Annotated in this window: 104 protein-coding genes (1 of these 104 running past the window's edge); 40 read left to right on the plus strand and 64 right to left on the minus strand. The window is 60.1% G+C overall.

Annotation, left to right across the window (positions count from 1 at the left end):
- Nucleotides 1–714: 714 nt before the first annotated feature.
- From HBH25_RS12955 to HBH25_RS12970, 4 genes are read right to left on the minus strand one after another with little or no spacing between them, the layout of a single operon-like run.
- Nucleotides 715–1,140 carry a group I truncated hemoglobin gene (locus tag HBH25_RS12955; RefSeq protein ID WP_168084333.1) on the minus strand — a complete coding sequence of 142 codons (426 nt, stop codon included), beginning with the start codon at nt 1,138–1,140 and terminating at the stop codon, nt 715–717.
- Entirely contained in the window at nt 1,140–1,964 is an 825-nt protein-coding gene (locus HBH25_RS12960) for a DUF3034 family protein (protein ID WP_229631913.1), read from the minus strand. The genes HBH25_RS12955 and HBH25_RS12960 overlap by 1 nt, the downstream gene beginning before the upstream one ends.
- Nucleotides 1,965–2,008: 44 nt before the next feature.
- Nucleotides 2,009–4,366: a putative bifunctional diguanylate cyclase/phosphodiesterase gene (locus HBH25_RS12965; protein ID WP_168084335.1), complete on the minus strand. Its 2,358-nt coding sequence runs from the start codon at nt 4,364–4,366 to the stop codon at nt 2,009–2,011.
- Nucleotides 4,350–5,030, minus strand: coding sequence for a methylamine utilization protein (locus HBH25_RS12970; protein WP_420708481.1), 681 nt, complete (start codon nt 5,028–5,030; stop codon nt 4,350–4,352). Before HBH25_RS12970 ends, HBH25_RS12965 begins: the two co-directional genes overlap by 17 nt.
- Nucleotides 5,031–5,251: 221 nt before the next feature.
- Between HBH25_RS12970 and lon the strand changes: the two genes are divergently transcribed.
- The 5 genes from lon to nadE all read left to right on the plus strand — a co-directional run bounded on the left by lon (nt 5,252) and on the right by nadE (nt 10,950).
- Nucleotides 5,252–7,690, plus strand: a complete 2,439-nt coding sequence (lon, locus tag HBH25_RS12975) for an endopeptidase La (RefSeq protein WP_168084336.1) — start codon at nt 5,252–5,254, stop codon at nt 7,688–7,690.
- Nucleotides 7,691–7,754: 64 nt separating this feature from the next.
- Nucleotides 7,755–8,159 (plus strand): protease inhibitor I42 family protein, encoded by a 405-nt coding sequence (locus tag HBH25_RS12980; RefSeq protein ID WP_168084337.1) that lies wholly within the window; start codon nt 7,755–7,757, stop codon nt 8,157–8,159.
- 153 nt (nt 8,160–8,312) lie between these two features.
- Nucleotides 8,313–9,056: a carboxy-S-adenosyl-L-methionine synthase CmoA gene (gene cmoA, locus HBH25_RS12985; protein ID WP_168084338.1), complete on the plus strand. Its 744-nt coding sequence runs from the start codon at nt 8,313–8,315 to the stop codon at nt 9,054–9,056.
- Nucleotides 9,053–10,015, plus strand: coding sequence for a tRNA 5-methoxyuridine(34)/uridine 5-oxyacetic acid(34) synthase CmoB (gene cmoB, locus HBH25_RS12990; RefSeq protein WP_168084339.1), 963 nt, complete (start codon nt 9,053–9,055; stop codon nt 10,013–10,015). The genes cmoA and cmoB overlap by 4 nt, the downstream gene beginning before the upstream one ends.
- A 95-nt stretch (nt 10,016–10,110) precedes the next feature.
- Nucleotides 10,111–10,950, plus strand: coding sequence for an ammonia-dependent NAD(+) synthetase (gene nadE / locus HBH25_RS12995; protein WP_168084340.1), 840 nt, complete (start codon nt 10,111–10,113; stop codon nt 10,948–10,950).
- Between the two features lie 6 nt (nt 10,951–10,956).
- Here nadE and pdxJ read toward each other — a convergent pair whose 3' ends face one another.
- The 10 genes from pdxJ to rpoE form a co-directional block, all read right to left on the minus strand.
- The gene (gene pdxJ / locus HBH25_RS13000) at nt 10,957–11,709 is read right to left on the minus strand and encodes a pyridoxine 5'-phosphate synthase (RefSeq protein ID WP_168084341.1); all 753 of its coding nucleotides are present in this window, start codon (nt 11,707–11,709) and stop codon (nt 10,957–10,959) included.
- 653 nt (nt 11,710–12,362) lie between these two features.
- Complete coding sequence (gene recO / locus HBH25_RS13005; RefSeq protein ID WP_168084342.1) at nt 12,363–13,046, minus strand: DNA repair protein RecO; 684 nt, start codon at nt 13,044–13,046, stop codon at nt 12,363–12,365.
- A 15-nt stretch (nt 13,047–13,061) separates the two neighbouring features.
- Nucleotides 13,062–13,964, minus strand: a complete 903-nt coding sequence (gene era / locus HBH25_RS13010) for a GTPase Era (RefSeq protein ID WP_168084343.1) — start codon at nt 13,962–13,964, stop codon at nt 13,062–13,064.
- Nucleotides 13,957–14,649, minus strand: coding sequence for a ribonuclease III (gene rnc / locus HBH25_RS13015; protein WP_168084344.1), 693 nt, complete (start codon nt 14,647–14,649; stop codon nt 13,957–13,959). Before rnc ends, era begins: the two co-directional genes overlap by 8 nt.
- Complete coding sequence (locus tag HBH25_RS13020; protein ID WP_168084345.1) at nt 14,646–15,023, minus strand: DUF4845 domain-containing protein; 378 nt, start codon at nt 15,021–15,023, stop codon at nt 14,646–14,648. Before HBH25_RS13020 ends, rnc begins: the two co-directional genes overlap by 4 nt.
- A 73-nt stretch (nt 15,024–15,096) precedes the next feature.
- Complete coding sequence (gene lepB, locus HBH25_RS13025) at nt 15,097–15,954, minus strand: signal peptidase I (RefSeq protein WP_168084346.1); 858 nt, start codon at nt 15,952–15,954, stop codon at nt 15,097–15,099.
- An 8-nt stretch (nt 15,955–15,962) separates the two neighbouring features.
- Nucleotides 15,963–17,759 carry a translation elongation factor 4 gene (gene lepA, locus HBH25_RS13030; protein WP_168084347.1) on the minus strand — a complete coding sequence of 599 codons (1,797 nt, stop codon included), beginning with the start codon at nt 17,757–17,759 and terminating at the stop codon, nt 15,963–15,965.
- A 154-nt stretch (nt 17,760–17,913) separates the two neighbouring features.
- Nucleotides 17,914–19,341 carry a DegQ family serine endoprotease gene (locus tag HBH25_RS13035; protein ID WP_195755886.1) on the minus strand — a complete coding sequence of 476 codons (1,428 nt, stop codon included), beginning with the start codon at nt 19,339–19,341 and terminating at the stop codon, nt 17,914–17,916.
- 349 nt (nt 19,342–19,690) lie between these two features.
- Nucleotides 19,691–20,200 (minus strand): sigma-E factor negative regulatory protein, encoded by a 510-nt coding sequence (locus HBH25_RS13040; RefSeq protein ID WP_168084349.1) that lies wholly within the window; start codon nt 20,198–20,200, stop codon nt 19,691–19,693.
- A gap of 31 nt (nt 20,201–20,231) precedes the next feature.
- Nucleotides 20,232–20,813, minus strand: a complete 582-nt coding sequence (rpoE, locus tag HBH25_RS13045) for an RNA polymerase sigma factor RpoE/AlgU (protein ID WP_003252049.1) — start codon at nt 20,811–20,813, stop codon at nt 20,232–20,234.
- A gap of 508 nt (nt 20,814–21,321) precedes the next feature.
- Between rpoE and nadB the strand changes: the two genes are divergently transcribed.
- Nucleotides 21,322–22,932 carry an L-aspartate oxidase gene (gene nadB / locus HBH25_RS13050; RefSeq protein WP_168084350.1) on the plus strand — a complete coding sequence of 537 codons (1,611 nt, stop codon included), beginning with the start codon at nt 21,322–21,324 and terminating at the stop codon, nt 22,930–22,932.
- Here the strand turns inward: nadB and HBH25_RS13055 are convergent.
- From HBH25_RS13055 to HBH25_RS13065, 3 genes are read right to left on the minus strand one after another with little or no spacing between them, the layout of a single operon-like run.
- Nucleotides 22,875–23,447, minus strand: coding sequence for a GNAT family N-acetyltransferase (locus tag HBH25_RS13055; protein WP_168084351.1), 573 nt, complete (start codon nt 23,445–23,447; stop codon nt 22,875–22,877). The two genes, nadB and HBH25_RS13055, sit on opposite strands and share 58 nt — an antisense overlap.
- The gene (locus HBH25_RS13060) at nt 23,444–23,914 is read right to left on the minus strand and encodes a protein YgfX (RefSeq protein WP_168084352.1); all 471 of its coding nucleotides are present in this window, start codon (nt 23,912–23,914) and stop codon (nt 23,444–23,446) included. The genes HBH25_RS13055 and HBH25_RS13060 overlap by 4 nt, the downstream gene beginning before the upstream one ends.
- Nucleotides 23,898–24,152: an FAD assembly factor SdhE gene (locus HBH25_RS13065; RefSeq protein WP_168084353.1), complete on the minus strand. Its 255-nt coding sequence runs from the start codon at nt 24,150–24,152 to the stop codon at nt 23,898–23,900. The genes HBH25_RS13060 and HBH25_RS13065 overlap by 17 nt, the downstream gene beginning before the upstream one ends.
- A 141-nt stretch (nt 24,153–24,293) precedes the next feature.
- On the opposite strand from HBH25_RS13065, the gene ygfZ reads away from it, so the two are divergent.
- Both ygfZ and HBH25_RS13075 read left to right on the plus strand, forming a co-directional pair.
- On the plus strand, nt 24,294–25,235 hold the full coding sequence (gene ygfZ, locus HBH25_RS13070; RefSeq protein ID WP_168084354.1) for a CAF17-like 4Fe-4S cluster assembly/insertion protein YgfZ: 942 nt from the start codon (nt 24,294–24,296) through the stop codon (nt 25,233–25,235).
- Nucleotides 25,236–25,291: 56 nt separating this feature from the next.
- Complete coding sequence (locus HBH25_RS13075; protein WP_168084355.1) at nt 25,292–26,104, plus strand: HDOD domain-containing protein; 813 nt, start codon at nt 25,292–25,294, stop codon at nt 26,102–26,104.
- A gap of 207 nt (nt 26,105–26,311) precedes the next feature.
- Here HBH25_RS13075 and HBH25_RS13080 read toward each other — a convergent pair whose 3' ends face one another.
- Nucleotides 26,312–27,706, minus strand: coding sequence for a sensor histidine kinase (locus HBH25_RS13080; protein ID WP_168084356.1), 1,395 nt, complete (start codon nt 27,704–27,706; stop codon nt 26,312–26,314).
- Complete coding sequence (locus HBH25_RS13085) at nt 27,699–28,370, minus strand: response regulator (protein ID WP_168084357.1); 672 nt, start codon at nt 28,368–28,370, stop codon at nt 27,699–27,701. The genes HBH25_RS13080 and HBH25_RS13085 overlap by 8 nt, the downstream gene beginning before the upstream one ends.
- A gap of 188 nt (nt 28,371–28,558) precedes the next feature.
- Here HBH25_RS13085 and HBH25_RS13090 point away from each other — a divergent pair, with 188 nt between their 5' ends.
- From HBH25_RS13090 to HBH25_RS13105, 4 genes are read left to right on the plus strand one after another with little or no spacing between them, the layout of a single operon-like run.
- Nucleotides 28,559–29,539: a Bug family tripartite tricarboxylate transporter substrate binding protein gene (locus HBH25_RS13090; protein WP_168084358.1), complete on the plus strand. Its 981-nt coding sequence runs from the start codon at nt 28,559–28,561 to the stop codon at nt 29,537–29,539.
- A 43-nt stretch (nt 29,540–29,582) separates the two neighbouring features.
- Nucleotides 29,583–30,044 carry a tripartite tricarboxylate transporter TctB family protein gene (locus tag HBH25_RS13095; RefSeq protein WP_168084359.1) on the plus strand — a complete coding sequence of 154 codons (462 nt, stop codon included), beginning with the start codon at nt 29,583–29,585 and terminating at the stop codon, nt 30,042–30,044.
- A gap of 1 nt (nt 30,045) precedes the next feature.
- Nucleotides 30,046–31,557 carry a tripartite tricarboxylate transporter permease gene (locus HBH25_RS13100; RefSeq protein WP_168084360.1) on the plus strand — a complete coding sequence of 504 codons (1,512 nt, stop codon included), beginning with the start codon at nt 30,046–30,048 and terminating at the stop codon, nt 31,555–31,557.
- Nucleotides 31,550–32,590, plus strand: coding sequence for an AbrB family transcriptional regulator (locus tag HBH25_RS13105; RefSeq protein ID WP_168084361.1), 1,041 nt, complete (start codon nt 31,550–31,552; stop codon nt 32,588–32,590). The genes HBH25_RS13100 and HBH25_RS13105 overlap by 8 nt, the downstream gene beginning before the upstream one ends.
- Here HBH25_RS13105 and ung read toward each other — a convergent pair.
- The gene (gene ung, locus HBH25_RS13110; protein WP_168084362.1) at nt 32,585–33,280 is read right to left on the minus strand and encodes a uracil-DNA glycosylase; all 696 of its coding nucleotides are present in this window, start codon (nt 33,278–33,280) and stop codon (nt 32,585–32,587) included. The two genes, HBH25_RS13105 and ung, sit on opposite strands and share 6 nt — an antisense overlap.
- 109 nt (nt 33,281–33,389) lie before the next feature.
- On the opposite strand from ung, the gene HBH25_RS13115 reads away from it, so the two are divergent.
- A complete protein-coding gene (locus tag HBH25_RS13115; protein WP_168084363.1) occupies nt 33,390–34,493 on the plus strand; it encodes an enoyl-CoA hydratase/isomerase family protein in 1,104 nt (367 codons plus the stop codon).
- Nucleotides 34,494–35,084: 591 nt separating this feature from the next.
- Here the strand turns inward: HBH25_RS13115 and HBH25_RS13120 are convergent.
- From HBH25_RS13120 to ppc, 6 genes are all read right to left on the minus strand, one after another.
- Complete coding sequence (locus HBH25_RS13120) at nt 35,085–35,768, minus strand: extensin-like domain-containing protein (RefSeq protein ID WP_168084364.1); 684 nt, start codon at nt 35,766–35,768, stop codon at nt 35,085–35,087.
- Nucleotides 35,769–35,781: 13 nt separating this feature from the next.
- Complete coding sequence (locus HBH25_RS13125) at nt 35,782–36,642, minus strand: DUF72 domain-containing protein (RefSeq protein ID WP_168084519.1); 861 nt, start codon at nt 36,640–36,642, stop codon at nt 35,782–35,784.
- Nucleotides 36,639–36,941 carry a hypothetical protein gene (locus HBH25_RS13130; RefSeq protein ID WP_168084365.1) on the minus strand — a complete coding sequence of 101 codons (303 nt, stop codon included), beginning with the start codon at nt 36,939–36,941 and terminating at the stop codon, nt 36,639–36,641. Before HBH25_RS13130 ends, HBH25_RS13125 begins: the two co-directional genes overlap by 4 nt.
- A gap of 149 nt (nt 36,942–37,090) precedes the next feature.
- Nucleotides 37,091–37,774 (minus strand): tRNA (adenosine(37)-N6)-threonylcarbamoyltransferase complex dimerization subunit type 1 TsaB, encoded by a 684-nt coding sequence (gene tsaB, locus HBH25_RS13135; protein WP_168084366.1) that lies wholly within the window; start codon nt 37,772–37,774, stop codon nt 37,091–37,093.
- A gap of 94 nt (nt 37,775–37,868) precedes the next feature.
- Nucleotides 37,869–38,516, minus strand: coding sequence for an adenylate kinase (gene adk, locus HBH25_RS13140; protein ID WP_168084367.1), 648 nt, complete (start codon nt 38,514–38,516; stop codon nt 37,869–37,871).
- A 270-nt stretch (nt 38,517–38,786) separates the two neighbouring features.
- Nucleotides 38,787–41,432 carry a phosphoenolpyruvate carboxylase gene (gene ppc, locus HBH25_RS13145; protein ID WP_168084368.1) on the minus strand — a complete coding sequence of 882 codons (2,646 nt, stop codon included), beginning with the start codon at nt 41,430–41,432 and terminating at the stop codon, nt 38,787–38,789.
- Between the two features lie 168 nt (nt 41,433–41,600).
- Here ppc and HBH25_RS13150 point away from each other — a divergent pair, with 168 nt between their 5' ends.
- From HBH25_RS13150 to lptF, 3 genes are all read left to right on the plus strand, one after another.
- Nucleotides 41,601–41,969, plus strand: a complete 369-nt coding sequence (locus tag HBH25_RS13150) for a pilin assembly protein (RefSeq protein ID WP_168084520.1) — start codon at nt 41,601–41,603, stop codon at nt 41,967–41,969.
- 166 nt (nt 41,970–42,135) lie between these two features.
- Entirely contained in the window at nt 42,136–42,552 is a 417-nt protein-coding gene (locus HBH25_RS13155) for a DUF4398 domain-containing protein (protein ID WP_168084369.1), read from the plus strand.
- 39 nt (nt 42,553–42,591) lie between these two features.
- Nucleotides 42,592–43,374: a lipotoxin F family OmpA-related lipoprotein LptF gene (gene lptF / locus HBH25_RS13160; protein WP_168084370.1), complete on the plus strand. Its 783-nt coding sequence runs from the start codon at nt 42,592–42,594 to the stop codon at nt 43,372–43,374.
- A gap of 178 nt (nt 43,375–43,552) precedes the next feature.
- Here lptF and HBH25_RS13165 read toward each other — a convergent pair whose 3' ends face one another.
- The 13 genes from HBH25_RS13165 to HBH25_RS13225 form a co-directional block, all read right to left on the minus strand.
- Nucleotides 43,553–44,413 (minus strand): alpha/beta hydrolase, encoded by an 861-nt coding sequence (locus HBH25_RS13165; RefSeq protein ID WP_229631910.1) that lies wholly within the window; start codon nt 44,411–44,413, stop codon nt 43,553–43,555.
- 4 nt (nt 44,414–44,417) lie between these two features.
- Nucleotides 44,418–45,695 carry a flavohemoglobin expression-modulating QEGLA motif protein gene (locus HBH25_RS13170; RefSeq protein ID WP_168084372.1) on the minus strand — a complete coding sequence of 426 codons (1,278 nt, stop codon included), beginning with the start codon at nt 45,693–45,695 and terminating at the stop codon, nt 44,418–44,420.
- 16 nt (nt 45,696–45,711) lie between these two features.
- Entirely contained in the window at nt 45,712–46,263 is a 552-nt protein-coding gene (locus tag HBH25_RS13175) for a hypothetical protein (RefSeq protein WP_168084373.1), read from the minus strand.
- 17 nt (nt 46,264–46,280) lie between these two features.
- Nucleotides 46,281–46,997, minus strand: a complete 717-nt coding sequence (locus HBH25_RS13180) for a TetR/AcrR family transcriptional regulator (protein WP_324616891.1) — start codon at nt 46,995–46,997, stop codon at nt 46,281–46,283.
- 181 nt (nt 46,998–47,178) lie between these two features.
- Nucleotides 47,179–48,681, minus strand: a complete 1,503-nt coding sequence (gene lysS / locus HBH25_RS13185) for a lysine--tRNA ligase (RefSeq protein ID WP_168084375.1) — start codon at nt 48,679–48,681, stop codon at nt 47,179–47,181.
- 143 nt (nt 48,682–48,824) lie between these two features.
- Nucleotides 48,825–49,920 (minus strand): peptide chain release factor 2 gene (prfB, locus tag HBH25_RS13190; RefSeq protein ID WP_168084376.1). Its coding sequence is split into 2 segments (ribosomal slippage): nt 48,825–49,847 and nt 49,849–49,920, totalling 1,095 coding nucleotides; the frame shifts between segments, so codons are not numbered across the junction.
- A gap of 100 nt (nt 49,921–50,020) precedes the next feature.
- The gene (locus HBH25_RS13195) at nt 50,021–51,028 is read right to left on the minus strand and encodes a diguanylate cyclase (RefSeq protein WP_168084377.1); all 1,008 of its coding nucleotides are present in this window, start codon (nt 51,026–51,028) and stop codon (nt 50,021–50,023) included.
- 54 nt (nt 51,029–51,082) lie between these two features.
- The gene (gene cheB, locus HBH25_RS13200; RefSeq protein WP_168084378.1) at nt 51,083–52,090 is read right to left on the minus strand and encodes a chemotaxis response regulator protein-glutamate methylesterase; all 1,008 of its coding nucleotides are present in this window, start codon (nt 52,088–52,090) and stop codon (nt 51,083–51,085) included.
- On the minus strand, nt 52,087–54,348 hold the full coding sequence (locus HBH25_RS13205) for a hybrid sensor histidine kinase/response regulator (protein ID WP_168084379.1): 2,262 nt from the start codon (nt 54,346–54,348) through the stop codon (nt 52,087–52,089). The genes cheB and HBH25_RS13205 overlap by 4 nt, the downstream gene beginning before the upstream one ends.
- A complete protein-coding gene (locus HBH25_RS13210; protein WP_168084380.1) occupies nt 54,345–55,031 on the minus strand; it encodes a chemotaxis protein CheW in 687 nt (228 codons plus the stop codon). The genes HBH25_RS13205 and HBH25_RS13210 overlap by 4 nt, the downstream gene beginning before the upstream one ends.
- Entirely contained in the window at nt 55,028–56,320 is a 1,293-nt protein-coding gene (locus tag HBH25_RS13215) for a CheR family methyltransferase (RefSeq protein WP_168084381.1), read from the minus strand. The genes HBH25_RS13210 and HBH25_RS13215 overlap by 4 nt, the downstream gene beginning before the upstream one ends.
- The gene (locus HBH25_RS13220; RefSeq protein ID WP_168084382.1) at nt 56,317–56,841 is read right to left on the minus strand and encodes a chemotaxis protein CheW; all 525 of its coding nucleotides are present in this window, start codon (nt 56,839–56,841) and stop codon (nt 56,317–56,319) included. The genes HBH25_RS13215 and HBH25_RS13220 overlap by 4 nt, the downstream gene beginning before the upstream one ends.
- On the minus strand, nt 56,841–58,463 hold the full coding sequence (locus HBH25_RS13225; protein WP_168084383.1) for a methyl-accepting chemotaxis protein: 1,623 nt from the start codon (nt 58,461–58,463) through the stop codon (nt 56,841–56,843). Before HBH25_RS13225 ends, HBH25_RS13220 begins: the two co-directional genes overlap by 1 nt.
- 271 nt (nt 58,464–58,734) lie before the next feature.
- Between HBH25_RS13225 and HBH25_RS13230 the strand changes: the two genes are divergently transcribed.
- On the plus strand, nt 58,735–60,354 hold the full coding sequence (locus HBH25_RS13230; RefSeq protein ID WP_168084384.1) for a glucan biosynthesis protein D: 1,620 nt from the start codon (nt 58,735–58,737) through the stop codon (nt 60,352–60,354).
- Between the two features lie 86 nt (nt 60,355–60,440).
- Here HBH25_RS13230 and HBH25_RS13235 read toward each other — a convergent pair whose 3' ends face one another.
- The 9 genes from HBH25_RS13235 to xerD form a co-directional block, all read right to left on the minus strand.
- Nucleotides 60,441–61,547, minus strand: a complete 1,107-nt coding sequence (locus HBH25_RS13235; RefSeq protein WP_168084385.1) for an NADH:flavin oxidoreductase/NADH oxidase — start codon at nt 61,545–61,547, stop codon at nt 60,441–60,443.
- 69 nt (nt 61,548–61,616) lie between these two features.
- Nucleotides 61,617–63,326, minus strand: a complete 1,710-nt coding sequence (gene recJ / locus HBH25_RS13240) for a single-stranded-DNA-specific exonuclease RecJ (protein WP_168084386.1) — start codon at nt 63,324–63,326, stop codon at nt 61,617–61,619.
- A 54-nt stretch (nt 63,327–63,380) separates the two neighbouring features.
- Complete coding sequence (locus HBH25_RS13245) at nt 63,381–63,923, minus strand: YaeQ family protein (RefSeq protein ID WP_168084387.1); 543 nt, start codon at nt 63,921–63,923, stop codon at nt 63,381–63,383.
- A gap of 211 nt (nt 63,924–64,134) precedes the next feature.
- Entirely contained in the window at nt 64,135–64,425 is a 291-nt protein-coding gene (locus HBH25_RS13250) for a DUF3509 domain-containing protein (RefSeq protein ID WP_168084388.1), read from the minus strand.
- Nucleotides 64,426–64,540: 115 nt separating this feature from the next.
- The gene (locus HBH25_RS13255; RefSeq protein WP_168084389.1) at nt 64,541–64,942 is read right to left on the minus strand and encodes a hypothetical protein; all 402 of its coding nucleotides are present in this window, start codon (nt 64,940–64,942) and stop codon (nt 64,541–64,543) included.
- Nucleotides 64,943–65,064: 122 nt separating this feature from the next.
- Nucleotides 65,065–66,474 (minus strand): threonine synthase, encoded by a 1,410-nt coding sequence (gene thrC, locus HBH25_RS13260; protein WP_168084390.1) that lies wholly within the window; start codon nt 66,472–66,474, stop codon nt 65,065–65,067.
- 186 nt (nt 66,475–66,660) lie between these two features.
- Nucleotides 66,661–67,965 carry a homoserine dehydrogenase gene (locus tag HBH25_RS13265; protein WP_168084391.1) on the minus strand — a complete coding sequence of 435 codons (1,305 nt, stop codon included), beginning with the start codon at nt 67,963–67,965 and terminating at the stop codon, nt 66,661–66,663.
- 80 nt (nt 67,966–68,045) lie between these two features.
- Nucleotides 68,046–68,774 carry a bifunctional protein-disulfide isomerase/oxidoreductase DsbC gene (gene dsbC / locus HBH25_RS13270; RefSeq protein WP_168084392.1) on the minus strand — a complete coding sequence of 243 codons (729 nt, stop codon included), beginning with the start codon at nt 68,772–68,774 and terminating at the stop codon, nt 68,046–68,048.
- A gap of 144 nt (nt 68,775–68,918) precedes the next feature.
- Nucleotides 68,919–69,815, minus strand: a complete 897-nt coding sequence (gene xerD / locus HBH25_RS13275) for a site-specific tyrosine recombinase XerD (RefSeq protein ID WP_168084393.1) — start codon at nt 69,813–69,815, stop codon at nt 68,919–68,921.
- A gap of 150 nt (nt 69,816–69,965) precedes the next feature.
- Here xerD and HBH25_RS13280 point away from each other — a divergent pair, with 150 nt between their 5' ends.
- A complete protein-coding gene (locus tag HBH25_RS13280; protein ID WP_168084394.1) occupies nt 69,966–70,286 on the plus strand; it encodes a YceK/YidQ family lipoprotein in 321 nt (106 codons plus the stop codon).
- 1,132 nt (nt 70,287–71,418) lie between these two features.
- On the opposite strand, the gene rplS is transcribed toward HBH25_RS13280, so the two are convergent.
- The 5 genes from rplS to ffh form a co-directional block, all read right to left on the minus strand.
- The gene (rplS, locus tag HBH25_RS13285) at nt 71,419–71,769 is read right to left on the minus strand and encodes a 50S ribosomal protein L19 (protein WP_168084395.1); all 351 of its coding nucleotides are present in this window, start codon (nt 71,767–71,769) and stop codon (nt 71,419–71,421) included.
- A 43-nt stretch (nt 71,770–71,812) separates the two neighbouring features.
- Nucleotides 71,813–72,565 (minus strand): tRNA (guanosine(37)-N1)-methyltransferase TrmD, encoded by a 753-nt coding sequence (trmD, locus tag HBH25_RS13290; protein WP_168084396.1) that lies wholly within the window; start codon nt 72,563–72,565, stop codon nt 71,813–71,815.
- A gap of 3 nt (nt 72,566–72,568) precedes the next feature.
- Entirely contained in the window at nt 72,569–73,105 is a 537-nt protein-coding gene (rimM, locus tag HBH25_RS13295; RefSeq protein ID WP_168084397.1) for a ribosome maturation factor RimM, read from the minus strand.
- 5 nt (nt 73,106–73,110) lie between these two features.
- A complete protein-coding gene (gene rpsP, locus HBH25_RS13300) occupies nt 73,111–73,362 on the minus strand; it encodes a 30S ribosomal protein S16 (RefSeq protein WP_168084398.1) in 252 nt (83 codons plus the stop codon).
- 190 nt (nt 73,363–73,552) lie between these two features.
- The gene (ffh, locus tag HBH25_RS13305; RefSeq protein ID WP_168084399.1) at nt 73,553–74,926 is read right to left on the minus strand and encodes a signal recognition particle protein; all 1,374 of its coding nucleotides are present in this window, start codon (nt 74,924–74,926) and stop codon (nt 73,553–73,555) included.
- A 193-nt stretch (nt 74,927–75,119) separates the two neighbouring features.
- On the opposite strand from ffh, the gene HBH25_RS13310 reads away from it, so the two are divergent.
- From HBH25_RS13310 to HBH25_RS13325, 4 genes are all read left to right on the plus strand, one after another.
- Entirely contained in the window at nt 75,120–75,932 is an 813-nt protein-coding gene (locus HBH25_RS13310; protein WP_168084400.1) for a cytochrome C assembly family protein, read from the plus strand.
- A 9-nt stretch (nt 75,933–75,941) separates the two neighbouring features.
- Nucleotides 75,942–77,144, plus strand: a complete 1,203-nt coding sequence (locus HBH25_RS13315) for a transporter associated domain-containing protein (RefSeq protein ID WP_168084401.1) — start codon at nt 75,942–75,944, stop codon at nt 77,142–77,144.
- Nucleotides 77,145–77,261: 117 nt separating this feature from the next.
- On the plus strand, nt 77,262–78,059 hold the full coding sequence (locus tag HBH25_RS13320; RefSeq protein ID WP_168084402.1) for an ankyrin repeat domain-containing protein: 798 nt from the start codon (nt 77,262–77,264) through the stop codon (nt 78,057–78,059).
- A 114-nt stretch (nt 78,060–78,173) separates the two neighbouring features.
- Complete coding sequence (locus HBH25_RS13325; protein WP_168084403.1) at nt 78,174–79,481, plus strand: MFS transporter; 1,308 nt, start codon at nt 78,174–78,176, stop codon at nt 79,479–79,481.
- 82 nt (nt 79,482–79,563) lie between these two features.
- On the opposite strand, the gene purT is transcribed toward HBH25_RS13325, so the two are convergent.
- The 3 genes from purT to HBH25_RS13340 all read right to left on the minus strand — a co-directional run bounded on the left by purT (nt 79,564) and on the right by HBH25_RS13340 (nt 81,648).
- Nucleotides 79,564–80,745 carry a formate-dependent phosphoribosylglycinamide formyltransferase gene (purT, locus tag HBH25_RS13330; protein WP_168084404.1) on the minus strand — a complete coding sequence of 394 codons (1,182 nt, stop codon included), beginning with the start codon at nt 80,743–80,745 and terminating at the stop codon, nt 79,564–79,566.
- 84 nt (nt 80,746–80,829) lie between these two features.
- Complete coding sequence (locus tag HBH25_RS13335) at nt 80,830–81,027, minus strand: DUF1289 domain-containing protein (RefSeq protein ID WP_168084405.1); 198 nt, start codon at nt 81,025–81,027, stop codon at nt 80,830–80,832.
- 21 nt (nt 81,028–81,048) lie between these two features.
- Nucleotides 81,049–81,648: a CoA pyrophosphatase gene (locus tag HBH25_RS13340; protein WP_168084406.1), complete on the minus strand. Its 600-nt coding sequence runs from the start codon at nt 81,646–81,648 to the stop codon at nt 81,049–81,051.
- A gap of 203 nt (nt 81,649–81,851) precedes the next feature.
- Between HBH25_RS13340 and HBH25_RS13345 the strand changes: the two genes are divergently transcribed.
- From HBH25_RS13345 to HBH25_RS13355, 3 genes are all read left to right on the plus strand, one after another.
- Nucleotides 81,852–82,397, plus strand: coding sequence for a L,D-transpeptidase family protein (locus HBH25_RS13345; protein WP_168084407.1), 546 nt, complete (start codon nt 81,852–81,854; stop codon nt 82,395–82,397).
- A gap of 137 nt (nt 82,398–82,534) precedes the next feature.
- Nucleotides 82,535–84,259 carry a ShlB/FhaC/HecB family hemolysin secretion/activation protein gene (locus tag HBH25_RS13350; RefSeq protein WP_168084408.1) on the plus strand — a complete coding sequence of 575 codons (1,725 nt, stop codon included), beginning with the start codon at nt 82,535–82,537 and terminating at the stop codon, nt 84,257–84,259.
- 26 nt (nt 84,260–84,285) lie between these two features.
- Complete coding sequence (locus HBH25_RS13355; protein WP_168084409.1) at nt 84,286–88,845, plus strand: hemagglutinin repeat-containing protein; 4,560 nt, start codon at nt 84,286–84,288, stop codon at nt 88,843–88,845.
- A gap of 79 nt (nt 88,846–88,924) precedes the next feature.
- Here the strand turns inward: HBH25_RS13355 and HBH25_RS13360 are convergent, their stop codons facing one another.
- Both HBH25_RS13360 and purL read right to left on the minus strand, forming a co-directional pair.
- Nucleotides 88,925–89,236 (minus strand): YqfO family protein, encoded by a 312-nt coding sequence (locus HBH25_RS13360; RefSeq protein WP_168084410.1) that lies wholly within the window; start codon nt 89,234–89,236, stop codon nt 88,925–88,927.
- Nucleotides 89,237–89,255: 19 nt separating this feature from the next.
- The gene (purL, locus tag HBH25_RS13365) at nt 89,256–93,152 is read right to left on the minus strand and encodes a phosphoribosylformylglycinamidine synthase (protein WP_168084411.1); all 3,897 of its coding nucleotides are present in this window, start codon (nt 93,150–93,152) and stop codon (nt 89,256–89,258) included.
- A gap of 186 nt (nt 93,153–93,338) precedes the next feature.
- On the opposite strand from purL, the gene mltF reads away from it, so the two are divergent.
- The 4 genes from mltF to HBH25_RS13385 all read left to right on the plus strand — a co-directional run bounded on the left by mltF (nt 93,339) and on the right by HBH25_RS13385 (nt 97,143).
- On the plus strand, nt 93,339–94,820 hold the full coding sequence (mltF, locus tag HBH25_RS13370) for a membrane-bound lytic murein transglycosylase MltF (protein WP_178088959.1): 1,482 nt from the start codon (nt 93,339–93,341) through the stop codon (nt 94,818–94,820).
- Nucleotides 94,821–94,919: 99 nt separating this feature from the next.
- On the plus strand, nt 94,920–95,447 hold the full coding sequence (locus HBH25_RS13375) for a hypothetical protein (RefSeq protein ID WP_168084412.1): 528 nt from the start codon (nt 94,920–94,922) through the stop codon (nt 95,445–95,447).
- A 142-nt stretch (nt 95,448–95,589) separates the two neighbouring features.
- Nucleotides 95,590–96,318 carry a hypothetical protein gene (locus tag HBH25_RS13380; protein WP_168084413.1) on the plus strand — a complete coding sequence of 243 codons (729 nt, stop codon included), beginning with the start codon at nt 95,590–95,592 and terminating at the stop codon, nt 96,316–96,318.
- A gap of 183 nt (nt 96,319–96,501) precedes the next feature.
- Entirely contained in the window at nt 96,502–97,143 is a 642-nt protein-coding gene (locus HBH25_RS13385; RefSeq protein WP_168084414.1) for a papain-like cysteine protease family protein, read from the plus strand.
- Nucleotides 97,144–97,310: 167 nt separating this feature from the next.
- Here HBH25_RS13385 and tadA read toward each other — a convergent pair whose 3' ends face one another.
- The gene (gene tadA / locus HBH25_RS13390) at nt 97,311–97,799 is read right to left on the minus strand and encodes a tRNA adenosine(34) deaminase TadA (protein WP_168084415.1); all 489 of its coding nucleotides are present in this window, start codon (nt 97,797–97,799) and stop codon (nt 97,311–97,313) included.
- On the minus strand, nt 97,799–99,172 hold the full coding sequence (locus tag HBH25_RS13395) for a multicopper oxidase family protein (RefSeq protein ID WP_168084416.1): 1,374 nt from the start codon (nt 99,170–99,172) through the stop codon (nt 97,799–97,801). The genes tadA and HBH25_RS13395 overlap by 1 nt, the downstream gene beginning before the upstream one ends.
- Nucleotides 99,173–99,354: 182 nt before the next feature.
- Here HBH25_RS13395 and HBH25_RS13400 point away from each other — a divergent pair, with 182 nt between their 5' ends.
- A complete protein-coding gene (locus HBH25_RS13400) occupies nt 99,355–102,261 on the plus strand; it encodes a membrane-targeted effector domain-containing toxin (protein WP_168084417.1) in 2,907 nt (968 codons plus the stop codon).
- Here the strand turns inward: HBH25_RS13400 and HBH25_RS13405 are convergent.
- The 3 genes from HBH25_RS13405 to HBH25_RS13415 all read right to left on the minus strand — a co-directional run bounded on the left by HBH25_RS13405 (nt 102,258) and on the right by HBH25_RS13415 (nt 105,656).
- On the minus strand, nt 102,258–103,406 hold the full coding sequence (locus HBH25_RS13405) for an alpha-hydroxy acid oxidase (protein WP_168084418.1): 1,149 nt from the start codon (nt 103,404–103,406) through the stop codon (nt 102,258–102,260). The genes HBH25_RS13400 and HBH25_RS13405 overlap by 4 nt on opposite strands.
- 58 nt (nt 103,407–103,464) lie before the next feature.
- Nucleotides 103,465–104,082, minus strand: coding sequence for a helix-turn-helix domain-containing protein (locus HBH25_RS13410; RefSeq protein WP_218585492.1), 618 nt, complete (start codon nt 104,080–104,082; stop codon nt 103,465–103,467).
- A gap of 164 nt (nt 104,083–104,246) precedes the next feature.
- Nucleotides 104,247–105,656 (minus strand): FAD-binding oxidoreductase, encoded by a 1,410-nt coding sequence (locus HBH25_RS13415; RefSeq protein WP_218585493.1) that lies wholly within the window; start codon nt 105,654–105,656, stop codon nt 104,247–104,249.
- Nucleotides 105,657–105,789: 133 nt separating this feature from the next.
- Between HBH25_RS13415 and HBH25_RS13420 the strand changes: the two genes are divergently transcribed.
- The 4 genes from HBH25_RS13420 to dapA are packed head-to-tail and all read left to right on the plus strand — an operon-like array spanning nt 105,790 to nt 110,726.
- A complete protein-coding gene (locus HBH25_RS13420) occupies nt 105,790–106,878 on the plus strand; it encodes an ABC transporter substrate-binding protein (protein WP_178088960.1) in 1,089 nt (362 codons plus the stop codon).
- 17 nt (nt 106,879–106,895) lie between these two features.
- A complete protein-coding gene (locus HBH25_RS13425; protein ID WP_168084421.1) occupies nt 106,896–107,984 on the plus strand; it encodes an ABC transporter ATP-binding protein in 1,089 nt (362 codons plus the stop codon).
- Nucleotides 107,981–109,780, plus strand: a complete 1,800-nt coding sequence (locus HBH25_RS13430; protein WP_168084422.1) for an ABC transporter permease subunit — start codon at nt 107,981–107,983, stop codon at nt 109,778–109,780. The genes HBH25_RS13425 and HBH25_RS13430 overlap by 4 nt, the downstream gene beginning before the upstream one ends.
- 25 nt (nt 109,781–109,805) lie before the next feature.
- The gene (gene dapA, locus HBH25_RS13435; protein WP_168084423.1) at nt 109,806–110,726 is read left to right on the plus strand and encodes a 4-hydroxy-tetrahydrodipicolinate synthase; all 921 of its coding nucleotides are present in this window, start codon (nt 109,806–109,808) and stop codon (nt 110,724–110,726) included.
- Nucleotides 110,727–110,742: 16 nt separating this feature from the next.
- Here dapA and HBH25_RS13440 read toward each other — a convergent pair whose 3' ends face one another.
- Complete coding sequence (locus tag HBH25_RS13440; RefSeq protein ID WP_229631906.1) at nt 110,743–111,930, minus strand: MFS transporter; 1,188 nt, start codon at nt 111,928–111,930, stop codon at nt 110,743–110,745.
- A 171-nt stretch (nt 111,931–112,101) separates the two neighbouring features.
- On the opposite strand from HBH25_RS13440, the gene HBH25_RS13445 reads away from it, so the two are divergent.
- The 6 genes from HBH25_RS13445 to HBH25_RS13470 form a co-directional block, all read left to right on the plus strand.
- Complete coding sequence (locus tag HBH25_RS13445) at nt 112,102–112,473, plus strand: PH domain-containing protein (RefSeq protein ID WP_168084424.1); 372 nt, start codon at nt 112,102–112,104, stop codon at nt 112,471–112,473.
- A 314-nt stretch (nt 112,474–112,787) separates the two neighbouring features.
- A complete protein-coding gene (locus HBH25_RS13450) occupies nt 112,788–113,282 on the plus strand; it encodes an Hcp family type VI secretion system effector (protein ID WP_168084425.1) in 495 nt (164 codons plus the stop codon).
- An 11-nt stretch (nt 113,283–113,293) separates the two neighbouring features.
- Nucleotides 113,294–114,139 (plus strand): RNase A-like domain-containing protein, encoded by an 846-nt coding sequence (locus tag HBH25_RS13455; protein ID WP_168084426.1) that lies wholly within the window; start codon nt 113,294–113,296, stop codon nt 114,137–114,139.
- 21 nt (nt 114,140–114,160) lie between these two features.
- The gene (locus tag HBH25_RS13460) at nt 114,161–114,520 is read left to right on the plus strand and encodes a hypothetical protein (RefSeq protein WP_229631905.1); all 360 of its coding nucleotides are present in this window, start codon (nt 114,161–114,163) and stop codon (nt 114,518–114,520) included.
- Between the two features lie 247 nt (nt 114,521–114,767).
- Complete coding sequence (locus tag HBH25_RS13465) at nt 114,768–115,142, plus strand: hypothetical protein (RefSeq protein WP_168084428.1); 375 nt, start codon at nt 114,768–114,770, stop codon at nt 115,140–115,142.
- A gap of 146 nt (nt 115,143–115,288) precedes the next feature.
- A protein-coding gene (locus HBH25_RS13470; protein ID WP_229631904.1) for a hypothetical protein crosses the window boundary here: on the plus strand, nt 115,289–115,343 show its beginning. Its footprint extends 287 nt past the window's final position; only the first 55 of its 342 coding nucleotides appear in the window; it begins with the start codon at nt 115,289–115,291; the stop codon falls past the right edge of the window.

Here is a 115,343-nt window from a genome sequence, read left to right on the forward strand (position 1 = left end):
CTGTGGGACTGGCCGGAGCCGTAGGCGCAGACCGGGAACCTGCCGGGCTACCACAGGCGAGGTTTCTATAGGTGGGTTGCACACTGTGGGACTGGCCGGAGCCGTAGGCGCAGGCCGGGAACCTGCGGGCGCTGCGTGCCCGGCCAGTTCGCCCGCTCCGCAGGCTCCCACAGGCGAGGTTTCTGTAGGTGGGTTCCACACTGTGGGACGGGGCGGAGCCGAAGGCGCAGGCCAGGAATCTGCCGGGCGTTACGTGCACGGCCAGTTCGCCCGCTACGCAGGCTCCCACAGGCGAGGTTTCTGTAGGTGGGTTGCACGCTGTGGGACGGGTCGGAGCCGAAGGCGCAGGCCAGGAATCTGCCGGGCGCTGCGTGCACGGCCAGTTCGCCCGCTATGCAGGCTCCCACAGGCAAGGTTTCTGTAGGTGCGTTGCCCGCTGTGGGACTGGCCGGAGCCGTAGGCGCAGGCCGGGAACCTGCCGGGCTACCACAGGCGAGGTTTCTATAGGTGGGTTGCACACTGTGGGACTGGCCGGAGCCGTAGGCGCAGACCGGGAACCTGCCGGGCTACCACAGGCGAGGTTTCTATAGGTGGGTTGCACACTGTGGGACTGGCCGGAGCCGTAGGCGCAGGCCGGGAACCTGCGGGCGCTGCGTGCACGGCCAGTTCGCCTGGTACGTGGGCTCCCGCAGGGTTTGCAGAACAGGGCCTGTATCACCTGCGAATCACCTCACCCCGCTCGGCCGCCAACCGGGCCAGCAGCCGGTTCTGCACGGGCGTAGGCACGCCCTGGCTGTCCATCGAGGCCATCAGGTTTTCCACCAACGCATTGAACTCCGCAGGGCTGATCTGCTGGCCCTTGTGGGCTTCAGCCATGGTGTCACCGGTATAGGTACACGGGCCGCCCGCTTCAACGCAGAACTTTTCAACCAGCTTGCTTCTCAACCGCTCTGGGTCCACGTTGCGAAAGTGCTGCACAATACGCGGGTCTCGGGCAACGTTAAGCAACATGCCTTCCACGATACGTGTAATACCAGGTTTGCCACCCAAGGCCTGGTACAAGCTGTCATCCGCAACAGGCGCCTGGGTACACGCCGACAGCAATGCCACCAACCCCGCAACCAGCACCGCACGCCGCATCAGAAGCCCCCCTGAATAGACAGGTAGGTACCGTTCTGGTTATCCAGGGTGGCGATTTCGCCCAGCCGGGCATAGGCCAGTACCACGGATACATGCTTGGTCGGGAACCAGCCCACAAAGAGATCAGCCCAGTCGCTTTCACCCGCAAATGACAGGTTATCCGGCTTCTCCCGGTACTCCAGCCCTACCGCCCAGCGCGGGTTGAGCAACACAGCCACGGCCCCCTCCTTGAGCAGGCTACGGCTGGCCCGACGGTCGCCGCCAAAGCCCAGCAGGCCCAGCTCGTTAGCACGGCTGTAACGCAGGCCAGCGTTCACCAATAGGTTGTAGCCAAAGGCGCCGCCCATGAACAACCGGCTGGCCGCCAGGTACCCCTCTACGTCTTCATCGCGGCGCGCGCCGACTAGGCTGGGGATAAGAAAGTCCCTCTGGTGCTTGTATTCCAGCCCCAGGGATACCTGAGGCAGGCGGTCATAGATCAGGTCGCCGAACAGCCGCACCTTGGCCCCAAGCACGTCCTGGCTCAAGGTGTTCTCCGGCAGGTTCAGCGTGTGTACCAGGCTACCCAAGTCGAAGCGATTGCGTGCCACGGACAGCTCGATCCGGTTCCCATAGCCCACTGCCGCGCCCGCCACGTCCAGCCGGTAGTCCGGCAGTTGCACACGGGTAGCGAACACGGTGGCGCCGACCTGGCCCTCGTCCCCGTAGCCCGCAATCATGGCCCAGGGCGTAAGGCCACCGCCCGCCGCACCGTCAATGCTGCTTGCGCCACCGGTGGCCAGCAGGCGCCCCTGGCGGCCAGGCTCATCGGCAAAGGCCGGCATGCTTAGCGTTAAGGCTATGCCTAGCAGCGCGTTGGCAAACCGCTTCATCCCACCACCGTCTTAGCCGGTAAGTACACTGTTTTGCGTACCCAGGCTTCAAAGTGTTCAGCCGTCAAGGGGCGGCTGATGAGGTAGCCCTGGGCCGTGTCGCAATTCCAGCGTTCAAGCAGGCGCAGGCTGCGCTCATACTCCACGCCTTCAGCCACTACCTTGAGCCCCAGGTTATGGCTCATTTCAATGGTGGAACGCACGATCACGGCGTCTTCGCTGGTTTCGTCCAAGTCCCGCACGAAGGACTGGTCGATCTTGAGTTCTTGCACGGGCAAGCGCTTGAGGTGGGCCAGGGAAGAATAACCGGTACCGAAATCATCCACCGACAGGCTGATGCCGCAGTTTCGCAACTGGTGCAGCACGTGAAGGGCGGCCTCCGGTTCGCGCATGATGGCGCTCTCGGTGATTTCGAACGTCAGTTGCTGGGCAGGGACGCCATGGCTGCTCAGTAGGCGCGGCACCCGATCGGCCAGGTCCGTGCCCAGCAAGTCCTCAGCAGAGACGTTGACAGACAGTTCCACCTGCAGGCCCCGGCTGTTCCATTCAGCCAGTTGGCGAATGCTTTCGGCGATCACCCAGCGTGTCAGCGCCTGGATGCTGCCGGTACGCTCAGCCAAGGCGATGAACTCTCCGGGTGAAACCTGCCCGAACTGCGGGTGATTCCAACGCAGCAGGGCTTCGGCCTGGCGCACCTGGCCAAGGCGCAGGTCCAGCTTGGGCTGGTAGTGCAACAGCAGCTCACCGTTCTCGGCAGCGTTGCGCAGGTCGCGGATCAGGCTGACCTCGCGCAGGTGCACCAGGTCCCTGCCATGCTGGTACAACTGCAACCGGCCCGGCAGCGCCTGGGCATCGGTGCGGGCAATGGCCGCACGCGAGGCCAGCACGTCTGCACTGCTGCCGTCATCGGGGAAGACCGCAATGCCGATACTGGCATCCAGGCTGAAGTCGTGGCCGTCCAACCGCCGCGCCTTGAGCAGCGCTTGCTGCAACCGGTCTGCCACGGCCACGGCGCGTTGGGCGTCTACGGCTTCAAGTACCAACAGGTACTCACCCCCGATGAGGTGCGCCAGGGTATCGCCGGGCCGAAGCACCGGTTCAAGGGTCGGCCCTACGCTGCGCAACAGGTTCTCGGCAAAGCCTGTTCCGCCGTTGGTGGTCAGCGCTGCCAGGTTGTCCAGGGTCAGGCTCAGCACTGCCGCTGGCCGCTCTGCCGCGATGGCGCTGCCCAGGCGCTCCATGGCCAGTGCTCGGTTGGGTAGGCCCGTCAGGTGGTCATGGAGCGCATTATGGGCCAGGCGATGCTCACGCTCGGCAATACCGGCCTGCATCATGTTGATGGCACTGGCCAGGGTGCCGAATTCATCACTACGGCGCAGTTGTACCCGTACGTGATAGTCGCCTTGGCCGATACGCTCTGCGGCATCGGCCAAAACACGCACGGGGCTTGAAATCGTGCGCGCAAGCAACAGCGCGCCAATCAAAGAGGCCACCAGTGCGGCCAGCGCGATAATCAGGATGTCATGGTCCAGCGGCGCAAAGGCGTGCATGGCATCGTCCAGTGGGCTTTGCAGCAAGGCGATCACGCGCTCATCTGTGCCAGGCGCCCCTGCCAGCTCCAGGCGCTGTTCAAGAAAGCGTTGCCCGTCATGTTCACCCAGTGTAACCAGTGCAGGCGGGTGCTCGTTGAGCAGCCATTGAAGTAGCTCGGCACGCAGGCCTTGGGGTTGGGTCGTGATCAAGGCACTAGGCTGATCGCCGTTCACCGCCAGGAAAGACACTTGCAGGTTACTTAACGCGTGCAGTTCTTGGGCAAAGGCGTCGTCCATGGTGAACCCCATCACCACGCGGGCGATGGGGAGTGGCGCCAGTACTACAGCGTCCACCAGCAACACCGGCATGCCGCCCCACGCCACGATCAGCATGTTCTGGTTGCGTTTGCGTGCCTCACGCAGGGCTTGGTCGTAAGGGAACAGCGCTCCTTCAGCGAAGGTGGCGTGGGTACTGGCCATAACCTTGCCATCCATGCCCAGCAGCACGGCGTCACTGGCGCCGATACGGCCACCATGGTTGAGCAAGGCCGAGCGGATGGTGGCAGCGTCGGCGCTGGTGATAGCGTCTCGCAGGCCAAAGTCGGCGGCCAGCAGCTGCACGCCATCACGCAGGCGCCGGCCTCGCATGTCCAGCAGGCGTTCGAAGACGCGCCCGCCCACCTCCAGCTGTTGGTGAGCCTGTGCCTGCACGGCGTCACTGGTCGCCAGCTTGACCGCGACGGTCAAGGCCACAATCACCACCAGTAGCAACAGCACCAGTACCGTGCTGATACGCCATTGAACGCTATTCTTTGTTTTCACGCAGTGCCTTGCCGAACGCATCGCCGAATGGGCTGGTGGGCGGTACAGGTGCGTCGCTGGCCAGTGGCTGCACGGCCAGGGTGAACACTTTGCTCACGGCGGCTTGTGTGATCACCAGATTACCGCCGGCCTGGGGCTGCAGGTCTGCACGCTGGGGGTGCCACAGGGTCAGGCTGTAGCTGCCAGTAGGTAGATTGGCAAAGGTTACCTGGCCTTTGCTGTCCGTCACGCCGTACCAAGGGTCCTGAGTCACGTAAATATAGCCCAGCATCCAGTCATGGATATTGCAACCGAGCACCACAACGCCGGGCTGGTCGAACAGCACGGGGGCAGCTGGAATGCCTTCGTACAGGCGCAATTCGAAGCGCTTGCTGGGAGAGAAGGAGTACACCTGGTGGCGAATGTCGTCGCTGTTGGGAAAGGTCACCGCCGTGCCGGTGTGTATAGCCAGCACGTGGGGGTAGAACACCTTGTCCCGCTGGTCCATGTCGGCCTTCAACGGCCCAGGCGCAGCGCCAGGGGGGCCGGCCAGCGTGACTACCGCGTCCGCCAATGGCGCGCCCTGTGGGTCGATAAGGCCGACTTGCAACATCCCGGCACACACTGAGGTTGCCACCGAGCTGGCCAGTAACCACACCGCAATACGGCAGAAGAAAACACGCATCGCACACACTCACGTCAAATCTGGGAGGCCCCACTCAAGGGCTCTACACCGGCCGGGGTAACACTGCAGCATAGTGCAGCCAACGGGGTAGCGAGGCTCGATGTGGCACAGGGGCGCTGTACTTGGTTATCGGCCGTAATGCCCAATCCTTCAGCCCTCCCATTGAAACCCGCGACGCTGTGCCCCATCTAAGCGTTCATAGCCATTTTCGCAGGTGCCCCATGAGCGACCAGGATTCCGTTGTGGACCACTCCAATGTTTCAGACGAAGCGTCCGCTGAATCGGAGCAGGTAGAGCATTCCACCACTTCCAGCACCGAGCTGGTATTGCCGGGCCAGAACCTGCCGGACAAAGTGTATGTGATCCCGATTCACAACCGGCCCTTCTTCCCTGCACAGGTGCTGCCGGTCATTGTCAACGAGGAGCCTTGGGCAGAAACCCTGGACCTGGTCGCTAAAACGCCGCACCACTCCCTGGCACTGTTCTACATGGAAACCCCTGCCGAGGACCCGCGCCACCTGGACACGGACACGCTGCCTCTGTACGGCACCCTGGTGAAGATCCATCACGCCAGCCGCGAAGACGGCAAACTGCAATTCGTGGCCCAAGGCCTGTCCCGGGTACGCATCCGCACGTGGCTCAAGCACCACCGCCCCCCCTACCTGGTGGAGGTGGAATACCCGCTGCAGCCGGTGGAGCCTACCGATGAGATCAAGGCCTACGGTATGGCCCTGATCAATGCCATCAAGGAGTTGCTGCCGCTTAACCCGCTGTACAGCGAAGAGCTGAAAAACTACCTCAACCGCTTCAGCCCTAACGACCCCTCGCCCCTGACTGACTTCGCCGCAGCGCTTACGTCCGCTACCGGTGCCGAGTTGCAGCAGGTGCTGGATTGCGTGCCCATGCTGCGCCGGATGGAACGGGTGCTGCCAATGCTACGCAAAGAGGTAGAAGTCGCCCGTTTGCAGAAAGAAATCTCTGCCGAGGTGAACAAGCAGATCGGCGAGCACCAGCGCCAGTTCTTCCTCAAGGAACAGCTTAAAGTCATCCAGCAGGAGCTGGGCCTGACCAAAGACGACCGCAGTGCTGACATCGAACAGTTCGAGCAGCGGCTGGAAGGCAAGACATTGCCGGTACCGGCCCGCAAGCGCATCGATGAGGAAATGGGCAAGCTGGCCATTCTGGAGACCGGCTCACCTGAATACGCCGTAACGCGCAATTACCTGGACTGGGCCACTGCCCTGCCCTGGGGTGTGTATGGCAAGGACAAGTTGGAGCTCAAGCACGCTCGCAAGGTATTGGACGCCCACCATGCAGGCCTGGGTGATATCAAGAACCGCATTCTGGAGTTCCTGGCCGTAGGCGCCTACAAGGGCGAGATCAGCGGCTCTATCGTACTGTTGGTGGGCCCACCAGGCGTGGGTAAGACCAGTATCGGCAAATCCATCGCCGAATCCCTGGGCCGGCCGTTCTACCGTTTCAGCGTGGGCGGCATGCGCGACGAGGCCGAGATCAAGGGGCACCGCCGTACCTACATCGGCGCCCAGCCCGGCAAGCTGGTGCAAGCGCTTAAGGATGTGGAGGTGATGAACCCGGTCATCATGCTCGATGAAATCGACAAGATGGGCCAGAGCTACCAGGGCGACCCGGCATCTGCCTTGCTCGAAACCCTGGACCCTGAGCAGAACGTGGACTTCCTTGACCACTACCTCGACCTGCGGCTGGACTTGTCCAAGGTGCTGTTCGTGTGTACCGCCAACACGCTGGATTCCATTCCCGGCCCCTTGCTGGACCGCATGGAGGTGATCCGCCTGTCTGGCTATATCACCGAGGAAAAGCTCGCCATCGCCAAGAAGCATCTGTGGCCCAAGCAGCTGGAAAAAGCTGGGGTGTCGAAAAACAACCTCACTATCAGTGACAGCGCCTTGCGCCTGGTGATCGAAGGCTATGCCCGCGAAGCCGGTGTACGCCAGCTGGAAAAACAACTGGGCAAGGTGGTGCGCAAATCCGTGGTCAAACTGCTGGACAACCCGGATGCGGTGATCAAGGTGGGCCCCAAGGAGCTTGAAGCCTACTTGGGCATGCCTGTGTTCCGTAGCGAACAGGTGCTGTCGGGCGTTGGCGTGATCACCGGGCTGGCCTGGACCAGCATGGGGGGTGCCACCCTGCCTATCGAAGCCACACGCATCCATAGCCTTACCCGGGGGTTCAAGCTCACGGGGCAACTGGGTGAGGTGATGAAAGAGTCCGCGGAAATCGCCTACAGCTATATCACGGCCAACCTCAAGCAGTTCGGTGGCGAGGCTACCTACTTCAACGAAGCTTTCGTACACCTACATGTTCCTGAAGGGGCTACCCCCAAGGACGGCCCTAGCGCAGGCGTGACCATGGCCAGTGCCTTGTTGTCTCTGGCCCGCAACCAGCCACCCAAGAAAGGCGTTGCCATGACGGGCGAGCTGACCCTGACGGGGCATGTACTGCCCATTGGCGGGGTACGCGAGAAAGTGATCGCAGCGCGCCGCCAAAAGCTCAACGAGCTGATTCTTCCAGAGGCCAACCGGGGTAACTTCCAGGAACTGCCGGACTACCTGAAGGAAGGGATTACCGTACACTTTGCGAAACGCTTTACCGATGTGGCCAAGGTGCTGTTCCAAGGTTAACGGTTCCGGGCGTCGCTTGCCTGCGCTATGCTCGCAGGCGTCGCCCCCGCCTGGATGCCTGTCGATGCCTGTTTTGCGTAGCCTTTTCCTTGCCAGCCTGGCCCTGCTTGCCGCTTGCGTGGGACGTCACACGCCCGATGCCTCGGTGGCGTTCGACTTGAGCCGGCAACAGCAATGCCCTGTGGTATTGGCCAAGGGCCAACTGCTTATTGTCACGCTCCCTAGCAACCCCACCACCGGCTACCGCTGGCTGGTGCAGAACCCAGCACCCGCTGCGCTGCGCAGCCTCGGGCCTGAGGTGTACACCAATGCCGAAGACGCTGGAATCGTAGGCGTGGCGGGCCAGTCAGTATGGCGCTATCGCGCTCAAGGCCCCGCCACGGGCAAGCTGCTGATGGTGCTGCAGCAACCCTGGGCACCTGAAGTGAAGCCCGTGCAGACCTTTGCGTGTGATATTGAGGTGCAGTAAGCCGCGCCAAGCTTCAAGCTTCAAGCTTCAAGCTTCAAGCTTCAAGCAAAGGCATCACAGGCCGCCATTACGCGATCCGCCTTTACTTGTAGCTTGTAGCTTGTAGCTTGCAGCTCTAAAATTCTCCGCCCCCGCCCTACCCGCAGACCTCCCGTGACCGAACGCCCTGATCGTCTTTTCGCCCAACCTCTGGCCCAGGTGCCCGACTTCGTCTTCAACGATGACGTGGTGCGGGTGTTTCCCGACATGATCAAGCGGTCAGTGCCGGGCTACCCGGCTATCGTGGAAAACCTAGGCGTGCTGGCGGCACGCTTTGCCCAACCCCATACGCACCTGTATGACCTGGGCGCTTCATTGGGCGCGGTTACCCAGGCGCTGCGCCGACATGTTCGCCAGGACGGTTGCCAGGTCATAGCCCTGGATAATTCGCCCGCCATGGTTCAGCGCTGCCAGGAGTACCTCAAGGCGCAAGACGGCATGTACCAGGAACTGCTGCCCGTGCAGGTCATGGAAGCCGACATTCTGGAGGTTGCGTTCAAACCAGCCTCAGTCGTGGCGCTGAACTTCACGCTGCAGTTCATCGCGCCGCAACACCGCCTGGCACTGCTGGCCCGCCTTCACCAGGCACTGGTACCGGGCGGCGCGTTGCTGCTGTCCGAAAAACTGCGCTTTGAAGACCCCCACGCTCATCACCTGCTCACTGAGCTGCACGTAGATTTCAAGCGCGCCAATGGCTACAGCGAGCTGGAGATTGCCCAGAAGCGCAGCGCCATCGAACATGTGATGAAGCCCGATACCTTCGAAACGCACCGTGACCGTTTGCTGGCTGCTGGCTTCAGCAAAGTCATCCCCTGGTTTCAATGCCTCAACTTCGCCTCGATGATTGCCCTGCCATGATTGACCTCGCTCCTCTCGTCCGCCGCCTGGCCGGCTCTCCCCTCGCCGATTGGGCCAATGGCCTGCAAGCCGACCTGAACAACCGGCTGGAAAAAGGCCACGGCGACCTTCAACGCTGGCAGGCTGCACTCAATGCCCTGCCGGTGTTAACGGCGAGTGAGGTGGACCTGGTCCACGGCCTGGCTCTGGAGGGTGACTGCGACGACAGCACCCGACACCAGCTGCACGACGCCCTGATGGGGCTATCGCCCTGGCGCAAAGGCCCTTTCAATGTGTTTGGTGTGCACGTAGACACCGAATGGCGTTCGGACTGGAAATGGGCCCGCGTGGCGCCCCATCTGAACCTGCGTGGCAAACGCGTGCTGGACGTAGGTTGCGGCAACGGTTACTACCAGTGGCGCATGTTGGGGGCTGGGGCTGAGAGTGTGATCGGCATCGACCCCAACTGGCTGTTTTTCTGCCAGTTCCAGGCGTTAAGCCACTACCTTCCAGCCTTGCCCGCCTGGCACCTGCCACTGGCCCTTGAAGACCTGCCGCCAAACCTTCAGGGATTCGACACTGTGTTCTCAATGGGCGTGCTTTATCACCGTCGCTCCCCCATCGACCATCTGTTTGCCTTGAAGGATTGCCTGGTCAAAGGGGGCGAACTGGTGCTGGAAACGCTCGTGGTAACCGGTGATGAGCGTCAGGTGCTGGTGCCGGAGGACCGCTACGCGCAAATGCGCAACGTCTGGTTCCTGCCCTCGGTAGCCGCGCTGGAATTGTGGGTACGGCGCGCCGGTTTCATCGATGTGAAATGCGTGGACGTCAGCTACACCACAACTGACGAACAGCGCAGTACCCCGTGGATGCGCTATCAGTCATTGGAGCACTTCCTGGCCCCAGAGGATCACACTAAAACCGTGGAAGGGCTGCCCGCGCCGATGCGTGCAGTGATTACGGCGCGCAAGCCAGCGTGACCTGTTACCGAGCGAACCTCAACGGATCAAGTTAAGCTTTACGCCTGTCTAAAGCCCTTTGCCAGCCTTAATGGTACTTACCGGAGGTCACCCTTATGAGCAATCGCCAGGCCGAAATCGCCGCAGCGCTGAACGTCGTTCCCCCCTTTGCCAATGAGGCAGCGCTGGTGGCCGAAGTCGACCGCCGCAAAGCCTTCATCAAGCAAACCCTGCGCAACGCTGGCTTGAAAGTGCTGGTACTGGGCATCAGTGGCGGTGTGGACTCAAGCACAGCGGGCCGCTTGGCGCAGTTGGCGGTCGAAGCGCTTCGCGAAGAAACGGGTGACAGTGCTTATCGCTTTATTGCCGTGCGCCTGCCCTATGCCCAGCAGCATGACGAAGAAGATGCCGCCGCCGCCATGAAGTTTGTAAACGCAGACGAGGAGGTGACGGTGAACATCGCAGGTGGTGTACAGGGGCTGGATGCTCAGTTGGACGCACTCACCGTGGCCAAGCCTTTGACCGACGCACGCCGTGATTTCGTGCGGGGCAATACCAAGGCGCGTATACGTATGGTGGCGCAATATGCCATTGCCAACGCCAACGATGGGCTGGTGATTGGTACGGACCATGCCGCTGAAGCCGTGATGGGGTTCTTCACCAAGTTCGGTGATGGGGCCTGCGACCTTACGCCCTTGGAAGGGCTGGTGAAAGGCCAGGTGCGCGCCATTGCTCAGTATCTGGGTGCACCCGAGAAGCTGTTCGCGAAAACGCCAACAGCCGACCTTGAAGAACTAACCCCAGGCAAGCCAGACGAAGACGCCCATGGGGTGACCTACCAGGAGATCGACGCCTTCCTACACGGGCAGCCCGTGCGCCAGGAGGCCTATGACACCATCGTGCGTACCTACGACAAGACGGCGCACAAACGCCGCCAGCCGTATGCGCCGGAGTAGCCTTATCTAGCGGTGGGCTCGATCTGCAGCGGCCACGATCAGTGCTTTCATCTCAGCTACGGCGGCCGGGAAGCCAACGAACAGAGCATGGGCCACTAAGGCGTGGCCAATGTTCAGTTCGTTAATGCCTGGGATGGCGGCTACAGGCTCCACATTGTGGTAATGCAAGCCATGGCCCGCGTTAACGATTAGCCCCAGGCTTAGACCCAGCGCTACGCCTTCGGTAATGCGCTGTAACTCAAGCGCCGCCTCTTCGGCGGTATGCGTATCTGCGTATCGCCCGGTGTGCAACTCAATGGCCGGAGCCCCAGTCCGGGCCGATGCCTGGATCTGTGCCGGGTCAGCGTCAATGAACAGTGAAACCTCGCTGCCTACAGCGCTCAGCCGCTCCACGGCATCACGGATACGCGCTTCCTGGCCCGCAACATCCAGGCCGCCTTCCGTGGTCAGCTCCTGCCGTGTTTCAGGCACCAGGCACACATGTTCTGCGCGTAGGCGCTCGGCGAACTCAAGCATCGTGTCTGTGACGCCCATTTCGAAGTTCATGCGGGTTTGCATCACTTGCTTGAGCAACAGCACATCCCGCTCCTGAATATGCCGGCGGTCTTCACGCAGGTGAACGGTGATACCGTCGGCGCCAGCCTGCTCAGCATCCAAGGCGGCCTTCACCGGGTCCGGGTAGCGCGTACCGCGGGCCTGACGCAAGGTGGCGACGTGGTCGATATTGACGCCCAACAAAATACGGGTGCGGGTGGTCACGGAAAAACTCCCTGGCTCTAGGTGACTGCAGGATACGTGGGATAGGCCTGGTACGCACCCATGGTGATGTAGTCGCACTTCCCGGCCTCCGCCTTCGGCTACGACCGGTCCCACAAGGAACGCACAGCAGGGCCATTGTAGGAGCTGGCGAAGCCCGCGAACCTAGCCCAACGCGTTGTGCCATACGTTCCCGGCCTCCGCCTTCGGCTACACAGCAGGGCCATTGTAGGAGCTGGCGAAGCCTGCGAACCTGGCCAACACGTTGTGCCATACGTTCCCGGCCTCCGCCTTCGGCTACGACCGGTCCCACAAGGAACGCACAGCAGGGCCATTGTAGGAGCTGGCGAAGCCTGCGAACCTGGCCCAACGCGTTGTGCCATACGTTCCCGGCCTTCGCCTTCGGCTACACAGCAGGGCCATTGTAGGAGCTGGCGAAGCCTGCGAACCTGGCCAACGCGTTGTGCCATACGTTCCCGGCCTCCGCCTTCGGCTACGACCGGTCCCACAAGGAACGCACAGCAGGGCTATTGTAGGAGCTGGCGAAGCCTGCGAACCTAGCCCAACGCGTTGTGCCAGACGCTCCCGGCCTCCGCCTTCGGCTACGGCCGGTCCAACTGGCAGCGCATAGCAGGGCCAATGCGTCGCCGTGCTCGTCACACTTTGCGAAACAGTTCGCGACTCATCAGAGGTTTGCCGCCCAGGTGCGCCGCCAAGGCTTGGCGCATCAGGCGCTTGGCTGCCAACAGTGCACCCTCGGCGGCCCAGTCCGCATCAGCCATGGCCAGCAGGTCTGCCCCTTTGAACAGCCCTGGCGCGAAGCTGGCTACGCGCTCCAGGCCCTCCTCCGTGCTGAGCCGATAAAGCCCCTGCGCTTCAACGGGGTGGCCGCTATTGTCCTGGTCCAGTGCAAAGGCGTAACCCAGCTCTACTAACAACCGCCATTCGAACGCTCGCAACAAGGGCTCCAAGGGATGGCCCTGGGCGAGGGCTTCGAGGGTAAGGGCATACTGCTCATACAGCGCAGGGTTTGCCGTCTCGAAAGGCAGCAGGCGAACCAGAAGCTCGTTCAGATAGAGGCCGCTGAATAGCGCTTCGCCCACCAGCCAGGGGCTATTGCCTGCGCTTTCGAACCGACCTACGCTGCGCAGCTCGCTTTTGCCCCGAAATTCGACCATTAACGGCACGAAGGGCCGTGCCAGGCTGCCGGTCTTGCCACGGGCGCTGCGCAGTACCCCGCGCACGCGACCGCCTGGCGTGAAGAAGTCCACTAGCGCGCTGGTTTCACGGTAGGGCCGGGTATGCAGCACAAAGGCTGGCTGAGCCTCTGTGCTACTCATGCACGCACCCGCCGGTTATACGTCACCGTAGCCAAGCGAGCGTAGGGCGCGCTCGTCATCAGACCAGCCGTTCTTCACCTTCACCCACAGGTTCAGCATCACCTTGTTGTCGAACATCTGCTCCATGTCCTTGCGCGCTTCCATGCCGATGCGCTTGATACGCTCACCTTTGTCACCAATGATGATCTTCTTCTGCCCGTCACGCTCCACCAGGATCAAGGCATGGATGTGCAAGGTAGCGCCCTGCTGCTTGAACTCCTCGATTTCGACAGTGATCTGGTAAGGCAGCTCGGCACCCAGCTGGCGCATGATTTTTTCGCGCACCAGCTCGGCCGCCAGAAAACGGCTGCTGCGGTCGGTGATCTGGTCTTCCGGGAAGAAATGCTCATTTTCTGGCAAGTAATTGCCAATCAGGGCTTCCAAGGTATCCAGGTTGTGGCCCTGCTGCGCGGAAATGGGCATCACTTCGGCCTTTGGCAACTGTTGCTGCAGCCACTCAAGGTGCGGGATGAGCGCGGCTTTGTCTTCCAGGCGGTCGGTTTTGTTGATGGCCAGAATCACCGGGCCTTCCACGTATTGAACACGCTCAAGCACCATCTGGTCCTCGTCGGTCCAGCGGGTGCGGTCCACCACGAAGATCACCACGTCCACGTCCTTGAGGGCTGCAGAGGCCGTCTTGTTCATGTAGCGGTTCAGGGCCTTGTCATTGTCCTTGTGCATACCGGGGGTATCCACGTAGACAGCCTGCACGTTGCCCTCGGTCTTGATACCCAGCATGGTGTGCCGCGTGGTCTGGGGCTTGCGGGAGGTAATGGCCAGCTTCTGCCCAAGGATATGATTGATCAGCGTCGACTTGCCCACGTTAGGGCGGCCAACGATGGCGACATAGCCGCAACGGGTTGCAGGGGTATCAGTCATTGCCATTCTCCACACCCAGGGCGATCAGGGCTGCGGCTGCAGCCACCTGTTCGGCAATGCGCCGGCTAACGCCCTGGCCCCGACTTTTTTCATTGAGCAAAGCCACTTCGCATTCCACGAAAAAGGTGCGGCAATGCGGTTCACCCTGGATATCCACCACCTCGTAACGCGGCAAATCACAGGCACGGGACTGCAGGAATTCCTGCAACCGAGTTTTGGGGTCCTTGTTGGTGTCCACCAGCGTAAGGCTTTCGAACTCACCGGCTAGCCAGGCCAATACCCGCTCGCGCGCCGTGTCCATGTCGGCATCCAGGTAGATGGCGCCAATAAGCGCTTCCAGCGCATCTGCCAGAATGGATTCGCGCCGGAACCCCCCGCTCTTGAGCTCTCCCGAACCCAGCCGGAGGTACTCGCCCAAGTCAAAGCCCCGGGCCAGCAGCGCCAGGGTTTCACCTTTTACAAGGCGCGCGCGCAGCCGTGACAGCTGCCCTTCGCGGGCCTGCGGGAAGCGGTCGTAGAGTGCTTCGCCTGCCACGAAATTGAGAATGGCATCGCCAAGGAATTCGAGCCGTTCGTTGTTGCGACCGGCAAAGCTGCGGTGTGTCAAGGCCAGCAGCATCAGGTCCTTGTCTTTGAAACTGTAGCCGAGCTGACGCTCCAGGCGGTTCAAGGTGTTCTGGTTCACGGGTTATGCACGCTGGTCTGGTGATCGAAACTGACGACCAGGTCGATATTGCCCGCCAGGTGTTCGCGCTTCTCATAGGCCAGGTGTGCCACGAGGCCGCCTTGTTGTTCGGTAATGCTCAACGCTTTTTTCAAATCCAGATCCCGGATGTTATTGACCTGCAGGCTGCGGCTAACGTAGTCGAAATAGCCACCCGCCCCGTCGGCTTTGGCCGCTGGGTCAGTTGCCGCTTTGTCCATGGCCTTCTTGATAGACCAGAAATCGAGGTAGTGAGGGCCTAGCCGTGCCCCGGCAATGGCGATGAAGATAACGGCTACCAACAGCACCAGGCTTCCGATCAGGGACGCACCACGCTGGGATCGTACTGGGTTCATGCAAGCCCCCTGCTCAGCGTTACCGGGAAAACCTCACAGGCGCTCATGGAGCACCTGGAAGTTAGAACAGGCCTTACTTGATCAGGCCTACACGATCCAGTGTAGGCATATGACGCATTTTCGGCTCGGGCCAGCTCATCCATACCGCAAACGCCTTACCGACGATATTGCGGTCTGGCACCATGCCCAGCAGGTCCTTGGGAATGCTGGTGTCATCCCAGTAGCGGCTGTCGTTGGAGTTGTCGCGGTTGTCGCCCATCATGAAGTAGTGACCGGCAGGCACGGTCCACTCTCCTCCCGGCAGCATGCGGTAGGCAGCCATCTGCTGATGGATAAGGTGCTCGGCTTTGCCGATCTGCTCTTTGTAGACCCCCACTTCACCCAGTTGCGGATCGAAGGTGGTGCCTACCATCTGCTCTTCTACCAGCGCACCGTTGACATACAGGTGTTTGTCCGACGTATACCGGATGGTGTCTCCTGGCGTACCTATTACCCGCTTGATGTAGTTCACCGAAGGGTCGCTGGGGTAGCGGAACACCATCACATCACCACGCTGAGGGTCGCCCACGGCAATCACTTTGGTGTCCAGCACCGGCAAGCGAATACCGTAGGAAAACTTGTTCACCAGAATGAAGTCGCCCACTTCCAGCGTGGGTTTCATGGACCCGGAGGGAATCTGGAACGGCTCCACAAGAAACGAGCGCAGCACCAGCACGATGAACAACACCGGGAAGAACGACTTGCCGTATTCGACCAGCAACGGCTCCTTGTTCAACTGCTCCAGCACAGCAGGCTCTGGCTGAGCCACGCTGCCCTGGTAGTTCGCAATGGCGGCTCGCCGCCGTGGTGCGTAGTACAGAAGGTCCAGCAGACCCAGCAAGCCACACACGGCCACGAGAATAACCAACAACAGCGGGAAGTTAAGAGACATAGAACCTGCTATTCCAACCTGAGTACGGCAAGGAAGGCTTCTTGTGGAATTTCCACATTGCCTACCTGCTTCATACGTTTCTTACCGGCCTTCTGCTTTTCGAGCAGCTTGCGTTTTCGGCTGACGTCGCCGCCATAGCATTTGGCCAGAACGTTCTTGCGGAGTGCCTTGACGGAGGTCCGCGCGATGATCTGGCCGCCAATGGCTGCCTGGATCGCCACGTCGAACATCTGGCGAGGAATCAGCTCCTTCATTTTTTCCGTCAGTGCACGCCCTTTGTAATGGGCGTTGTCCCGGTGAACGATCAAGGCCAGGGCATCGATCTTGTCGCCGTTGATCAGTACATCCAGCTTCACCAGGTTGGCCGACTGATAGCGGTCGAAATGGTAGTCGAGCGAAGCATAGCCACGGCTGGTGGACTTGAGGCGGTCGAAGAAGTCCAGCACCACCTCGTTCATGGGCAGGTCGTAGCGTACCTGCACCTGGCTGCCCAGGAATTGCATGTCCTTCTGCACGCCACGCTTTTCCACGCACAGGGTAATCACGTTGCCCAGGTGCTCCTGGGGAACCAGGATGGTGGCTTCGACGATAGGCTCGCGGAAGTCCTCGACCGAGGAGACGTCGGGCAGCTTGGACGGGTTGTCTACGTAAAGCGTTTCGCCCGTTTTCATCTTCACTTCGTAGATCACGCTTGGCGCCGTGGTGATCAGGTCCAGGTCGTATTCGCGCTCCAGGCGCTCCTGAATGATCTCCATGTGCAGCATGCCCAGGAAGCCGCAACGGAAGCCGAAGCCCAGTGCGTCCGAACTTTCCGGTTGGTATTGCAGAGAAGAGTCGTTGAGGGTCAGCTTCTGCAGAGCCTCACGGAAATCCTCGAACTCATCGGAGCTGGTGGGGAACAGGCCCGCATACACTTGCGGCTGGATACGCTTGAACCCTGGAAGCACCTCCACATCGGGGGTGGTAGACAACGTGAGGGTGTCACCTACTGGAGCCCCATGGATGTCCTTGATGCTGCCGATGATGAAGCCCACTTCACCCGCTTTCAGGTCAGCGGTAGGTGTGTGCTTGGGTGTAAACACGCCCACGCTGTCCACCAGGTGGGTTTTACCCGTGGACTTGACGAGGATCTTGTCGCCTTTTTTCACCCGACCGTGGCGTACCCGCACCAGCGAGACCACACCCAGGTAGTTATCGAACCAGGAGTCGATGATCAGGGCCTGCAACGGCGCATCGATGTTGCCTACCGGAGCCGGAATAGTGTGTACCAGGCGTTCGAGTACCTCTGGCACGCCCATGCCGCTCTTGGCACTGCAGGCCACGGCGTCGGTAGCATCGATGCCGATGATTTTCTCGATCTCTTCCTTGACGCGGTCCGGGTCGGCCTGGGGAAGGTCCATCTTGTTGAGCACGGGCATTACTTCAAGGCCCTGCTCGATGGCGGTATAGCAGTTGGCGACCGACTGCGCCTCTACACCCTGCCCTGCATCCACGACCAGCAGAGCGCCTTCGCACGCTGCCAGGGAGCGGCTGACCTCATAGGTGAAGTCTACGTGGCCAGGGGTGTCGATGAAGTTCAACTGATACGTCTTGCCGTCGTTCGCCTTGTAGTGAAGGGTCACGCTATGGGCTTTGATGGTAATCCCACGCTCGCGCTCAAGGTCCATCGAATCGAGCACCTGGGCTTCCATCTCACGGTCGGCAAGGCCACCGCACATCTGGATGAACCGATCGGCCAGCGTCGACTTGCCGTGGTCGATGTGGGCGATGATGGAGAAATTGCGGATATGACTCAGATCACTCACAGATCAACACTCGAAAAGGCCTTGGGCCGGGCGCCCGACAAAAAATAGCCGGGCATTGTACCTGATGCAGCGCACCTTGTGGGAGGGCCTGCATGTTAGCGGGTATCAGGCATGAAAAAGGCGATCCGAAGATCGCCTTTTTCGAGGGCCTGCGTTACTCGGCCAACTTGAAGGTAATGAAGCTGGCGCGCCCCTGGCGCAGTACGCGCATGGACACCGAGCGATTCTTCGGCAGCCCTTTGGCCACGTCCGTGAACTGCTTGGCTGAGGTGATAGCCTGGTTGTTCAGGTGTGTGATCACATCGCCTGGTTGCAGGCCAATCATGGCAGCGGGGCCATCCTGAACGTCCTTGATCAGCACGCCGCCTTTAAGGTCGGCAGCCTTTTTCTGCTCATCGGTCAGGTCGGCCACAGCAACACCCAGGCGGTTGCTGCTGCGCTCAGGCTGACCATCTGCGCCAGCGGCTGCATCCATGTCATCTTCATCAGGCAGCGCGCCTACGGTCAGGTCCAGGTTCTGGCGCTTGCCGTCGCGAATAATCTCAAGGGAGGCCTTGGCACCTGACTTGAGGCCACCTACGAGGTGGGGAAGGTCTGCCGACATGATGATGGGCTGGCCATTCATGCTGAGAATCACATCACCTACCTGCAGGCCACCCTTGGCGGCTGGCCCATCCTGCATCACCTGCGCTACCAATGCGCCGGCTGGCTTGTCCAGCCCGAAGGACTCGGCCAAGTCCTTGTTGACCTCTTGAATGACAACACCCAGCCAACCGCGGCTGACCTTGCCGTCTTTCTTGAGCTGATTGGAGACGTCCAGCGCCACGTCGATCGGAATAGCGAACGACAGCCCCATGAAGCCACCCGAACGGGTGAAGATCTGCGAGTTGATACCCACCACTTCCCCGTTCATGTTGAACAGCGGACCACCCGAGTTCCCTGGGTTGATGGCCACATCGGTTTGAATGAACGGTACATAGGAGTCATTGGGCAGGGTGCGGCCCTTGGCACTGACAATACCTTTGGTAACGGAGTGGTCGAAGCCAAACGGCGAGCCGATCGCCAGTACCCATTCGCCCACCTTGAGCTTATCCGAGTCGCCCAGTTTGACCGTAGGCAGGTTCTTGCCATCGATCTTGAGCAACGCCACGTCGGTGCGTGTGTCAGTGCCGATCAGCTTGGCCTTGAGCTCGCTGCGATCAGACAGGCGAACGATGATTTCATCGGCGTCGGCCACCACATGGTTGTTGGTCAGCACATAGCCGTCGGGCGAAATGATGAAACCTGACCCAAGCGACTGCGCTTCACGCTGACGGTCACCCCGGTTGCGCGGTGCGTTCTTTGGCATATTGCGCTCGAAGAACTCGCGAAACATGGGCGGCAGGCCTTGAAGGTCAGGCATCTGGCTGTCAGCTACGCCACGGTTGGGCAGCTTCTGAGTAGTGCTGATATTCACAACCGCAGGGGAGGCTTGCTCCACCAATGTGGTGAAATCAGGCAGCGCCTCTGCTTGGGCGGTCACAACCTGCCCCAGCATGAGCACTGCGGCGAAGAGCGACAGGCAGGTTTTCAAGCGTGGTATCGACATACGGCTCCCGTAGATTACGAGGATGGTTAAGCGAAGGGGCGTCCCTGGTCCCGTACCGGGGCGGCAAAGCAACGCACGCTTCCTGGTAGTAGTGACCTATAAAAAAAACAGGGTCGCATTGCAACTGTATCGTCTGAACTTTCATGTTGCATTTTGCTACATGAATCAAAATTTAACGCCTTTGAAGCGCGCTTTCAGACAATCACGCCTCTCCTTAACGGCTAGGGCTACTGAACCCTATGGCAACATTTCATGTAGCTAGAGCCCCCCCTAGATCCCCCACCAGAAACGCAAATGCCGCACATAAGTGCGGCATTCAGGGTAACCCAGGGGGGCGGTAAGCTTACCGCTGTGTGCCTTGAGCCGCCGGGGCTTGCTGCCAACCGGCCTGATCCTGTACAGCGGGCGCTTTAACAGCATCGCTGCTCTCGCTTTCCGTGTAACCCGCCAGTACCGCAGGCCCTTGAGCCTGTGGGGCCACCAGTGCAGGCTGCGGAGCCTGTTGCGCAACTTGCGCGCCACCGATGTCGTTCTGGTTATACAGGCGAACACCTGCCAGCACGGCCAGCGTGACGGAAGCCGCCACGGCCAGGCGGCCTACACTGCGCCAAGGATTACTAGCTGTACGGACAGGAGCAGCTTCATCAGCAAGCGCCGCTGCTACCGCTGCTGCCAGGTCCAGTTTAGGTTCAAGCAGCTCCTTGTGCATGGCAGCTCTTGCAACCTGATAGCGAGACCAGGTGGCGCGCGCTTCACTGTCTTCCACGGCAGTCAGCACACGGCGTAATTCAAGTTCGTCCGCTTCGTTATCCATCACCGCGGACAGCGATTCCTGCAGGGCTTCACGACTCATTGCGGTTCCTCTCTTGGCTGTCGCCGCTGTCTCAGGTTTCCTGCAGCAATGGCTGCAAGGCTTTGTCTATGGCTTCGCGAGCGCGGAAAATACGCGACCTCACGGTGCCCACCGGACATTGCATCACGCTGGCAATGTCTTCATAACTCAGGCCATCGAACTCACGCAGGGTCAATGCCGTGCGAAGGTCTTCCGGCAACTGCTGGATGGTCCGGTGGACGGTGCCCTCGATCTCATCCCTCAACAGCGAGCGTTCCGGCGATTCGAGGTCCTTGAGGCCATGATCGCCATCGTAGAACTCCGCATCCTCGGAGCTGACATCGCTGTCTGGTGGCCGTCTTCCGCGGGACACCAAATAGTTTTTCGCCGTGTTGATGGCGATCCGGTAAAGCCAGGTGTAGAACGCGCTATCACCGCGGAAGTTACCCAAGGCCCTGTACGCCTTGATGAACGCTTCCTGAGCTACGTCCTGTGCTTCATGGGTATCGTGCACAAAGCGCACGATCAATCCGAGAATCTTGTGCTGGTACTTGAGCACCAACAGGTCGAACGCACGCCGATCACCGCGCTGAACGCGCTCGACCAGCTGTTGGTCTTCTTCCTGGGTTAGCATGAACACTCCTCGATACGCGCCAAGGAGCGCTGCAAGAGCCATCGTTCAGGCTTGCAACCATAGACTCGGGCTTTGTGCAAAAGTTCTCCCCTCTACGCAAGTTTCCTGCCCGTAAATTCGGGTACAAGAAAAAACGCACCAGGCACTTACCTGCTGCGTGACAATCCGGATGCCCGGTGACTGACAGGCCGCCCCAGGGGGTTATGCACTGTCGTACCGTGTTGTGATAACTCACCTATGGATCGTGCCCCAATCAGGAAAGTTCCCAGATCAAGATAGCCGATTTCCTACAAGCTAGGCCATCAAGCCCAGCCTTTTAGCTCCCCAGCGGGACATTAACATGGCTCCGCTTGTACGCCGCTGGTATAAATATCGACTGCCCATCTGGCACAATGGTTCCATTGTGCCATAAGCGCCGCAGTGGAGCGTTTACAAGGCTTTCATGCCTCCCCTGCACCTGGGCGTTCAGATAAAACCGGCCCCCAAGCCGCAGGAGTTTTCCAGCCACATGAGTCAGCATCTGCATTACGACGTATTGGTCATCGGCAGCGGTGCCGCAGGCTTGAGCCTTGCCTTGAACCTTCCTGCCCACCTCAGCATTGCGGTATTGAGCAAAGGCGAACTCTCGAACGGTTCAACCTATTGGGCACAGGGCGGCGTTGCGGCAGTACTGGACGATGCCGATACTGTGGACTCTCATGTGCGAGACACCTTGGATGCAGGCGGCGGATTATGTCAGGAAGACGCCGTACGCTTCACGGTGGAACATAGCCGCGAGGCCATAGAATGGCTTATAGACCAAGGGGTTCCGTTTACCCGTGACGAAGCCGCCTCGGTGGAAGATGGCCATTTCGAATTCCACCTGACCCGCGAAGGCGGCCATAGCCAACGGCGTATTATCCACGCGGCAGACGCTACCGGCGCCGCCATCTTTAACACCCTGCTGGCCCAGGCTCGCCTGCGACCCAACATTGAGTTGCTGCAGCAACGCGTTGCGGTCGACCTTATTACCGAAGCCAAATTGGGCCGCGAGGGTAACCGCTGCCTGGGTGCGTACGTGCTGGATCGCAAGACAGGTGAGGTGGATACCTTTGCGGCCCGTTTTACCGTGCTGGCCACCGGGGGCGCGGCGAAAGTGTACTTGTATACCAGCAACCCCGATGGTGCCTGCGGGGATGGTATCGCCATGGCATGGCGCGCAGGGTGCCGGGTGGCAAACCTGGAATTCAACCAGTTTCACCCCACGTGCCTGTACCACCCCCAGGCAAAAAGCTTTCTGGTGACGGAGGCCCTGCGCGGAGAAGGCGCTGTACTCAAGCTACCCGATGGTGAGCGTTTCATGTCGCGCTTCGATCCACGCGAAGAGCTGGCACCACGGGACATCGTGGCGCGCGCCATTGACCATGAAATGAAGCGCCTGGGCGCCGACTGCGTGTACCTGGACATCAGCCACAAGCCTGCCGACTTCATACGCGCCCACTTCCCTACGGTGTATGAGCGGTGCCTGGCGTTCGGGATCGATATCACGCGCCAAGCCATCCCTGTGGTGCCCGCCGCCCATTACACCTGTGGTGGCGTGATGGTCGACAGCGAAGGCCGTACTGACGTGCCCGGCTTGTATGCCATTGGGGAAACCACCTTCACCGGTCTGCATGGGGCCAACCGCATGGCCAGCAATTCGCTGCTGGAATGTTTTGTGTATGGGCGCTCCGCGGCCGAGCACATCCAGGCACAGCTACCAGCGGTCACGCCCCCTGCTGCCCTTCCCACCTGGGACGCCAGCCAAGTAACGGACTCGGACGAAGATGTGGTGATCGCCCACAACTGGGATGAATTGCGCCGCTTCATGTGGGACTACGTCGGTATTGTCCGCACCACCAAGCGCCTCACCCGTGCACAACACCGGGTGCAGCTACTATTGGCGGAAATCGATGAGTTCTACAGTAACTACAAAGTAAGCCGCGACCTGATCGAGCTGCGCAACCTGGCACAGGTGGCGGACCTGATGATCCGCTGCGCCCTGCTACGCAAGGAGTCCCGAGGGCTGCACTACACGCTGGATTACCCAGGCTTGCTGGATGAGGCCAGGGATACGGTGCTGGAGCCCGCCTGCCCTTGACCTCGGCCGTAACCCCCCTTAACAAGCGACAGCACATACTTACGCTCATAACCGACCTTGGCCCGGTACGCCGTGCCGTCATCCGTCCAACCCTGCGCCTGATACAGGTGCAAGGCGGCGGTATTGCCAGGGTCCACCGACAGCACCAGTTCCTTGATATCAGGCCATAGGGCCTGGGTGGCAGCCGGAAGTGCCCGTAGGCACGCTGTCCCCAGGCCTTGGCGCTGGAAACGGCGATCTATTTGAAAGGAATGCATCAATGCCGCCGTGGGGCCTACCCACGCGGGGGTGAGCGGCGCACGCATCAGCATCAAAAACCCCACGGGCCGTTCCTCTCTCAACACTGCCCAGGCGACTTGCGCTGAAGCAGGGCGGTCCATCAGCAGGTAGAGCGCACTTTCTACTGTGCCACAGGCCTCGCGCTGCCAAGGTTCGACATCCAGCCCTAGCACAGCCTTGCGCTGCCCGGCATTGAGGTTACCGTAAGGCACCAGGCAGGTGGAACCGGGCGTCATGCGTCTGACTCCTGAGAAACGGGAGGGGTAAAGAGGTGGCGGTCCCAACGCAGCCTCACGCGCAGCCGCCGATGGGCCTCAGCGCCCAGTGAGTCTGCCGGAATGCAGGCTGAGCGGACCCACCAGTGGCCCGGTGTACGGAACCGCAGGATCACGACCGCAGGCAATGCCATGCTGTCTGGGCACAACTGAACCGCCTGCCATCCCAGGCTGCGACTGAACACGGCCCAACCTTGCGGGCTACGGCGCACGCCACTGACCGCACAGGCTGCGCTCAACAGAATATGGCGGGGAAACACCCAGGCACCATGGGCAAGGCATGCCGCCACCATCCCCAGCCTTACGCTGGCAGGCAACTGCAACACGAAGGTGGAACACACGGCCAGCAGCAGTGTGGCGCCGTAGGCCGCAAACAGCCGACGCGACGGCTGCCAGCGGCATTCGAACACGTCACTTGGGCTGGACACGGTCCAGGATCATGCGAACCATCCGCTGCAGCTCCGGGTCTTCGGACTCGCTGCGCTCCATGAACCAGCCGAACATGTCCTGGTCTTCGCACTCAAGCAGCCGGACATACACGGCGCGGTCGGTTTCGTTGAGCGAGGGGTACACTTCCTTGACGAAAGGTACCAACAGCACGTCCAGCTCCAGCATGCCACGGCGGCTATGCCAGTACAGGCGGTTAAGTTCGATGTCCGCGACCATGGTGGGCTCCTTGGAAAAGGCCGCCAGTATACAGAGCAAGCCTTGCCAGGGCACACCAAGGGTGTGAGCGAATATGGCGTGCCTGTTTATTTTGCTTGCGCCGCACTATGATGGGCACACATCCGCTCAGCTAAGTGACTCATGCCCGACTCTCCTTTTTTCTGTGCGCTCGACCACGAGGGCGTTCTTGCAGTTCGCGGCTCGGATGCCAGCAAATTCCTGCAAGGCCAGCTCACCTGCAACCTCAACTACCTGGGTGCCGATGCCAGCAGCCTGGGCGCTCGCTGTACGCCCAAGGGCCGTATGCAGTCGAGTTTTCGCATCGTTCCTCAAGGCAATGGCTACCTGCTGGCGATGGCCAACGAACTGGTAGAGCTGCAGTTGGCTGACCTGAAGAAATACGCCGTGTTTTCCAAGGCTACCCTTACCAACGAAACACCACAGTGGGCACGGTGGGGTATCAGCCAGGGCGACGCGTGGCTGGCAAGCCTAGGCATTCAGTTACCAGAAGCGCCCCACGCCATGGTGAGCCAGGGTGATGCGATGTTTATCCGCGTATCGCCAGGCCGGGCAGAAGCCTGGGTGCCGGCCGAACAGGCTGAAGGGTTGCGCTTGCAGTTGGCTGAGGGCTTGCCCACAGGCCACCTCAATGACTGGCTGCTGGGGCAGGTTCGCGCAGGTATAGGCCAGGTGTTCGGCCCTACTCACGAACTGTTCATTCCCCAGATGCTGAACCTGCAAGCCGTTGGTGGTGTGAGCTTTAAAAAGGGTTGCTACACCGGCCAGGAAATCGTGGCGCGCATGCAATACCTTGGGAAGCTCAAGCGCCGCTTGTATCGCCTGGCGTTACCGGAAGGCGAGCTGCCAGCACCAGGCACACCGCTGTGCTCGCCTGCACATGCCAGTGCAGTAGGGGAAGTGGTAGTGGCTGCCGCCGCGCCTGGCACAGTAGAGTTGCTGGCCGTGTTGCAGAACGATGTGGCCGAGCAGGGTGAAGTGTTCCTGGGTACTGCGCAAGGGCCGCACCTGACGCTGCTCGAGCTGCCTTACACACTGGACCGCGATCGCGAGATTCAGCGCTAGCCTGTTGTACAAGGTGTGTTCGCCCAGGCTTGATGCCTTATAACCCGAGAGGCCCCATGAGCGAGCTGGCCCAAGCGGTTCAAAACGACTTGCTGGTCGCCATCGACCGGGATGATCTGATGCTGCCCACGCTGCCTGAAGTAGCGCTGGAAATCCGCCGGGCAGCCGAGAACAGCGAAGTGAGCGTCAGCGAACTCAGTAGGGTCGTGGGCCGTGACCCCGCACTCAGCGCGCGCCTGATCAAGGTGGTGAACAGCCCCCTTCTGCGAAGCCAGGTAGAAGTGACCAGCCTGCAGGCGGCAATCACTCGCCTGGGGGTCAACTATACCTGCAACCTGGCGATCGGCTTGGTGATCGAACAGATCTTCAACGCTCGGCAGCCTGTGGTGGAAGCCAAATTGAGGGAAATCTGGAGCCAAAGCATTGCCGTGGCCGGCATTGCCTATGAAATTGCGAGGCGCCAGCCGCACCTCAAGCCAGACCAGGGAGCGTTGGCTGGTATGGTCCACCTGATCGGTGTCTTGCCCATATTGACGTACGCCGAAGAACACAACGACTTGCTCAGTGACCCCATCTGCCTTAACCACGTGATAGACCGCATTCACCCGGTGATCGGCGCACGCATTCTCAAATCCTGGGACTTTCCTCGCGCACTGACAGAGGTGCCTTTGCTGTACCTGGACTACGAACGGGAACAGGCCAAGGCCGATTATTCAGACGTAGTGCAGATGGCATCGCTACTGAGTACACCCATTGAGCAGCGACCCTCCATCAGCGGGCTACCCAGCTATCAGCGCCTGCGCATGGATGCACTTGACCCACCCTTACTAGGGTGTGAGCTGGCTGATGCACGGACGATGCTGGCTTGAGCGCATGCGGGCGCGTGAACAGAACGAACCTAGCCTCTTCCTGAGCAAATGAACGATACTGGCCCTGTCTCCCTAGAACCTTGTTCGCCCGCTGCGCGGGGCTCCTACAGAGACTTACTAAACTCATCGCCATGCGCTATCACTGTGGGACTGGTCGCGGCCAAAGGCGGAGACCGGGAACGTCGCCTATGAAGTTCACCCAGCTATCTACGGGGCCAGCTCAGGCAGCTCACTGAACGCGACCCTCACTTTCAACCCGCCTAAGGCGCCATCGTGCAGCGATATGTCGGCCAGGTGCGCCCTACAGATTTCGCCCACGATTGCCAGCCCTAAGCCCGTGCCTTGCTGGCCGCGCCGGTAAAAACGCTGGAACACCCGCGCACGATCGTCTTCAGGGATACCCGGGCCTTCGTCTTCCACTTCCAGCACGGCGTCTGGTAGCACGCGCAGTACCACCGTCCCGCCCTGGGGCGTATGGGCCAAGGCATTGTCCACCAGGTTACTGAGCAATTCGGTCAGCAAGGTGGGTTCACCGCGGATATACACCGGTTGTTCGGCCTCAAGCGCCAGGGCCAGGCCCCTCCCATGAGCCAGGGGCGCCAAGGCCATACCCAGCTCTCGGGCCAGTTGCGACAGGTCAATGCGTTCGGCGCCGCCCTCGGCAATCGCCTGGGCCCCATTCTCGATACGTGCCAGGGACAGCAACTGGTTCGCCAGGTGGGTAAGGCGATCGATACCCTGCCGCCCTTCCACCAGCGCCAAGTGAAGCTCGGCCGGGTCGCTGCTGCGCAACCCTAGCTCCACACGTGCCTTAAGGGCTGCCAATGGCGTGCGCAGCTCGTGGGCAGCCTCGGCGATGAACTGGCCCTGCCGCTCGAACTGCACGCGCAACCGCTCGGTAAAGTGATCGATGGACTGCACCAGAGGCAACAGTTCGCGCTGCACCTCTTCACGCGGCAATGGCCGCAGGTCATCGGACCGGCGCTCTTCCACTGCCCGCCGCAAGCGATCCAGGGGGTTCAGCGCATTGCTGACGGTAATCCAGGCCAGCAACAACGCACCGCCCCCCAGCATGCCAAGGCGCAGCAGCGTGTCAGTCATCAGGCCGCGCGCCATGTCTACACGGGCTTCGTCCGTTTCGGCCACACGAATCTCTGCCATGCCGTTCATGCTAGGTTCGGTGACGGCCTTGAGCAGGCTCACCACGCGCACGTCCTGGCCCTTATAGGTGCCGTTGTAAAACTTGGCCAGCGCCGGGTAGGCATCTGTACGGGGTGTACCGGCAGGGGGTGCAGGCATGTTTTCATAACCAGAAATCAACTGGCCATCAATCCCGTTGACCTGATAGTAGATGCGGCCCGCGCTGTCGTAGGCGAACGTATCCAGGGCCACATAGGGCACATCCAGGCTCAGGCGGCCATCCTGGGCCGTCAAACCCGCAGAGATGGTTCTGGCGGAGGCCAGCAGGGTACGGTCATAGGCGATATCTGCCGCTTCCCGCCCATTCCAGTAGGCGCTCATGCCACTGGCCAGCATCAATAGCACCAACAGCCACGCCAGGTTGCCCAGCAGGCGCCAGCGCAGGCTGGCCGGCTTAGGCATCACGGCCTTCCAGCAGATAACCCAGCCCTCTGAACGTCACAATGGCGACGCCTTGACCGTCCAGCTTCTTACGCAAACGGTGAATATAGATTTCGATGGCTTCGGCACTGGCGTCTTCATCGAGGCCAAACACTTGAGCGGCCAACTGCTCCTTGCTCATTACGCGCCCAGGCCGAGCAATCAGGGCTTCGAGCACAGCTTGTTCACGAGACGTCAGCACCAGTGCTACTTCATTCATGCTGAAGCGTCGCGCTTCAAGGTCGTAGACCAGTGAACCGCAGCGCTGAATGCGCTCGCCGCCTAACAAGGTACGGCGCAGCAGCGCCTTCACACGGGCTTCCAGCTCGGTCAGCTCGAAAGGCTTTGCCAGGTAATCGTCCGCGCCCAGGTTCAAGCCGTGAACCCGGTCCTTTACGTCGCTACGGGCGGTGAGCATCAACACCGGCAGGTTCTGGCCACGGTCGCGCAAGCGGGCCAGCACCTCAAAACCTTCCAGGCGCGGCAAGCCCACATCCAGGATAGCCATGGCGTAGTTTTCGCTGGTCAAGGCCAGGTCTGCCGCCACGCCGTCATGTAGCACGTCTACCGTAAGCCCGGCAGCCTTTAATGCCTGGGCAATGCTTTGCGACAATTGCTCATGATCTTCTACCAGCAGGATGCGCATGCGGTCTCCCTCGTTCAGCGACGCGCGGGAAGTGTCCCTTATTCCCCAGCGCTTGGCGATCCTGACGCAGGAAAGTTAAAGATTTTTTCAGAAAATCACGATTTTGAAAGCCTGTTGAAAGCTTCACGCCCTAGGCTCGGGCTCAGCTTGTACTGACTATCACAAAAACAACAATCAGGACGTCGCCCATGACCCCCCTACTGCGCCCCCTCGCGTTGGCAGTCGCCTGCCTTGCATTCGCCCATTCCGCGCTCGCCGAAGAGCCCAAACGCCCTGAATGCATCGCGCCAGCCTCCCCTGGCGGCGGCTTCGACCTCACCTGCAAACTGGTACAAAGCGCATTGCTGAACCAGAAGCTCCTGGAAAAGCCTATGCGCGTGACCTACATGCCAGGCGGCGTGGGTGCAGTGGCGTACAACGCCGTGGTAGCGCAACGGCCTAAGGATGGCGGCACTATCGTTGCCTGGTCCAGTGGCTCCCTGCTCAACCTGGCGCAAGGCAAGTTTGGCCGTTTCGACGAAAACGCCGTGCGCTGGCTGGCCGCCGTCGGCACCAGCTATGGCGCCATTGCAGTGAAAACCGACTCCCCCTACAAAAACCTGGATGACCTGGTACAGGCCTTGAAGGCTGACCCCAGCAAGGTCGTGATCGGCTCAGGGGGCACCGTGGGCAGCCAGGACTGGATGCAAACCGCACTGCTGGCCAAAGCCGCCGGCATCAACCCCAAAGACCTGCGCTATGTCGCGCTTGAAGGGGGCGGCGAAATCGTCACATCCTTGATGGGTGGGCATATTCAGGTAGGCAGTACGGACATCTCCGACTCCATGCCCCACATCGAAGCGGGCAACATGCGCATCCTGGCCGTGTTCTCGGACAAACGCCTCGAAGAACCTGGCATGAAGGACATACCCACGGCTAAGGAACAGGGCTACGACATCGAATGGCCTGTGGTACGCGGCTTCTATGTTGGCCCCAAGGTCAGTGACGAGGACTATGCCTGGTGGAAAACCACCTTCGACAAAATGCTGGCCAGCAGCGAGTTTGCCACGCTGCGTGACCAGCGCGAGATGTTCCCGTTCGCCCTTACCGGTGCGGAGCTGGACGCCTATGTGAAGAAACAGGTGGCGGATTACAAGGTCCTCGCCAAGGAATTCGGGCTGATCCAGTAACCCCCTCTACGCCCGCCTGCACGGGGGCGCGCCGGAGAACAACATGAATACTCTGCAACGGCTCTTCGCCGGGGTGCTGCTGGTGGCCTGTGCCGGGCTGGCGGTAATGGCATGGCCTTATCAGGCCGCGTTTTCCTATGAACCTGTGGGGCCTCGGGCCTACCCTTTATTGCTACTTGCCTTGATGGGCCTGGCGTTCGCCTACATGATCCTGCGGCCCACGCCTATTGTGCATAGCGAGGATGACCCTGCACTAGACCGCCCTACTTTGCTCAAGATAGCCGCCTGCACCGCCTTGCTTCTTCTGTTCGCCGGCCTGTTCGAGCCGCTGGGCTTCATCCTCAGCGCTCTGCTGATTGGGCTGCCTATGGCACGGCTATATGGCGCGCGCTGGCTGCCAGCGCTGGTCGTGATCCCGCTGTCGGTTATTGCCCTTTACTTTCTGTTCGACCGTGCAATGGACGTCCCGCTGCCGCTAGGCCTGCTCGACGTATTGGAGAACTGACATGGATACGCTCGGTTACCTGGGTCAGGGCTTCGGCGTTGCCCTTACCCCTTACAACCTGATTACCGCGTTGGCCGGTACGTTGATCGGCACAGTGGTTGGCCTGCTACCAGGGCTTGGCCCAATCAACGGCGTGGCTTTGCTTATCCCTATCGCGTTTGCGCTGGGGCTGCCGCCTGAATCCGCGCTGATCCTGTGCGCGGCAGTTTATCTGGGGTGCGAATACGGCGGGCGCATCAGTTCGATCCTGCTCAACATCCCAGGTGAAGCCTCAACAGTAATGACCACGCTAGACGGCTATCCTCTGGCCCGTCAGGGCCTGGCCGGTGTGGCCCTGTCCCTGTCGGCCTGGAGTTCGTTCATCGGTGCTTTCATTGCCACTTGCGGGATGGTGCTGTTTGCCCCGCTGCTGGCCCAATGGGCAGTGGCCTTCGGCCCCGCCGAATACTTTGCGCTGATGGTTTTCGCCATCGTATGCCTGGCTGGCATGGCCGGCAATCGACCCTTGAAGACATTTATTGCCGCGTTGATCGGGCTATTCCTATCCACCATTGGTATCGATGCCAACAGCGGCGTGTACCGGTTTACCGGTGACAGCGTTCACCTGGCAGACGGCATTCAGTTCGTGGTGCTGGTGCTAGGGTTGTTCTCGGTATCCGAGATACTCCTGCTACTGGAAAAGACGCACCATGGCCACGTAGCAGCGCAGGCCACCGGCCGTATGATGTTCAACCTCAAAGAAGCCACCAGTGTGTGGCTGGTCAATGTCCGCTGTGGCTTTATGGGCTTTGTGATGGGGGTATTACCAGGCGCCGGTGCCACCTTGGCCAGTGCCGTGGCCTACATGGCAGAAAAACGCATAGCGGGTACTACCGGGAAGTTCGGCACAGGCGACCTGCGAGGCCTCGCCGCGCCCGAAACGGCTATCGGGGCTGCCGCCTGTGGGGCACTCGTGCCCATGCTCACCTTGGGCGTACCAGGGTCGGGCACCACGGCTGTGATGATCGGCGCGCTGAGCCTGTACAACATCACCCCAGGCCCCTTGCTGTTCGAACAGCAGCCGGACATCGTGTGGGGCCTGATCGCTTCGCTGTTTATCGCCAACGTGATGCTGGTGATCCTCAACATTCCGATGATCCGCGTGTTCACTCGTATCCTGTCTGTACCCAACTGGGCGCTGGTACCGATCATCGCCATCATCACCGGCATCGGGGTGTACGCCGTACACGCTACCACCTTCGACCTGTTCCTGATGGTGGGCATTGGTATCTTCGGTTATATCCTGCGCAAGCTGGACTTCCCCCTCTCGCCGCTGCTACTGGGCTTTATCCTGGGCGGCCTGATGGAACAGAACCTGCGCCGGGCGCTGTCGATATCCAACGGGGACCTGCATATCCTCGCGGGCAGCCCGATCACCATCGGTACCTGGGTACTGACCGTTGTCATGCTGGCCTTCCCCTTAGTGCGCATCTGGCGTAACCGTCAGCGTGCACGCCGGGCTGCCAATGCCTGAGCGTGAAGCGCCGGCTTGGTGGCTGACCGGTATCACCGGGCTTGCCGGGGGATGCCTGGCCAGCCTGGTCGGTTGGCCACTGCCCTTCATGACCGGCGCACTGATGGCCGTGATCCTGGTGCGCTGCGCCACGCCCTGGCAACTGAGGGAAATACCCAACGGCCGCCGGTGCGGGCAATGGATCATTGGCATCGGCATTGGCCTGCATTTCACGCCCCAAGTGATCGAGCAGGTGGCCAACCACTGGGTGCTTATTCTGGGGGGCGCGCTGGTGACCAGCCTGTCCAGCCTGGTGAGCGTGTGGCTGTTGCTGCGCACCGGTGAAGACCGCCCCACAGCGTTTTTCTCCAGCATGCCTGGTGGCTCGGGGGAGATGGTAAACCTGGGCGCTCGTAATGGCGCCAACCTGAGCCGTGTGGCTGCTGGGCAAAGCCTGCGCGTGCTGTTAGTGGTGCTGTTGGTACCGGCAGTATTCAAATACCTGTTGGGCGAGGGCGGCGTTGTTCAACACGGTGGCGCCCTGCCTTGGGGGTGGCTGGCACTGGCAGGCCTATCAGGCCTGGGTGCCGCGCTGATCTGGCAGAAGCTGAACCAACCCAACCCCTGGCTGTTCGGGCCACTGCTGGTCACGGCCAGCTTGAGCATCGGTTTTGACCTGCAAGGTTCACTCCCCTTAGGCAGCAGCCAAGTGGGCCAATGGTTAATCGGCAGCGGCCTGGGCTGTCATTTCAACCGGGCATTTTTCCGCCGTGCGCCCTCCTTTCTCGGGCGTACCTTGCTAGGGACCCTGCTGACCATGCTTATTGCCGGGCTAGCAGCCTGGGTGCTGAGCACCGCCACCCAGTTGGACCTACGCTCGCTCACCTTGGGCATGATGCCCGGCGGCATCGCTGAAATGAGCCTAACCGCCGAAACCTTGCAACTGTCCGTTCCCTTGGTGACCGCTTTGCAGGTCATGCGCCTGCTCTTCGTGCTGTTTCTGGCCGAACCCCTGTTCCGGCGCTGGGCACAGGGGCTTCAAAAACCGTTATAGCGCCCAGTCGATGGGCGTCATGTCGTGGTCTTTGAGGAACTGGTTGGCCTTGCCAAAGTGCCCGTTGCCGATAAAACCCCGGTGCGCCGATAACGGCGAAGGGTGCACGGAGGTCAGGATCAGGTGCTTGGTGTTATCGATCAGCTTGGCCTTGCTCTGGGCGTGTGCGCCCCACAGCAGGAACACCACATGCTCGCATTTTTCATTCACGGTTTGAATGATCCGATCGGTAAACGGCTCCCAGCCCTTTTTTGCATGGGAGGCCGCATTGCTCCGCTCCACGGTCAGGGTGGTATTGAGCAGCAGTACCCCCTGCTCCGCCCATGGCTGCAGGCACCCATGGCGAGGGATATCAATGTTCAGGTCACGCTTGAGCTCTTTGTAGATATTCACCAACGACGGCGGCGTGGCGATGCCTGGCTGAACAGAGAAGCACAGGCCATGGGCCTGACCGGGGCCGTGGTAGGGATCCTGCCCTAGAATGACCACTTTTACCTTGTCCAGCGGTGTGAGGTTCAGCGCGTTGAAGATCAGCGGGCCGGGTGGGTAGATCTCTTTGCCAGCCGCCAGTTCATGGCGTAGAAATTCGCGCAACTGGCGCATGTAAGGTTGGTCGAATTCGTCTCTGAGGGCCTGCTTCCAGCTCGGTTCGAGCTTGATGCGGTCGTCTTCCGGGGCAGTAGTCGTCATGTGGCAGTCCATGGAACAATCCGGGGACACTAGGAAAGACCTTCTCTGTTGTCAATCGAACTGACCCAAGCGGTCCACAATTCCAACAAGCGTTACACAGAGGTGTTCGATGAACCTGAGTTTCGAAGAATTGATCGGGGCTAGCGGCGCGTGTATCGCTATCGCTACGCTAGACGCCCCCAAGTCCCTCAATGCGCTTTCGTTGCCCATGATCGAGGTGCTGCTGGAGAAGTTGGAGGCTTGGGCCCAAAACCCGCGTATCGCTTGTGTGTTGCTCAAGGGCAACGGGGCGAAGGCGTTCTGTGCCGGAGGCGATGTTCGCACACTGGTTGAGGCCTGCCGCTCGCACCCTGGCGAAATCCCTCCCTTGGCGGCACGTTTTTTCGAAGCTGAATACCGTTTGGACTATCGCCTGCATACGTTCAAGTGCCCGGTCATCTGCTGGGGCCATGGCTATGTGCTGGGGGGCGGTATGGGCCTGTTGCAAAGCGCCGCCGTCCGTATCGTCACACCGACCAGCCGCCTGGCCATGCCAGAGGTGAGCATCGGGTTGTACCCAGACGTGGGCGCGGGATGGTTCTATAACCGCCTGCCCGGCAAGCTGGGGTTATTCCTGGCCATGACCGGAGCGCAGGTCAATGGCACCGATGCGTTGGACCTGGGGCTGGCTGACCGCCTGCTGCGCGACGACCAGCAGGACGCCCTGATCGATGGGCTGGTACAACTGAATTGGCAGGAAGACGCTCAGGTGCAGCTGACCAGCCTGCTGCGCGCCTTGGAACACGAGGCACTGGCCGACCGCCCTGCCCCGAAGTGGCTAGCGCGCCGTGCCGCCATTGATGACCTGCTTGATGTGGCCACCCCTGTGCAAGCATGGAAAGCGATCGCCCGCTGGCACGATCATGCCGACCCAGACCTCGCACTGGCCGCGCGCAACCTGGTCAACGGCTGCCCCCTCACCGCGCACTTGGCCTGGCATCAACTCAAGCGCGCCCGCCGCTTATCACTGGCTGAAGTGTTACGCATGGAGTTCGGCATCAGCCTTAATTGCTGCCGCCACCCAGAATTCAGCGAAGGCGTGCGCGCCCGGTTGGTGGACAAGGACAATACGCCCCACTGGCACTGGCCGGACGTGGCGGCGATCTCCGAAGCGGTTGTACAGGCGCACTTCAGCCCGGCTTGGGAGGGCGAGCATCCTCTAAGGGACCTGTAACGCCTGCACTGTTCGAACGGGCCAGTGCGCCTCGCGCCTGTTGTCGGGATAACCGTCTACCGGGTTAGCCGTCGGCCAGCGTCATCGGCGGTCCCAGCCCCCTCTTCCGCCATAACCACCACGTGGCCCCCAACCCGGCCCGCCCGGGCCACGGCCTTGCCAACCCGGGCCTTGCCAACCAGGCCCACGGTCGTGACGCCATTGGGGTGGAGGGCCGCCCTGCCAGCCGGGGCCAGGCCGAGGCGGTGGGCCAGGGCGCCAGGCCGGTGGAGGGGGTAATGGGTAATACCGAGGCGGCGCCACGTAGTACCGCGGAGCGGGAGAAATGTAATAACCCCCCGCATACCCATAGGGATACCCGTAGGAGCGCTCTACGTATACAGGGCCAGGCGCGCTGTACACCTCTGTACGTACGTAACTGTCAGTCGCATAGGGCGCACAGCCGGACAGGAGTGCGCTAAAGACGGCAATGATCGATAGGGTGCGATACATGGGGCGGCCTCCGGGACCGCAGTGGGATAGCTGCACAACCTCAGACTCTGTTTTAACGATCCAGTGCGTTTTAGGAAACACCTGGTAATACATCTGCGCCTATCGGCACACCGACCATCCGCCCATGTCCAGGTGGAAGTGATTGCGGTGCGCAGCGTTGTAGTCCGGTCCCAGTACGGTGCTGAAGTACCGACAGGCCGACGTGCGCGCTGTTCGCAAGAAGGCTGCATCCGCATCGGCACCGTTCCACCCCTTAAGCACGCTGATGCGCCGGCCATTGGCCAAGCGGAACGCAGAAATGTCCAAGGCATTGGCAGTGGCGTGCTGGCTGAGGCGCCCCTGGGCGCGGTGGTAGATATTGCGGCAGGCATAGCTACCTAGGTGCTCGACCTCCACTACGGGTGAATTGAACGCTGTTTGAGCTGCCGGTTGTAGCCCGTAGCGTTCAAACAATGCGAACGCAACGGCCACAGGGCAGGTCGCAAGGAAACTGCTACTCAGGCGTACAGGCCCTCCGCTTATCCTCACCACATTCACCAACGGACAACGGCTACTTGGCGCAGCGTCTGCCCGGGCACGGGCCACGAGGTTTGTCGTGGCAAGGGCGGCTTTGCACAAGTCAGGGTCGCTACGCAGGCGCAGGAGTTTATAGGGGGTCAGCCAGTTGGGCGGTTGCGCAATGTCTAAAGGTGCCCACGGGTTCCATTGGGAAAGAAGTGGAACGGTCCACCAGGCCAGCCACAGCGTTAGCCCAAGGCCTATCCAGACGCCTAGCGTGCGCACAGCAACGCCTGTGTCAGAGCAGGCCCATCTGCGCCGACGGCTCAGGTTCGGTCAGCGCAGGCATACCCGGCAAACGCGCCATCAGCCGGGCATGGAAGCGTTGCGCAAAGGCCGGTGCGTCCAGGTTATCTGCCGTGTGTAGAAACACGTAGGGGCATTTGCCGGCCTCGATCCATGTCGCGACCTTCTCCACCCAAGGGTCCAGAAACGGCTCGTTATCTTCCACATTGGGCAGCCCAATGATCCGCACCTGTGGGTGGTGGGTAAAGGCAGCCGGGCGTGGAGGTACATGGGGCTTCTTTTCCTGCGCGTGCACAATGCGAGGGTCTGTGGACGTTACGCTGAACAACGCGCGCGGGTCCAGGCAGATCCGCTCGGTACCCGTGGACAGCAGTAGCCGGTTGAGGGCGCGTTCTTCTTCACCACGGGCAAAAAACGCGGGGTGGCGTACCTCTACAGACACGGGCCGCCCCAAGGCTTCGATAAATACGGCCAGTTCACCCAGGCGCGCCGGGCTGAAGCTGGCCGACAGCTGCAGCCAGACAGTAGACACCCTTGGGCCGAGCGGAGCCAGCAACCTCAAAAAGGCCTCGGCCGCCTCTACCTGGGTGGCCAGGTCACCCTCGTGGCTGATGTCGCGGGGAAACTTGGCCGTGAACCGAAAATGCTCAGGCATTTCCCGCGCCCACCGCTCTACAGTGCTTTCAGCGGGCCGGGCATAGAATGTGGTATTGCCCTCTACCGCGTTGAAGGTAGTGGCATACAGCCGCAGGGCATCGGCAGCGGTAGATTCAGCGGGGTACAGGCGACCACGCCAGGCAGGGTCGCTCCACGAAGGACAACCCAAGTAATAAGGTAGGTGAGCGGAAGTCAGATGTGCACGTCCAGGCCAAGCACTTCCCCTTCCCAGTCCACAAAGGTGGCGGTAGTCATGTAGCTGGCCAAGGCAGATGCTACCCGTGCATTGACGCCACGGAACATTTCTTCGTGCTGACGGGCAGAGAACACAGGCACCAGCGAGCCGCGACTTCCACCCGCAGCAGGTCGCTGGCGAGCTTCGATCACCTCGGTTTCACCTTCCTGATCGTCGACCGCTTCGTCTACCCTTGCCAGGCCGCTACGTGGCTTGCGCTTGATCGGGTAGGCGCGCGATCCCACTCCGTCTATGCGCATAAGGGGGCTCGGTTAACTGCTGTCTATAGGCAGGCACTGTAGCGTGAGGCTGCACTGCCTGGTGATAACTTGACCACATAAACTGTAAAAGGTTTATAGCCTGTCTTCGAACAAGAAGCGATCAGCCCACGACCTGTGGCACGTAGCGGCTAAGAAGGCTTGCTTGCTTTAGGGGTAGCGACATTGTCGCGCAGATAGACCGGCTGGGCCTGCGCCGCCTCAATGGCTTCGTTACGCGCCCATGCGAAACCCGCCAAGGCAAGCACGTCTTCAGCATGGGGCAATGCCGAGGCATCGAAACGCTGAGCTTTCACCGCCAGGCGATCCGCGTAGCCCCAGCCGGTCCCTGCGCCATACCAGCCCTCAAGGTTATCGGCAGGCACCTGGACGGCATGAGGGGGTAGCACGGCCTCAGCGCCCACCAGCTGCATTTCACCGTCAGACAACGCATAGCAGCCCCAATACACTTCATCCATTCGTGCATCGATAGCGGCCGCCACCTGGGTAGCGCCTTCCCGGCGCCAGGCGCCTTGGGCTAACGCCGCCAGGTTGGACACCCCTAGCACGGGGCGGTCCAGCGCAAAGGCCAAGCCTTGCACCACACCAATCGCAATTCGCACCCCAGTAAACGCGCCGGGGCCCCGACCAAAAGCGATGGCATCCACAGCACTCAGGCCTACCCCCGCGTCTGCCATGATCTGCTGGATCATGGGCAGCAGCTTCTGGGCGTGCAACCGTGGGATCACCTCGTAGTGGCTTAATACCTTGCCGTCATGCAACAGGGCGACGGAACAGGCTTCAGTGGCGGTATCGAGGGCCAGCAGCGTGGGCATTGCGGTATCCGGTCAGGTAGAAATGGGGGGCTTGGAAAGGCGGGCAGTATAAACGACGAAAGCCCGCGAACGGGCTTTCGTTTACCAACAGCGATCAGCTCAGCGCTGTAACCACCTTGCGGGTAATGTCTTCAACGGTGCCCACGCCTTCGATACGGGCGTACTTGGGCTTGCCCTGCTCAGCAGACAGGTTCACGTAGAAGCTGACCAGCGGCTCGGTCTGGTCATGGTAGACCTTCAGGCGCTTGCGTACGGTTTCCTCTGTGTCATCGGCACGGTGGACCAGGGCTTCGCCTGTTACATCATCCTTGCCTTCCACTTTCGGCGGGTTGAATACCGTGTGGTACACCCGGCCTGAATTTTCATGCACGCGGCGGCCAGCGATGCGGTTGACGATTTCTTCGTCTGCCACGTTGATTTCAACCACGTAGTCCAACACTACACCTGCATTGACCAAAGCCTCGGCCTGAGGAATGGTGCGCGGGAAGCCGTCGAACAGGAACCCGTTGGTGCAATCGGGCTGGGCGATACGCTCCTTGACCAGCGCGATGATCAGGTCGTCAGACACCAACCCGCCGCTGGCCATCACTTCCTTGGCCTTGAGGCCCAGTTCGGTGCCGGCCTTGACTGCTGCGCGGAGCATGTCGCCAGTGGAGATCTGCGGAATACCGAACTTCTCGGTGATGAACTTGGCCTGCGTACCTTTCCCGGCTCCGGGAGCTCCCAGCAGAATCACGCGCATCGATATGCTCCTCAATGTTTTTTTATTTAAACAACACCAATGACCCTGGAGAAAACATAACTACCGGTGAGCCATCGAAAAATTCGGGCTGGCCGAACAATCGGCCAAAAGGCTGCCCAAGATACACAGCCGCCTACCCCCAGACAAGCCACCTAAGGTCGCAGGCACCCGCCGCAGGGCGACAGGTGCGACCCGGTGCAACCCTCTAACCTTTCAGGCACAGGCAAAGCAGCCCCTGACCCGCCTGTGGCCAGGAGCACAGCGCACGTGTTACCCCGTGTTGCGTAACCCGGCAGCGATACCTGCCACTGTTACTAGCAAGGCCTGCTCAAGGCCGCTGCCTGGGGCCCCCTGCTGAACGCGCGAACGTGCCAGCAGCTCCATTTGCAGCCGGTGCAGTGGGTCCAGGTAGGTATTACGCAGGGCGAAGAACTCCAGGGTTTCCGGGCTGCTGGCAAGCAGCTTGCTCTGCCCTGTCAGGGTTAGCACTTGCCGTACGCACTGCGACAATAAGTCGCGCAACTCATGGCCCAACGGCTTCAAGGCGTCCTCGACCAAGTGCTCGTCGTACTGCCGTGCGATCTCGGCATCGGCCTTGGCCAGCACCATTTCCAGCATGTCGATACGTGTACGGAAGAACGGCCAGTGCTCGCGCATTTCGGCCAGCCGTTCGCCCTCCCCACGCTGCAGTGCATTGCCCAGGGCCGCTTCCCAGCCCAGCCATGCCGGCAGCATGAGGCGGGTCTGGGTCCAGCCGAAAATCCAGGGGATAGCGCGAAGGCTTTCAATGCCGCCTTGCCGCCGTTTAGCGGGGCGGCTTCCCAGGGGAAGGCGCCCTAGCTCCTGCTCGGGAGTGGACTGGCGAAAGTATTCGACAAATTGCGGGTGCTCACGCACCACCTTGCGGTAGGCCTGCACACCGTCATGGGCCAATTCGTCCATCAGCGTACGCCACGACGCTTCCGGTGGCGGTGGTGGTAACAGCGTGGCCTCCAGTACAGCGGCCAGGTACAGATGAAGGTTTTGCTCGGCGATGTCTGGCAAGCCGAATTTGAACCGGATCATCTCCCCCTGTTCGGTGGTACGGAAGCGACCGGCCACCGAACCTGGGGGCTGGGACAAGATAGCCGCGTGGGCTGGGCCGCCCCCGCGCCCCACCGTGCCGCCCCTGCCATGAAACAGCAGCAGTTCCACGCCATGCTCGTGGCAAATGTCGACCAAGGTTTCCTGAGCCCGGTACTGTGCCCACGCCGCAGCGGTAGTGCCGGCATCCTTAGCCGAGTCAGAATAACCGATCATTACTTCCTGGGGGCCTTGTAGCCGTGCGCGATAACCTGGCAATGCCAGCAGGCGTTCAATGACCGGGCCGGCGTTCTCCAGGTCGGCCAATGTTTCAAACAACGGCACTACACGCATAGGCCGCTGCAACCCGGCTTCTTTGAGCAGCAGTTGCACGGCCAGCACGTCCGAGGCGGCGCCTGCCATGGAAATCACGTAACTGCCCAATGATGCTGCAGGCGCGGCCGCCACTTCTCGGCAGGTCGCCAACACTTCGGCGGTGTCTGCCGAGGCCTTGAACGAAGGCGGCAGCAAAGGCCGGCGGTTGTCCAACTCCGCCAGGAGAAACGCGACACGGTCGTCTTCGTCCCAATCGGCGTAACGGCCCAACCCCAGGTATTCAGTGATATCGCTCATGGCTGCACAATGCCGTGCGGCGTCCTGGCGAACGTCCAGGCGCACCAGGAACAGCCCGAAGGTCACAGCCCGCCGGATGCAATCGAGCAGAGGGCCGTCAGCGATGACCCCCATGCCGCACGCATGCAGCGAATCGAAACACAGTAGCAAGGGCTCCAACAGCTCGCGGTTGTCCTGCAGCACGTCTGCATCGACAGGTTCAGGGCCCTTAAGGGCAGCTTGGGCCCAGTGGCGTGTGGCCTTTAGCCGTTCACGCAGTTGCTTGAGCACACTGCGGTAAGGCTCAGGGCTGTTTTCACTGCGCGCGCGCAGTGCGTCGCTGGCCTGCTGCATGGACAGCTCGCCTGCCAGGTGGTCCACGTCCCGCAAGAAAAGGTCTGCTGCCATCCAGCGTGCCAGTAGCAGCACCTCGCGGGTAACGGCAGCGGTAACGTTGGGGTTGCCGTCCCGGTCCCCGCCCATCCAGGACGCAAACCGGATAGGCGCCGCCTCCAGCGGCAGGTGCAGGCCCGTGGCCTCGAACAGGGCGGCGTCTACCTTGCGCAAATGGCTGGGCACCGCGTGCCAAAGGGAATGCTCAATGACAGCAAACCCCCATTTGGCCTCGTCCACAGGCGTAGGGCGTGTTCGCCGGATCTCGTCAGTGTGCCAAGCCTCGGCAATCAGCCGTTGCAGACGATCGTGAAGGCTCTGCTGCTCCGCGGTAGTGAGATCCCGATGATCCAGCGCCGCCAACTGGGCAGCAATCGCATCGTACTTCTGGATCAACGTGCGACGCGCCACCTCAGTGGGGTGGGCGGTCAGCACCAGTTCGATGTCCAGGCGGCCCACGTGCTGTGCGAGGTGATCCGCACTGTGGCCGGCGGCACCAAGCCGTGCCAGCAACTCGGGCAGGCGCTGGGCGTCCAGTACTTCACCGGCCTGGCCGCTGTCTTCGGTGCGTCGGCGGATGAGCTGGTACTGCTCGGCAATGTTGGCCAGGTTCAAGAACTGGGTGAAGGCCCTGGCCACTGGCAGCAGGTCGTCTTCACTAAGTTCATTGAGCCGATCACTCAGTTGAGCCGGGCCGGCCTGCGCGCTGCGCCGGTCAGCCTTGGCGCCATGGCGAATGCGCTCGATCTTGTCTAGAAAGGCATCGCCGTATTGCTCGCGAATGGTAGTGCCAAGCAATTCGCCTAGTACATGGACCCGTTCGCGCAAGCGCGCGTCGATCTCACTCATGTTTCCATTCTCCGTCAAAGGGCCGGTAGACGCAGCAGGATAGCGCACCGGATGACTGAACGCGGCGTCGAAAAACAGCTCAATACCCAGGTAACTCACCCGTCGTCCAAGGGCACACACACCGCGGTTGTGCCTTGGGCGTTGTGTTATCCGACCCACGAGGTGCCCATGAAAATCCGTGAGCTAGCCCGCCACTGGGAACAGAACGCCAAAGGCCGCCTGACCGAAACCCCCTACAGCATCCACTTGGACGTTGAGTCAGCCGCACGCCTTGAAGCCTTGCAGGAGATGTACCCCAAACACCACCCCGAGGAACTGCTAGGTGAATTGATCGGGGCTGCCTTGGAAGAACTGGAAACCAGCTTTCCCTATGTGCGAGGCACCAAGGTTATCGCTACCGACGAGGAAGGCGATCCGATGTATGAAGACATCGGCCCTACCCCGCGTTTCCTGGCGCTGTCGCGGCGTAACCTTGAGAAAATGACCCAGAGCTCACCCCAAGCGCCCATGCCCCCTCAGCCGGTTGATGCGCCATAAGGCTCATGACAGAGCCTTCAGACTGTAAAAAACCATGCAACAGGCCAGATTTCTGAACTATTCGAAAAACACTTGAGTCCCAAACATTAGCCATCGCAGTACAACGCTCGCGGCCACCTTGCCCCTGCCGCTGCCATGGAAATACCGTTCTGAAAAAAGCCCTCCTATGGAGTCGAAGATCATGAAGACTTGTACTGCCACCCCTTCGTCCAACGCTGTTCGTGGGCTCAAGCTCGCCGTACTGGCGTTGGGCAGCAGCTTCATCCTGGCCGGTTGCGCGGGTAACCCACCGACCGAGCAATACGCCCTGGCCCAGTCAGCCGTGAACAGCGCCGTCAGCGCTGGCGGTACTGAATTTGCAGCCGTGGAAACCAAGTCGGCCCAGGACAAGTTCAAGGCGGCTGAAATCGCCATGCACGACGAAAACTATGACAAGGCCCGGATGCTGGCCGAGCAAGCCGAATGGGATGCTCGTGTAGCGGAACGCAAGGCCCAGGCTGCGAAGGCACAAAAAGCTGTAGATGATGCGCATCAAGGCGTGGAAGACCTGCGCCAGGAAGGCATGCGCAACATCCAGCCTTAATTGCCACGACCGTACTTCGCACAGATAAGGAATAACCCCATGCGTAAACAATTGATGATCCCTGCCCTGTTGGCCGTGGCCGTTAGCCTGAGCGCCTGCTCGCACGACCCAAATGCCAACCTGGAAAGCGCGCGCACCAACTTCTCGTCGCTGCAGACCAACCCTAAGTCGGCCACTTTGGCGGCGCTGGAAACCAAAGACGCTTCCGAGTGGCTGGACAAGGCTGACAAGGCCTACCGCAATGACGAAGACAAGAAGAAGGTTGACCAACTGGCCTACCTGACCAACCAGCGCGTCGAGTTTGCCAAGCAGACCATCGCTCTGCGCACTTCCGAAGATGACATCAAGAACGCCGCTGCCTTGCGTGCCAAGGCCCAGCTTGACGCTCGCGATGCCCAGATCAAGAAGCTGCAGAACAGCCTGAATGCCAAGCAGACCGAGCGCGGCACCTTGGTCACCTTCGGCGATGTACTGTTCGACCTGAACAAGGCTGAACTCAAGCCTAGCGGCATGACCAACATCATCCAGCTGGCTCAGTTCCTGAAGGACAACCCGGACCGTCAGGTGATCATCGAAGGCTACACAGATGCCACCGGTTCTGACTCGTACAACCAGAGCCTGTCCCAGGCCCGTGCGACCTCGGTACTGGCTGCACTGGTTCGCCAGGGCGTCGATGCCAAGCGCATTGTGGCCCAGGGCTACGGCAAGCAGTACCCAGTTGCTGACAACAGCAGCAGCTCGGGCCGTGCCATGAACCGTCGCGTGGAAGTGACCATTTCCAACGACAACCAGCCAGTAGCCCCACGCTCTTCAATGAAGTAAGCGCCGCCGCTGTGCCAAGAGACCAGCCCTTAGGGGCTGGTTTTTTTTTGCGCTGCAGAAACAAACACTGTTGGACCACGCAGGGCCTGTGAACGGGCTGCAAACAATCCTGACGTATTTTCCAGCCTTTTTCGCAGGCTGGCGCCTGCTCCCACAGGGGGTAGTGTAGGCTCCCGGCTCAGGGGTAATTGGGAATCTCGCCCAGCCGTCGCAGGCCGTTGAAGTGGCTGGGGTCTTCCAGGAACTTGACCATGACCTGTCGGTAGGTAGGGTCTGCGAAGGTTTGCACGTGTGCGCCTCGGGTAAGTTGGAGTACCCGTGGCGGAGGCAATGCCTTGTACAACGCAAGGCCGTTTTCCAAAGGCACTACTGTGTCATCCAGGCTCTGGAACACCAATTTGGGCACCTTGGCCAAGCCAGGCGCCGCCCTCAAGGCACTGTCCCCATCGGGCACGAACCACGACAACGGCACCTGCAATGGCCACGTCAACCATGACGTACTCAAGGCGAACTGGGCGACCTTGCGGTAACTGGCAGGCGCGCCGTCGAACACCATGGCTTTGAACCGCGCAGCCTCTTGTGGGTGCCCAGACAGGTAATGGACCGCCAGCGCGCCTCCTAGGCTTTGGCCCAGCAACACCAATGGGTGGCCTTGAGTCTCAGGCGACGTACGCAGCCACGCCAGTGCAACTTGAATGTCGAGGTAGACACCCGGCAACTTTGCCTGCCCTTCAGACAAGCCATACCCACGGTAATCCAGCAACAACACCTGATAACCTTCAGCGGGCAACCACCAACTGCCACCCAGGTGCCGCGCCAGGTTGCCGCCGTTACCGTGCAAATGCAGTACGGTCCCTTTCACAGGCACACCTGCCTTGGCGGGCAGCCACCAGGCATGCAGCCGCACGCCATCGGATGTGTGCAGCGTTACCGGTTGCCATTGCACCTTGGCCACGTCTGGGGTGAACGGCTCGCCAGGCTCCGGATAAAACAGCAGGCCGCTGCAACCCGTTACTGAGAGCAGCAGCGCCACTGTCAGGGCGTTAAATGATATTCGCGTAATCCGCTTCAATGCGGTCAAGGCTCAGGTGGTTGAGGAAGTTGGAAAAGCACATCCAGGCGGACAGTGCATTCATGTCACGAAATTGCTCTGGCAGGTACTTGGGTGGCGCTACAAGCCCCTCGTCTACCAACTGGCGCAGGATACGCATGTCCTCCAGGGTGGTCTTGCCACAGAACAGCAGTGACACCTGGTCCAGCTTGCCTTTGCGCACCGCCAGCTGAATGTAGTTGTACACCATGATAAAGCCCTTAAGGTAGGACAGGTCCTTGGTAAAGGGCAGGCCGGTGGGAGTGGAGCCACGGAACACCCGGCTGGCATTGCCGTAGCTGTCCTCCATGCCAAAGCCCTGCTCCTTGAAGAACTCGAATACCTGCAGGAAATCGGCGCCCTCTTCCACCATATGGATGGCGCGTGTGCGGTTGGTAAGCTTGCGCAAGCGGCTGGGGTAGGAGGCGAACGCAATGACCTCCATCAAAATGGCCAGGCCCTCCTGGGTCACGGTAGACGAAGGCGGCCCCTTGGACAGGAAGGTACACACCGGCTGGTTAAGGCCGTTGAGGGTGGTGCCCACATGCACCAGCCCCTCATGCACCTCCAGTGCACGCACGTCACGCTCATTGAACATGGCATCGGCGCGTACTTTGATGTAGTCCGCCCCAGCGGCAGCGTCAGCGACGATCCCGTCCGACTCGAACACGCGGATGGTTTCTTCGGTTTCTCCGAACACGCGGTTGAGCCGGCTCTGCAGCATGTCTACCGCCTGCTTGGCGGTAAGGTTCTTGACCTCGTCCTTGAGGTCGCCACGGCCGTCGATCCTGTTGAGGTAGTCGGAGAGCATCAGGCCAAGGTCCGACAGCGTAGGGTCACCTGCATGGAAAGCGTCGGAAGCCGCACCGTACAGTTCCTGGGAAATCAGCCCGAAGTCTTCGGTGCCACGGGCTTCGAGCATGCGCACCACCATGCGGTACTCGCGGCACATACGCCGCATGATCTGCCCCACAGGGTTGAACTGGCCCAGCTGACGGGTCACGTCACGCTCGATATTCTGAAACTCGATCCGTACCGCCGCCGCATCGAAGCTCAATGGCCTGCCCTGGTACCAGGCACGGTCTACGATAGGAAGAGCCTTACCCTTGGCCTTGAGGAAGGTTTGGCGGACGTTGTCGTCCCATTTCACCGCATCAAGAATCCTGATGGGGGTTTGCGCGCTCACAATGCGGTCAGACAGTGCGCGCACCGTCTGCTGATACTCGTCCATCAGCCCTCCTTGTCAGTCAATGCGCAACTCGCTTGTAGCGAGCAACCTCTACAAACACATCGGAATTGGCAGGGTCGTCCAGCCAGGCAAACACTTGGGCCGGGGTGGACCGCACGGCAACGCCCTGGCCGTCCTGGGTATCGAAGCGCTCGCCGGCCAGCGACTGTTGTGCAATGGCCTGCTGCAAGCGCTCCAGGTCCAGGTTGTAGACCACCAATTCACCGGCATCACTCAGTTCAAAGCCTACTATGGCAAAACGGCCCCCATAGGCTTTAGGCATGGGGGCACTGGCGTACCAGCGCCCGCCGTGACGGCTGACGGTAAACAGCGCCTGATCACGCGGGGCCAAGGCACCTTTCTGGTAGCTCACAGCCGAGTAACGGCCATTGGTTGCAGGCTGGATGCTCAAGTGAAGGTGCTCACCCCAGGCATCTCGGGCTTGCCATTGGCCGATCAATGCGGCCGGCGCCTTGGTACCAGGCGGGATGGGCTCGTCGAAGGTCGCCAGGCAACCGGTCAACAGGCCGCTGGCGAGTAGCATTGCCAAAAGCGTGCGCCACACATTCATCCCAAAGCTCTCCTTGGTCAGGCTGCTGCCAGCACCAGGTGCATGTAACGCGTAAGAATATCCAGCATCTCATTACCGTGTTTAGCAGATGCGGGCGCCAGCAGGGCCTGATATTCCATCTGCCCGATCAACGCCGTCAACACCTGTGCATCCTGCTCAGGGCAACGTGAGCCCAACACGCGCAGCATCTGGCAGGCCCCCTCATGGAGGATCTGTTGGTGCGAGAGTACCAGCCCGGCCAGGCGAGGGGTCAGCAGCGCTTCCTGGCGAAACGCCTGCTCGGCCATCAAATAGTCGCGCCGCGTGTTCAGTTGCTTGCGCACATAGTCTGCCGTCATGCGGGCAATGGCATCGGCCAGGCGGCCCCGTGCTTCAGGGGTGCTGTCGGTGGCAGCCAGCAACTGGCGCAGCATTTCCTCGCTGCTGGACCACAGCTTGGCCATGTGGGCGGCGCTTCGCTCCACGTAGCGGGCAAAACTGTCTGCCAAGAGGTCTTCGATGTCCTTGAAATAATAGGTTGTCGCCGACAGGGGCACCCCGGCTTCCGTGGCCACGGCACGGTGGCGAACACCGCGTACCCCGTCGCGTACCACAATTCGCATGGCGGCATCGAGGATGGCCTGGCGGCGCTGCTCGCTGCCTTGCCGTGCCGGCTTGCGGCCTTCGTACTGAACACTGTTGGCCACGGCGCTGGCAACGCCGGCGGCCCCTGTTGCTACGGTTGCAGGTTCCACGTTTGATCCTTTCACATTGACGCATCCAAGGCCGCCAGCGGCCCTCTGTACCGAGGCGGCCATTTTGCCTCAATCCACACGTCGTGAAGACCGTTTTAGCTCAAAGGAGAGGTAGCAGGCATAAAAAAACCGGCAGTGTGCTCACTGCCGGTTATTCAGGCCTCGCTCAAGAACGCAGAGGTCAGGCCTGTGGCCGCATGTGCGGGAACAGGATGACATCGCGAATGGAGGGCGAGTTGGTCAGCAGCATCACCAGGCGGTCGATACCGATGCCTTCCCCTGCCGTTGGTGGCATGCCGTACTCCAGCGCCCGCACGAAGTCGGCGTCGTAGTGCATGGCCTCGTCATCACCGGCGTCCTTGTCGGCCACCTGAGCCATGAACCGCTCGGCCTGGTCTTCTGCGTCGTTGAGCTCCGAGTAGGCATTGGCCAGTTCACGGCCTCCAATGAACAGCTCGAAACGGTCGGTAACGTTGGGGTTTTCGTCGTTGCGGCGCGCCAGCGGCGACACTTCGAAGGGGTACTGCGTGATGAAGTGCGGCTGCTCCAGCTTGTGCTCCACCAGCTCTTCGAAAATCATCACCTGCAGCTTGCCCAGGCCTTCAAACCCGAGCACCTTGGCGCCAGCTTTCTTGGCGATTTCACGGGCCTTGTCCAGGTCAGTGAGGTCGGCAGCCGTCAGCTCGGGGTTGTACTTGAGGATCGAGTCGAACACCGACAAGCGCACGAAGGGTTCGCCGAAGTGGAACACTTTGTCGCCGTAGGGCACGTCCGTGCTGCCGAGTACCAGCTGCGCCAATTCACGGAACAGCTCCTCGGTGAGGTCCATGTTGTCTTTATAATCGGCGTAGGCCTGGTAGAACTCGAGCATGGTGAACTCGGGGTTGTGCCGGGTTGAGACGCCTTCGTTGCGGAAGTTGCGGTTGATCTCGAATACTTTCTCGAAGCCACCGACCACCAGCCGCTTGAGGTACAGCTCGGGTGCAATGCGCAGGAACATTTCCATGTCCAGGGCATTGTGGTGAGTTTCGAACGGCTTGGCCGCCGCGCCGCCTGGGATGGTTTGCAGCATGGGGGTTTCGACTTCGAGGAAGTCGCGCTTGGCCAGGAACGCACGAATGTGCGCAATCACCTGCGAACGCACGCGGAAGGTATCACGCACGTCTTCGTTGACGATCAGGTCCACGTAGCGTTGACGGTAACGGGTTTCGGTATCGGTCAGGCCATGGTGCTTGTCTGGCAGCGGGCGCAGCGCCTTGGTCAGCAGCTTTACCTGTGTCATGTCCACGTACAGGTCGCCCTTTCCGGAGCGAGCCAGGGTGCCCTCCACAGCGATGATGTCGCCCAGGTCCCAGGTCTTGATCGCCGCCAGGGTGTCCGCTGTGAGTACCTTGCGGTTCACATACACCTGGAGGCGGCCGGTCATGTCCTGAAGCACCATGAACGCGCCACGGTTGAGCATGATGCGACCTGCCACCTTGACCGGAATCGCTGCAGCTTCCAGCGCTTCCTTGGTCTCGGTGGCGTATTGCTTCTGCAGGGCATCGCAGTAGCTGTCACGGCGGAAGTCGTTGGGGAAGGCATTGCCTGCCTCGCGGGCCTGGGCAAGCTTTTCCTTGCGCAGGGCGATCAGGGTGTTTTCTTCCTGTTGCAGGTCTTGCGGGTCGAGTGGTTGGTCGCTCATGTCATATCCGTCAAAGTGTTCTTCAGCCTCAAGCAGCAAGCTTCAAGCTGCAAGTAGAAGCAGAATCAAGAGCTGCAAAGCAGGCGCGGGCCGCTTCTGGCTTGCAGCTTGCGGCTTGTAGCTTGCCGCTGATGAAGCAGGGCCTAAAGGCCTTGCTTCAGGCTCGCCTCAAGGTATTCATCCAAGTCGCCGTCCAGCACCTTGTCGCAGTCACTGCGCTCCACGCTCGTGCGCAGGTCCTTGATACGGGACTGGTCCAGTACATAAGAGCGGATCTGGTGGCCCCAGCCGATATCGGACTTGGTGTCTTCCAGCGCCTGGGACGCGGCGTTGCGTTTTTGCACTTCCTGCTCGTACAACCGGGCCCGCAGCATTTTCATGGCGGTGTCCTTGTTGGCGTGCTGGGAGCGCTCGTTCTGGCAACTGACCACGGTATTGGTAGGCACGTGAGTGATCCGCACGGCCGAGTCTGTGGTGTTCACGTGCTGACCACCGGCACCGGATGATCGATAGGTGTCGATACGCAGGTCGGCCGGGTTGATCTCAATCTCGATGTTGTCATCGATTTCAGGGGACACAAACACAGCCGTGAACGAGGTATGGCGGCGGTTGCCGGAGTCGAACGGGCTTTTGCGCACCAGGCGATGCACACCGATTTCCGTGCGCAGCCAACCGAACGCGTACTCGCCCTTGATGTGCAAGGTGGCGCCCTTGATACCCGCGACTTCGCCCTCGGACAGCTCCATGATGGTTGCATCGAAACCGCGCTTGTCGGCCCAGCGCAAGTACATGCGCAGCAGCATGTTGGCCCAGTCCTGGGCTTCAGTGCCGCCAGAACCGGCCTGGATGTCCAGGTAAGCGTTGTTGATGTCCATTTCGCCGCTGAACATGCGACGGAATTCAAGTTGCTCCAGGGCCAGGCGCAGCCGGTCCAGCTCGCTGACCACGTCGGCTACGGCGCCTTCGTCGTTTTCCTCGACGGCCATGTCCAGCAGGTCTCGGCAATCGGCCAGGCCGCTGTGCAGCTCGTCGAGGGTGTCGACGATGGTCGCCAGGGTTGAACGTTCCCGGCCCAGGTTCTGGGCATATTCGGGATTGTTCCACACATTGGAATCTTCAAGTTCGCGATTGACTTCGGTCAGCCGTTCAGACTTTTGATCGTAGTCAAAGATACCCCCGAATGGTTTCGGAACGTTCGCGGAGGTCCTTGATAGTGTTCAGGATCGGGTTGATTTCCATGGCGGCTGGGCACTCGCATCAAAAGCTGCGGAGTATAGCATGCGGGGCACCTGCCTTGTAGACGGCAAGGCCAGTACCTAGCTCACCCGCGCCCGCCCGCTCATTCAGCCATGACGACCCGGTTGCGGCCACTGTGCTTGGCCATGTACAGCCCTTTGTCGGCGGCCAGGATCAGCAGGCGGCAGGCCGTACCGGGCGCTGGCGTGATAGTTGCCAGGCCAATGCTGACCGTAAGCGCCGAGTCAGGGTCTGGCGCATTGTGCCAGATGCCCAGTGCAGCAATGCTCTGCCTGAGCTTCTCTGCTATCAGCCGTGCGCCTCCGGGTGACGTACTGGGCAGTACCAAGGCGAACTCTTCGCCGCCGTAACGGGCAGGCAGGTCGCTGGAGCGGCTGGAACAGTCGCGAATGGCGTCCGCCACCTTGCGCAAGGCTTCGTCCCCTTCCAGGTGACCGAATGCGTCGTTATAGGACTTGAAGTAGTCCACGTCGATCATCAGCAGCGTGAGCTGGGTTTGGTCGCGCATCGCTCGGCGCCACTCCAGTTCAAGGTATTCGTCGAAGTGCCGGCGGTTGGACAGGCCCGTCAAGCCATCGGAGTTCATCAACCGCTGCAGCACCAGGTTGGTATCGAGCAATTGCTGCTGGCTCACGCGCAGTGCGCGATAGGCCTCGTCGCGCTGCAGCAGCGTCAGGTAGGAGCGGGAATGGTAGCGAATACGGGCGATCAGCTCGATGGTATCAGGCAGCTTGACCAGGTAATCGTTGGCACCTGCTGCAAATGCGGCGCTCTTGACCACGGCGTCTTCTTTTGTGGAAAGCACAATGATCGGTATGTCACGCGTGGAAGGATGGTTGCGGTACTCGCGTACGAGCGTTAGCCCATCCAGGCCAGGCATGACCAGGTCCTGAAGGATCACGGTAGGCCGAATACGCACCGCATTGGCGATTGCCTGATGGGGGTCTGCGCAGAAATGGAAGTCAATGTTCAGTTCTGTCGCCAGGCTGCGCCGAACGGCCTCGCCGATCATGGCCTGATCGTCGACCAGCAAGACCATGGCCTTGTTCTCGTCGGTGGATTTGAATTGGTCGATCTGCAGATCAATCATCGCGTTTCACCTGATTACTGCCAGAGGGCCGATAGGGCCTTATACCTATGTTGATCATGCGAAGCTTTCCATTAATCGTGGCGCAATGCATTCCAGGGGTTGCACCTCTACCGCTGCATCGATGGCAACGGCAGCCTTGGGCATGCCAAAAACCGCACTAGTGTGCTGGTCCTGGGCAATGGTGAGGTGGCCCCGCTCACGCATGCGTTTGAGCCCCTGCGCGCCGTCGCGGCCCATGCCGGTCAAGAGTACGCCCACGGCCTTGCCCTGCCAGTACCGTGAGACGCTTTCAAAGAAAACGTCGATGGAAGGGCGGTAGATTTCATTGACCGGCTCTGCGGTGTAGGCCAGCGTGCCGTTTCGGGTCAACCGCAAATGATGATTGGTGCCCGCCAGCAAGACATCGCCGGGCTGGGGCCGATCCCCTTCCCTAGCCAACCGAACAGGCCGGCGCGATGCGGTACCTAACCAGTCCGCCATGCCGGCCGCGAACACTTCGTCCACATGCTGTACCAGCACCACGGCTGCCGGAAACGCCACGGGCAAGGCCTTGAGCAAGGTCTCCAGCGCGGCGGGGCCGCCTGCCGAGGACCCGATGGCCACCAGCCCCGGGGGCTGCGACGCATTGGGCTTAAAAGGGCGTTGCGTGCTGGCCACGTCGGCGCGCTGGCCAATCAGCCAGCCGATATTGACAATTTTACGCAGTAACAGGGCTGCGGCAGCTTTTGCGTCACCCACGCCTATGGCCGGTGTGTCCACCACATCCAGCGCACCGTAGCCCATGGCTTCAAACACGCGGTGCAGGTGCTGTTCCCGGTCCACCGTCACGATCACGATCGCACAGGGGGTATTGGCCATGATCTGTCGGGTGGCCTCTACCCCGTCCATCCTCGGCATGACCAGGTCCATCAGCAGAACGTCGGGGCGCTGTTCGGCACAACGCCGCACGGCCTCTTCACCATCGCCTGCTACCCAGATCACTTCATGGGCCGGTTCGTAGGCCAAGGCGCGGCGCAGTGCCTCTACCGCCATGGGCAGGTCATTGACGATCGCTATCTTCATCCCTGAGCCTCTCCAATCAGCTCGGCTACCGCATCAAGCAATGCATCATCATGGAAACTGGCCTTGGCCAGGTAATAGTCAGCCCCTGCCTCCAGGCCACGCTGCCGATCTTCTTCACGGTCCTTGTACGACACTACCATGACAGGCAGTGAGTGCAGGCGGCTGTCACGGCGCACTAGGCTCACTAACTCAATACCGTCCATACGCGGCATGTCGATATCGGTGATCAGCAAGTCGAACGCTTCGCTGCGCAGGGCGTTCCAGCCTTCCATGCCATCAACGGCCACTGCCACCTCATACCCTGCTGCGGCCAGGAGTTTGCGCTGCAACTCGCGTACCGTAAGCGAATCGTCCACCACCAGTATGCGCTTGCCCGCACGCCGAGCCCCCTGGCCCGCTTGCCGACCTATACGCTCCAGCCGCCCGCTGCTCAACAGTTTGTCTACCGAACGCACCATGTCTTCCACATCCACGATCAGTACCACCGAACCATCATCAAGCAATGCACCTGCCGAGATGTCCTGAACCTTCCCAAGCCTGGCGTCCAACGGCAGTACGGCCAGCACACGCTCGCCAATGAAGCGCTCCACGGCAATGCCGTAGAGGGTATCGCGCTCTCGCACCACTACCACACACAGGGTGTGGCCGACAGGCTGAGCGGGCGGGCGCTGCAACAATTGGCTGGCCGCCACCAACCCGACCTGCTGGCCCTGGTAGAAAAAATGCTGGCGCCCCTCAATCTGCACCATGTCCTCAGGGGCCAGGTGCAGGCTGTGTTCGATATGGGCCAGGGGGAACGCATAGGCTTCATCGCCTACCTCCACCACGAGGCTGCGCACCACTGACAGTGTAAGGGGCACGTGCAGCATGAACCGGCTACCCTGCCCGACGCTCTGGGTCAGCTCGACGGCGCCGTGCAGGTCACGCACCATGTGCTGCACGGCATCCAGGCCAACCCCGCGACCGGACACCTCGGTGACCGTATCGCGCAAGCTGAAGGCCGGCAGGAACAGAAACGCCAGCAGTTCCTCCTCGCTCATACGGCCCACGCTGTCGGCCGGTGCCAGTTGCCGTTGCACGATGCTCTGGCGCAGCCGGGGCAGGTCAACGCCCGCGCCGTCGTCGCTCAGCTCCAGGACCAGTTGCCCGGCATGGTGTGACGCGCGCAGGCGCAGGGTCCCCTCAGCAGGCTTACCGGCCATCACTCGATGCTCCGGCATTTCAATACCATGGTCGACGGCGTTACGCAGCAGGTGAGTCAAGGGGCCTTCAAGCCGTTCGAGCACGTCACGGTCGACCTGCGTCTTTTCACCTTCCACCTCAAGCCGCACCTGTTTGCCCAGGCTGCGGCCCAGGTCACGCACCATGCGCGCCTGCCCGCCCAGCACATCGGCAAAGGGGCGCATGCGACACGCCAATGCCGTGTCATACAGTTGCTGTGCCCGTTGTGCGGCCCCCCAACCGTAGTCATCCAGCTCAGCGGTTTGCCCCAGAAGGATGTGCTGTGTGCCCGCCAGCGATGACCTGGCCTGGGCCACAAGGCTACGCAGGTCCTCAAGGGTGCCACCGGCATCCAGGCTGTCCTTGAGGTCATCCAACATTCGCAGGCTTTGGGCTTGCATCCGTTTGAGGCGGTGCAGGCTGGCCAGGTAAGGCTTGAGGCGCTGGGTGTCCACCATGGCCTTGCTGGCCAGGTCCAGCAGAGCGTTCAGGCGCTTGGCCGTGACGCGCAAAACACGCTCGCCTTCGTTGCCACGGGGCTGAGCAGGGCCTGTTGGGGGGGCCTCTTCTGCCGCTGCTTGAGGCGTGTGTGGCACAGCCTCTGGAACGCGCGGAGGCGGCGGTGCCTGTATCGGTGCAAGCGCGGTTGAGGGGCCCAGTACCGCCGCCAGCCTGGCAAGGTAAGCATCGATGTCCTGAGCCGTGGGCGCGGTCTCTGGCGCAGCAATGCGCATCAGCAAATCAGCCCCTTGCAACAGCGCATCAATGTGCTCGGCAGCCAGGCGCAGCTCTCCGGCTTGGGCGGCGACCAGGCAGTCCTCCATCACGTGGGCTACCCGCACACCCGCGTCCACACCAACGATGCGGGCTGCCCCTTTAAGGGAGTGAGCGGCCCGCATGCAGGCCTCAAGCTGGCCTGCGTCTACGGGGTTGCGCTCCAGTGCCAACAGGCCCGTACCAAGCACAGCGGTCTGCGCTTCAGCTTCCAGCGCGAACAGTTCGAGCAACGAGGCATCGCGCATCTGTTCGGGGGTCATGTGAGGCTCCGGGTAATGGCAACCATCAACGCCTCGTGGTCGAGAATACGCAGCGTACGTGGGCCGTCATTGAGCACAGCTACCGTGAACCTCTGGCCGTCCGGTGTAGTTCCAGCCGCGATGGCGCCCTCTTCGAAACGCCGAATACCGTCTACCTCATCCACGGGCACTACCACAGCACCGCCCTGGGCCGCCAGGATCAACAGGCGCGGCACCACGCGCCCGGCGTTGGTGGCTTGGGTATCGGTGTCTACCCCCACCAGCGTCTGTAAAGCGATGCAAGGCACCAGCGCACCGCGCACGTTGGCCACGCCCAGCAAGGTGCGAGAACGTTGGTGGGGCACCGAATGAATCACCTGACGCGGTGCCACTTCCACCAAGCAGGTTGTGGCCAACCCGAGCCACTCCGCGCCCAGGCGGAATACCACCAACGACCGCGACGGCACTGCCTCGGGCGTCGGCGCGTAGACAAGTTCCCCCGGTGCTCGCTCAAGGCTGTAGCGGTCCAGCAGTACCGTGGCAGCCTGTGCGAACACTGGGCAATTCAGGCACCGGATGTAATCCACCAGCCGCGGGCAAGACTTGTCGCCCCGCACACCGATGGTCTGCCAGCAGGGATCGATGGACTGGCTGGCGCTGTCGGCGGCGTAAACCAGCAAGCCGGGGTGTTGAGCATCGCTCATGCGTCAGGCTCCTTGCGCGCACGCAGGGCTCGGGCCTGCAAGCGTTGCGCCCCTTCAGTATCACCCTTGGCGGCCATCAGCATCGCCAGGTGTACCAGGGCTTCGGCGTGCTGCGGATCTAGATAGAGCGCCTTGCGGTAAAAACCCTGAGCCTGCAACGTATCGCCGCTCACATCACTGAGCAGGCCCAGCCAATAGAACACCTGAGCATGGGGCGGATGATCACGCAGGTAGCGTTCGCAGGCTGCTTGCGTCTGTGCGCTTCTCCCACTGTTGGCCAGCACGGCAATGTGCTCCAGCAGCGCCTCTTCGCTATCGGTGCCCTGCTCTGCCTTGACGGCAGGTGCTGAGACGGGCGCCGAACCGGGTGCCGTACCGGGCGCCGAAATCACCGCAGGCCGGTGCGTAACCGGGGCAAGCCGGGACGGAGGTGCGCTCCAGCAGGTCGGCGGCACCGCAGGCGCCACAGGCGAGGGCGCGCCCACAGTGGGCGCCGGCTGGCGTACAAAAGCGAAAGCCTGCGCGATGCCCAGTGGCCGCATGCCGTTGGAGGTCAGCAAACTGCCTTCGGCAGGGCCAATAAACAGCACACCGTCCGGCTGCACCAGCCGTTTGAGGGTTTTGACCACCTGCTGCTGGGTGGGCACATCGAAGTAAATAAGCAGGTTGCGGCAGAACACGATGTCGTAAGGTGGCTCTCCGGCCAGCAGCAACGGGTCCAGGATATTGCCCACCTGCAGCTTCACCTGTTTGGCAAGGCGAGCCTGCAGCTGGTGCCCGTCAGCCTGAGCCGTAAAGTAGCGTGCCTGAAAAGCCTTGTAGTCACCCCGGAATGAATTGCGCCCATACAACCCCTGTCGCGCCTTGGCCAGCGAGTGAGGGCTTACGTCTACACCATCGATGATAAAGGCCGAAGGCGGCAAGCCTGCCTCGAACAACGCCATGGCCAGGGAATAAGGTTCCTCCCCTGTGGAGCAAGGCAGGCTAAGCAGCCGTAGCGGGCGTGTGCTGCCTTGCTCGCTCCAGCGCGCCCGTGCCAGCCGCCCCAGGGCTGCAAAGGATTCCGGGTACCGCATAAACCAGGTTTCCGGCACGATCACCGCTTCGATCAGGGCTTGCTGCTCATCTTGCGCACGGTTGAGCAGCGCCCAGTAGTCGGCCAAGGTAAGGGCGTGCACGGCCGCCTGGCGCAGTCTCACCGCACGCGCGATCGTTGCCTCGCCTACGGAGGCCGCATCCAGGCCAATACGCTGGTACAGAAAATCCAGAAAGGGCTGTTCCGGGTTCATGGCATGCCTTCGCCCAGTAAGGCGCTGTTATGGGATGCGAACAGCAGCAGGCGCACGCGCTCGTCCAGCAACTCGTTCACGCTGATCCATTGCAGCAAGCCCTTGGCATCCTCACGGATAGGCCCCAGGTACCGTGCGTGGGGGTTATCCAACCCATAAGGCTTGAACTCTGCCGGGTCGCAGCGCAGGGTTTCATTCACATGTTCAAGCACCAACCCCAGGCAGCGATCATCCCGGTATCGCACCAGAACAGTTCTGGTGCTGGTACGACGAACAGCCGGCTCACCCAGTGCCAGATGCGAAACATCCATCACAGGCACCACCTGGCCTCGGTAAGCAAATACCCCGCCTACCCAAGCGGGCGCCTGAGGAATAGGTTTGAGCGGCAATAACGGCAACACTTCCACAATGTCCGCAGCAGGCAAGGCAAACCGTTGCTCACCCAACATAAACAGGAGGAACAGTTTGCCCGCCGTCGCGCTCGTGAACGCGCCTGTGGCCAACTGGGCGGTAGTGGCCATCAGACCTTAAAGCGCGACACGCCGCCGCGAAGGCCGGCAGCCACTTGGCTCAGCTCATCGATGGCAGAGCTGGCCTGGCGCAAGGAGTCCACGGTCTGGCTGCTGGCATCGCTGAGCTGGCTCAGGGCATGGTTGATTTGCTCGGCACCGGTGGCCTGAGCCTGCATGCCCTCGTTAACCATCAGCACACGGGGCGCCAGGGCCTGCACCTGATGAATGATCTGATTGAGTTGCTCGCCCACCTGCTGCACCTCAAGCATGCCGCGACGTACTTCTTCGGAAAACCTGTCCATGCCCATCACGCCAGCGGAAACGGCGGACTGGATCTCGCGCACCATCTGCTCAATGTCATAGGTGGCCACCGCCGTCTGGTCGGCAAGGCGGCGTACTTCCGTGGCAACGACCGCAAAGCCTCTGCCATATTCTCCGGCTTTCTCCGCTTCAATAGCGGCATTGAGCGACAAGAGGTTGGTCTGGTCTGCCACCTTCACGATAGTCACCACCACCTGCGTGATGTTTCCGGCCTTTTCGTTAAGCGTAGCCAGTTTGGCGTTCACCAGGTCTGCGGCACCCATTACTTGCTGCATGGTCTCTGCCATGCGTGCCAACCCTTGCTGACCATTGCCCGCCAACATCGAAGCGGTGTCCGCAGCACCGGTCACCTCCCCCATGGTGCGCACCAGGTCACGTGAGGTTGCGGCGATTTCCCGCGAGGTAGCGCCGATTTCGCTAGTGGTGGCGGCCGTTTCCGTAGCGGTAGCCTGCTGCTGACGGGACGTGGCGGCGATCTCGGTAACTGACGTGGTCACTTGGACGGATGAGCGTTGTGCCTGGGCCACCAAGGCGTTGAGGTCGTCCATCATGGCATTGAAGCCCGTTTCGATGGCGCGAAACTCATCTCGCCGCCCCAAGTTCAGGCGTGCACTGAGGTCTCCAGCCCGCATGATCGCCAGAATGCTCAATAGCTCGTTAGTAGGTGCCATGATGTTGCGTAGCAACAACAACCCGCAGGCCATGGCTGCCAACAAAGCAACCAGCAAGCAGCCGAGCATGACCAGCTTGGTGGTCGCAACCGTACCTTCGATGGCCACGCCTGCAGCCTCAGCGGCCTTGCGGTTGAGGTCCACCACCACGTTGATCTGCTTGCGACCGGCGGCCCACGCCGGCGTCAATTCCTGGTCCAGCACGTCCATGGCTTCAGTGAAATGGCGCTTCTGGTAAGCATCCAGGGTTTTGCTCAGCGCAGCATCATAGGCGACGCGCCAACGCTCGAACTCGGCGAAGGCGTTCTTTTCTTCATCTGACTTCAGCGTGCCGCGCAGGGTCGCCATCAAAGTGCCGAGGCGCTCGTTGAACCCCTTGTACTGCTCCTCATCCGCAGATACCAGTTCACGCTGGTAGCTCAGGCCCAGCAGCTGCTGGGTGTATAGGTAGCTGTCTACCCAGGCGCCTCGCAGCATCGAGCTGGAATACACACCGGGAATGCTTTCGCTGCGCAGGCTGGCGGCCTCCTGCTCAATCACGATCAGGCGCGAATACGCAATCAGTACCATGGAGAGCATGATGGCAATGACCACAGCAAAACTTGCCAGAATGCGCTGGCGCAATGTCCAGTTCTTCACAATCACTCCTTGGTGCTTAAATGCGCGGGCGAAAGTGGGGCAGTATAGACCAGGCTTTTTAAGCGAGGCGGGACTTTCAATGATCCAATCGGCAATACCCAAGGCCCGTGATTGGCACACCGCCCCCATAGGCCCCTGAAACCGTGAACCATCCCGCCCTGCGTTGTCTACAAAAGCCGTAACGCCTGGGAAGGCCGCGACATCGAACCGCCCGAGCCCCGTCGCGCCCTGCTCCCTGGCTAACGTCCGTATTTTTAGTTAAGGGTTGTTCATGCACCGCAGAAGCCTGTTGAAAGCATCCATGGCCTTGGCGGCCTACACTGGCCTATCGTCCACCGCATTGATGTCGGCGCGGGCGTTGGCCGCTACTGCCGATGGCGATGCCGAACATTTCGACTTCGAGGGCCTCAAGGCTCAGGCCAAGGCCTTGGCCGCACAGCCTTACACAGACCGCAAGCAGCAACTGCCGCCTACGCTGGCAACCATGACCCCACAGCAGTTCAACGCGATCCAGTACGATGCCAATCACTCGCTGTGGAAAGACCTCAACGGCCAATTGGACGTGCAGTTCTTCCATGTAGGCATGGGGTTTCGTACCCCGGTTCGCATGTACAGCGTGGATGCGGCCAGCCGCCAGGCGCGTGAGGTACATTTCCGCCCCAGCCTGTTCAACTACAACGACAGCAAGGTGGATCAGAAGCAGCTCAAGGGCGACCTGGGCTTCTCCGGCTTCAAGCTGTTCAAGGCACCGGAAATTGCCAGCCACGACATTTTGTCATTTCTCGGCGCCAGCTATTTCCGTGCAGTAGACAGCACCAAGCAATACGGCCTGTCCGCACGCGGCCTGGCGGTGGACACCTATGCCAAGCGCCAAGAAGAATTCCCGGACTTCACCAAGTTCTGGTTCGAAACGCCGGGCAAGGACGCCACCCGTTTTGTGGTGTACGCGCTGCTGGAATCCCCTAGCGCCACAGGTGCCTATCGCTTTGACATTGATTGCCAGGCCGAGCAGGTAGTGATGGCAGTGGACATGCAAGTGACGGCACGCACCGCTATCGAGCAATTGGGTATTGCCCCCATGACCACGATGTTTAGCTGCGGCACTTATGAGCGGCGCATGTGCGACACCATTCACCCGCAAATCCATGACTCGGACCGCCTGGCCATGTGGCGTGGCAACGGCGAGTGGATCTGCCGCCCCTTGAACAACCCGGCCAAGCTGCAATTCAATGCCTTTGCCGACACCAACCCCAAGGGCTTCGGGCTGGTACAGACCGACCATGAATTTGCCAGCTATCAAGACACCGTTGACTGGTACAGCAAGCGCCCCAGCTTATGGGTAGAGCCCACTACGCCGTTTGGGGAAGGCTCCATCGACCTGCTGGAAATCCCCACCACTGGGGAAACCCTGGATAACATCGTGGCCTTTTGGACACCCAAAAAACCGGTAGCGGCGGGTGATACGTTAAGCTTTGGCTACAAACTGTACTGGAGCGCCCTGCCACCCACAGGCACCCCTTTAGCCCGCGTTCATGCTACGCGGTCGGGCATGGGCGGGTTCCTGGAAGGCTGGGCGCCCGGCGAGCACTACCCCGAGAAATGGGCACGCCGCTTTGCAGTAGATTTTACCGGGGGCGGGCTGGATCGGTTGCCGGAAGGAACGGGTATCGAGCCTGTGGTAACGGTCTCAAATGGCAAGGTCCAGGATTTCAATGTACTGGTGCTGCCGGACATCAAGGGCTACCGCATTACCTTTGATTGGTACCCCACCAATGACAGTGTAGAGCCGGTGGACATGCGCCTGTTTATCCGTGCCAGCGACCGTACCCTGAGCGAAACCTGGCTGTACCAGTACTTCCCGCCAGCTCCGGAAAAGCGCAAATACGTTTAACGGGGTATGGAATAAAGCGGTTCGCCCCCTTCGTGGGCTCCTACAGGACCTTGCAGGAGCCCACGGAGGGGGCGAATCTCTTATGGTCAACCCTTCAGGTCAGACTCATGAATAGGCTGATCGCGGTGGGTCGCCCGCTGGTACTGTGCAGGCCAGGTGGCTTGGCGACCGCCGAGGTCTTCGTCCGCCTGCAATGGCCAGTAAGGATGACGTAGCAGTTCGCGAGCAAGGAAGATCAGGTCTGCTTGCCCAGTGCGCAGTATGTGTTCGGCCTGGGCCGAATCGGTGATCATGCCCACGGTGCCTGTGGGCATGTCTGCTTCCTTTCGCACACGTTCGGCAAAGCGCGTCTGGTAGCCAGGGCCTGTAGGGATCTCGGCCTTGGCCGCTGTACCGCCCGAGGAAACATCGATCAGGTCTGCGCCAATCGACTTCAGGCGCTTGGAAAGCGCTACGGTTTCGTCCGTGTTCCAACCGTCTTCAACCCAGTCCGTGGCCGATATCCGCACAAATACCGGCAGGTCTGCTGGCCATACCTCGCGTATGGCTTCGGTCACTTCCAGCACCAGGCGCACCCGGTTCTCGAAGCTGCCGCCGTACTGGTCTGTACGGCGGTTGCTGATCGGTGACATGAACTGGTGCAACAGGTAACCATGGGCCGCGTGAATTTCCACTACCTTGAAATTGGCTGTCAAGGCACGCTTTGCGGCCGCAACGAAGGCGTCTTTTATGCCGTTGATGTCAGCCTCGGTCAGCTCAGTAGGGCGTGCGTGCTCCGGATCAAACGGAACCGAGGACGGCGCTACGGGCGTCCAGCCCCCCTCCTCCAGGGTCACACTGCCATGCTTGCCCAGCCAAGGCCGCCAGGTACTTGCCTTGCGCCCGGCATGGGATAACTGGATGCCGGGTACGGCCCCCTGGGCGTCTATGAAGCGGTTGATGCGCTGCAGCATCGAGATGTGTTCATCTTTCCACAGCCCCAGGTCTTCTGGGGTGATGCGGCCATCGGCTGTAACGGCAGTGGCCTCGAAAATGACCAGGCCTGCGCCGCCAGCAGCGCGGCTGCCCAGGTGCACCAGATGCCAGTCGTTGGCAAAGCCGTCCTGGGATGAATACTGGCACATGGGCGACACCACGATGCGGTTGCGCAGGGTCAGCCCACGTAGGGTGTAGGGTTCCAACAGCAGGCTCATGAGGCACCTCTTGAATAGGGAATAAGCGTTAGCAGCCTAATAGACCTACAGGGGCGACCACAGATTCCGCTAGCGTGCACTCATGTGGGCAATCAGCAATTGGACGCTTTCGATACCGCGGTATTCATTGACGTCGAGCTTGTAGGCCAGCTCCACCCAGCGTGCCTCCGGATTAGGCCACTGCTCGCGGTCCACCCCGAAGGCGATGCCGTCCAGGCGCAGGCTGCCGCATTCGCTCTTGAGCACCACCTTCAAATGTCGCTCGCCGACAACGCGCTGTTCCACCAGTTGAAACACCCCATGAAACAATGGCTCAGGGAAATGCTGGCCCCAGGGGCCGGCATTACGCAGGGCGCGGGCCAGTTCCAAGTGAAACTCTTCAACCGCCAACGTGCCGTCTGACAGCAACCGCCCTGTAAGGTCGTCTTCACACAGATGCTCACGAACCTGAGCGTCGAAAGCGCTGGCAAAAGCCTGAAAGTGCTCAGCCGGCAAAGACAAGCCTGCGGCCATGGCATGGCCACCAAACTTGGTGATAAGGGCTGGGTGCTTGGCGGCGACCGCGTCCAGCGCATCCCGGATGTGGAAACCCGGCACCGAGCGTGCCGACCCTTTGAGCAACCCGTCACCGGCATCGGCAAAGGCAATGGTAGGCCGGTGATAGCGCTCTTTCATGCGTGAGGCCAGAATACCAATCACACCTTGGTGCCAGTCCGGCTCGAACAGGCACAACCCGAAGGGCATGGAAGCCAAGGGCAGGTCCTTGAGTTGGGCCAACGCCTCGCGCTGCATGCCTTGCTCTACGGATTTACGGTCCTGGTTCAAGCCATCCAGTTCGCTGGCGATGTCACGGGCATGGGCCAGGTCTTCACTGAGCAGGCATTCGATGCCCAGGCTCATGTCGTCCATACGGCCAGCGGCATTCAAGCGCGGCCCCAGAATGAAGCCCAAGTCACTGGAGGTGAGCCGCTGATGGTCGCGACGGGCAACCTCCAGCAGGGCCTTGATCCCAGGGCGCGCCCGGCCTGCACGAATACGCTCCAAGCCTTGGTGCACAAGAATCCGGTTGTTAGCGTCCAGGGGCACCACATCTGCCACACTGCCCAGCGCAACCAGGTCCAGCAACTCACCGATGTTTGGCTGCGGGACGTCTGCATAGCGACCCAGCGCACGCAAGCGCGCCCGAAGGGCCATCAGTACGTAGAAAATGACGCCCACGCCGGCCAACGCCTTGCTGGGAAAGGCGCACCCTGGCTGGTTGGGATTAACGATGGCGTTGGCCTGCGGCAGCTGGGGGCCGGGCAGGTGGTGGTCCGTGATCAAAACGCTGAGCCCGGCTTCGGTTGCAGCCTGCACCCCTTCCACGCTGGAGATACCGTTGTCCACCGTCAGCAGCAGCTGCGGCTGGCGCTCCAGGGCCACGGCAACGATTTCCGGTGTCAGGCCGTAGCCGTAGGTAAAGCGGTTGGGCACCAGGTACTCCACCTCTTTCGCACCCAACAGGCGCAGGCCAAGTACCGCTACGGCACTGGCTGTAGCGCCGTCAGCGTCGAAATCGCCCACCACCAGGATACGCTGGCCTTGGTCAATGGCTTCGACCAGCAGCGACACTGCCTCGTCTATCCCTTTCAACTGCTGGTAAGGAATGAGCCGCGCCAGCCCTTTATCCAGCTCGGCCTCGCTTTGCACCCCGCGGGCGGCATAGAGACGGGTCAACAAGGGTGGCAAGTTGCCAAGGAATGGCAGCTCGGCGGGTAGTGGGCGGGGCTCGATACGCATGTGTGGCAGTGTTCTCAACTCGTGGGGCAGTTCAATAAAGCCGGCATAGTGTGCTTAGCCGCGCTCGCCCATCAACCATTCCAGCTGAACTTCATGCTGGCCCCGATCATCGGTCACGAATACAGTGCCTTCGCTGATCATTACGTCCCACTTGATCACTCGGGGCATGTCCTTGGCCAACACCTCTAGCACCTCTTGAGGTACGGCAGCAATGTTCAGGTTTTTAAGCGGGCGGGCCGCGTCTGCAACCTTGCCCTGCCAAACGCGCAGGCTGCCGTAGGCCAGCAGGCTCACACGTTCTGTACGGCGGGAGCACCAGGTCAGGCGATCCAGGTCCGGCTGGCCAACTTCGATCCAGTGGAGCACGCGGTCATCCAGGCTCTTTTCCCAGAGCGCCGGTTCGTCCACGTCCGAAAGGCCACGCCCGAAGCTCAGGTGCTCGTTGTACCAGAGCGAATAGGCCAGCAGGCGTACCGCCATACGTTCTTCGGTTTCCGAAGGGTGACGCGCGATGGTTTGCTTGATGCTTTCGTACACACCACGATCAAGGTCGGTCAGGTTGAGTTCGAATTTGTAGGTTGTCGATGGCTGGGCCATGGGGGGCTTCGAAGTAGCGAGGGGGGCGATAGTCTACCCGATGCACCGCGTAGAGGTTTAACGCAGGCAAAAGAAACCCCGGACGCGGTGGGGAGGCCGGCCGGGGCAAACATGGCCTTCAGGGCCATCGGGCGGCTGACTGGCACCGGAGCACAATGCCATTCAAACGTCCTTGAAATTAAGAGAACCTGTGTTCTGGAAGGTTCCCGATTTAACGCATTTCCACTGTGAATCGACGACCGGCGCTCGATGCGCGCATGGCGGCAATCATGCTTGGCTCCAAACGCCCTTCGGCAACCATCAGGTCACGGTGCAGGCCATCTACTACGTCAGTGAGCGCTTGTGTACTGGCGAGCTGAGAGTGGGCCACCTCACGGTGCAGAACTTCTCGACCTGCCTGATCAGTAACCGCCAGGCGCAGCCGACCTTGGAGATCCGATGGAGCCAGACTGACGCAGTAAGGCGCCAGTGCATCACTTAACAATAAGCTGACGTTATCCATCTCGATCACCCTTATTTACCCGAAATTCATTTCAGTGCCAGTAAATGACCATCGTGTGCTGGCAAAAGTTCTGAACAGGCAATAAACAAGCGCAACGGCCTGCCTGAAGGGGCATTCAGGCGATAAGCGGCTCTGGGCACTGGGTTTTGAATCGGCACAGCATGGCATGCAAAGGGCAGATGGCCTGCCCCAAAGGCAGCACACCGAGTACCCATAGGCCAGCCTGCCGAGCCCGCCGAATGGCGACGCGGGCGTTGGCACAGCCTGCATGACCTTGAATGATGACCGCCTGCGCATGCCCACCCCGCGCAAGCCGATCCAGGAATGCTGGGGCTAAAGAAGCCTGGCTGCCCAATACCACGATGTCTGCCGCGCCTTGGCGCTCCAGGCAACGTTGCGCCCTGGCAGGGTCTTCAGCGATTCGCACGCCGAATACGCTACAGGCGTTAAGCATCTGGTGCAGTTGCAGCAGCCGGGCAGGCTGCTGCTCAATGACGAGAACCTTGAGTGAACGCATGGGCGGCCTCCGGGGAAAGAACGACCGCCACCTTAATGCAGCAAACCCCGCAGCTAAATAGGATTGATCCTAAAGATGTGCGGGAAAAGGCTGCACGCGATGCCATCATCTATGGCACTTTCCTACAAAGGCTTGCCACGGTTCCCATGGGCACTGACAAATGCCTGGACGGCTGCAATGTCGTTGGGCACTACGGTGCAACGCTCTTCGCGCTGGAACAGGTCTTCCAGGTGAGCAGGCAAATGCAAGGCCTTCCCTACCCCTGCCTTTTCCACGGCTTCCGGGAATTTCACCGGGTGCGCCGTCCCCAGTACGACCATGGGGATGTCCAGGCTGCGCCGGCATTCGCGAGCAGCGCGAACGCCAATGGCGGTGTGTGGGTCAAGCACTTCACCGGTGCTGGCAAATACCTGAGCGATGGTTTCGCACGTTTGCTCGTCGGTGACCGCCATCGAGTCGAACAGGCGCCGGGCCTCGGCCCACCGATCCTCTTCAACGCTGAAGCCGCCGCCAAGCTTGAAGCTGGACATCAGTTGCGCGAGAGCAGTGCCATTACGGCCATGAAGATCAAAGAGCAGGCGCTCGAAGTTCGACGACACCATGATGTCCATCGAAGGCGACAAGGTAGGGTGCAGGGTGTCCTTGACGTACTGGTTGCCACTCATGAAACGGTGCAGGATATCGTTTCGGTTGGTCGCAACGATCAGCTGACTGATGGGCAGGCCCATATTGCGAGCCAGGTAACCGGCGAAAATATCACCGAAATTGCCCGTGGGCACTGAGAATGCCACGGACCGTGCTGGCCCGCCCAACTGCAGCGCCGCGTGGAAGTAGTAGACGATCTGGGCCATGATGCGCGCCCAGTTGATCGAGTTGACGGCCACCAGCCGGGTGCCCTTCAGGAAACCCTGGTCGGCGAAACTGGCCTTGACCATTTCCTGGCAGTCGTCGAAGTTGCCTTCCACGGCCAGGTTATGGATATTGTCTCCAAACAGGGTAGTCATCTGCCGGCGCTGCACTTCCGACACACGCTGGTGTGGGTGCAGAATGAAGATGTCCACGTTCTCGCAATGCTTGCAGCCTTCGATAGCGGCCGAACCTGTGTCGCCACTGGTTGCGCCGATGATGACTACGCGCTCGCCCCGACGCGCCAGAATATGGTCAAGCAGGCGGCCCAGCAGTTGCAGGGCGAAGTCCTTGAACGCCAGCGTGGGGCCATGGAACAGCTCCAGCACCCACTCATTGCTGCCAAGTTGGCGCAAGGGCGCAATGGCAGGGTGCGCGAAATTGGCATAGGTGTCTTGCAGAATCTGCTTGAAGTCTGCATCTGCAATGCTGCCTGTCACGAAAGGGCGCATGACCCGGAACGCCAGCTCGTGATAAGGCAACCCTGCCCAGGAGGCGATCTCCTCCTGAGTGAAGCGCGGCAGGTTTTCTGGCACATACAGGCCGCCATCGGTGGCCAGGCCAGCCAGCAGCACATCCTCGAAATTGAGTGCGGGTGCCTGGCCGCGGGTACTGATATAACGCATGGGGCAAACCTTTGGTTTGAGCTGCAAGCTACAAGCGACAACCTGCAAGACGAAGCCGCAGGGCCTCGGAAACTTGCAGCTGCCTTGTTACCGCAGCGATCATCGATTCATGTTAGGGCAGCGCACTGGAAGGCGCTGCAATCTCGCTTACTTGGTGCTTGCCGCTTGCAGCGTGCGGCTGGAAACCTAGGCCAGGTGTTCGACCCGAATGCGGACCACACTGCCCACCACATCATCCAGGGCTTCGAGGGCTGTAATAGCATCGTTCATGCCCTTCTCTACCACTTTGTGCGTCAGCAGAATCATGGGCACCAGGCCGTCATGCTCTTCGGCTTCTTTCTGCATGATCGATTCGATGTTGATGCCACGCGCCGAGAGAATGCTTGCCACCTGGGCCAGCACACCTGGGTGATCCTTGGCCTGAATGCGCAGGTAATAGGCGCTTTCGCAGGCATCGATGGGCAGGATGGGGTGGGCGGACAAGGCGTCTGGCTGGAAGGCCAGGTGCGGCACGCGGTTCTCAGGGTCAGAGGTCATGGCGCGGACCACATCCACCAGGTCGGCCACCACAGAGGATGCCGTCGGCTCCATGCCTGCGCCTGCTCCGTAGAAGAGTGTCGAGCCTACCGCATCGCCGTTGACCATCACCGCATTCATCACACCGTTGACGTTGGCAATCAGGCGGTCTGCTGGAATAAGGGTGGGGTGTACGCGCAGCTCGATACCGTGGGCGGTGCTGCGCGCCACACCCAAGTGCTTGATGCGATAGCCCAAGGCTTCGGCGTAATTCACGTCGGCCGTGGTGAGCTTGGAAATGCCCTCGGTGTAGGCCTTGTCGAACTGCAAGGGGATACCGAAAGCAATGGACGCCAAAATGGTCAGCTTGTGGGCGGCGTCGATGCCTTCCACATCGAAGGTAGGGTCTGCCTCGGCATACCCTAGTGCCTGCGCTTCGGCCAATACGTCAGGGAAGGTACGGCCCTTCTCACGCATTTCGGTAAGAATGAAGTTCCCCGTGCCGTTGATGATACCGGCCACCCAGTTGATACGGTTGGCCGACAGGCCTTCGCGGATGGCTTTGATCACCGGAATACCACCGGCCACGGCGGCTTCAAAGGCAACAATCACGCCCTTCTCGCGAGCCTTGGCGAAGATCTCGTTACCGTGCACCGCGATGAGCGCCTTGTTGGCGGTGACCACGTGCTTGCCATGTTCGATGGCCTTGAGCACCAGCTCGCGCGCGACGGTGTAGCCACCAATGAGCTCGATCACGATATCGATGTCCGGGTTGGTTGCCACCGCGAACACATCGTTGGTAATGGGGGTACCGGTAATCTGGCAATCGGGGTTCTGCGAACGCATCGCAATTTGCGCGACCTGAATACCACGCCCGGCACGGCGGGCGATCTCCTCGGCGTTGCGCTGAAGTACATTGAAGGTGCCGCCACCGACGGTACCTAACCCACAGATGCCTACTTTGACCGGTTTCACTCTTGACTCCCCATGAAACGGCCAGCCTGGAAGCCGGCCGCGAACCACTGCTGGTTGCAGCGTGTGTGTTTAATAGCGTGTCACTGGGCTGCCAGCGCCAGTTTGGCCACCTGAGCCGCTGGCTGGTAGCCCGGAATGACCTGACCGTCCTGCAGCACGATAGCGGGCGTACCGCTGACACCAATGCTCTGGCCCAACGCGAACTGCTTGCTGACCGGGTTGGCGCATTTGGCAGCGTCCACGTCCTTGCCACTGATCAGCTTGTTGAGGGCGCTGCGCCGGTCGGCCGAGCACCAGGCTGCCTGTAGCTGCTGATCGCCTTCAGACCCCAGCCCCTGGCGTGGGAACGCCAGGTAGCGCACCTCGATACCTTGGCGGTTGAGCTCCGGTACTTCGGCATGCAGCTTCTGGCAATAAGGGCACGTGGTATCGGTGAACACGGTAATGTGCGCCTTGGCCTCGCCTTGTGCCGGGTACACCACCATCTCGCCCGCCGGGATGGCGTTGATGGTCTTGGCTATGGCTGCGCGCTCGGTTTTCTCGGTAAGGTTGACCGGTTTGCCACCCTGCATCTGGTACAGGTAGCCCTGCATCACGAACTGGCCATCGGCACTGGCATACAACACACGGCCGCCCTTGAGGCGCACTTCGTACAAGCCGTTGAACGGGCTGCTGGAAACGGCTTCGATGGGCACGTCGAGCTGAAGGGTATCAAGGGTTTTGCGAATGGCCTGCTCGGCGTCGTCAGCCAGTGCAAAAGTACTGGCCAGCGCCAAGGCAGTGGCCGCGAAAAGACGTGTCACGCGCATGAGAACTCCTGGAGCGGCGGACGAACAGCCCGGGCCGGCCGTGTGAACAGACAAGGCGGCACATCGGGCATCACTGAGCGGCAAAGACTATCACATTAGGCTCACGGGGCCGACTGTGGCGCGCATGACCAAATGTGTTCCATGTTACCCCCGAGGATGATGACGGGCGTGCAACTCCTGAAGGCGCGCTTTGGCCACATGGGTATAGATCTGGGTGGTGGACAGGTCGGCATGCCCCAGCAGCAGCTGGACCGAGCGCAGGTCTGCACCATGGTTGAGCAAATGCGTGGCGAACGCATGGCGCAGGGTGTGCGGGGACAGCGCCTTTTGAATACCCGCCCGCATAGCATGGTGCTTGATGCGATGCCAGAAGGTCTGGCGGGTCATCATGTCCCCTCGCTGGCTTGGAAATACCACATCACTAGGGCGCCCATTCAACAACTCGGCGCGACCGTTTCGCAGGTAGCGCTCAAGCCAGGTGATTGCCTCCTCTCCCATGGGCACCAGGCGCTCCTTGCTGCCCTTGCCCATTACTCGCACCACGCCCTGACGCAGGTTGACCTGATCCAGCGTGAGGCTTACCAACTCGGTAACACGCAGGCCGCAGGCGTACAGCACCTCCAGCATGGCGCGGTCTCGCTGGCCCAGCGCTTCACCCAGGTCCGGCGCTGCCAGCAACGCCTCTACATCCGCTTCAGACAGGCTCTTGGGCAATGGCTTGCCCAGGTTTGGCAGCTCCACCAGCAAGGTAGGGTCTACCGGGATGATGGCTTCACGCAGCAGGTAGCGATAAAACCCCCTTGCCCCCGAAAGAAAACGCGCCGTGGAACGCGGCTTGAAGGCCTCGTCCACGCGCCAGGCCAGGTAGTCGAGCAGCACGTCCCGGCCAGCCGTTTTCAAGTCCACGCCCCGCTCTGCCAGCCAGCCGTTGAAATGAGCCAGGTCACTGCGGTAAGCACTACGGCTGTTCTCGGACAGGCCTTTTTCAAGCCAAAGAGCGTCTAGGAATTGGTCGATGAGGGGGTGGTCGAGGGCGGGCATGGCGCTATGCACAATAAAAGATGCACTCTACCACTAAGTTGCACGCGCTTGAACACAGCCTTGTTTAAAATGAAGTAGTTTGTTGCAATTTTTGGCGCATCAAATGACGGATTCTCTGGATAATAAAAAATTTCGCAAAGGAGGTTCCGAATGAAAACCAAAGCGATAGCTATAATTATTTTTTTACTGGAAGGCTGCGGGACGATAAAAACGAATATTGCGGATGACTCCTCGATAGCCTCCAAACTGGCATTACGAAAAACCAATTGCGGTGTCATTCCAAGAATCTATAGCGGCGTAGCTTACAATTGGTGCACACTCGACGCAAGTCCAACCAGCCTGAGAGGATGGAACCCTACATTGGAATCCACTCTACTAGATGCTGCGCTCTCGGGCGTAGCTGACACTCTAGCGCTTCCATACACGCTACCGTTGCAGCTTAGAGAAGGATCAATCAATCTTACGAGATAACACATAAAAAGGAGAGCTCTTCGAGCTCTCCTTTTGGGCTCAGCCGAACTTAAAAACGGGATAACTTACAATCCCCCAATGCATTACTTTTCGCTTAGGCGCTTGCCTAAGACCAAACCGAGCCCACACAGGACGCTCAATAGCGATACAGAAATTTCCATTAGGTTGGAGCTGCGCGTAAGCGCCTGGATTGCCCCCCGTATTTGATTGCCAAAGAATGCGCCCGTTCGCACTAATCACAAAATTTCCATCCGGCTGCATGAAGGCTAGGTTAGCGCCCTGTCTCTGGGTCCCGCTACTCCAGAGCGGAGCTCCACTTGGAGCAAAGCTCACTAGCGCGCCATCTGCCTGAAATACTAACCTAGCGCCCTCTATCACATGCTCCTTACCAACTTCAAGCATATGCCCTGAACTAAACCTGATGCCTACGCCAGCTGCAGAAAAATCCCACAGCGACTTATTTACACTCCATAACGGAACCTTATCAACCAGCACTAGGTTCCCATCATCCTGCAATACGGCAAAGACCCTTCGCTGACCTGCATCATGATTATTGCCGTGTGCACTATACCCTACAGAACACCAGTATCGCTTCTGTGCGGGCTGATGAACCTCAAGGTACTCACGCATAATCACAAAAGTACGCTCGAAATGCTTTATCTTGTAGTATCAACTGTAGCGCTGGCTATCATTGGCAATCCAGATAACATTTCCATTGTGCCTCAAGACGAGGTTTGAGTCCTCTTGAAGCAGAAGCTGGTATTCGCCAGAAGCCGATTGAAGATACTGCCCTGCCGACATTCTATTTAGAGCTGGCAGAACTGGACTACCTGATGCGCCGAAATCTACGAAATGGTTCATATGCATACCTCCAAATTGAGTGTGCATAATCATTTTCACGCCACCTGTAGAACGCTCAAGCTTAAATAATTATTTTTTAAAACGCGCCATTGGAAATCCCACTCCAATCTCAGCGGTGCTTTCATTGAAAAAACTAAACCCGTGAACAGCTTATGAGCACTCAGACCTTAGAAGATGATGAGCAGACACATGCTTTATAGACGTACTAGAACAGAAAACCCCGGCACAGTGGCCGGGGTTTTCGGGTAAGCCTTGGAGGCTTATGCCGCTATCAGGAAAGCTTTTCCTTGATACGGGCAGCCTTGCCAGACAGCTCGCGCAGGTAGTACAGCTTGGCTTTACGCACGTCACCACGACGTTTCACGGCCAGGCTGTCGATCTGTGGGCTGTAGGTCTGGAAGGTACGCTCAACGCCAACACCGTTAGAGATCTTGCGAACGGTGAATGCGCTGTTGACGCCGCGGTTACGCTTGCCGATGACAACACCCTCGAAGGCCTGCAAGCGGGTACGCTCGCCTTCCTTTACCTTCACTTGAACGACAACGGTGTCGCCAGGTGCGAAGGTCGGGATTTCCTTGGTCATCTGCTCGGCTTCGAGCTGAAGGATAATCTTGTTGGTCATGCTGTGCTCCTAAGGCAAAGGTGATTCATTTGCCATCGATACGTTAACTATCGTCCCGCTCACGGAAATACTCCGCCAGCAGCTTTTGCTCTTCTCCAGAAAGTGAGCGACTTTCCAGAAGATCAGGCCGTCGTTCGTAGGTCCGCCCAAGGGACTGCTGCAAACGCCAGCGCCGGATATGTGCATGGTTGCCGCTAAGCAACACGTCGGGTACACGCCGTTCCGCATACACCTCAGGTCGGGTGTAGTGCGGGCAATCCAGCAGGCCATCCGTGAAGGAATCCTCCTCCGCGGAGTCTGCATGCCCTAAAGCTCCAGGCAGCAAACGTGTAACCGCATCGATCAGCACCATGGCCGGCAGCTCGCCACCGGACAACACGTAATCGCCAATCGACCACTCTTCATCCACATGCGCTTCAATGAAACGCTCGTCGATGCCTTCATACCGCCCGGCAATCAGAATCAGGGATTCCGCCGTTGCCAGTTGCTTCACCGCAGCCTGTGTCAGGCGTTGGCCTTGTGGCGACAGATAGATCACCTTCGCCGTGCCTCCGGTTGCCTGCCTGGCCTCGGCCAGCGCATCTTCCAGTGGCTTGATCTTCATTACCATTCCCGGCCCACCGCCGAACGGGCGGTCGTCCACCGTGTGATGACGGTCCGTGGTGTAGGCCCGCGGGTTGCGACAGGTCAGCTCAAGCAAACCCTGCTTTACCGCGCGGCTGGTAATGCCGTATTCGCTGATGGCCGAAAACATCTCCGGAAACAGGGTGATGACTTCTATGCGCAGGCTCGCCATGGCCTAGAAATCCGCATCCCACTCAACCCTCATTACACCGGCACCCAAGTCGATGGCTTGCACGCAGTCGTCCGTATAGGGCAACAGCCGCTCGCGATCATCCAGGCTACCTGCACAAGGCTTGACCACCATTACATCGTTGGCGCCGGTTTCGAGCAGGTGATCAACCTTGCCCAACACCTGCCCTTTGCCATCAATGACCTGTAACCCCTGAAGCTGCCACCAGTAGTAGTCGCCATCAGAGAGGTCGGGCAGCAGGCTGCGCGCGATGCAGATCTCGTAACCGGCAAGGAGGCGGGCCTCTTCACGGTCATCAAGACCTTTCAACTTTGCGACCAGGACCTTGTTCTGCGAACGGCCACTGATCATGTCCACCTGCTTCACGGTGCCTTCATGCCGAAGCGTCCAGCGTGTGTAATCAAGCAGGTTTTCAATCGGGTCGGTAAAGGAGTACACCTTCACTTCACCGCGAACACCGTGCACCGAAACAATTTTGCCGATGACGATGAGGTCATCTGCGGCGTCTGGCGTCGGGTTCATACTGCTCAGGCAGCAGCCTTGGCAGCGTCCTTCAGCAGCTGAGCAACACGCTCAGACGGCTGGGCGCCCTGGGACAGCCAGTAGCTTACGCGCTCCTGGTTGACGGACAGGCGAACTTCGCCACCGGCAGCGATCGGGTTGAAGAAGCCAACACGCTCGTTGAAACGACCGTCGCGCGCATTGCGGCTATCGGTCACGGTGAGGTGGTAAAACGGGCGCTTTTTAGAGCCGCCACGGGCAAGACGGATGGTTACCATATGAACATCGTTCCTGTTGTCGGTGCTGCAAATCTGTAAGGCACAGCGGGCACGGGTGCCCGAAAGGCCGCATATTCTCAGGGAACGCCGGAGTTTTTGCAAACTCCTTTTGCCCCTGAGGCGGGCAGGCGTCGAAAAAGGCAGCCGAACGGCTTGCCGAACGGCTTGCCGAACGGCTTGCCCAGTCGCATCAAAGGCGCGGCATGCCGCCGGGCATCATCCCACCAAGGCCGCGCATCATTTTTGCCATGCCGCCCTTGGCCGAGAATTTTTTCATCATTTTCTGCATCTGCTTGTGCTGCTTGATCAAGCGGCCCACGTCCTGGACCTGCGTACCTGAACCCAGGGCGATACGGCGCTTGCGCGAACCGCTGAGCAGGTCCGGGTCGCGGCGCTCGGCTGGGGTCATGGAATTGATGATCGCTTCCATCTGCTTGAACTGTTTTTCAGCCGCGCCTTGGGCATTGCCCATTTGGGAGAGGTTCACGCCGCCGATGTTGGGCAGTTTTTCCATCAGGCTGCCCAGGCCGCCCATGGTTTTCATTTGCTGCAGCTGGTCGCGGAAGTCTTCGAGATCGAAGCCTTTACCCTTCTTGATTTTCTTGGCGAGCTTCTCGGCCTTGTCCTTGTCCAGGTTCTGCTCGGCCTGCTCGATCAGGCTGAGCACGTCCCCCATGCCCAGGATGCGCGACGCGATACGGTCCGGGTGGAAAGGCTCCAGGGCTTCTGTCTTCTCGCCCATGCCGATGAACTTGATGGGCTTGCCGGTTATTGAACGCACGGACAGCGCAGCACCGCCACGGGCATCGCCGTCCACCTTGGTGAGCACCACGCCGGTCAGCGGCAGCGCATCACCAAACGCCTTGGCCGTATTGGCCGCGTCCTGGCCCGTCATGGCATCGACCACGAACAGGGTTTCAACGGGCTTGACCGCGGCGTGCAACGCCTGGATCTCGGTCATCATGTCGGCATCGATGTGCAAACGGCCGGCGGTGTCGAGGATGACCACGTCGATAAACTTGAGCTTGGCCTCGCGGATGGCGGCTTCGGCGATGGCAACAGGCTTCTGGCTGATGTCGGACGGGAAGAAGGTCACGCCCACTTCACCGGCCAGGGTTTCCAACTGCTTGATGGCGGCCGGGCGGTACACGTCCGCCGACACCACCATCACCGACTTTTTCTTGCGCTCTTTCAGAAAGCGGGCCAGCTTGGCGGCGGTGGTGGTTTTACCCGCGCCCTGCAGGCCGGCCATCAACACCACGGCCGGCGGTGCTACATTGAGCACCAGGTCTTCGTTGGCAGCCCCCATGACCGATTCCAGCTCGGCCTGCACGATCTTCACAAACGCCTGGCCCGGTGTGAGGCTGCGCGATACTTCGGTACCGACCGCCCGTTCCTTGATGGCGTTGACGAAGTCCTTCACCACCGGTAGGGCAACGTCGGCTTCGAGCAAGGCCATGCGCACTTCGCGCAAAGTGTCCTTGATGTTGTCCTCGGTCAGCTTCGCCTTGCCGGTAACATGGCGAAGCGTCTGGGAAAGACGGTCGGAAAGATTTTCAAACATGGGGGCGATCCTTTACAGGCTTCGTCGAACCGAAGTGGCATGCGGCCTGCCGATGTGCTCTGGCCACGGGCAAGGGAAGACCGGCGATTATAGCGGGAAGTTGCCTGGCCTGACACAGGGGCTGTCGGCAGTCTTTATCCGGGCCAACGTTCTATGCCACACTCGCGCCTTTAATGGCCGCTCGTCAGGACCTATGCTCCCCTTGCCCTCTAGTCTGCTTCCCAGCCTCGCCTCAGCCTTGATCTACGCAGCGGTCACGGCCTACCAAGGCACCCGGCTTGCACGCGGGGCCAAATCCAGCAAGCGCCTGCTGTGCGGCGCCGGTGTCGTGGCCGTATTGCTGCAGGCGCTGGCCGTGTCGTCACAGATGCTGACCCCTGGCGGGCTCAACCTGGACTTCATCACCGCCGCCAGCCTGATCGCCGTGGCCGTGATCGCCCTCACCCTGCTGGCCTGTGCTTCGCTGCCCGTGGAAAACCTGCTGGTGCTGCTGTTCCCATTGGGTGTCGTTACGGTGCTGGTGGCACAGTTCGTGCCACCGGGCACCGTGCCGCGCATCGATGACGAGCCTGGCATCCTGTCCCATATCCTGCTGTCCATCCTGGCTTATGGGGTGTTCACGATTGCGGCGTTCCAGGCGCTGCTGCTGCTGGCCCAGGATCATCAGCTCAAGCACAAGCACCCGTCAGGCCCTATCCGCGCATTCCCGCCGCTGCAAACCATGGAAAGCCTGCTATTCGGCTTCCTCTGGGCTGGGTGGGTACTGCTGTCGCTGTCACTGATCTCGGGGTGGCTGTTCCTGGAGAACATGTTCGCTCAGCATCTGGTGCATAAAACACTGCTCTCCTGCCTGGCGTGGATCGTGTTCAGTGTGCTGCTATGGGGCCGCACGCGCCTGGGCTGGCGTGGGCACGTGGCCATTCGCTGGACCCTGTCAGGCTTTGTGCTGCTGATGCTGGCTTATTTCGGCAGCAAGCTGGTCCGTGAATACATCCTTCATATCTGAGCGCCCGCTATGACGCCCCTGACTGTTGCACCTGCCGCTGGCGGCATTGCCTTGGCGCTGCTGTGGTCTGCCGGCCTTGGCACCTATGAACAGGCCCGACGCCTTCGGCTGGGGCGCGGCCAACGTGCGTCGGACCGTGAGCGGCTTAGCCTGGCGCTGGCGCGCCTTATGTTTCAGGTGATTGTCATCAGCCTGGCGGTGGTGCTGGGGCACCACTGGCGACCTGATACAGGCGCTGCCTACGGTGCCATACTGGCCTGGCTGGCCATTACCTTGCTGACCGGCACCTTGCCAAGGCTGCTTGTGCAGCGCTACCCGAATCGCTTCAACGCGCCCGGGCCTTTGCTATGGCTTCCCGTGCGCGCCATGGCCCCCCTGGCGACCCTGCAACAGGCCATGGTGGGCCCACTCTCCACACCCCGGCCTCATTCGCCGCCTTCCGAAAGCATGGACCAACGCCATGCTGACGCTTCGCAAAGCCCTGAATCAGGGGGCCGTGCAGCCCGGCAAACCATTGCTGCCAGCATCATGGGGCTGGACCAGATGACCGTGAATGACATTCTGGTACCTCGCCATGAAGTGGACGGCCTGGACCTGAACGACCCGCTGGAGCAGATCATCGACCAGTTGATGGTGAGCCGTCATACACGCCTGCCTGTGTTTCGGGGCGATATCAATCAAGTAGACAAGGTGGTCAATACCCGCCAGATCAGCCACCTTCTGCCCTCTCGCAGCCTGACTGAACAGGACCTCCTCGGGGCCTGCTACGAAGCGTATTTCGTGCCTGAAGGCACGCCCTTGAACATCCAGTTGCTGAATTTCCATAAACAGCAACGCCGCCTGGGTATGGTGGTAGACGAATACGGCGAGGTCATGGGCCTGGTTACGCTGGAGGACATCCTCGAAGAAATCGTAGGCGAGTTCGAGAACGAGCAGGCCGCTAGCCACCCCCATGTCTTCCCTCAGGCCGATGGCCGTTACATCCTGGACGGCGCTGCCAGCTTGCGGGACCTGAACAAGGTGCTGGGCTGGCATTTACCTAGCGACGGCCCAAAAACGTTGAACGGGCTGGTGACCGAGGCACTGGAGTCCATTCCCGAGCGTGCGGTGTGCCTGAAGGTAGGGCGCTACCGCCTGGAGATCCTGGAAACCGAAGAAAACCGTGTCAAACGCCTCTTAGCTTGGCAGCACGTACCACCGGCTACACCCTAGCACAATCATCAAAGGCTTCATTCCTTACGCACTTTTTACGCGCACAGCCGCTCTACTACGCTGTTTTTAGGCGCAGGGCGATACAGTGGCCACGTGTCTTCAGCACGTAGGTGCGCTATGAAACTTCCACTTGTCAGTACGTTATCTTCAATAGCCTTCACCCGCCCGGCCTTTGCCGACGCCAATAGCAAACACCCTGATGCGGCAGCTTCGGCAGGCCCGGCCGGTTGGCATCAGCGTGAACAGCACCAGCAACAGAATCACGACTTGCGCAGGGCATTAGCCAGCCAGGCACCGGACATGCAGCACATAGCCGACCTGCTTGCAGCGGGCGCGGACCCTGCAGCCACCTCTTCGAAACGAGGGGACACGGCAGCGCATGCACTGGCCCGGGCACCGGGCGTTTCCAGCAAACAGGCGGCTGCCTTGCTCGCACAATTGTCGGCCCATGGCCTGACCAACCTGCGTGCCAGCAATGCCAAGGGGAATACGCCGTTGCATCTGGCACTTGAGGGCCAGAGCGAAGTGGCGAGCGCGCTATTGGCCCAAGGTGGCTACTCGACCAAGCGTAACCTTCAGGGCGAGTCCGTCAGTGATATAGCCAAAGCCAAGGTGGTGGATGCCCGCACCACGGCGCTGTTCAGCTATAAGGCCGCGCAGCTCAAAGAGGCAAACCCTACTGAGCCGGTGCTCCAGGCCTACCAGTTGGCCAAGCGGCTGGAAGGTGCTGTGAAGCAGGCGAGTGTCAAAGAAAACACTAGGCCACGTGTTCGCTTTGCCGAGCCGCCTTCGTTAGGCGCTGCCGCTCGGGTAGTCGAACTGGAGCAGCAACTGGCTCAGGCGCAGCAAGTGATTCAGGGCCTGCAGGCAGACATTGCTCAGCTGCAGCGCTACGCGCCCGGCCCATCGCGTTAAGCACGCACGGTGTCTCTCGGCGTCTTCGGCTATTCTGGCTGTCGTTCTGCACGGTATTAAAACAATACGCCAGCGCCGCCCTGTTGCGTTTGGCCACAGACTGCCGAGATGCCCATGACTGCTACCACCCTTGCTGCCGATGACGCTACCACGGGGCAACCTGTCAATTCCCTTGCCCGGGTTGCTACCGCCAGCTTTATTGGCACCGCCATCGAATTCTACGATTTTTATGTGTACGCCACGGCCGCCGCATTGGTGATAGGGCCGGTGTTCTTTCCACAGAGTTCGGGCACCGCGCAGATGCTCGCCGCGTTCCTTACGTTCGGTATTGCCTTCTTGGCGCGGCCGCTGGGTTCGGCCTTGTTCGGCCACTTCGGGGACCGCGTAGGCCGAAAAGCCACGCTCGTGGCGTCCCTACTGTTGATGGGCGTATGCACAACCCTGATTGGCGTACTCCCCGGCCATGACCAGATCGGCCTGTGGGCCCCGGCGTTGCTGTGCCTGCTACGGTTTGGTCAAGGCTTGGGCCTTGGGGGAGAATGGGGCGGCGCGGCATTGCTGGCCACGGAAAATGCGCCCAAGGGAAAACGCGGCTGGTTTGGGATGTTCCCCCAGCTTGGCCCTTCGATTGGTTTTCTGGCGGCAAACGGACTGTTCCTTGCCTTGGCAGTGGGCTTGGACGATGAGCAGTTCAGGGCGTGGGGCTGGCGTTTACCCTTCCTGCTCAGTGCGGTACTGGTGGTGGTGGGCCTGTACGTTCGCCTCAAGCTGGCTGAAACACCGGTGTTCGCTGCGGCCCTGGCACGCCACCAGACCGCTCGGGTGCCAGTGATCGAGGTCTTCACCCACCATTGGCGCCCTACCCTGCTGGGCGCTGCGGCCATGGTGGTGTGCTACGCCCTGTTCTACATCTCTACAGTGTTCTCGCTCAGCTATGGCGTAAAAACCCTGGGCTATAGCCGGCAGGGTTTTCTGGCCATGCTGTGTTTCGCTGTGCTGTTCATGGCCGTGGCAACGCCTGTTTCGGCATGGCTCAGCGACCGCTATGGGCGCAAGCCGGTGTTATTGGTTAGCGGCGTGCTGGCACTGCTGTCAGGTTTTGCGATGGAGCCTTTGCTCACACAGGGCTCGACCACTGCGGTGGTGATCTTCCTAAGTATCGAGCTGTTGCTGATGGGGGCCACCTTTGCGCCCATGGGTGCCTTGCTGCCTGAGCTGTTTCCAACGCGAGTACGTTACACCGGAGCCTCGGCAGCCTATAACCTGGGCGGCATCGTGGGCGCCTCGGCAGCGCCCTTTTTTGCACAGAAGCTGGTGGAAATGGGCGGCCTGGGTTGGGTAGGCGGTTATGTGTCCATCGCTGCGCTGATCAGCCTGCTGGCCGTGGCCTGCCTGAAGGAGACACGGGACACGGCGCTTTGACCGGTAGGCGGCGCCTGGGGGCTTTACCCTGTGGGAGTAGGCGCCAGCCTGCGAAAGGGTTCGAAGGCCGCGCCGGGCTGGCCTATAACTCGACCTTCACCGCCTGAGCAGCGCGAGTGGCCTTGGCGCGGGCGGCCTCGATGGATTCATCGCGGGCCAGGGCCACGCCCATACGGCGCTGGCCGTTCACTTCCGGCTTGCCGAACAGGCGCAAGGCCGTGTCCGGCTCACTGAGTGCGGCGCCCAGGTTGGCGAAGGCTGTTTGCTGCGAAGTGCCTTCCACCAGCACCACTGCCGATGCCGACGGGCCGAACTGGCGTACCACAGGCACTGGCAGGCCCAGAATGGCACGCGCATGCAAGGCAAACTGGGACAGGTCTTGGGAAATAAGCGTTACCAGCCCAGTGTCATGGGGGCGTGGGGACACTTCGCTGAACCACACCTGATCGCCTTTGACGAACAGCTCTACCCCGAACATGCCCCGCCCACCCAAGGCTTCAGTGACGGCGCGGGCCACCTCACGTGAGGCTTCCAAGGCTTTCTCGCTCATGGCCTGGGGCTGCCAGGACTCCTGGTAGTCGCCCTTTTCCTGGCGATGCCCTACCGGCTCGCAGAAGGTGGTGCCGTTGCCATGACGAACCGTCAGCAACGTGATTTCATAATCGAAGTCAATGAACCCTTCGACGATGACGCGGCCTTTGCCGGCGCGCCCGCCTTCCTGGGCATAGTCCCATGCCCCCTGCACATCGGCGTCGCTGCGCAACAGGCTCTGCCCCTTGCCCGAAGAACTCATCACCGGCTTGACCACGCAGGGGAAGCCCAGCACCTGCACCGCTTCACGGTAGTCCTCAACGGTGTCGGCGAAACGGTAAGGCGAGGTGGGCAAGCCCAACTCTTCGGCCGCCAGGCGGCGAATGCCCTCCCGGTTCATGGTCAGCTGCGCAGCACGGGCGGTAGGAATAACCGTGAAACCTTCGTTTTCCAGTGCCACAAGGGTAGCCGTGGCAATGGCTTCAATCTCGGGCACGATGTAATGGGGCTTTTCCAGCTCGATCACTGCGCGCAGGGCGTCACCATCGAGCATGTTCACCACATGGCTGCGGTGCGCGACCTGCATGGCCGGCGCATTGGGGTAACGGTCCACGGCAATGACCTCCACGCCCAGGCGTTGCAGCTCGATCACCACTTCCTTGCCCAGTTCGCCAGAGCCACAGAGCAGCACGCGGGTAGCCGTGGTCGACAGGGGGGTACCGATACGGGTCATGGGGAGGTCCTCAAGGTGAACGAGTCGAGGGCCGCCGGGTGCGTACCCCATAAAGGCGCGCATTCTACATCAGGCGTTGGCCGCTTACAGCAATACGCCCTGCTGCCGCGTACGCTCATGGGCCTGTGCGATGACCTGCCGGCGCTCCTCATTGCTCATTCGCCCCCAACGCGTGATCTCATCACCCGTGCGCTGGCAGCCGATGCATAGATCGTGCTCGTCCATGGCACAGACGCTTACGCAAGGGGAACGCACTGGGCGTTCGGCAGGGTGATCGTTCACAGTACTGCTCCCGCAGGCTGGTCAGGTTTCGCTGAACGGCCCAACGGGCCTGTCCATGCAAATATTGGCGTCATACAGCACATTGACCAGTTCCACGATCATGATGGCCGTAAGGCCCCATATCTTGTAGCGGTCGAAACGGTAGCTGGGGACGTACCAGCTTCGGCCTTGGTAATCGATGCGGTGCGTGTGCTCGCGCGGGTCCTGCCGGAAAAAGGCCAACGGCACCGAGAACACTGCGGCAATTTCCGCGTCGTTGGGGCGGTACTCCACATAATCGGGAATAAGCCCCACATAGGGCGTTACCTTCAATCCGTGGCGAGATACCAATGGGCTTAGAGGCCCTACGATTTCCACCATGCCCGGGGGCAGCCCGATTTCCTCCTCGGCCTCGCGCAGGGCGGTGAAGATCAGGTCCGGGTCCTCTGGGTCTCTGCGACCACCTGGAAAGGCCACTTCGCCGCCATGGGTCGATAACCCTGTGGCACGAAGGGTGAGTACCATTTCCGGGTTGTCACCACGTGTAATGGGCACTAGCACAGCGGCTTCCGGAAAGCGTGCATCGGTTTCCAACGCAAGCGGAACATGATTGCCAATACGGCGCAGCAACTCCTCAAGCATGGATTTCCCCGAAACATGGCCCGGCCTCCATCATGCAACAAACAGGCGTATTGCCCAACCTCTAAAAACGACCTTTTGCGGCGCACCTTCGGCCACCGACGCAAGCCCGTCTCAAAGCCTGCAGCTTTGTCGGCGCAGGCTTCTCCCACACGATAGCCGTGCCTTAGAATACGCCCTCGACCCTCCTGGAGCTGAAGCCACCGATGCGTGTGCTGTTCGCGTTGTTATGCCTGGCGTTCGCAAGCGTGGCCAATGCCGCCTTCACCCAGACCCTCATCACCCGCCCGCTGGTGCCGCCGGCGGCGAGCCCGCTCGTGCCTTCGGCACGCGTGGATAAGCTGCTGGTGATCAAATCCGCACGTCAGTTGCAACTGATCAGCCAGGGGGTGCCGGTCAAGACCTACAGGGTTTCCTTGGGCAAGCAACCCCAGGGGCCCAAGGAGCGCGAGGGTGACAAGCGCACGCCTGAAGGCCTGTATTGGGTAGACTGGCGCAAGGTAAGTGACCGCTACAACCTGGCCCTGCACCTGTCCTATCCTAATACCCGGGATGCCGCCAAGGCCCAGGAGGCCGGCGTGCCGCCAGGCGGCATGATCATGATCCACGGCACGCCTGCCAGCGAGGATTACCCGGAGTGGTATTTCCAGTCCCTGGACTGGACCGACGGCTGCATTGCCTTGAAAAACGATGACATGCGTGAAGTCTGGAACCTGGTGAAAGACGGCACGTTGATCGAGATCCGCCCCTAAATCCGGACGCAACAGCTCCTAGGACCATTCCCACAACAGCTTAGGCCCCCTCCCTCCCCCCTGCCAGACCTGCCCTAACGCGCCGTCACATCCTAGAGCGGTAGGGTAAAAGCCATTCGTTCGAGTGGTTTTCCTCCATGCGCCATAGTCCATGCATCTATTTGAGTATCATTCTCATTTGGACCCTTTACACTCCAAGTCTACAGGCCGACGAGCCTGTTCCTGCGCCGCTGGAAGCCCATCGGTTTCTGGAAGAGGCCCAGCAGCGGCGCGAGGCCATTGAACAGGCTGAGCGCGCACGGCAGCTTCAACGTGGTACACCCCAGGCGCCGCACTCGGGCAGCCGGCCAATACCGCCTGAGGAACACCCGGATGCCCCCTGCTGGTACCTGACCGGCGTGCAGCTGCATGGCAACCGAATAATCAACGATCAACGCCTTCGTACTGCCATGCAGCCTGTGCTGAAGCCCTGTATGAGCCCAGGCCAGATAAACCGCTTACTGGCGACCATTACAAAGGTGTACGCGGACGCAGGTTACGTTGCCAGCCGCCCAGTGGTGCTGAGCCCGCCCAGAGACCATCAACCCCTTTCGTTGGCTATCGAAGAGGGCTTTGTAGAAGCGATCGAGCTGGTCGACCAGGACCTCCCCATCAGCCTGGCCAGTGCGTTCCCCGGCATGATCGGCAAGCCTTTGTATTTGCGAGACCTTGAAAGCGGGCTGGACCAGCTCAACCGGCTACGTTCAGTAGACCTTACCGCCGACATCGCGCCAGGCGCCTTGCCAGGAGGCTCGCGCATTCTGCTGCGTACCCTTGCACGCCTGCCACGCTGGCAGGTATCAACCATGTGGGACAACGGCGGCAGCCTTGGCACGGGGCGCCACAGAACCACCCTCGGCGCCAGCGTGGACAGCCCTCTGGAGCGTAATGACGCACTCAGCCTTTACGGCACATTGAGCCATAAGGCGGGCCCGGCTGGGAGTGAAACCCTGGGGCTGTACTACAGCCTTCCCTACGGGCGCTGGACCCTGGCCCTGGCGGCCAACCACTTCCAGTTCCGCAGTACAGATAAAGGCCTGTTCGGCCTCTTGCATACCCGCGGCACCACGCGCCAGGTCAGCTACTCCCTTGAGCGTACCCTGTGGCGAGACCAGCATCGCCTATTCAGCGCCAGCCTTCGCCTGGATGACAAGCGGCAGGAGACCCGGTTCCAGAACCTGCGCCTGCCCTACCAAAGCCCTCATTACCAAGCGCTGGAAGCTGGCTTTCACGGCTTATGGGCAGGCCAGGCGACCTGGACGACCTTCATAGGGTACTCACAGGGCCTGGGCGGTTGGCGAAGTGACAGCCACCTCACCTACAAAGCCCCCAATGCCCGTTCCGCACGTTACGGAAAATGGCGCGCCAGTGTGAGCCGTACCGCTGGCTACAGCATGGGCGGGTTGCACTGGGTGGTTAACAGCAGTTGGCAAGGCCAATACAGCCCAAACGCTCTGCCTACTTTGGAAGGCTTTGTACTGGGTGACGCCTCTCAGATTCGAGGTTTTGCTCACCAGGGCGTCGAGACCGGCAGCGGCCTGGCCTGGCGCAACGCACTGTATTTACCCATCGCCCTAGGGGCAGGGCTAAGCCTCACACCCACGTTGGGCCTGGATGCAGGATGGGCCGATGGCCGTGGCCGAGATGCCCGCGTGTTCAACCCTGCGCCTGTGCGAGGCGACCAGTTGATCGGTGCCACCCTGGGCCTTTCCCTTGACCACCCCCACGCCACCCTGGCCGCCGACTACCAGCGCGGCCTGTACCGGCGCAATGGCCCCCTTGCACCGGGGTACTGGCGGCTTGCCCTGCAATTGAAGCTTTGATCCCTCCACCCCCAAAGAAACCCCTGATGAAAAAAACCAAAGGCTCTCCGCTGTTCCACCTTCGCCCCGATCCCCTTCGCTGGTCCATCGCAGGCGCCTTGATGATGCAACCGCTGCTGGCGCTGGGTGAGGGCATCACACCTGTGCAAGGCCCTAACGGCAGTGCGCAGGTGCACCTGCAGAACGGCATCCCGGTGATAAATATCACAGCGCCCGGCCCCAATGGCCTGTCCCACAACCCCTTCAACGACTACAACGTTCCTGTGCAAGGCCTGGTGCTGAACAACGCTCTCACGCCAGGCGACTCTCGGCTGGCTGGCGCGCTTGGGAGCAACCCCCAGCTGCAGGGGCAAGCCGCCAGCGTGATTCTCAACCAGGTAGTGGGCGCGCTGCCGTCCACGGTGCTGGGCACGCAGGAAGTCTTCGGCCAGGCGGCGGACTATGTACTGGCCAACCCCAACGGCATCCATGTTCAAGGGGTTGGCTTTATCAACACGCCCCGGGCCGTGTTTCTGGTCGGCACCCCAGAAGTCACGGACGGGCGCCTTACGGGCCTGAACACCTTCTCAGCCCCCGGCGACCTTCATATCAGTGGGCGCGGCCTGACGGCTGAAGGCGCTGTAGACCTGATCGCCCCGCGTATCAACAGCGAAGGCCAGCTGGAAACCACTGGCGCCCTCACCGCCATTGCCGGGCGCAACCGCGTGGCCGCCGATGGCTTGCATATACTTGAAACCCGGCAGCGCCCTGACGAACCCGCAGGCATCGACCTTAACGTGCTGGGCGCAATGAAGGCAGGCCGGATTCGCATGGTGAGCACGCGGGAAGGCGCCGGCATCCGCCTTGCTGGCCCCAGCGTGCTCGGTACACAAGGCGTGCATGTGGTCTCCGCTGGCGATGTGAACGTAGGCCGGGAGGGTAAGGGCCAAACCCTTGTGGCGTCTACCCAAGGTGAACTGGCCTTCGATGCCGGGCAGGACATTACTCTGACCGGCAGCCGCCTGGCTGGCCGTACGATACGTGCCAAGGCCAGCCGTGACCTCACCCTGGACGCTGCCACCGAAGAGCAGGTGAAGCGCCAGCGGGAGCACTGGAAAAAGAAAACCTGGTTCGTGACCACCGAAACCTATAGCAACAACACCGAAGAACACCGCACCCTGCTTGAAGGCAACACCCTCACAGCTGTAACAGACATGACGCTTGAGGCAGGGCGCAATGTGACCCTGCGCGCCAGTGACCTGCAGGCAGACAATGTGCTGGCGATCAACGCCGGAAACCAGGTGCTGATTGAGGGTGGTATCGAAACCACCACCCGCACCTCGGAAACCCACCACCGCAAACACCTTTGGAGGGGCGACAAAACCGAAAGCAGCCTGGAGGAAAAAGCCCGGCCTTCGACATTGAGTGCAGGCACTGTGACCATCAGCGCAGGCGACAAGGCAACCGTGCGGGGCAGCGATATCACTAGCCGGGGTGACCTCAACATCATGGCGGGTAGTATCGAAGTAGGCAGCCAGGCTGTGAAACGCACGACCAACCGCGACGACTACCGGGGTGACTTGATCGGCGGCTGGGCGTTTGGTGAAAACGGTGACCGGGAAGAAACCGGTACGCGCCAAAGGGGCAGCCACCTCAAGGCTGAGGGCAAGGCAAGGCTGATTTCCGATGACGTATTGATTCAGGGCAGCGCGGTGTATGGCAAGGCGGGCACTGAAACCATTGGTAAAAAGGGGCCGGTCATCATCGAAAGCGTGGCGGATGTAACCCACGTGAAGGAACGGCGTCATGATTCCAAGTTGGCAGGCCTGGTAGGCGACAAGACGTCCAGTGTTCGGAACCGGGAACAGGTGGTGCGCGCCGCCGTCACCACCGATGGTGACCACTTCGCTACCAGCGCCACGGACATCACGGTAATCGGCTCGGACGTGACGGCTGGCGGTGCCAACGTGAACAAAGCCAAAGGCAACGTGAATGTGCTGCCGGCCAAAGCCACACGCAACGAAACGTCCACCCATGATGTGGCCGGGTTCTATGCCAGCGCCGGGGAAACCCGCAAAACCGAGGATGGTAAGGCAGGCTCCAAACAGTATGAAGCAGCCATCGGGCACGAAACCCTATCCAAACGAACGGCCCTGGATGAAGCCAGGGTAGTGGGTAGCTCGTTGACCGGCCGTACCGTCCAACTGGACGGAGAAACGGTCACCATCGACAGCTCCAAGGTTACGTCCAGGGAAGGCAATGTGGACGTGAATGCAAAAAACCTCAACGTGGTGTCGCAACTCGATACGGTTAAGGAAACGTCCAGCGAAATCCGCCGCGCCTTTGGCGAGCAGGTCACAGGTGGCATAGAGCGTGTGGGCTCCGGCCACGTGTACGAGCAGGAAATATCAGCGCGCAGCGAAGAAAAAGCCACCTTGGCCCAGGCCGAGGTAACGTCTGCCGCAGACATCAATTTCAATGTGGATGGGCGCATTCACTACAAAGGTGCTTCGGTCAAAGCCGGTGGCCAAGTAAATGAGAACGCCCGCGAAGTTACGCGCGAGGCGGTGCATGAGGTCGACGACACCCAGATCACCCGCGAACAGTATGCGTTTAAACCCTCGGTAAGCGTGGAGGTAGAAGATGTGACCAAACCGCTGATGAATCTGTTCACGGGTAAGGACCCTGCCAAATTCCAGCAGCCCGGCCTGGAGGATTCCATGGTACCGCCCTCCCTGGGCATTGACCTGGAAGCCACCTACCTTAATCGTGAGCAAGGCAAACGGGAGGAAACGCCCGTTGTTACCGCTGTGAAGGGCAAGCAGGTAGATACCCAGGTGGCTGGGCTATTAAAAGATGAAGGCACCCAGTATGTGGCCACGGAAGGGCCGGTTAACCTCACCGCAGGTAGCCACGAGGCACCGGCTGCCATTGCCAAGACTATTGAAACCTTGAACAGGACGGACGCCAAGGCCGCTGTTCGCGTCGACACCATCACCGGCAGCGACGTTAATGTGAGCGCCAGTGGCGACGCTAGCCGCCAGAAAATACTGGCCGAAAACAGTGTGGCTATACCTGCGTCCTTTGATGGCAAACGTGGCGTGAATGTGCAACTGGGCACCGATGGGCGCTATGAAGGCACCGTTATCAAAGCGGGCGAAGGTGAGTTTACCGCTGAGGCAGGTAACGACTTTATCCTGAAGCAGGCTAAGAACACCCAATACACCAAGGAAGACAACCAGGACGGTTATTCCCTGATCAAAGGGGGTACCGCACCAGCAGGTAAATCAGCCCTGTTGATGGTGGGTGCCAACGGTAAAACCCTGGAAACCACCGACACCCAAGGCATAGGTGGCAGCATCCAAACCGGCAAAGGCCGGATAACTGCCGGCGGCACCGCTCTGCTTCAGGGCGTAAGCATCAACCAAGGCAGCCAGCCTACGGAAACATTTGATATCAACACGGGCGGCAAAGCCGAGCTCCTGGCCACAGTGGATACCCATGAAGCCCATGGGCAGGTACTGGGCGGTGCCCTCCAACTGGGCATCAACCGCAACCCCACGGCAGGCGTTGAACGCTTGGGCGGGTCGGTCGGCGGGCATGTGGACATGGGCACTGTGAACGAGCAGTCCGAAACCCGCACAGGCGCGAAACTCTCGGTCAACCACCTGAATATCAACGCCAAGGCGCACGAAGACGTGGCCATTCACTTGGAAGGCACGCAACTGGCCGGTGAAACCCTCAAGCTCGATGCCGTCAATGGCGGCGCACTGCTTGACGCTGCCCGTAGCCAGGAACACAAAGACAACCTTCGGCTGACGGCCGGTGCCGGCATTGGCGGCAGCAGCGGGCTGAAGAAAGAGGACGACGCCTCCGCACTGTACGGGCGTGTGAAGGTTGGCTTGGACAAGGTGGACAACACCACCTACACCCCCCTGGATATTCGCCAGAAGGCCATCGACCTGAACGCTGCCATGAACGTCGAGCTCAAGGGCGCTGTGGTATCAGCAGGCACGGTCACAGGCAACGTGGGCGGCGGCCTGATCGTGAGCAGCGCACAGGACAGCGTGTCGGCTACACAGGTAAACCTGGATGCGCGCCTGGGCAAGGAGAAAAACCCCCAAGGCTTGCTTAACGGCCTCAAATCGCTAACAGGCCCTTTCGCCGATAAAGCCACCGAGAAAGTAGGCAAGCAGGTGCAAGCTATGGACCTGGCTGTAACGCCTACCCTGTTGGTGGACGTGGTAACCGAGCAGCGCACCACCGCCGCCAAGGTCGCTTCACTGAGTGGCCAGCAAGGGATCAACCTGAACGTGGGCGGTGACACCTTGCTCAATGGGGCGAAGCTCAAGTCTTCCCAGGGCCAGGTTGCGCTCGGTGGAAGCGAGGTGAAACTCAACGACCTGAGCGGCCGGGACTACCGCGCCGACGTGAGCATCAATGCCTCCAATGGGCCGGCGGAATTGATAGGGAGTGTGATCAACGAATTCACCGCCAACCGCAGCGAACAGGCCAAGGCGGACGAGCATGGCAATACAGGCCTGGTTCGTACCGGTGGGCACGACAGGTCGCAAGCCATCAAGGCGGGGGTAGAGGCGCGCCAGTAACGGATAGAAGTGTTCGCAGGCTGTGCCCACTTGGCTTTCTGTAGGAGCGGGCGCAGCCCGCGAACGGCTTCGGCACTATTTACAGATCATGCAGGCGCCAAAGGTCGTATGCCGGCGTTTCGTAGGGGTGGCTTTGCTTGAGCGCGGCAATGACAGCTTCAACGCACTCGTCCACTACCACCAGCTCCACCCGCCACTCCGTGACGGTCTCCAACGCTCCAATGGTGCCTATGAACGGTGTGCTACCGTTCATAGGCCGGAACTGGCCCTGGCCCAGCACCTGCCAGCTGCAATGCTCATAGCCGCCTACCTTGCCGCCACCGGCCGCAAAGACAGCTGCCTTCACGTGCTCTACATGGCTGGGTGGCACGAAAAAACACAGCTTGTACATCGTGCCCCCTGCCCCGCAGTCAGTTCACCCACACTCGTGCATTACGGAACATGCGCATCCAGCCGCCGTCTTCGCTCCACTCATCGGCGTACCAAGAGTTCTGCACGGCGCGGAAGACCCGCTCCGGGTGCGGCATCATGATGGTTACACGGCCGTCGCGGCTGGTGAGGCCGGTAATCCCGCGGGGCGAACCGTTAGGGTTGGCCGGGTAGGTTTCCGTAACCTTGCCGTGGTTGTCCACAAAGCGCAGTGCAATGCAGCCCGAGGTGTCCGCTTCGATCAAGGCCTGCTCATTGGCAAACTCCGCATGGCCTTCACCATGGGCAATGGCGATTGGCATACGCGAACCGGCCATGCCCTGCAGGAAGATGGAGTTGCTTTCCTGCACCTGCACCAGGGCCACGCGGGCTTCGAACTGTTCGGAGCGGTTGCGCACGAAATGCGGCCAGCTTTCGCTGCCAGGGATCAGCTCGTGCAGGTTGGACATCATCTGGCAACCGTTGCACACGCCCAGGGCAAAGCTGTCGGTGCGCTCGAAGAACTGCTGGAAGCCTTCCCGTGCGCGGCTGTTGAACAGCGCCGACTTGGCCCAGCCCTCGCCCGCCCCCAGCACATCGCCATAGGAGAACCCGCCGCAGGCCACCAGGCCCTTGAAGTCGTTCAGGTCTACACGGCCAGCCAGAATGTCGCTCATGTGCACGTCCAGGGCGGTGAAGCCGGCACGGTCGAAGGCGGCAGCCATCTCGACCTGGCCGTTCACACCCTGCTCGCGCAGCACAGCCACCTTGGGTCGCACGCCCGTCTTGATGTACGGCGCACTGATGTTTTCATTCACGTCGAATGACAGCTTGGCGTGCAGCCCTGGGTTGTCTTCTTCAAGCAACGCGTCGAATTCCTGGTCGGCACAGGTGGCGTTATCCCGCAACCGCTGAATGCGGTAGCTGGTTTCTGCCCACTGGCGTTGCAACAGGCGGCGCTCGCCTTCGAACAAAGTGGTGTCGCCCAAGCGAATGGACACATGGCCGTTGTTGATCGGTTTGCCGATCACCACCACGCAGTCGGCAAGGCCGGCCGCGCTAAACTGGGTAAGAATGGCAGGCGTAGCGTCGTGACGTACCTGAATCACGGCGCCCAGCTCTTCGTTGAACAGCACGGCTGCCGCTTCTTCAGGGCCATGGGCCAGGGTGTCCAGGCGCAGGTCCAGGCCGCAATGGCCGGCGAAGGCCATTTCCAGCGCCGTTACCAGCAGGCCACCGTCCGAACGGTCGTGGTAGGCCAGCAGGTGGCCGTCCGCGTTCAAGCCCTGGATCACGGCGAAGAATGCCTTCAGGTCCTCGGCATCGTCCACGTCTGGTGCCGTCCGCCCCAGTTGGCTGTGCACCTGGGCGAGGATGGAAGCACCCATGCGGTTCTTGCCACGGCCCAGGTCGATCAGGATGAGGTCTGTTTCGCCCTTGTCCATGCGCAACTGGGGCGTGAGGGTTTTACGGATATCGGTGACCGGCGCAAAGCCGCTGACGATCAGGGACATTGGCGAGGTGACAGCCTTGTCCGCGCCTTCATCCTGCCAGCGGGTTTGCATGGACATGGAGTCCTTGCCTACAGGAATGGTGATGCCCAGGGCCGGGCACAGCTCCATGCCCACGGCCTTCACCGTGTCGTACAGGCGCGCGTCTTCGCCAGGGTGGCCGGCTGCGGCCATCCAGTTGGCGGAAAGCTTCACGTCCGACAGTTTGCCAATGGCCGAGGCCGCCAGGTTGGTAAGGGTTTCACCAATGGCCATGCGCCCGGAAGCGGGGGCGTCCAGCAAGGCCAGCGGAGTGCGCTCGCCCAAGGCCATGGCTTCACCGGTGTGTACATCGAAGCTGGTGGCAGTCACGGCACAGTCTGCCACAGGCACCTGCCACGGGCCGACCATCTGGTCCCGGGCTACCAGGCCTGTGATGGTACGGTCGCCAATGGTGATCAGGAAGCTCTTGCTGGCCACCGCCGGGTGGCGCAGCACGCGGCTGATGGCGTCGGCCAGGTTCAGCGTGGCCGGGTCGAAATCGTCGCCTTGCTCGGCTTCGCGTGCGACCGCCCGGTGCATGCGGGGCGCCTTGCCCAGCAGTACTTCCAGCGGCATGTCCACGGGGCTGTTGCCAAAGTGGCTGTCGGTGACGGTGAGCTGCGGCTCGGCAGTCGCCTCGCCTACCACCGCGAACGGGCAACGCTCACGCTCGCAAATGGCCTGGAAGCGGGGGAAATCTTCCGCAGGCACGGCCATCACGTAGCGTTCCTGGGATTCGTTGCTCCAGATTTCATGCGGGGCCATGCCCGGCTCGTCGTTGGGCACGCTGCGCAGTTCGAAGCGGCCACCACGGCCCCCGTCGTTCACCAGCTCAGGGAAGGCGTTGGACAAGCCGCCCGCACCCACGTCGTGGATGAAGCAGATGGGGTTGGCATCGCCCAGCTGCCAGCAGCGGTCGATCACTTCCTGGCAACGGCGCTCCATTTCAGGGTTTTCACGCTGTACGGAGGCGAAGTCCAGGTCTGCCGAGCTGGCGCCTGTGGCCATGGACGAGGCTGCGCCGCCGCCCAGGCCGATCAGCATGGCCGGGCCGCCCAACACGATCAGCTTGGCCCCTACGGGAATCTCGCCCTTCTGCACGTGCTCGGCGCGGATGTTGCCCAGGCCGCCAGCCAGCATGATGGGCTTGTGGTAGCCGCGGACTTCCTCGCCACGGGGGCTGTTCACTGCCTGTTCGAACGTACGGAAATAGCCGGTAAGCGCCGGGCGCCCGAACTCATTGTTGAACGCCGCGCCGCCCAGCGGGCCTTCGATCATGATGTCCAGTGGCGTAACAATGCGCTCAGGCTTGCCATAGGCTTTTTCCCATGGCTGCTCAAAGCCAGGGATATTGAGGTTGGACACGGTGAAACCGGTCAGGCCCGCCTTGGGTTTGGCGCCTCGGCCAGTGGCACCTTCGTCGCGGATTTCGCCACCTGAACCGGTGGAAGCGCCTGGGAACGGTGCAATGGCCGTAGGGTGGTTATGGGTTTCCACCTTCATGAGGATATGCACAGGCTCACGCACGGCGGCGTATTCACGTGTGTCCGGGTTGGGGAAGAACCGGCCGGCCTCGTTGCCCACGATCACGGCAGCGTTGTCTTTGTAGGCCGACAGCACCCCTTCGCCATGCATCTGGTAGGTGTTCTTGATCATGCCGAACAGGCTTTTTTCCTGGGCCTGGCCGTCGATGTCCCAACTGGCGTTGAAGATTTTGTGACGGCAGTGCTCGGAGTTCGCCTGGGCGAACATCATCAGTTCGATGTCGTTGGGGTTACGCTTGAGGCCCTGGAAACTGGTGACCAGGTAGTCGATTTCGTCATCGGCCAACGCCAGGCCCAAGCTCAGGTTGGCTGCTTCCAAGGCCGCACGGCCGCCGCCCAGCACGTCTACAGAGGTCATGGGTTGAGGTTCGGCATGGCGGAACATGGCCGAAGCGTCTTCCAAGCGATCCAGTACACGCTGGGTCATGCGGTCATGCAACACGGCGGCCACGTCGGCGGCCTGCGCATCGCTCAGTTCGCCCTGCACATAATAGGCAATGCCGCGCTCCAGGCGCTCCACGGTACCCAGCCCACAGTTGTGGGCAATGTCGCTGGCCTTGCTCGACCACGGCGAGATGGTGCCGAACCGTGGCACCACCAGGAACAGACGCCCAGCGGGTTCCTGCACCGGAACGCTTGGGCCGTACTTGAGCAAGCGCGCCAGCACCTGCAGCTGTTCATCGTTGAGGTCTGCCTTGAGTTCGGCAAAATGGGCGAACTCGGCGTAAAGACCGGTGACAGCGGGGACCTTCTGACTCACTTGCTCCAGTAATTTACCGTGGCGGAAGGCAGAAAGGGCAGGAGCGCCGCGCAGGATCAACATCGTGGGGACAGCCTCGAGAGGGTGTAGAGGGGTCGCGCATTCTAGCCTAAAGCGGCGCGGCAGGCACCCGTCTCGGCGCAGCGGCAGGCAGACGGTCGCCCTCCTGGGCATAGCCCTGGCGCCCTAGCAGAACGCTGTTACGCTGTCGAGATATGGTGGCGCAAGCGCTTTGCGTATACTGCACCCATGTTTGCCTCCAGTGTTCCCCACGTGCGCCATGCGCTGTGGTTCCTTGCAACCTGTCTTCTCCTGATGCTCAGCGGCTGTGTGGAAAAACCCAGCACACTGGAGCGAGTCAAGGAGGACGGCGTGTTGCGCGTGATTACCCGCAACAGCCCGGCCACGTATTTCCAGGACCGCAACGGCGAAACCGGCTTCGAATACGAGCTGGTCAAGCGCTTTGCCGACGACCTGGGGGTGAAGCTGGAGATCCAGACCGCCGACAACCTGGACGACCTTTTCGACCGCCTGGGCAAACCGGACGGGCCGGTGCTGGCCGCCGCCGGCCTGGTCAGCAGCAGCGCCCGCCAGCAAACCGCCCGCTTCTCGCACCCCTACCTTGAAGTCACGCCGCAGGTCATCTACCGCAACGGCCAGCCCCGCCCCTCCGAAGCCAAGGACCTGGTCGGCAAAAAGATAACCGTGCTCAAGGGCAGCACTCATGCCGAGCAACTGGCCGAACTGAAGCGCCAGAACCCCGGCATCGAATACGAAGAGTCCGACGCGGTGGAAGTGGTAGACCTGTTGCGCATGGTCGACGAGGGGCAGATCGATTACACCTTGGTGGACTCCAACGAGGTGGCCATGAACCAGGTGTATTTCCCCAATGTTCGGGTAGCCTTCGACCTGGGCGAAACGCGGGATCAGCGCTGGGCCGTGGCCATGGGCAATGACAATAGCCTGCTGCACGAGATCGACACCTTCCTGGACAAAGTGCGCCGTAACGGGACCCTGCAGCGGCTCAAAGATCGTTACTACGGCCATGTGGACGTGTTGGGGTATGTAGGTGCCTATACCTTCGCCCAGCACTTGCAGGAGCGGCTCCCGCGCTTTGAAAAACACTTCCAGGCCGCCGCCAAGCAGCAGCGGGTGGACTGGCGCCTGATGGCTGCCATCGGTTATCAGGAGTCCATGTGGCAATCGTCTGTCACGTCCAAGACCGGGGTGCGTGGCCTGATGATGCTCACCCAGAACACGGCCCAGGCCATGGGCGTAACCAACCGGCTGGACGCCCGGCAGAGCATCTACGGCGGCTCCAAGTATTTCGCCCTTATCAAGGATGGGCTCGATGACAGCATTCAGGAGCCAGACCGCACCTGGTTTGCCCTGGCTGCCTATAACATCGGCACTGCTCACCTGGACGACGCACGCAAGCTGGCCGTGGACGAAGGGCTGGACCCGAACAAGTGGCTGGATGTGAAGAAAATGCTGCCAAGGCTGTCCCAGAAAAAATGGTACAGCAAAACCCGCTACGGCTATGCCCGCGGTGGCGAACCGGTACACTTCGTTGCCAACATCCGCCGTTACTACGACATCCTCACCTGGGTGACCCAACCTCAGCCCGAGGGTGGGCAAGTGGCAGATAACAACTTGCATGTCCCCGGTGTGGACAAGACCAAGCCCCAACAGCCCCCACAACAAGGCCAACAGCAAACGCCGCCGTTGTAGCGAAGGCGAGTGACGATGAGAAGCGAGGGGGGGTTGCTACTGCGCGTGCAGTGGCCCCACCTCTGAAACGAAGCGTAAACATGGAGGCAAGGTTGCGGTATGAATGGCTATGAGCACCTGGAGCAAGAGGGCGCTGTACAGGTAGAGCACCGGTTGTCCTGGCTGGCGTACGTGCGCGTAGTGTTTACCTTCCTGCTCATGGTGGCCATCTCCGTGGGTATTGGCTGGTGGGCCTTGAACGAAGCCCTTACTGACCGGGCGTTTCAGGCAGGCATCGTGGCAAGCGGCGTCGTGCTGCTGAGTGCTTTGGCGTTGTTCGTGTATAAGGTGCTGTACCTCAAGAGCATCTACCTGTACACCGATGCGTCTGGCGTGTGGATACACAGCGGGATTCTGCCTTGGAGCAAAGGCACCCGTGGTGTGAAGTGGCGTGATATCGAAGACGCCGTGTATTACCCCGGGTTTGTCAGCTGGCTGTTTCGTTCCTATACCGTGCGCATCGGGCACCGCTTTACCAAAACCAGCGAGATATTTGTGTACAACCTGGCCCACGGCAACAAGGTAGTGGAGCAGATCAATGCGCTGCACCAGAGCAACCTGGCAACGGAACCCCAGGGCGCGCTGTAAGCGGGAGCTGGTGGTGTACCGCTTTATCCGGCCATGTCACACCCCATGAAGTGTAGCCCCACCCTAGCGCTTCCGCGCCCCCAAGCACGAGGGAACTCATCGCCAACGAGGGCCACTCATGGGGACACAGAGGGGGTTCGTGATGCACGTAAATCAGCCCAAACATATAGACCACAGTAACTTCTTATCCGCAGCCAGCAAACTATCCGCACCCGGCAAAGTTTCGGTCAAGTTCTCAATCCCGAAATCGCCGTTCAAAATCAATGGGGATTCGCTGGGGTGGGTGGAAGGGGTCATCTCGAAACTGAGTGCTTCCTTTGGCAAGCGCTTGATGGACAGTATTCAAAGCAACAGCCTGTTCAAGGTGGCTGGTGCAGGGCCCAACACCTTCGGCATGCACCCTTTTACCGAAAACGGGCAAGACTTTCACCCTCAACTCAATTTCGTGCAAGACCACAATCAGGACCTAAACCTCGCCAGTGTCAATGTAAAGATCAACAACGGCCCTTATCAGCAATGGGGAGCTGCGCCAGACGCAGCACACCTAGCTCCGCCTCCTCAGGCCCAGCCCAGCGCACCTCGGCCCACCCTGCCCCAACGTCCGCCTGTGGGTATAGGGCTAACCAGCGTTGGGTTAGGGCTCGGTAACCATCAGGCATTTAAAAATGCACGCCCAGCCCGTGAAGTGTATGAGGCCAGGCACAGTTCAAATTCAAACGCCCAACACCTTGCTGACAGTATCAATAACATGCGCCAGCAGCAGGAAGAACTTCAGAATGCCGCAGCGTTTATTGCTGAAGAAAAAGATAAAGATTTCAAGCCTCCCTTGAGCCGTGAAGCTTACGAGGCCAAGCTCAATGCTAAACTTTAGGCCATGAACCGCTTAGTGGGTGGTCAACTTAAATACCGTATCGCATTTTCAAAAAAAATCGACACGCGCCGGCCATTCACTAGAAGAGCAAGGCGATTAGAGCATTTTAGTGGCCTTAAAGGCCCTATTTAGGCGGAAAAACCATGGGCCGACCATGTTTTATGATAGCTATGAGGGCCGAGCATGAAGCTGAATGGATTAGTTGGTAAGTTGCTCGACTTCCGGGACACACCTCCCAAAGACGGAGTTCTGGTGTCACGGCCTTTCCCGGCAGGGCAACCTGCCCAATCTAGCGAATTAGCGAACACCTATGCTTTTCTAGACGTACCTTTTTTCCATCAACAACACATCAATCTGTGCGGAGACGCCAGTGTAAACATGCTACTTGCGTACCATAATAGCCAAACAAATGACTTGAGCAAGAACCCTCGGGGCGTGCTTACCGGTCTCACCTCAGACGGAATCAAGGACCAGTTGAAAGAGAAGGGTATAACCCCAATTTCTTTGGGGCTGCCAAAGAGGTTGAACGCTAAAGGTAAACGCGGCTGGGAAATCGAAGATCTTTGTAAGAAGCTGAATCGGCATGGTCCGTTTGTATGCTCAGGACGCTTGCAGGGTGACGTTGTCAATCACTGTATTGTATTGGTCGGCGCATCGGACAACACGATTGTATACCACGACCCATGGTGCGGGGCCCGCCGTACGAAAACGCTTGAACAATTCAATACTTTCTTAAACTGGGATGACCCTGATGCAATGATTTTCGGAGCAAAGATAACGGCGCCCTCCCCTCGCCATTCGTTGCAACAACGAAACTGGGGCTGAAGCAGGCGGTTTCAAGGTTTGAATGTAAAGCCTGCCTGTTGAGGCAGGGATACGCGGTGGCAATACCTGGCCACCCTAGAGTCGTCAATCGCATGGCTGTGCTGGGGACCGAATAGGGTCATGGCCGAAATCTATGTGCGCTGGCCCGTGGAGGGCCGTGCGGGCCCTTAGCCTTGCCGAGCCGCCCTTCGCTGCTTGAAGAACTCACTCAGCGCCGCGCCACATGCCTCAGCCATCACCCCGCCTTCCAGCAGCACCCGGTGGTTGAGAAACGGCTGGGTAAAGAACTGGCCTTGGCTTTGGGCGATGCCGGCCTTGGGCTCCAAGGCGCCAAACACCACCCGCGCTATGCGAGCGTGAACAATTAGCCCGGCGCACATGCTGCAGGGCTCCAACGTGACATAGAGCGTGCTGCCGGGCAGCCGGTAGTTGTTCACGGCTTGGGCCGCTTCACGAATGGCCACCATCTCAGCATGGGCACTGGGGTCGTTGGTGGTGATCGGGCAATTGAAACCCCGGCCTATCACCTCACCGTTCTGAACGACTACGGCCCCCACAGGCACCTCGCCTCGTGCGGCACCTTGTGCAGCCAGTTCCAGGGCCATGTGCATGAAGTGCCGGTCCTGGCTGCGGTCGACAATCATGGGCTGGCGCATCACGCCACCTCAATGGCGGCCATCAGGCCGGTTTCCATGTGGTCGATCACATGGCAGTGGAACATCCAGGTGCCTGGGTTATCGGCCACCAGTGCCACCTGCGCACGTTCGTTGCGCCCCAGCAGGTAAGTGTCGGTGAAGTAGGGAATGACCTTGTGGCGGTTGGAAGCGATCACCTTGAAGCTCATGCCGTGCAGGTGCACCGGGTGCTGGTACTGGGTCATGTTCTTGAGCTCGAAAATGTAGCTCTTGCCCTTTTCAAGCCGTGCAATGGGCCGGTCTGCGCAGGTTTTATCGTTGATGTCCCACGCCACCCCGTTGATCTGCCACAGGCTGGGGGTGCCAGTGTCCCCCGCTTCAGCCGTGCTGCCCACCCATTCGAAATTGAAATTGAGTTTTTCGGCAGTGGCCAGGTGCGGTTCGGCAATGGGGTTGGCCGGGAGCGCAGGTGGCCACGGGGTGGCGTTACCCTCGGTGGCCACAGCACGCAACGTGCCCAGGCGCACCGGGCCGTCGCGCAGTGAAATCTCTTCGCCTGCCGCAGGCACTTTCAAGGCCAGGCACAGGCGCATGCCAGGGCCTAGCCAATAGTCTTTCCCCAAAGGCCGTGGTTCGATAGGGTTGCCATCCAGCGCATAAATACGCGCGTCACCTGCACCTTTGAGGTTCAGCCGGTAGGTGGCAGTGTTATCCAGGTTGAGTACGCGCAGCCTTACGATCTGGCCAGCAGGCAGGTCGAGGACAGGCGTTGGCGTGCCATTTATGGTCGACAGCCGGCCCAGGGTGCCATTACGCGCGGCTTCCCGAACGATGCTGAATGGCAGAAACGCACCCTCCTCGTCCACGTGCCAGTTCTTCAGGCATAGGGTGCGCTCGTGCATGAAACCCGTGGGTTCACGCTCCTCGACGATAAGCGGCCCTACCAGCCCACGCCCCAACTGCTCGCTGCTGGCCACGTGGGGGTGGTACCAGTAACTGCCTGCGTCGGGCACACGGAAGCGGTAATCAAAGGTTTCCCCCGGTAATACCGGTAGCTGCGACACATAGGGCACACCGTCCATGTTCAACGGCAGGCGAATGCCGTGCCAATGAATCGTGGTAGGTACTGGCAGGCGGTTCACGAAACGCACCCGCAGCCATTCACCCTGCCGTACCCGCAACTCGGTACCTGGCGCGGTGCCGCCAAAGGCCCAGGCCGTGGTGGTGTGGCCAGGTACCAGTTCCACGTCCAGTGGCGCGGCGATCAACTCGTAATCGTGCCCGCCTGGTGCCTCGTTTCGGCCTAGCCAGTACCGTGCGCCACCGCCAGCACCCAGCCCTACGACTGCCAGGCCGGAAAGGCCAGCAAGGATTTGGCGACGTGTGAAGGACATTGAGCTCAACCTCTGATACCGAGACGCGGCCCAGGCCGCGAAGGGGGCGGATACGATACACGGGTACTGCAAAAATTTTAAGTAACGGCGCATAAGGCGCTGCCGGGCTCTGTGATACCCCTGTACCACCTGTGCCCTGCCCCGCCTGCTCACGCTAGGCCCCTTTTCCCTGGAGGCATAGCATGAGCGATTCTGATTCTTCCCCTTCCCAATCACAGGCAGCCTTACTGACGCTTGCCGAGCAGGTGGCCAGCAATTGCCCGGACATGCGCCAGCAGGCGTGGAACATCGCCGTTAGCGTTTTGAAAGCGCACAACCTGGGCACCCTGGCCCCGAACAAGGTGTACTGGCACCGCTTCCGCGACCAGGTCAGCAGCCCCCGTGCATTTTCCGGCTGGGCACATTACCAGCGTCCTCTCCAGTCCCTCACCTTGGTGGAACTGGTGATGGTGCGTTTCAGTGCCGACGACAGCGAGGCTCTGGATGCCTTGGACGCGCAGACCGGTTTTTACCGGGAAGGGCCAGACGCTGCTGCGTTTGACGAGCGCAACGACATTCCCCTCTTGCCCAGCGCAGTAATGAATAAACTATGGGCCGCAGACTTCAAGCAGCAGTTCACGGCGCAGTGCGAGCAGTTCTGGGCAACCCACGCGGACGACTATCGCACCTTGGCCAAGGCCACTCTGATTGCCCAAGCCTTGCAGGCACGGCAGCACAAAACGTTTACGGACGTGGACCTTTCCCGTGTTCTCGAAGCCCTTGCCGGCACTGTTCAAGCACCTGCTACCCTGCCGATGTTGCAGGCTGCCTTCACGCCGCCTGTGTCAGTGCACGTAAGCTTTCTACGGATCGGGCAGCACCAGGCCACGGATATTCTGCATCTGATTACGGGTGATACCCATTACCTGTACGTGCCTGGCGAACCAGAGCCCTGGCAGGTGTGTGCCGATTGGAAGGCCGTGCACTGGTGGCTGCTGATGCACAACAACCAGGCTGAAAACCGCGCGCGCTTCGCCAGCCATTTTCCTTTACGCAGCGCGTTGGCCGATGAGGGCAAGCAGCCTTTGAACCAGACGTTGGACTTGCTGTACAGCACCTGGGGCCACTCACCTTGTACATTGCTGGAACCACCAGCGCCCCGTTTACGCCTGGACGCCTTCACCCAGATGAGCACGCAGGCACAGGCCCGCATGGCCGATGATGCTGAACTGCGCCTGACCAGCAATGCCACCCTGCGCAAACAGATCTGGCTGGGCTACCTGGGTGCCTTCAACCGGGTATTCGGCCCGCTTGGGGCACTGGACTGGCCCGTAACACTGGCTTGTATAGGCGCCGGGCTAGCTGAGGTCGCGCTTAACGTGGACCTGGCCGTGAACGCACCAAACACTGCCCGTCGACAGCACGCCATTCTCAACGCTGTGGTCGCCAGCGTAAACCTGCTGTTCAACAGCGCCTTTCTATGGGGGGCATGGCGTGGAACGCCGCCTGTGGAAGCCCCAAGGCTCCCGGAGTCTGGCGCAGCCACCGAAGTCGCTTTGCCTGATATTACCCCTGAGCGGCGCTACCCTGTAGACACGGCTACCCTCTTGGAACAATTCCACAGCAATCACGTTCTGGGGGCGTATACACCTGGCCAATCAGGCTTGCTAGAAGGCATATACACGGTGGACGGCCGCTTCTATATCGAACTGGACGGCTTCAGCTACCAGGTTCAGCAGGCCCCTGCGCTCAATGGATGGGTGATCGTCGACCCTACCTCGCCCTTCGCGTTTCAACGCAATGTACCGGTGCGCCTGAACGCCGACGGCCAGTGGGAATTGGTACCACGCCCCGGCTTGCTAGGAGGTGGGCAAACGTTGGGTTGCCTCAACCGAGGCCGCGGCCTGTCAGCAGTACCGGATTACACGCCGCCGCTCCCGAGCCCCTATGATATTCCCCCTGCACATCAGGCACTGCTACGCACAGCAGCGAGTAAGCTGGGCAGCCCCCTGCTCGACGGCGAGGATTACGACTTTGTGGGTTATCCAGAAGGCAGCGAAGCGCTCGCTGAGTTTCGTGAAAGGCGCGCCAGCTTGCAGCGGGACTCAGAGGCCTTTTTCCAAGCCTATGTGCCCCCTTTACGCTCCCCTAACATCGAGCTTGCGCACCCCAGCACTGCGCGGGCGGTGCTAAAAGAGATATTCGGTGACCATGATGGTGTTGTTTTGGGAGAAGCGCATCAGCACAACGCTTGCAGGGTGTTTCTGATCGACCAGATGGCTAACCTGCGCAAGCTGGGCGTCAACACGTTGTACATGGAACACCTGTTGGCAGACTTCCACCAGGCGGACCTGGCCACAGCACTTCAACAACGCAGCTTGCCTCCGGCTTTGAAAGCCTACCTGAATCGCTTGGACATGGGCTTCTACAATGGCCAGCCTAGCCTCGGCACCTATGCCCAATTGGTTCAAACCGCGTGTGAGCAAGGTATACGCGTGGTTCCGCTGGACTGCCTGGCCAGTTACCGGAGCAACGGGTTGGAGGACACAGCAGGCAACCTACGCCAGCAAATGATGAATTTCTACGCCCATAGCGTGATACAGGCCGACGCAGCAACACGGGCAGGTGGCAAATGGGTTGCGTTGGTAGGTAACAGCCATGCCAGCCTGTTTCGCGGCATTGAAGGTTTGGATACCTTGGAGGGTGTCAATAGCGTGCGCTTTGAAGACGTACCACCGGGCACAGGCCAAGGCTTGCAGGTAGACCCAGGCCGGTATGTAGAGGTAGGGGATGGGCGGCAGAACGTTACCCTGCGCAGTGACTACCTGTACCGCATGGAAGCCCTTCGCCTCACGCCGCCCATTGCCGATCACGAGATTGCCGAGCGGTTGGCATTGCGGCGAACCTTCCTGCTAAGCCCTAGCGACGAGGGCTGGAAACTGTCCATTCACTTGCCAAGTAATCGACTGGTCACCACCCTGGTAATACGGGAAGACACGCTGTTCTGGGTGGACCTGCCGCAGCTGCGCCAAGTCCATCAGGTTCGCTATACAAGCCTCACCGCCTTGAGCAATGATCTGAAACGGCTGGGCTTTAGGTCAGCAAACTAACGGATCACAACACTTCGGCTGATCGCTTGCACCGTTCTGCACCCGGCATTGCCCAATGTAAGGTCCAGTTCCCGCTGTAGCAGGTTGAACGCATGCACGGCCCCAGGCTGCCCACCTGCGGCCGTGCCATATAGAAAGGCACGGCCAACCATCACAGCCTTGGCGCCAAGCGCCAGAGCCTTGAACACGTCACTGCCGCGCTGTATGCCGCTGTCCATCATGATGGTCAGCCGATCAGCAATGGCCTCACTGATGGGTTCGAGGGTTTCCATGGGCGCCACTGCGCTATCTAGGTTTCGGCCCCCGTGGTTGGATACCACAATCCCGTCAGCGCCCAGCTCTAGCGCCTTGAGTGCATCGCCGGGGCGGGCAATGCCCTTGACCACTAAATACCCTTTCCATAGCTTGCGCAGGCGCGCAATGTGCGCCCAGGTCAGCCCAGGGTCATGACGCATCTGCTGCTTGGCGCCTCCACCCAGGAGGGTTTTACGGTACGCCTCAGGGTAGTTGGCAAAACTGGGCATCCCCCCATTGAGCCAATAACGCCCGAGCACGCCGAGCACCCAGCCTGGCCTCAATGCCACATCGCCTAGCAAGCGTGGCGAAAACCGAAACGGCATGCCCATGCCATTGACCACATTGTATTCCCGGTTGGGCACTACAGGCGTGTCCACCGTAATGACCAGCGTACGAATACCCAGCTGTTGTGCGCGCTGAACAAGTGCCTCTGACAGTGTCGGGATGTCCCATAGATAAAGTTGAAACCACAGGTTCTGGACCTGTGTGGCGCTCGCAATGGCCTCGATGGACGCGATGGCTTCGGTGGCGGCACAAAAAGGAATGCCTACCTGCTGTGCAGCCTTGGCCAGGGCAATTTCCCCCTGGTACCACACAAGGCCTGCGAACGCGGTGGGCGCAACGACCATTGGGGCGGATATCTCGTGATCGAATAACCGGGTACGGGTAGATCGCGGGACCCCTCCGGTCAATACTTGAGGGGCGATACGTACCCGTTCGAACGCTTGCCGATTGGCATGCAGGCCCGTTTCGTCCTCGGTGCCGCGGTCGATGTAGTCGAAAATCGGCCGAGGCAGGCGTTTACGTGCGTGGGTACGTAAATCCCTGAAATTGAGCGGTCGGCTCATTGAGCGCGCCTCGATACTGAGAGGCAGGCGCGGGGCAGGCAGGGGTTACCTGTCACACTCATTCCGCATAAACCCACAGAACGACGGCCTCTTGCGCGCTGGTAGAGACCCACTTGTGGCCGGCGCTTGCGTCGTAATACAGGCTGTCGCCTTCGCCCAGCGCCACGGGCGCATAAATTTTCGAATACACCGTAAGTTCGCCTGACAGCACATACACGAACAGCTCACCGGCATGGGTTGCCCAGTCGCTATAGTCGTCTGGGTGCCGCGCCGCCACTTGAGTCTTGAGCGGCAGCATGCGCTTGTGCCTGAGGTCAGCCGCCAGCCACGTGTTCTTGCAGGTGTGTGTATTGGAAACCAGGCCATGGGCGCAGCGGTTCACGCTGCGCCGGGCATCGGAGGCATGGGCAGGATGCTCAGACAGCAAGGTGATTACATCAATGGAAAAGCCCCGTGCAATCTTGTTCAGGCTGCCCAATGTGGGCGACAGCTCGTTACGCTCGATTCTCGACAAAGCCGAATGAGACAGGCCCGTCTGCTGAGCGGTCTTGGATAACGTCCAGTCGCGCTCTTTACGCAGCTTCTTGATGCGCTCCCCGATATCAAGGGCTACTTCATCCTCTATGATTTCGTACTCAGCCCCTGGAACGGAGGCTTTACCCAGCTGGATATCCAATTGTTTCACCTGATCGTTTTCAATACGGCACAGCACGCCAGCTGATGCTGACGTGCTTGGGTTACAACGTTGAAAGTATGTTCTGTGGCGCTGCGGCTCAAAGATGACACCGTTGCAACCGGCTATCAATTCTGTGATCCATTCTGGCGTGTTGCCCGAACGGATCAATCGAATACTTTGCCCGGGTTCATGCGCCTGTCAGGATCAATCACACCTTTGATGGCTTTCATCAGCGCCAGGTCCTGCGGGCTACGGCTGGCCTGCAGGCGCGCCTTGTTGGTCTGCCCAATGCCATGTTCAGCACTCACGGTACCGCCCAGGCTCAAGGTCACGTCGTCTACCAGCTGATGCACCCCCCTGGTAGCGCTTGCCAATTGTTCGGCCGAATGCTGGTCGCGCTGGAACATGTGGATCACGTGAATGTTGCCATCCCCGATATGCCCTACCATCAACACCTGGCCTTGGGGATAGGCCTGCATCAGCCGCTGCTCTACTTCAGTGGCAAACACTCCCTGCTGGCTTAGGGGAACTGCGGTGTCATGGGTGACGCCATACCCTTCCAGTTTGTTCGCTTCCGAAACGCTGTGGCGCAACTGCCAGAGGCTGTTCTGTTGCGCTTGGCTGGTGGCCACCACGGCGTCGGTAATAAGTTCGGCTTCCAAGGCCTTTTCAAGTTCGGTCTCAAGGGCGCCGCGCAAGTCATAGCCTTCGAGGGTTTCAGTCACTTCGATCAGCAGGCACCAGGGCGAAGGCTCGGCAAACGGCCAGTGGGCTCCCTGGGCATGCTTGAGCACCAGCGCCACCTGCGCCCAGTTGATGATTTCGCACGAGAGCAGGCGCTCGCCCAGGCTGCGCCGCACCCGGTGAAGCAGTGTAAGCGCCTGCCCGACGCTGTGCAGGGTCACCATAGCCAGTTCCCGTACCTTGGGTGCGGGAAACACCTTCAGCGTGGCAGCCGTGATAATACCCAAGGTGCCTTCCGCACCCATAAAGAGCTGCTTGAGGTCATACCCGGTGTTGTTCTTACGCAGCGGTGTAAGCCAGTCGTGAACCGTGCCATCGGGCAGTACCACTTCCAGGCCCAACACCAGGTCTCGCATAGGGCCATAACGCAACACTGCCGTGCCCCCGGCGTTGGTCGCAATATTGCCGCCAATCTGGCAACTGCCCTCGGCACCTAAGCTCATGGGAAAGAAGTAGCCCTGCTCGGCGACCAGGTTTTGTACGGTTTCCAGCACACAACCAGCGTCCAGCGTGATACTGCCATCGATCTCGCTGAATGCACGGACGTTGTTCATCCGGCCTAGCCACACCACCATTTGGTTACCGTCGGCGCTCGGCGTGGCGGCACCGCACAGCCCGGTATTGCCACCTTGAGGCACCACCTCTACCCCATGGCGCATACACAACGCCATTAGCTCAGACACCTCCTGCGTACTTCCAGGCCTAGCCACGCATAGTGCCTTGCCTTGATAGCGGCCCCGCCAGTCTACGTCGAAGCCGACTGTATCAGTGCCAAGCAACAGGTTTTCGACGCCAACCACTTCAGCAGCGGCTTGCAGGAACTCATTCAAAATCAATCCCCTACGCTTGATCCCAATAGGCCACACAGTGCAGTGCGCTCAAAAGTGAAGGTTTTTTGTTGCATTCACTATGAACACAAAGTAACACTATACGCACAATCTGTCACTATGGTGGATGCGGGATATGACTGAGCACGTCGGTAACAACAAGAAAGGCATGACACGCCGCAGTTTCCTGCATAAGGCTGCAGCGACAGGTGCAGTGGCAGCGGCAGCCCCCTACTTCATTGGCTCGGCACGTGCCGAGAGCAAGCGCCTGCTGGTGCGTGACGCTGGGGGTAACTGGACCGATGGGTATCGAAAGGCATATTTCGAGCCATTTTTTAAAGAAACGGGCATTGAGGTGATCGGCGTCACATCCACGGCCGAACCGACAGCTGAGGTAAAAAGCCTTGTAGATACCGGTAACTACACCTGGGACATGGGCGGGGCCATCAGCCTGGCGGCGGCCAACTTGCTGGCGCAGATGAACCTGCTCGAACCCCACCAACTAGGGGACAAACCGGTCATCAAAAGCATCCCTGCACAATTCAACACCGACTACGCCGTAGGCTCTGACATTTACTCCACCGCCATCGGCTACAACCTGGAACGCATCAAACAAGTACCCGCCGGCTGGCAGCAATTTTGGGATACCCAGAACTTTCCAGGCCGCCGTGGGATGCGTAAATACGCCTTCGACACGGTAGAGGAAGCACTGATGGCCGATGGCGTAGCAGTGGCTGACGTCTATCCTTGCGACCTGGACCGAGCCTTCGCCTCGCTGGACAAGCTGCGCGACCATGTATCGGCCTGGTGGGGCTCGGGGGCGCAGGCCACCCAGATGTTCACCAGCGGGGAGGTTGAGCTGATGCCCACCTGGACGTCTCGGATACTGGCAGCCCGTGACGCCGGTGCGAAGGTGGCCATTTCCTGGGACCAACACATCTGGGGCGTGGATGCCTGGATCATCCTGCGCGGCACGCCCAAGGCTGACTTATGCCGTCGTTTCATCGAGTTTGCCTGCGACCCCAAGCGGCAAGCCGCACTGACCGAATACGTGATGAACGGGCCTACCCAACCGGCGGCCTTCGAGCATATCCCTGAGAGCCGCGCGCGCGACCTGCCGACCTACCCGGACAACATCAAGCGGGGGTTACCCATCGACACCGCGTACTGGGCCGAGAACAAGGCTGAGGCGCTAGACCATTTCAATGAATGGATTCTCGGCTAACGCGCGGCGGACCCCCTATGCAGGCAAAGTTGAAGATCGAAGGTATTCACAAGCGCTTTGGCGCTTTCCAGGCACTGGCGCCCACGGCGCTGGAGCTGCGCCAAGGAGAGTTTCTGACACTGCTTGGCCCTTCTGGCTCGGGGAAGACCACCTTGTTGATGATGGTGGCAGGCCTGCTGGAACCTGATGGCGGCAAGCTGTGGATTGACGGCACCCTGGCCACCTATGCCCCGCCCTATGAGCGCGACATCGGCATGGTGTTTCAGAATTACGCCCTGTTCCCCCACATGACCATCGCTGAGAACGTCGGCTTTCCCTTGCGCATGCGCCGCCGACCGCTGGCCGAGGTCAATAGCGAGGTGGCCAGGGTGCTGGAGCTGGTACAGCTGAGCCATACCGCGCACCGCCTGCCCCGTGAGTTGTCCGGGGGCCAGCAGCAGCGAATCGCCCTGGCACGGTGCATCGTGTACCAGCCCAGCATCATCCTTATGGATGAACCTTTGGGGGCGCTGGATAAAAAACTACGCGACCAGCTGCAAATCGAAATCAAGCGGCTGCACCGTCAACTGGGTACGACCATTCTGTTCGTCACTCACGACCAGCAGGAAGCCCTGACCATGTCTGACCGTATCTGCCTGATGAACCATGGGCGGATCGAACAATTGGGCACACCCAGCGACCTGTACTTCCGTCCCAAAACCACTTTTGCCGCAGATTTTCTGGGTGAATCCAACATCGTGCCCGGCGTTGCCCAGCCCCAAGGAGCGGCCCAGTGCCACGTGGCCTGCCCTACCCTGGGCATCAGCCTGGCCGTGGACGGAGCACACAGCGGCCCTGTCAATGTGATGGTGCGGCCGGAACGCGTTGGTCTGTTCACGGCCCCTCAGCCGGGCATGAACAGCGTTCAGGGCACGCTTAGCGACGTGGTGTTCACAGGCGGCGTGACCCGCTTCATGGTCAACACTGTCGGGGGCGCCATGCTGATGGTCGAGGGCCTGACGCTTGAGCGCGAACTCGATGCCACGCCGGGTACACCCGTGTGGGCGTGCTGGCAGCCAGCCGAAACCGTGATATTGCCGGCCGATGCCGTGCCGGAGGCGGCATGACGGAGGTGGCCTACGCACAAGCAATGGACGAGCGCAGCGGGCGACGCCGTTGGCGGGTACGCCCATGGATGCTGGTACTGCCAGCTATTCTGTTCTTGCTGGCGCTGATGGTCTTCCCCGTGACAGACCTGTTGAGCCTGAGCTTCACGCGCAAGGGCAGCTTCTCCCTTTACCACTACCAACGCATTCTGGACCGGGACATCTACTGGCGCGTACTGGGCATAACCTTGCAGTTCGCAGCCTGGACCACCGTGCTGGCGGTGCTGTTCAGCTATCCGCTGGCCTACCTCACCAGTATCAGCCGTGCCAACACCCGCACACGTTTGATGTTCTGGCTGCTGCTGCCATTCTGGACAAGCTTTCTGGTCAGAACCTTTGCCTGGATCGCGCTGCTGGGCAGAAACGGCCTCTTCAACCAATGGTTCCAGGCCATGGGCCTAAGCGAGGCGCCGGCTGAACTGCTGTACAACTTCACCTCGGTGATGATCGGCATGCTGCACGCCATGATGCCTTTGTGCGTGATCACGTTGCTGTCTGTGCTGGACAATATCGATGGCAACCTCAGCCGAGCCGCCATGACACTGGGAGCCAAGCCTGGCAGCACTTTCTGGCGTATCTATTTCCCGCTGTCCCTGCCCGGCGTAGCCGCTGGGGGCCTGTTGGTATTCATTTCTTCCTTGGGCTTTTTCATCACGCCAGCCCTGTTGGGTAGCCCACAAACGATCATGCTGCCCCAGCTGATCATTCAGCAGGTGCAAGAGCTGTTGAACTGGCCTTTCGCCGGCGCCCTGGCCGTATTGCTATTCATAGCGGTCATGGTTGTCTTTGTGCTCTACGACCGCGTATTTGGCCTGTCGACGCTGGCGGGCGGCGAAGCACGGCAACGGCCGGGCAAACGGGGCGTGCTGGCACGGCTAGGCAACCTGCTGCTGGCTGGCCTAGGTCGCGTATCAGACGGGCTGGTGACCTGCATGCGTCCGCTGGCAGGAAAGGGGTTGGAAAAACGACGGCGCCCTGTGGGCCGAATCATCCTGTGGGCCATTTCGCTGATGATTCTGACGTTCCTAGTGGCGCCCGCCTTTGTGATGGTGCCGCTCTCGTTCACCCAAGGCACGGTATTGGACTGGCCCCCCCAGGGCTTCAGCTGGCAGTGGTACCAGCAGTACCTCCATTCGCCGCAATGGCTCTCAGCCACGTGGCGTTCCATCAAGGTGGCCACGCTCACGGCGGCCCTCTCCATGGTATTGGGGACCTTGGCAGCCTTCGGGCTACAGCGGGGGCTCAAGCGAGGCAATGCTTGGGTACTGGCGTTCCTCCTGTCTCCCTTGATCGTGCCAAGGATCATTGTGTCGGTCGCACTCTTCTACCTGTTTTCACGCCTGTCATTGACCGGCTCAACCCTTGGCCTGGTGTTGGGCCATACCATCCTGGCGATTCCCTACGTAGTAGTAAGCGTGATGGCGGTATTGAAAAACTACGACCACCGCTATGACCAGGCAGCCTGGAACCTGGGGGCCAGCCGGCTGAAAACCTTGCGTTACGTGACCCTGCCCTTGCTGCGAGGTGGGCTGGTCGCCGCCTTCCTGTTTGCCTTCGTCACCTCCTTCGACGAGCTGACACTGTCGCTCTTCATCAGTGGCGGCATGCAATCCACGCTACCCAAGCAAATGTGGGACAGCGCCATCCTTCAAGTGAACCCTCTGCTGGCGGCCGTCTCGACGCTGCTGTTACTGCTGATCGCCTGCATTTTGTGGGTGGCGGGAAAACTTGCCAACCGTGATCAGGCCAAGCGCTGATTGACCATCCTTAAAGGACCTACCCATGAACGTGCCTACACTTGCCGGTATTCTGCCGCCCTTTCCTACCCCCATCAAAACGGATGGCAGTGTTGACGAAGCCGCTTTGAAAAAGCTGGTAGAACACCTGATTCAAGCCGGGTGCAGCGGCCTGGTGCCCATTGGCGGCACGGGTGAGTACACAGCGCTCTCCCCTGCCGATCGCGAGCATGTTGTGGCTATTACGGTGGAGGTGTCAGCGGGGCGTGTACCCGTAGTAGCCGGCATGGTATCGCCAGGCTTTGCCGAATCGGTGCAAGCGGGGAAGGCATTCAAGGCCCATGGTGCGGACGCATTGCTGACGATTACGCCGTTCTATGTCACCCCTTCGCAACAGGGCATCCGCGAGTATTTTCGTGCCTACCGTGAGGCAGTGGATTTGCCCATTGTGTTCTACGACATTCCTTACCGCACGCGGATCGTCACCGAAGCCGCCACTATTGCCGAAATGGAACAGGACGGCTCCATCTTTGGCATGAAAGCCTGTAATACCGACATGGCCCACTTCAATGAGATTGCGGCCTCCACCAGCCCAGGCTTTCAGCTGCTGGCCGGGGAGGACATGCTGTTCCCGGCGCAGATGGCGTTGGGTGCGCGGGGCGGCATTCTGGCGTCGGCCCCACTGATCCCCGAGTACTGGGTAACGCTGTACCAGGCCTTGAAAGACGGCCATATCCAGGCAGCCATCGACGCCCAGCGGGAACTGCTACCGCTGCTCAAGGCGTTGTTCGCCGAGGCCAACCCTGGCCCTTTGAAGGCTGCCATGAAGTGGATGGGCCATGACTGTGGAGAGGTGCTTGCACCCTTACAGCCCCCCTCACCCACCACCCTCGAACGCTTGTCCAGCGCATTGGTAGTCTTGGAACGTAAAGGCCTTATTCCTTCAGGTTCTGTATTGGCTCATTAACGCAAAGCCGTGCCTCTTACTGTCCGCCTTTCATACGCCGTGCGATCAGGTACAGGCCAAGGCCCGCCAGGGCAGTGGCCGCACCGATGTAACCGGTGCTGGTCCAGCCCAGCCCGGCGGTGATAGCCATGCCGCCAAACCAGGGGCCCAGTGCGTTGGCCAGGTTAAAGGCGGCATGGTTGGAGGCGGCCGCCAGGCTAGGGGCTTCATGGGCAATATCCATCAGGCGGATTTGCAAGGGCGCGGCCAGGGCAACCATGGTACCCACCAGGCCAATGCCCAGCATCACACCCCACAGCGAACCTGCCGCGAAGGGGAACAACAACAGTACGGCGATGGACCACACCAGCAGCAGCCCTACGGCCCGGAATTGCAAACGATCAAACAGCTTGCCGCCGGCGATATTGCCAATGATGCCGCCTACGCCGAAGGCGGCCAGGCCAAACGGAATCATCTCAGGCGTGGCATGGCTCACATTGAGCATGATGGGCGCCAGGTAGCTGAATACGCAGAACATGCCGGCAAACCCAATGGCTGCGATGGCAAGCGCCATCCAGATCTGCGGCTTGGTAAAGGCGCGCATTTCCTTCATGGGGTGGCTACGGGGCTCATCGTGGGGCTGGGGTACAAAGCGCCACACCAAAACGATGGTGCACAGGGCAATCACGCCCACCAACGCAAACGCCGACCGCCAGCCCAAATACTGGCCCAAAAAGGTAGCGATAGGGTTACCCAACAACATAGCCAGGGTAAGCCCCATCATCACCCGCGCCACAGCACCAGCCCTTTGGTTGGCCGGCACCATGCTGGACGCCACCACGGCTGCGATACCGAAATAGGCCCCGTGAGGCAAACCGCTAAGAAAACGAAACACCACCAGGCTGCCGAACGAGGGTGTAAACGCTGTGGCCAGGTTACCCAAGGCATACAGCACCATCAGCAGCATCAGCATGTGCTTGCGCAGCAGCTTGGCGCCCACAATCGTCAATAACGGTGCCCCCACCATCACACCCAGCGCGTAGGCGCTGATGGCGTGCCCTACCTGGGGTTCGCTCAGGTGCAGGTTGCTGGCGATGTCCGGCATCAGCCCCATGATCGCGAACTCGCCCGTACCAATGGCAAAGCTGCCAACGGCCATGGCGGCTTCCATCTTGGCGGCAGAATGCGCGGCCAAGGCAGCGCGGGAGGTGTGCGGGGTAGACATGGGCAGGTCCGTTTATTGGCAGGTGGAAATAAATTGCTACGTTTATAGGGAACCTGTCTAGAGCAGGGTTTTGGCGCAGAGTTCAGGTGGGGTGTGCGTTGCTCCCCTTGAGGCAAGCCTGGCAGGTGCGGGACACTCCCGCCTTGCCCACCCTCGCACAGGACCGCCCCGATGATCGACTTCAACAACAAAGGCTTTTTCAAGCTCAAGCAAAACAGCGAATACGCCGAGCGCGTAACGGCCTTGCTGGTTGAAGGCGAAGAGGTAGTGGATGCGTACAAGTCCATGCGCGACGGCGTCGTGTTCACCACCAAACGCATCATCGCTGTGAACGTACAAGGCCTTACCGGCAGCAAGAAGGACTTCACCTCCCTCCCCTACAAGAACATCGTGGCCTATTCGGTGGAAACGTCCGGGACGTTCGATCTGGATTCAGAGTTGGAGGTGTATTTCTCAGCGCTGGGTAAAGTGAGGTTCGAGTTCACGGGCAAAACGTCCATCGTAGAGATAGCGAGGTTGATTTCGGAGCATGTGTTGGGGTGAGTTAATTAGTTGAGTTTTACCACTGTTGTCGGTGCTAACAGGCCAGGTGTATAAAAACTAGCCGCCTTGTTCGAGAGCTTGGTGAATAGGCGCGCTTACTAAGTTAGGCGATTTTCTATTGTCTGGTATATTTTCTGACAATTAAAAACAGGATTTCCATTTTTCCATTTGCAATTCGTTACGCACGCTCTAAAAGGGTCAATTTATAGCTAGACTGTAACATGAGGTTACATAGTATTGCACTAAGGTTGCAATACGATCCAATTTTGGTTTAACGTCCACGCCTCGCTATTTTTCAAGCAAGGAGCAGGTTTATGGCATTTGATGCTTTCATGAAGGTTGAAGGGGTTCAGGGCGAATCGTTGGATGCAGGGCACGAAGGTTGGATAGAGCTACTTTCGTACCACTACGATGCCGCGCAATCCATTAGTCAAACAGCCAGCTCAAGCGGAGGTGCTACCGCTGGCGGTGTGTCGTTAGGGGATTTCCAGATAAGCAAATACGTAGACTGCGCTACCCCAAAGCTGTTCGAACTTTGCTGCCGCGGTACACATATCCCTACCGTCACCATTCGTATCCACCGTGCAGGCTCTGAGAAACTCAAGTACCTCGACATCGTAATGGAAGAGGCACTGATCGCCTTGGTAAGCGGCCAAGGTGCGGAACACTCCGGCTTTCCTGTAGAGGTTGTGACCTTGAACTACGGTCGCATCAGATTCGAATATTCACAGCAGCGGCGTGCTGACGGAGCCAGTGCCGGCATTGTTACAGGCGGCTGGGACAGAACGGCTAACAAACCGTTTGCGTAAGGAAACACACCATGTCTGACGATGGAAGCTTTCGCGTCATCCTCAATTTCGCCCAGATGGCCGCAATACTTACTCACGAATCCCTTACACCTGCCGAAATCATGTCCAACCGTATATTCGGTAGCCTTCGGTTGGTAGGCGGAATTATCGAGCTGGCAGGTTCGGGCGTATTGTGCGCGGTACCTGAACCAACGATGATTTCAAAACTTGGCTGCGTGGCAATGGGGGTTCATGCATCCGACCAGCTTTCGGCGGCCTCTACACAGCTTTTCACAGGCAAGCAAACGGACTCCTACGCATTCAAAGCAGGGGCAACAGCGGCCAAGGTTTTAGGGGCGTCTCGGATGACAGGTCAGGTGATCGGTTTGGCTACGGAATTCGCTGTGCCGCTGACTACGGCCTCGCTTTACAACGCGTTTCGGGTTTCTTCGGTGCGGGCGGGTAGGATAGCCATATCTGTCAGCGAGCGCCCTCTACACGCCGCAAGAAATAGTGTTGGTGGCCATACCCTGCGAGATCATTTTCAAAAGGACGTTTCGCAACTGCAGAAGCGATTACGCAAGGTCAGAAATGCAAAAGCAATGACTACCTTCGATAGTATAGAATTAGCTGAATGGGCGGTAAGCCAAACCTTAAAATTCAATAGCTCCAAAATCATGATGTATTCCAAGATAAAATTTTTACGAACGAGAAATAGATTAACACTAGTGCATGACTTGGATACCGTAATTGGATGGGGGATTTTGCGATCCGCACCAGATAATCCAGTAAAAATGACGAAGGTCAGAATCATCATTGACTTTACCGAATTCAACCACATGCCTGCTTATATCGTCACGGCCTTTCCCATTCCTTGAGGTTATAAAATGCGTGGGTATATGGAATTAATTGATTTTATGCGGGACTTGGGCGATGGGATTCTTGATCACTTGCCTGAAGAGCAGAGATTGGAAATCCTAACAACTGAGGAAATACTTGAGCGCTGGATGAAGAAAAAATCATATCTGCAGGCACTTTCGCTGAAAAAAGACATTATCAGCTATGCCCAGCTTTACGAATCTGGCAATTACTCTGTAGATGAGATCTTTGCGGACTTCGACTTATGCTTCATCCCTGAGCGATTCGGGGTTGAAGAACATATTTTTCTCACTGGCATACTCGGCTTAATTGAAACTCACATTAAAAAAAAGAAAAAGTCTTTTCTCTTAAAATATATTGGCTGGCTAGGCTACAAATAAGTTCTGGCGCAGGTCAGCCAGCGAGCAAGACCTTATCGTAAGAAAATGGATTAGGCGCCAATTTATAGAAAGGGCGACAGCAAAAATTAAGTGCAGCACCTCGTTTTCAGGTACGGTGTCGGCATGTTTTATCAAACATTCAGAACTTAACAACCTCACACTACTAACCGCGTGCAAAACGATGACCTGTACAATCACATGCTTTATTATTTAGTAACACCTTCCCCTTCAGCGTAGAGCAATAATTATGAAATACGGACTTATAAATGACTTCATTTACGATGTCGGCGATGCCGTAGGGGAGTTCCTACCTGAAGAGGAAAAAATAGATCTCACACCTATCAACTTAGAAGACATAGTCAAAAAATATATAGACGAGCGTAACTTACTAAATGTTTTTTTCTTAAAACGACAGATAAAAATCTATATAAAAAGCCATATGACACCCGACGGCCTGGAATATGCCTACCCCCCTTTCGGGCAGGACACATCTTTTGTTGAAGACTATTTTGAGGGAGCCCTTCATACCTTTTTTATCCGTGTCATAAGTCTGCTTGATCTGGAATCCAAGAATCGCTTACGTAGCTTTCTATCAAATGCAGTAAAAAAAGTTAATAATTAAGAAACTGGAAAAAAGTAAAATTTCGCAAAATTATTCATCCAAAAAAATCAATTTTATATTTTTAGACCATACATCGCGCATGCCACCCTAATTATCCAAAACTTCGAATTCTAATCATGCGTGGATATATGGAGCTGATAGACTTCATGAAACATTTAGCTGATGGCATACTTGACTATCTTCCAGATGACCAGAGAGTTG

The sequence above is a fragment of the Pseudomonas quercus genome (genome assembly GCF_012033695.1).
GTDB lineage: Bacteria > Pseudomonadota > Gammaproteobacteria > Pseudomonadales > Pseudomonadaceae > Aquipseudomonas > Aquipseudomonas quercus.

Excerpts from the sequence above, each read along its gene's own strand:
- HBH25_RS12955 (WP_168084333.1), bottom strand. The coding sequence starts at position 1,140 with ATGCGGCGTGCGGTGCTGGTTGCGGGGTTGGTGGCATTGCTGTCGGCG.
- HBH25_RS12960 (WP_229631913.1), bottom strand. The coding sequence starts at position 1,964 with ATGCCGGCCTTTGCCGATGAGCCTGGCCGCCAGGGGCGCCTGCTGGCC.
- HBH25_RS12970 (WP_420708481.1), bottom strand. The coding sequence starts at position 5,030 with ATGCGTGTTTTCTTCTGCCGTATTGCGGTGTGGTTACTGGCCAGCTCG.
- lon (WP_168084336.1), top strand. The coding sequence starts at position 5,252 with ATGAGCGACCAGGATTCCGTTGTGGACCACTCCAATGTTTCAGACGAA.
- HBH25_RS12980 (WP_168084337.1), top strand. The coding sequence starts at position 7,755 with ATGCCTGTTTTGCGTAGCCTTTTCCTTGCCAGCCTGGCCCTGCTTGCC.
- cmoB (WP_168084339.1), top strand. The coding sequence starts at position 9,053 with ATGATTGACCTCGCTCCTCTCGTCCGCCGCCTGGCCGGCTCTCCCCTC.
- nadE (WP_168084340.1), top strand. The coding sequence starts at position 10,111 with ATGAGCAATCGCCAGGCCGAAATCGCCGCAGCGCTGAACGTCGTTCCC.
- recO (WP_168084342.1), bottom strand. The coding sequence starts at position 13,046 with ATGAGTAGCACAGAGGCTCAGCCAGCCTTTGTGCTGCATACCCGGCCC.
- era (WP_168084343.1), bottom strand. The coding sequence starts at position 13,964 with ATGACTGATACCCCTGCAACCCGTTGCGGCTATGTCGCCATCGTTGGC.
- HBH25_RS13020 (WP_168084345.1), bottom strand. The coding sequence starts at position 15,023 with ATGAACCCAGTACGATCCCAGCGTGGTGCGTCCCTGATCGGAAGCCTG.
- lepB (WP_168084346.1), bottom strand. The coding sequence starts at position 15,954 with ATGTCTCTTAACTTCCCGCTGTTGTTGGTTATTCTCGTGGCCGTGTGT.
- HBH25_RS13040 (WP_168084349.1), bottom strand. The coding sequence starts at position 20,200 with ATGAGTCGTGAAGCCCTGCAGGAATCGCTGTCCGCGGTGATGGATAAC.
- rpoE (WP_003252049.1), bottom strand. The coding sequence starts at position 20,813 with ATGCTAACCCAGGAAGAAGACCAACAGCTGGTCGAGCGCGTTCAGCGC.
- nadB (WP_168084350.1), top strand. The coding sequence starts at position 21,322 with ATGAGTCAGCATCTGCATTACGACGTATTGGTCATCGGCAGCGGTGCC.
- HBH25_RS13055 (WP_168084351.1), bottom strand. The coding sequence starts at position 23,447 with ATGACGCCCGGTTCCACCTGCCTGGTGCCTTACGGTAACCTCAATGCC.
- HBH25_RS13065 (WP_168084353.1), bottom strand. The coding sequence starts at position 24,152 with ATGGTCGCGGACATCGAACTTAACCGCCTGTACTGGCATAGCCGCCGT.
- ygfZ (WP_168084354.1), top strand. The coding sequence starts at position 24,294 with ATGCCCGACTCTCCTTTTTTCTGTGCGCTCGACCACGAGGGCGTTCTT.
- HBH25_RS13075 (WP_168084355.1), top strand. The coding sequence starts at position 25,292 with ATGAGCGAGCTGGCCCAAGCGGTTCAAAACGACTTGCTGGTCGCCATC.
- HBH25_RS13080 (WP_168084356.1), bottom strand. The coding sequence starts at position 27,706 with ATGCCTAAGCCGGCCAGCCTGCGCTGGCGCCTGCTGGGCAACCTGGCG.
- HBH25_RS13085 (WP_168084357.1), bottom strand. The coding sequence starts at position 28,370 with ATGCGCATCCTGCTGGTAGAAGATCATGAGCAATTGTCGCAAAGCATT.
- HBH25_RS13090 (WP_168084358.1), top strand. The coding sequence starts at position 28,559 with ATGACCCCCCTACTGCGCCCCCTCGCGTTGGCAGTCGCCTGCCTTGCA.
- HBH25_RS13095 (WP_168084359.1), top strand. The coding sequence starts at position 29,583 with ATGAATACTCTGCAACGGCTCTTCGCCGGGGTGCTGCTGGTGGCCTGT.
- HBH25_RS13100 (WP_168084360.1), top strand. The coding sequence starts at position 30,046 with ATGGATACGCTCGGTTACCTGGGTCAGGGCTTCGGCGTTGCCCTTACC.
- HBH25_RS13105 (WP_168084361.1), top strand. The coding sequence starts at position 31,550 with ATGCCTGAGCGTGAAGCGCCGGCTTGGTGGCTGACCGGTATCACCGGG.
- ung (WP_168084362.1), bottom strand. The coding sequence starts at position 33,280 with ATGACGACTACTGCCCCGGAAGACGACCGCATCAAGCTCGAACCGAGC.
- HBH25_RS13115 (WP_168084363.1), top strand. The coding sequence starts at position 33,390 with ATGAACCTGAGTTTCGAAGAATTGATCGGGGCTAGCGGCGCGTGTATC.
- HBH25_RS13130 (WP_168084365.1), bottom strand. The coding sequence starts at position 36,941 with ATGCGCATAGACGGAGTGGGATCGCGCGCCTACCCGATCAAGCGCAAG.
- tsaB (WP_168084366.1), bottom strand. The coding sequence starts at position 37,774 with ATGCCCACGCTGCTGGCCCTCGATACCGCCACTGAAGCCTGTTCCGTC.
- adk (WP_168084367.1), bottom strand. The coding sequence starts at position 38,516 with ATGCGCGTGATTCTGCTGGGAGCTCCCGGAGCCGGGAAAGGTACGCAG.
- ppc (WP_168084368.1), bottom strand. The coding sequence starts at position 41,432 with ATGAGTGAGATCGACGCGCGCTTGCGCGAACGGGTCCATGTACTAGGC.
- HBH25_RS13150 (WP_168084520.1), top strand. The coding sequence starts at position 41,601 with ATGAAAATCCGTGAGCTAGCCCGCCACTGGGAACAGAACGCCAAAGGC.
- HBH25_RS13155 (WP_168084369.1), top strand. The coding sequence starts at position 42,136 with ATGGAGTCGAAGATCATGAAGACTTGTACTGCCACCCCTTCGTCCAAC.
- lptF (WP_168084370.1), top strand. The coding sequence starts at position 42,592 with ATGCGTAAACAATTGATGATCCCTGCCCTGTTGGCCGTGGCCGTTAGC.
- HBH25_RS13170 (WP_168084372.1), bottom strand. The coding sequence starts at position 45,695 with ATGGACGAGTATCAGCAGACGGTGCGCGCACTGTCTGACCGCATTGTG.
- HBH25_RS13175 (WP_168084373.1), bottom strand. The coding sequence starts at position 46,263 with ATGAATGTGTGGCGCACGCTTTTGGCAATGCTACTCGCCAGCGGCCTG.
- lysS (WP_168084375.1), bottom strand. The coding sequence starts at position 48,681 with ATGAGCGACCAACCACTCGACCCGCAAGACCTGCAACAGGAAGAAAAC.
- HBH25_RS13195 (WP_168084377.1), bottom strand. The coding sequence starts at position 51,028 with ATGATTGATCTGCAGATCGACCAATTCAAATCCACCGACGAGAACAAG.
- cheB (WP_168084378.1), bottom strand. The coding sequence starts at position 52,090 with ATGAAGATAGCGATCGTCAATGACCTGCCCATGGCGGTAGAGGCACTG.
- HBH25_RS13205 (WP_168084379.1), bottom strand. The coding sequence starts at position 54,348 with ATGACCCCCGAACAGATGCGCGATGCCTCGTTGCTCGAACTGTTCGCG.
- HBH25_RS13210 (WP_168084380.1), bottom strand. The coding sequence starts at position 55,031 with ATGAGCGATGCTCAACACCCCGGCTTGCTGGTTTACGCCGCCGACAGC.
- HBH25_RS13215 (WP_168084381.1), bottom strand. The coding sequence starts at position 56,320 with ATGAACCCGGAACAGCCCTTTCTGGATTTTCTGTACCAGCGTATTGGC.
- HBH25_RS13220 (WP_168084382.1), bottom strand. The coding sequence starts at position 56,841 with ATGGCCACTACCGCCCAGTTGGCCACAGGCGCGTTCACGAGCGCGACG.
- HBH25_RS13230 (WP_168084384.1), top strand. The coding sequence starts at position 58,735 with ATGCACCGCAGAAGCCTGTTGAAAGCATCCATGGCCTTGGCGGCCTAC.
- HBH25_RS13235 (WP_168084385.1), bottom strand. The coding sequence starts at position 61,547 with ATGAGCCTGCTGTTGGAACCCTACACCCTACGTGGGCTGACCCTGCGC.
- recJ (WP_168084386.1), bottom strand. The coding sequence starts at position 63,326 with ATGCGTATCGAGCCCCGCCCACTACCCGCCGAGCTGCCATTCCTTGGC.
- HBH25_RS13245 (WP_168084387.1), bottom strand. The coding sequence starts at position 63,923 with ATGGCCCAGCCATCGACAACCTACAAATTCGAACTCAACCTGACCGAC.
- HBH25_RS13250 (WP_168084388.1), bottom strand. The coding sequence starts at position 64,425 with ATGGATAACGTCAGCTTATTGTTAAGTGATGCACTGGCGCCTTACTGC.
- HBH25_RS13255 (WP_168084389.1), bottom strand. The coding sequence starts at position 64,942 with ATGCGTTCACTCAAGGTTCTCGTCATTGAGCAGCAGCCTGCCCGGCTG.
- thrC (WP_168084390.1), bottom strand. The coding sequence starts at position 66,474 with ATGCGTTATATCAGTACCCGCGGCCAGGCACCCGCACTCAATTTCGAG.
- dsbC (WP_168084392.1), bottom strand. The coding sequence starts at position 68,774 with ATGCGCGTGACACGTCTTTTCGCGGCCACTGCCTTGGCGCTGGCCAGT.
- xerD (WP_168084393.1), bottom strand. The coding sequence starts at position 69,815 with ATGCCCGCCCTCGACCACCCCCTCATCGACCAATTCCTAGACGCTCTT.
- HBH25_RS13280 (WP_168084394.1), top strand. The coding sequence starts at position 69,966 with ATGAAAACCAAAGCGATAGCTATAATTATTTTTTTACTGGAAGGCTGC.
- rplS (WP_168084395.1), bottom strand. The coding sequence starts at position 71,769 with ATGACCAACAAGATTATCCTTCAGCTCGAAGCCGAGCAGATGACCAAG.
- trmD (WP_168084396.1), bottom strand. The coding sequence starts at position 72,565 with ATGGCGAGCCTGCGCATAGAAGTCATCACCCTGTTTCCGGAGATGTTT.
- rimM (WP_168084397.1), bottom strand. The coding sequence starts at position 73,105 with ATGAACCCGACGCCAGACGCCGCAGATGACCTCATCGTCATCGGCAAA.
- rpsP (WP_168084398.1), bottom strand. The coding sequence starts at position 73,362 with ATGGTAACCATCCGTCTTGCCCGTGGCGGCTCTAAAAAGCGCCCGTTT.
- ffh (WP_168084399.1), bottom strand. The coding sequence starts at position 74,926 with ATGTTTGAAAATCTTTCCGACCGTCTTTCCCAGACGCTTCGCCATGTT.
- HBH25_RS13310 (WP_168084400.1), top strand. The coding sequence starts at position 75,120 with ATGCTCCCCTTGCCCTCTAGTCTGCTTCCCAGCCTCGCCTCAGCCTTG.
- HBH25_RS13315 (WP_168084401.1), top strand. The coding sequence starts at position 75,942 with ATGACGCCCCTGACTGTTGCACCTGCCGCTGGCGGCATTGCCTTGGCG.
- HBH25_RS13320 (WP_168084402.1), top strand. The coding sequence starts at position 77,262 with ATGAAACTTCCACTTGTCAGTACGTTATCTTCAATAGCCTTCACCCGC.
- HBH25_RS13325 (WP_168084403.1), top strand. The coding sequence starts at position 78,174 with ATGACTGCTACCACCCTTGCTGCCGATGACGCTACCACGGGGCAACCT.
- purT (WP_168084404.1), bottom strand. The coding sequence starts at position 80,745 with ATGACCCGTATCGGTACCCCCCTGTCGACCACGGCTACCCGCGTGCTG.
- HBH25_RS13340 (WP_168084406.1), bottom strand. The coding sequence starts at position 81,648 with ATGCTTGAGGAGTTGCTGCGCCGTATTGGCAATCATGTTCCGCTTGCG.
- HBH25_RS13345 (WP_168084407.1), top strand. The coding sequence starts at position 81,852 with ATGCGTGTGCTGTTCGCGTTGTTATGCCTGGCGTTCGCAAGCGTGGCC.
- HBH25_RS13350 (WP_168084408.1), top strand. The coding sequence starts at position 82,535 with ATGCGCCATAGTCCATGCATCTATTTGAGTATCATTCTCATTTGGACC.
- HBH25_RS13355 (WP_168084409.1), top strand. The coding sequence starts at position 84,286 with ATGAAAAAAACCAAAGGCTCTCCGCTGTTCCACCTTCGCCCCGATCCC.
- HBH25_RS13360 (WP_168084410.1), bottom strand. The coding sequence starts at position 89,236 with ATGTACAAGCTGTGTTTTTTCGTGCCACCCAGCCATGTAGAGCACGTG.
- purL (WP_168084411.1), bottom strand. The coding sequence starts at position 93,152 with ATGTTGATCCTGCGCGGCGCTCCTGCCCTTTCTGCCTTCCGCCACGGT.
- mltF (WP_178088959.1), top strand. The coding sequence starts at position 93,339 with ATGTTTGCCTCCAGTGTTCCCCACGTGCGCCATGCGCTGTGGTTCCTT.
- HBH25_RS13375 (WP_168084412.1), top strand. The coding sequence starts at position 94,920 with ATGAATGGCTATGAGCACCTGGAGCAAGAGGGCGCTGTACAGGTAGAG.
- HBH25_RS13380 (WP_168084413.1), top strand. The coding sequence starts at position 95,590 with ATGCACGTAAATCAGCCCAAACATATAGACCACAGTAACTTCTTATCC.
- HBH25_RS13385 (WP_168084414.1), top strand. The coding sequence starts at position 96,502 with ATGAAGCTGAATGGATTAGTTGGTAAGTTGCTCGACTTCCGGGACACA.
- tadA (WP_168084415.1), bottom strand. The coding sequence starts at position 97,799 with ATGCGCCAGCCCATGATTGTCGACCGCAGCCAGGACCGGCACTTCATG.
- HBH25_RS13395 (WP_168084416.1), bottom strand. The coding sequence starts at position 99,172 with ATGTCCTTCACACGTCGCCAAATCCTTGCTGGCCTTTCCGGCCTGGCA.
- HBH25_RS13400 (WP_168084417.1), top strand. The coding sequence starts at position 99,355 with ATGAGCGATTCTGATTCTTCCCCTTCCCAATCACAGGCAGCCTTACTG.
- HBH25_RS13405 (WP_168084418.1), bottom strand. The coding sequence starts at position 103,406 with ATGAGCCGACCGCTCAATTTCAGGGATTTACGTACCCACGCACGTAAA.
- HBH25_RS13420 (WP_178088960.1), top strand. The coding sequence starts at position 105,790 with ATGACTGAGCACGTCGGTAACAACAAGAAAGGCATGACACGCCGCAGT.
- HBH25_RS13425 (WP_168084421.1), top strand. The coding sequence starts at position 106,896 with ATGCAGGCAAAGTTGAAGATCGAAGGTATTCACAAGCGCTTTGGCGCT.
- HBH25_RS13430 (WP_168084422.1), top strand. The coding sequence starts at position 107,981 with ATGACGGAGGTGGCCTACGCACAAGCAATGGACGAGCGCAGCGGGCGA.
- dapA (WP_168084423.1), top strand. The coding sequence starts at position 109,806 with ATGAACGTGCCTACACTTGCCGGTATTCTGCCGCCCTTTCCTACCCCC.
- HBH25_RS13440 (WP_229631906.1), bottom strand. The coding sequence starts at position 111,930 with ATGTCTACCCCGCACACCTCCCGCGCTGCCTTGGCCGCGCATTCTGCC.
- HBH25_RS13445 (WP_168084424.1), top strand. The coding sequence starts at position 112,102 with ATGATCGACTTCAACAACAAAGGCTTTTTCAAGCTCAAGCAAAACAGC.
- HBH25_RS13450 (WP_168084425.1), top strand. The coding sequence starts at position 112,788 with ATGGCATTTGATGCTTTCATGAAGGTTGAAGGGGTTCAGGGCGAATCG.
- HBH25_RS13455 (WP_168084426.1), top strand. The coding sequence starts at position 113,294 with ATGTCTGACGATGGAAGCTTTCGCGTCATCCTCAATTTCGCCCAGATG.
- HBH25_RS13460 (WP_229631905.1), top strand. The coding sequence starts at position 114,161 with ATGGAATTAATTGATTTTATGCGGGACTTGGGCGATGGGATTCTTGAT.
- HBH25_RS13465 (WP_168084428.1), top strand. The coding sequence starts at position 114,768 with ATGAAATACGGACTTATAAATGACTTCATTTACGATGTCGGCGATGCC.